General features: G+C 69.3%; 85 protein-coding genes (2 of these 85 cut by a window edge). 52 read left to right on the top strand and 33 right to left on the bottom strand.

From position 1 onward, the window contains the following. Positions 1-862 carry the 5' portion of an asparagine synthase-related protein gene (locus tag EL340_RS07580; protein ID WP_126414104.1) on the bottom strand. Its footprint begins 848 nt before the window's first position, so only the first 862 of its 1,710 coding nucleotides appear in the window; it begins with the start codon at positions 860-862; its stop codon lies beyond the left edge, outside the window. A 284-nt stretch (positions 863-1,146) separates the two neighbouring features. Here EL340_RS07580 and EL340_RS07575 point away from each other — a divergent pair, with 284 nt between their 5' ends. From EL340_RS07575 to EL340_RS07555, 5 genes are all read left to right on the top strand, one after another. Beyond that, positions 1,147-2,277 (top strand): glycosyltransferase family protein, encoded by a 1,131-nt coding sequence (locus tag EL340_RS07575; protein WP_126414103.1) that lies wholly within the window; start codon positions 1,147-1,149, stop codon positions 2,275-2,277. Beyond that, on the top strand, positions 2,274-3,521 hold the full coding sequence (locus tag EL340_RS07570) for a glycosyltransferase (protein ID WP_126414102.1): 1,248 nt from the start codon (positions 2,274-2,276) through the stop codon (positions 3,519-3,521). Before EL340_RS07575 ends, EL340_RS07570 begins: the two co-directional genes overlap by 4 nt. Continuing rightward, positions 3,518-5,731 (top strand): DUF6541 family protein, encoded by a 2,214-nt coding sequence (locus EL340_RS07565; protein WP_126414101.1) that lies wholly within the window; start codon positions 3,518-3,520, stop codon positions 5,729-5,731. Before EL340_RS07570 ends, EL340_RS07565 begins: the two co-directional genes overlap by 4 nt. Positions 5,732-5,831: 100 nt before the next feature. Next, positions 5,832-7,136 (top strand): nucleotide sugar dehydrogenase, encoded by a 1,305-nt coding sequence (locus EL340_RS07560; RefSeq protein ID WP_126414100.1) that lies wholly within the window; start codon positions 5,832-5,834, stop codon positions 7,134-7,136. A gap of 31 nt (positions 7,137-7,167) precedes the next feature. After that, positions 7,168-9,231 carry a DUF6541 family protein gene (locus EL340_RS07555; protein WP_126414099.1) on the top strand — a complete coding sequence of 688 codons (2,064 nt, stop codon included), beginning with the start codon at positions 7,168-7,170 and terminating at the stop codon, positions 9,229-9,231. A 30-nt stretch (positions 9,232-9,261) separates the two neighbouring features. On the opposite strand, the gene EL340_RS07550 is transcribed toward EL340_RS07555, so the two are convergent. The 3 genes from EL340_RS07550 to EL340_RS07540 are packed head-to-tail and all read right to left on the bottom strand — an operon-like array spanning position 9,262 to position 11,371. Further along, complete coding sequence (locus EL340_RS07550; protein ID WP_126414098.1) at positions 9,262-9,546, bottom strand: putative quinol monooxygenase; 285 nt, start codon at positions 9,544-9,546, stop codon at positions 9,262-9,264. A 34-nt stretch (positions 9,547-9,580) separates the two neighbouring features. Beyond that, entirely contained in the window at positions 9,581-9,703 is a 123-nt protein-coding gene (locus tag EL340_RS15735; protein WP_269471651.1) for a toxin-antitoxin system HicB family antitoxin, read from the bottom strand. Between the two features lie 6 nt (positions 9,704-9,709). Further along, positions 9,710-11,371 (bottom strand): DUF6020 family protein, encoded by a 1,662-nt coding sequence (locus EL340_RS07540; RefSeq protein WP_232022923.1) that lies wholly within the window; start codon positions 11,369-11,371, stop codon positions 9,710-9,712. A 282-nt stretch (positions 11,372-11,653) separates the two neighbouring features. Here EL340_RS07540 and EL340_RS07535 point away from each other — a divergent pair, with 282 nt between their 5' ends. Beyond that, positions 11,654-12,592 carry a glycosyltransferase gene (locus EL340_RS07535; RefSeq protein ID WP_126414096.1) on the top strand — a complete coding sequence of 313 codons (939 nt, stop codon included), beginning with the start codon at positions 11,654-11,656 and terminating at the stop codon, positions 12,590-12,592. 91 nt (positions 12,593-12,683) lie between these two features. Here the strand turns inward: EL340_RS07535 and rfbB are convergent, their stop codons facing one another. After that, positions 12,684-13,679 (bottom strand): dTDP-glucose 4,6-dehydratase, encoded by a 996-nt coding sequence (gene rfbB / locus EL340_RS07530; protein ID WP_126415375.1) that lies wholly within the window; start codon positions 13,677-13,679, stop codon positions 12,684-12,686. Between the two features lie 449 nt (positions 13,680-14,128). On the opposite strand from rfbB, the gene EL340_RS07525 reads away from it, so the two are divergent. The 8 genes from EL340_RS07525 to EL340_RS07490 all read left to right on the top strand — a co-directional run bounded on the left by EL340_RS07525 (position 14,129) and on the right by EL340_RS07490 (position 26,897). Continuing rightward, positions 14,129-17,083 carry an N-acetylmuramoyl-L-alanine amidase gene (locus tag EL340_RS07525; protein ID WP_126414095.1) on the top strand — a complete coding sequence of 985 codons (2,955 nt, stop codon included), beginning with the start codon at positions 14,129-14,131 and terminating at the stop codon, positions 17,081-17,083. Between the two features lie 282 nt (positions 17,084-17,365). Beyond that, on the top strand, positions 17,366-19,414 hold the full coding sequence (locus EL340_RS07520; RefSeq protein ID WP_126414094.1) for a rhamnan synthesis F family protein: 2,049 nt from the start codon (positions 17,366-17,368) through the stop codon (positions 19,412-19,414). Positions 19,415-19,482: 68 nt separating this feature from the next. Beyond that, positions 19,483-20,325 carry an NAD-dependent epimerase/dehydratase family protein gene (locus EL340_RS07515; protein WP_126414093.1) on the top strand — a complete coding sequence of 281 codons (843 nt, stop codon included), beginning with the start codon at positions 19,483-19,485 and terminating at the stop codon, positions 20,323-20,325. An 82-nt stretch (positions 20,326-20,407) separates the two neighbouring features. Continuing rightward, on the top strand, positions 20,408-22,318 hold the full coding sequence (locus EL340_RS07510; RefSeq protein ID WP_126414092.1) for a rhamnan synthesis F family protein: 1,911 nt from the start codon (positions 20,408-20,410) through the stop codon (positions 22,316-22,318). Beyond that, positions 22,315-23,427 (top strand): acyltransferase family protein, encoded by a 1,113-nt coding sequence (locus EL340_RS07505; protein ID WP_126414091.1) that lies wholly within the window; start codon positions 22,315-22,317, stop codon positions 23,425-23,427. Before EL340_RS07510 ends, EL340_RS07505 begins: the two co-directional genes overlap by 4 nt. Before the next feature lie 170 nt (positions 23,428-23,597). Next, positions 23,598-24,716 (top strand): NAD-dependent epimerase/dehydratase family protein, encoded by a 1,119-nt coding sequence (locus EL340_RS07500; RefSeq protein ID WP_126414090.1) that lies wholly within the window; start codon positions 23,598-23,600, stop codon positions 24,714-24,716. A gap of 4 nt (positions 24,717-24,720) precedes the next feature. Next, a complete protein-coding gene (locus EL340_RS07495) occupies positions 24,721-25,587 on the top strand; it encodes an ABC transporter permease (RefSeq protein WP_126414089.1) in 867 nt (288 codons plus the stop codon). A gap of 8 nt (positions 25,588-25,595) precedes the next feature. Then, positions 25,596-26,897 carry an ABC transporter ATP-binding protein gene (locus EL340_RS07490; RefSeq protein WP_126414088.1) on the top strand — a complete coding sequence of 434 codons (1,302 nt, stop codon included), beginning with the start codon at positions 25,596-25,598 and terminating at the stop codon, positions 26,895-26,897. A gap of 32 nt (positions 26,898-26,929) precedes the next feature. Here EL340_RS07490 and EL340_RS07485 read toward each other — a convergent pair whose 3' ends face one another. The 3 genes from EL340_RS07485 to EL340_RS07475 all read right to left on the bottom strand — a co-directional run bounded on the left by EL340_RS07485 (position 26,930) and on the right by EL340_RS07475 (position 30,361). Beyond that, the gene (locus tag EL340_RS07485) at positions 26,930-28,039 is read right to left on the bottom strand and encodes a glycosyltransferase family 2 protein (RefSeq protein ID WP_126414087.1); all 1,110 of its coding nucleotides are present in this window, start codon (positions 28,037-28,039) and stop codon (positions 26,930-26,932) included. A gap of 139 nt (positions 28,040-28,178) precedes the next feature. Beyond that, on the bottom strand, positions 28,179-29,258 hold the full coding sequence (locus tag EL340_RS07480) for a glycosyltransferase family 2 protein (RefSeq protein ID WP_126414086.1): 1,080 nt from the start codon (positions 29,256-29,258) through the stop codon (positions 28,179-28,181). Beyond that, the gene (locus tag EL340_RS07475) at positions 29,255-30,361 is read right to left on the bottom strand and encodes a glycosyltransferase family 4 protein (protein WP_126415374.1); all 1,107 of its coding nucleotides are present in this window, start codon (positions 30,359-30,361) and stop codon (positions 29,255-29,257) included. Before EL340_RS07475 ends, EL340_RS07480 begins: the two co-directional genes overlap by 4 nt. Positions 30,362-30,558: 197 nt before the next feature. On the opposite strand from EL340_RS07475, the gene EL340_RS07470 reads away from it, so the two are divergent. From EL340_RS07470 to EL340_RS07425, 11 genes are all read left to right on the top strand, one after another. Then, positions 30,559-31,680, top strand: coding sequence for a glycosyltransferase family 4 protein (locus EL340_RS07470; RefSeq protein WP_126414085.1), 1,122 nt, complete (start codon positions 30,559-30,561; stop codon positions 31,678-31,680). Between the two features lie 78 nt (positions 31,681-31,758). Next, entirely contained in the window at positions 31,759-33,219 is a 1,461-nt protein-coding gene (locus EL340_RS07465) for a glycosyltransferase family protein (protein WP_232022922.1), read from the top strand. A gap of 87 nt (positions 33,220-33,306) precedes the next feature. Beyond that, a complete protein-coding gene (locus EL340_RS07460; RefSeq protein ID WP_126414084.1) occupies positions 33,307-34,242 on the top strand; it encodes an SDR family oxidoreductase in 936 nt (311 codons plus the stop codon). Between the two features lie 90 nt (positions 34,243-34,332). Further along, positions 34,333-35,088: a glycosyltransferase family 2 protein gene (locus EL340_RS07455; RefSeq protein ID WP_126414083.1), complete on the top strand. Its 756-nt coding sequence runs from the start codon at positions 34,333-34,335 to the stop codon at positions 35,086-35,088. Beyond that, positions 35,085-35,474: a DUF2304 domain-containing protein gene (locus EL340_RS07450; protein WP_126414082.1), complete on the top strand. Its 390-nt coding sequence runs from the start codon at positions 35,085-35,087 to the stop codon at positions 35,472-35,474. The genes EL340_RS07455 and EL340_RS07450 overlap by 4 nt, the downstream gene beginning before the upstream one ends. 10 nt (positions 35,475-35,484) lie before the next feature. After that, positions 35,485-35,865, top strand: coding sequence for an NAD(P)-binding protein (locus EL340_RS15805; RefSeq protein WP_309340425.1), 381 nt, complete (start codon positions 35,485-35,487; stop codon positions 35,863-35,865). Further along, positions 35,769-36,389 (top strand): UDP-galactopyranose mutase, encoded by a 621-nt coding sequence (locus EL340_RS07445; RefSeq protein WP_309340428.1) that lies wholly within the window; start codon positions 35,769-35,771, stop codon positions 36,387-36,389. Before EL340_RS15805 ends, EL340_RS07445 begins: the two co-directional genes overlap by 97 nt. An 876-nt stretch (positions 36,390-37,265) precedes the next feature. Beyond that, positions 37,266-38,945 carry a DUF2142 domain-containing protein gene (locus tag EL340_RS07440; protein ID WP_232023298.1) on the top strand — a complete coding sequence of 560 codons (1,680 nt, stop codon included), beginning with the start codon at positions 37,266-37,268 and terminating at the stop codon, positions 38,943-38,945. A 99-nt stretch (positions 38,946-39,044) separates the two neighbouring features. Then, positions 39,045-39,974 carry a LicD family protein gene (locus EL340_RS07435; RefSeq protein WP_126415372.1) on the top strand — a complete coding sequence of 310 codons (930 nt, stop codon included), beginning with the start codon at positions 39,045-39,047 and terminating at the stop codon, positions 39,972-39,974. An 11-nt stretch (positions 39,975-39,985) separates the two neighbouring features. After that, positions 39,986-41,242 (top strand): lipopolysaccharide biosynthesis protein, encoded by a 1,257-nt coding sequence (locus EL340_RS07430; protein ID WP_126414080.1) that lies wholly within the window; start codon positions 39,986-39,988, stop codon positions 41,240-41,242. Positions 41,243-41,284: 42 nt separating this feature from the next. Next, positions 41,285-42,382: an acyltransferase family protein gene (locus tag EL340_RS07425; RefSeq protein WP_126414079.1), complete on the top strand. Its 1,098-nt coding sequence runs from the start codon at positions 41,285-41,287 to the stop codon at positions 42,380-42,382. Between the two features lie 94 nt (positions 42,383-42,476). On the opposite strand, the gene EL340_RS07420 is transcribed toward EL340_RS07425, so the two are convergent. The 3 genes from EL340_RS07420 to rfbA all read right to left on the bottom strand — a co-directional run bounded on the left by EL340_RS07420 (position 42,477) and on the right by rfbA (position 46,411). Further along, positions 42,477-43,358, bottom strand: coding sequence for a glycosyltransferase family 2 protein (locus tag EL340_RS07420; protein ID WP_126414078.1), 882 nt, complete (start codon positions 43,356-43,358; stop codon positions 42,477-42,479). Between the two features lie 162 nt (positions 43,359-43,520). Then, positions 43,521-45,332, bottom strand: a complete 1,812-nt coding sequence (locus EL340_RS07415) for a phosphotransferase (RefSeq protein ID WP_232023265.1) — start codon at positions 45,330-45,332, stop codon at positions 43,521-43,523. Between the two features lie 206 nt (positions 45,333-45,538). Further along, the gene (rfbA, locus tag EL340_RS07410) at positions 45,539-46,411 is read right to left on the bottom strand and encodes a glucose-1-phosphate thymidylyltransferase RfbA (protein ID WP_126414076.1); all 873 of its coding nucleotides are present in this window, start codon (positions 46,409-46,411) and stop codon (positions 45,539-45,541) included. Between the two features lie 211 nt (positions 46,412-46,622). On the opposite strand from rfbA, the gene EL340_RS07405 reads away from it, so the two are divergent. The 3 genes from EL340_RS07405 (at position 46,623) to manA (ending at position 50,250) form a co-directional block, all read left to right on the top strand. Further along, the gene (locus EL340_RS07405; RefSeq protein ID WP_126414075.1) at positions 46,623-47,204 is read left to right on the top strand and encodes a dTDP-4-dehydrorhamnose 3,5-epimerase family protein; all 582 of its coding nucleotides are present in this window, start codon (positions 46,623-46,625) and stop codon (positions 47,202-47,204) included. Positions 47,205-47,602: 398 nt separating this feature from the next. Next, the gene (locus EL340_RS07400) at positions 47,603-48,991 is read left to right on the top strand and encodes a glycosyltransferase 87 family protein (RefSeq protein WP_126414074.1); all 1,389 of its coding nucleotides are present in this window, start codon (positions 47,603-47,605) and stop codon (positions 48,989-48,991) included. A gap of 68 nt (positions 48,992-49,059) precedes the next feature. Then, positions 49,060-50,250 (top strand): mannose-6-phosphate isomerase, class I, encoded by a 1,191-nt coding sequence (manA, locus tag EL340_RS07395; RefSeq protein ID WP_126414073.1) that lies wholly within the window; start codon positions 49,060-49,062, stop codon positions 50,248-50,250. A gap of 29 nt (positions 50,251-50,279) precedes the next feature. Here manA and EL340_RS07390 read toward each other — a convergent pair whose 3' ends face one another. Further along, a complete protein-coding gene (locus EL340_RS07390) occupies positions 50,280-51,104 on the bottom strand; it encodes a TIGR03089 family protein (protein ID WP_126414072.1) in 825 nt (274 codons plus the stop codon). Positions 51,105-51,432: 328 nt separating this feature from the next. Here EL340_RS07390 and EL340_RS07385 point away from each other — a divergent pair, with 328 nt between their 5' ends. Genes EL340_RS07385 through EL340_RS07375 form a run of 3 tightly spaced genes read left to right on the top strand, consistent with a single transcriptional unit; the run spans position 51,433 to position 57,751 of the window. Beyond that, positions 51,433-51,753, top strand: a complete 321-nt coding sequence (locus tag EL340_RS07385) for a WhiB family transcriptional regulator (protein WP_003779817.1) — start codon at positions 51,433-51,435, stop codon at positions 51,751-51,753. Continuing rightward, complete coding sequence (locus EL340_RS07380) at positions 51,750-55,874, top strand: glycosyltransferase (protein ID WP_126414071.1); 4,125 nt, start codon at positions 51,750-51,752, stop codon at positions 55,872-55,874. Before EL340_RS07385 ends, EL340_RS07380 begins: the two co-directional genes overlap by 4 nt. Further along, a complete protein-coding gene (locus EL340_RS07375; RefSeq protein ID WP_126414070.1) occupies positions 55,871-57,751 on the top strand; it encodes a DUF5719 family protein in 1,881 nt (626 codons plus the stop codon). The genes EL340_RS07380 and EL340_RS07375 overlap by 4 nt, the downstream gene beginning before the upstream one ends. A gap of 105 nt (positions 57,752-57,856) precedes the next feature. Here EL340_RS07375 and EL340_RS15375 read toward each other — a convergent pair whose 3' ends face one another. Then, positions 57,857-58,333, bottom strand: coding sequence for a metallopeptidase family protein (locus tag EL340_RS15375; RefSeq protein WP_164719356.1), 477 nt, complete (start codon positions 58,331-58,333; stop codon positions 57,857-57,859). Between the two features lie 60 nt (positions 58,334-58,393). On the opposite strand from EL340_RS15375, the gene EL340_RS07365 reads away from it, so the two are divergent. Both EL340_RS07365 and EL340_RS07360 read left to right on the top strand, forming a co-directional pair. Then, a complete protein-coding gene (locus EL340_RS07365) occupies positions 58,394-58,828 on the top strand; it encodes a DUF3499 domain-containing protein (protein WP_126414069.1) in 435 nt (144 codons plus the stop codon). Then, positions 58,825-59,070 (top strand): Trm112 family protein, encoded by a 246-nt coding sequence (locus EL340_RS07360; protein ID WP_126414068.1) that lies wholly within the window; start codon positions 58,825-58,827, stop codon positions 59,068-59,070. The genes EL340_RS07365 and EL340_RS07360 overlap by 4 nt, the downstream gene beginning before the upstream one ends. Positions 59,071-59,126: 56 nt before the next feature. Here EL340_RS07360 and EL340_RS07355 read toward each other — a convergent pair whose 3' ends face one another. Further along, positions 59,127-60,014: an RDD family protein gene (locus EL340_RS07355; protein ID WP_126414067.1), complete on the bottom strand. Its 888-nt coding sequence runs from the start codon at positions 60,012-60,014 to the stop codon at positions 59,127-59,129. Positions 60,015-60,028: 14 nt separating this feature from the next. Between EL340_RS07355 and EL340_RS07350 the strand changes: the two genes are divergently transcribed. Next, on the top strand, positions 60,029-61,024 hold the full coding sequence (locus EL340_RS07350) for a stage II sporulation protein M (protein ID WP_126414066.1): 996 nt from the start codon (positions 60,029-60,031) through the stop codon (positions 61,022-61,024). A gap of 26 nt (positions 61,025-61,050) precedes the next feature. Here the strand turns inward: EL340_RS07350 and EL340_RS07345 are convergent, their stop codons facing one another. The 5 genes from EL340_RS07345 to EL340_RS07325 form a co-directional block, all read right to left on the bottom strand. Next, positions 61,051-62,343, bottom strand: coding sequence for a DUF58 domain-containing protein (locus EL340_RS07345; protein WP_126414065.1), 1,293 nt, complete (start codon positions 62,341-62,343; stop codon positions 61,051-61,053). Positions 62,344-62,407: 64 nt separating this feature from the next. Beyond that, a complete protein-coding gene (locus tag EL340_RS07340; protein ID WP_126414064.1) occupies positions 62,408-63,544 on the bottom strand; it encodes an AAA family ATPase in 1,137 nt (378 codons plus the stop codon). Continuing rightward, a complete protein-coding gene (locus tag EL340_RS07335) occupies positions 63,541-64,743 on the bottom strand; it encodes a DUF4350 domain-containing protein (protein WP_126414063.1) in 1,203 nt (400 codons plus the stop codon). Before EL340_RS07335 ends, EL340_RS07340 begins: the two co-directional genes overlap by 4 nt. Then, positions 64,740-65,504, bottom strand: a complete 765-nt coding sequence (locus EL340_RS07330; RefSeq protein WP_408608575.1) for a DUF4129 domain-containing protein — start codon at positions 65,502-65,504, stop codon at positions 64,740-64,742. Before EL340_RS07330 ends, EL340_RS07335 begins: the two co-directional genes overlap by 4 nt. 7 nt (positions 65,505-65,511) lie before the next feature. Beyond that, complete coding sequence (locus EL340_RS07325; RefSeq protein ID WP_126414061.1) at positions 65,512-66,915, bottom strand: DUF7847 domain-containing protein; 1,404 nt, start codon at positions 66,913-66,915, stop codon at positions 65,512-65,514. A gap of 282 nt (positions 66,916-67,197) precedes the next feature. Here EL340_RS07325 and mtrA point away from each other — a divergent pair, with 282 nt between their 5' ends. The 3 genes from mtrA to EL340_RS07310 are packed head-to-tail and all read left to right on the top strand — an operon-like array spanning position 67,198 to position 71,586. Then, on the top strand, positions 67,198-67,878 hold the full coding sequence (gene mtrA, locus EL340_RS07320; protein WP_126414060.1) for an MtrAB system response regulator MtrA: 681 nt from the start codon (positions 67,198-67,200) through the stop codon (positions 67,876-67,878). Positions 67,879-67,912: 34 nt separating this feature from the next. Next, a complete protein-coding gene (gene mtrB / locus EL340_RS07315; RefSeq protein WP_126414059.1) occupies positions 67,913-69,796 on the top strand; it encodes an MtrAB system histidine kinase MtrB in 1,884 nt (627 codons plus the stop codon). Next, complete coding sequence (locus EL340_RS07310) at positions 69,793-71,586, top strand: LpqB family beta-propeller domain-containing protein (protein ID WP_126414058.1); 1,794 nt, start codon at positions 69,793-69,795, stop codon at positions 71,584-71,586. Before mtrB ends, EL340_RS07310 begins: the two co-directional genes overlap by 4 nt. Before the next feature lie 83 nt (positions 71,587-71,669). Here EL340_RS07310 and hpf read toward each other — a convergent pair whose 3' ends face one another. Further along, on the bottom strand, positions 71,670-72,320 hold the full coding sequence (hpf, locus tag EL340_RS07305; protein ID WP_126414057.1) for a ribosome hibernation-promoting factor, HPF/YfiA family: 651 nt from the start codon (positions 72,318-72,320) through the stop codon (positions 71,670-71,672). Positions 72,321-72,611: 291 nt separating this feature from the next. Beyond that, a complete protein-coding gene (locus tag EL340_RS07300; protein ID WP_126414056.1) occupies positions 72,612-73,640 on the bottom strand; it encodes a ComF family protein in 1,029 nt (342 codons plus the stop codon). Between the two features lie 348 nt (positions 73,641-73,988). On the opposite strand from EL340_RS07300, the gene secA reads away from it, so the two are divergent. Continuing rightward, entirely contained in the window at positions 73,989-76,829 is a 2,841-nt protein-coding gene (gene secA / locus EL340_RS07295) for a preprotein translocase subunit SecA (protein ID WP_126414055.1), read from the top strand. 76 nt (positions 76,830-76,905) lie between these two features. Here the strand turns inward: secA and EL340_RS07290 are convergent, their stop codons facing one another. After that, positions 76,906-77,424, bottom strand: coding sequence for an Rv3235 family protein (locus EL340_RS07290; RefSeq protein WP_126414054.1), 519 nt, complete (start codon positions 77,422-77,424; stop codon positions 76,906-76,908). A gap of 133 nt (positions 77,425-77,557) precedes the next feature. Next, positions 77,558-78,421 carry a LysM peptidoglycan-binding domain-containing protein gene (locus EL340_RS07285; RefSeq protein ID WP_126414053.1) on the bottom strand — a complete coding sequence of 288 codons (864 nt, stop codon included), beginning with the start codon at positions 78,419-78,421 and terminating at the stop codon, positions 77,558-77,560. Between the two features lie 175 nt (positions 78,422-78,596). On the opposite strand from EL340_RS07285, the gene EL340_RS07280 reads away from it, so the two are divergent. Then, complete coding sequence (locus EL340_RS07280; protein ID WP_126414052.1) at positions 78,597-79,145, top strand: Fis family transcriptional regulator; 549 nt, start codon at positions 78,597-78,599, stop codon at positions 79,143-79,145. 100 nt (positions 79,146-79,245) lie between these two features. On the opposite strand, the gene EL340_RS07275 is transcribed toward EL340_RS07280, so the two are convergent. Next, a complete protein-coding gene (locus tag EL340_RS07275) occupies positions 79,246-79,470 on the bottom strand; it encodes a helix-turn-helix domain-containing protein (RefSeq protein WP_126414051.1) in 225 nt (74 codons plus the stop codon). Positions 79,471-79,673: 203 nt separating this feature from the next. Between EL340_RS07275 and EL340_RS07270 the strand changes: the two genes are divergently transcribed. The 8 genes from EL340_RS07270 to EL340_RS15370 all read left to right on the top strand — a co-directional run bounded on the left by EL340_RS07270 (position 79,674) and on the right by EL340_RS15370 (position 93,451). Continuing rightward, positions 79,674-80,318, top strand: a complete 645-nt coding sequence (locus EL340_RS07270) for a hypothetical protein (RefSeq protein WP_126415370.1) — start codon at positions 79,674-79,676, stop codon at positions 80,316-80,318. Next, positions 80,315-82,414, top strand: coding sequence for a CpaE/TadZ family protein (locus EL340_RS07265; RefSeq protein ID WP_126414050.1), 2,100 nt, complete (start codon positions 80,315-80,317; stop codon positions 82,412-82,414). The genes EL340_RS07270 and EL340_RS07265 overlap by 4 nt, the downstream gene beginning before the upstream one ends. A 33-nt stretch (positions 82,415-82,447) precedes the next feature. After that, positions 82,448-82,930 carry a DUF6912 family protein gene (locus tag EL340_RS07260; protein ID WP_126414049.1) on the top strand — a complete coding sequence of 161 codons (483 nt, stop codon included), beginning with the start codon at positions 82,448-82,450 and terminating at the stop codon, positions 82,928-82,930. Between the two features lie 318 nt (positions 82,931-83,248). After that, positions 83,249-83,770 carry a 50S ribosomal protein L10 gene (gene rplJ, locus EL340_RS07255; RefSeq protein ID WP_126414048.1) on the top strand — a complete coding sequence of 174 codons (522 nt, stop codon included), beginning with the start codon at positions 83,249-83,251 and terminating at the stop codon, positions 83,768-83,770. 66 nt (positions 83,771-83,836) lie between these two features. Next, complete coding sequence (gene rplL, locus EL340_RS07250) at positions 83,837-84,226, top strand: 50S ribosomal protein L7/L12 (protein ID WP_003783501.1); 390 nt, start codon at positions 83,837-83,839, stop codon at positions 84,224-84,226. 452 nt (positions 84,227-84,678) lie between these two features. Continuing rightward, positions 84,679-88,200: a DNA-directed RNA polymerase subunit beta gene (gene rpoB / locus EL340_RS07245; protein ID WP_126414047.1), complete on the top strand. Its 3,522-nt coding sequence runs from the start codon at positions 84,679-84,681 to the stop codon at positions 88,198-88,200. A 174-nt stretch (positions 88,201-88,374) separates the two neighbouring features. Then, a complete protein-coding gene (locus EL340_RS07240) occupies positions 88,375-92,328 on the top strand; it encodes a DNA-directed RNA polymerase subunit beta' (RefSeq protein ID WP_126414046.1) in 3,954 nt (1,317 codons plus the stop codon). A 487-nt stretch (positions 92,329-92,815) separates the two neighbouring features. Further along, positions 92,816-93,451: a hypothetical protein gene (locus EL340_RS15370; RefSeq protein WP_232023262.1), complete on the top strand. Its 636-nt coding sequence runs from the start codon at positions 92,816-92,818 to the stop codon at positions 93,449-93,451. 385 nt (positions 93,452-93,836) lie between these two features. Here EL340_RS15370 and EL340_RS07230 read toward each other — a convergent pair whose 3' ends face one another. Beyond that, on the bottom strand, positions 93,837-94,817 hold the full coding sequence (locus tag EL340_RS07230) for a DUF4862 family protein (RefSeq protein ID WP_126414045.1): 981 nt from the start codon (positions 94,815-94,817) through the stop codon (positions 93,837-93,839). A gap of 151 nt (positions 94,818-94,968) precedes the next feature. Between EL340_RS07230 and EL340_RS07225 the strand changes: the two genes are divergently transcribed. Continuing rightward, on the top strand, positions 94,969-97,362 hold the full coding sequence (locus EL340_RS07225) for a sialidase family protein (RefSeq protein ID WP_126414044.1): 2,394 nt from the start codon (positions 94,969-94,971) through the stop codon (positions 97,360-97,362). A gap of 62 nt (positions 97,363-97,424) precedes the next feature. After that, complete coding sequence (locus EL340_RS07220) at positions 97,425-99,698, top strand: beta-galactosidase (protein WP_126414043.1); 2,274 nt, start codon at positions 97,425-97,427, stop codon at positions 99,696-99,698. 91 nt (positions 99,699-99,789) lie between these two features. Here the strand turns inward: EL340_RS07220 and EL340_RS07215 are convergent, their stop codons facing one another. Continuing rightward, positions 99,790-101,055, bottom strand: coding sequence for an integrase catalytic domain-containing protein (locus EL340_RS07215; protein WP_232023027.1), 1,266 nt, complete (start codon positions 101,053-101,055; stop codon positions 99,790-99,792). A gap of 168 nt (positions 101,056-101,223) precedes the next feature. Here EL340_RS07215 and EL340_RS07205 point away from each other — a divergent pair, with 168 nt between their 5' ends. Next, the gene (locus tag EL340_RS07205) at positions 101,224-102,288 is read left to right on the top strand and encodes a hypothetical protein (RefSeq protein ID WP_126414041.1); all 1,065 of its coding nucleotides are present in this window, start codon (positions 101,224-101,226) and stop codon (positions 102,286-102,288) included. Between the two features lie 51 nt (positions 102,289-102,339). On the opposite strand, the gene EL340_RS07200 is transcribed toward EL340_RS07205, so the two are convergent. From EL340_RS07200 to EL340_RS07175, 6 genes are all read right to left on the bottom strand, one after another. Continuing rightward, positions 102,340-105,804 (bottom strand): AAA family ATPase, encoded by a 3,465-nt coding sequence (locus EL340_RS07200; protein ID WP_126414040.1) that lies wholly within the window; start codon positions 105,802-105,804, stop codon positions 102,340-102,342. Continuing rightward, a complete protein-coding gene (locus tag EL340_RS07195; RefSeq protein WP_126414039.1) occupies positions 105,801-107,126 on the bottom strand; it encodes a metallophosphoesterase family protein in 1,326 nt (441 codons plus the stop codon). Before EL340_RS07195 ends, EL340_RS07200 begins: the two co-directional genes overlap by 4 nt. A gap of 51 nt (positions 107,127-107,177) precedes the next feature. Further along, positions 107,178-109,514, bottom strand: a complete 2,337-nt coding sequence (locus EL340_RS07190; RefSeq protein WP_126414038.1) for a tetratricopeptide repeat protein — start codon at positions 109,512-109,514, stop codon at positions 107,178-107,180. Positions 109,515-109,656: 142 nt separating this feature from the next. Continuing rightward, entirely contained in the window at positions 109,657-110,493 is an 837-nt protein-coding gene (locus tag EL340_RS07185; protein WP_126414037.1) for an undecaprenyl-diphosphate phosphatase, read from the bottom strand. A gap of 254 nt (positions 110,494-110,747) precedes the next feature. Beyond that, entirely contained in the window at positions 110,748-111,860 is a 1,113-nt protein-coding gene (locus EL340_RS07180; protein ID WP_126414036.1) for an ATP-binding protein, read from the bottom strand. A gap of 102 nt (positions 111,861-111,962) precedes the next feature. Further along, positions 111,963-112,856, bottom strand: coding sequence for an inositol monophosphatase family protein (locus EL340_RS07175; protein ID WP_126414035.1), 894 nt, complete (start codon positions 112,854-112,856; stop codon positions 111,963-111,965). Between the two features lie 260 nt (positions 112,857-113,116). Here EL340_RS07175 and EL340_RS15800 point away from each other — a divergent pair, with 260 nt between their 5' ends. Together EL340_RS15800 and EL340_RS07165 are read left to right on the top strand one after the other, a co-directional pair. Further along, positions 113,117-114,445, top strand: a complete 1,329-nt coding sequence (locus tag EL340_RS15800) for an NAD(P)H-dependent oxidoreductase (protein ID WP_197722361.1) — start codon at positions 113,117-113,119, stop codon at positions 114,443-114,445. 101 nt (positions 114,446-114,546) lie between these two features. After that, complete coding sequence (locus tag EL340_RS07165; RefSeq protein ID WP_126414034.1) at positions 114,547-115,041, top strand: GNAT family N-acetyltransferase; 495 nt, start codon at positions 114,547-114,549, stop codon at positions 115,039-115,041. 114 nt (positions 115,042-115,155) lie between these two features. On the opposite strand, the gene EL340_RS07160 is transcribed toward EL340_RS07165, so the two are convergent. Beyond that, on the bottom strand, positions 115,156-115,343 hold the 3' portion of the coding sequence (locus tag EL340_RS07160) for an NAD(P)H-dependent oxidoreductase (protein ID WP_126414033.1). The gene runs 364 nt beyond the window's last position; only the last 188 of its 552 coding nucleotides appear in the window; the start codon falls outside the window, past its right edge; it ends in the stop codon at positions 115,156-115,158.

The following is a 115,343-nucleotide window of genomic DNA, read 5'->3' as shown; positions in this document are numbered from 1 at the left end:
GCACGTGGGGCAGGGCCCCCAGGGCGTAGCTGTACTCCAGGAAGTCGGCCGCCTCCTGCGTCTGCCAGGCCTCGCGCAGGTCGGAGGGAACGTAGTCGACGGCGTGCCACTCCAGCCCCACCGCCTCGGCCACCTTCCGCGAGACCTCGACCTCCCGGCTTCCGGGGCGCCCGTAGGTGAAGGCCACCGCCCTGTCCAGGGCGCCGTGAAGCGTCAGCCACGCCACCAGCAGCCGCGAGTCCAGTCCGCCCGACAGGGGCAGCACGAGCCGCGGCGAGCCCGGGCGGGCCGCCAGCTCCTCCAGGACCCGGCCCATGCCGGCGTCGAGCGCCGTCAGGAGCAGGTCGGAGAACTCCTCGGGGTCGACGACCATGTCGGACTCCTCGGAGAACCGCGCCAGGGCGTAGCTGGCCGTGCGGGCCCGGCCGGTGGCGCGGTCGATGCGAACGATCGCGCCCTGCTCGGTCTGGTGAACGCCGACCAGCAGCGTGTCGGTGCCGGAGACGAACCCCGCGTCCAGGAGCTCACGGCGCGCCCGCGGATCCAGGCGGGGGTCGCTCAGGGCGCCGCGCATCGCGGTGGCGTCGTCACTGACGATGAGCCGTCGGCCGCCGTCGGCCCCGTCCTCAAGGGCCCAGAACAGGGGCCAGGAGCGCAGCCGGTCCTGGGCGAGGACCACCTCATCGTCGTTGACCCGGATGGCGGTCAGGCGCCCCGGGTGGGAGACGAGGACCTCCGGATCGGTCGGATCGGGGCAGAATATGTCGCAACGCACCCACAGGGATCCGGTGGTGCCATCCGACGGAGCGGTCTGCTGCCACTGCGGGTTCGTCAGCCGAAGCTCGACCTCGATAACGCTCACCGTTGTCCTCAATCCTTTGAAATCCTTCGACCGGTCCGTGAGGCCGATGCGGTCTCGGCGTCGCGGTGCGTCGGCGCCGCCTGCCGGCGGTCAGTGTGTCACAGTCATGACACGTGACGCGGATGACGCCCGCCGGAGTCCATTGGCCTCCGACGTTGCCCGACAATAGAGGAGCGTCCACTGGTGTCCATGGGGCGCGAGATAATCGCTCAGCATCCCGTGGCTCGGAGGTCCTGCCCACTGCGGGCCGTCTCAGGGTCCATGCACAAGACGGAGGTGATGTCATGAGCGCAGACAGGCTCATGGTCTTCCACGCTCCTTTTCCGCTTCAGCCGGACCGGGTGGCCGCCTCCATGCTGCGTCCTGTGGCAATGCGTCAGGCCTTCGCCGACCTCGGTTACCGGGTCATGGAGGTCACCGGCTACGCCGCACAGCGGCGGCGGGCGATGGCTCGGGTGAGGGAGGCGATCGCCGCCGGAGACAGGATCGAGCTCGTCTACAGTGAGAACGCGACCATCCCCAACGCGCTGACCGAGCCGCGTCACCTCCCGGTCCACCCCGTGCTCGACGCCGCCTTCTTCCGTCACTGCCAGCGCTCCGGAGTGCCCGTCGGCGTCTTCTACCGGGACGTCTACTGGCGCTTCCCCCGCTTCCGCGAGGGCATCAACCCGCTCCTGGAGGCCGGTCTCCAGGCCGCCTACCGCAGCGAGCTCATGGCCTTCGACAAGGTGGGCCTCCACCTCTTCCTGCCCAGCCAGGCCATGGCCCGCCACGTCCCGTACGTGGACCCGGCCCGCATGAGCGCTCTGCCGCCGGGGGCGCCCGATGTCGAGTCCAGCGGCGCCCATGACGGGGACGGTCGCGGTGGTGGGGACCTCGAGCTGCTCTTCGTCGGCGTCCTTCAGGACAACTACCGGCTCGACGCCTGCCTTCGGGCCGTGACCTCCACGCCCGGAACCAGCATCACCCTGTGCGTGCGCCAGGAGACCTGGGAGGCCAGCCGCGACCACTACGCCCCGCTCCTGCCGGCCGGCCGAGCGGAGGTCGTCCACCTCTCCGGGGCCGAGCTGCTGCCCCTCTACCGGCGGGCCGACCTCGGGGTCCTGTTCACCGAGCCCAATCCCTACTGGGACTTCGCGGTCCCCTACAAGCTCTACGAGTACCTGGCCCACGAGCTGCCCGTCATCGCCGTGCGCGGGACCCAGACCGGTCGCCTCGTCCAGGAGATGGGGATCGGCTGGGTCCTGGACTACGACGCCGACGCGCTGAGCCGCCTGCTGAGCCGCCTGCGCGGGGCTCCCGAGGAGATCGAGGCCGTGCGCCGCCGCATGCGCGCGGTCCTGCCCGGTCAGACCTGGCAGGCCCGGGCCCGCACCGTGGCCCAGGTCCTGGGCGAGACAGAGAGGAAGTCATGACCCGGTTCCCACGAGGTGGGGCGCTGCTGGCCACCCGTATCCACCTGCCCGAGGCCGCCGCCGCCTCCTTCCGGCTCGACGGCGTCGAGCGCGCCCTGGCCCGCCACGGCGTACCGGTGCGGGCCCTGACCACGACCGTGCCCGGGCGCGACGGGAAACCGGCCCCGCAGGTCGATGACCCGCAGGGCGTGCGCGTCTCGCGCTGGCCCGCCCTGCGGGACGCCAGCGGCTACCTGCGCGGCTACCTGCCCTACCTCTCCTTCGATGTGCCCCTGGCCCTGCGCCTGGGGCTGGCCTCCCGGCCGGATGTTGTCCTGGTCGAGCCGCCGCCCACGACCGGTGTCGTGGCGCGAACCATCTGTGCGCTGCGCCGTCTGCCCTACGTCTGGTACGCCCCCGACGTGTGGTCCGACGCCGCCGCCTCCACCGGCGCACCGGAGGCGGTGGTGCGTGTGGTGCGCACCGCCGAGTCCTACGCGATGCGGGGCGCCAGGTGCGTCATCGCGATCAACGAGGAGGTGGCCGAGCGCGCCCGCGCCCTGGGCGCCCGCAACGTGGTGGTCGTTCCCAACGGCATCGACACCGACGTCTTCGAGCCCGCCGGCGAGCTGCCCTCCGACGAGGAGCGCGCCGAGCTGGGGATCACCGGCCCTTACCTCATCTACGCCGGCACGGCGTCGGAATGGCAGGGAGCGGACATCTTCGCCTCCGCGCTGGGGCAGGTGCGGCGCACCCACCCCACCGCGCAGATCCTCTACATCGGGCAGGGCTCGGACTGGGAGAAGATCGCCCAGGTCGCCTCGACGCTGGAACCCGGTCCCGACGGCGCGCCGGCCGTCGTCATGCACGGCCTCATGGATGCCTCCGACGCCGCCCGCTGGCAGCGGGGCGCCGCCGCGAGCCTCGTGTCCATCCGCCCGGGGCAGGGCTATGACTTCGCCTACCCCACCAAGGTGCTGGCCGCCCTGGCCTGCGGGGTGCCGGTGGTCTACGCCGGGGTGGGGCCCGTCGTCGACGACGTCACCACCCACGAGCTGGGGTGGGTGGCCGACTACACCGAGGACGACGTCGCCCGGGCCATGAGCCAGGCGCTCGACGAGGCCGACCAGGTCGCCGACCAGGTCGCTGACCGGGGCGCCTCCCGGGCCCGCCGGCTGCACGCCTGGGTGCGCGACCACCGCTCCCTGCGAGCCACCGGCGAGGCCGTGGCGCGACATCTGCGGACGGTGGTGCGCGGCGCATGAGCTGGATCGTGACCTGGATGTCCGCCCTGCCACTGCTGGTCGCGCTGATCGTCGCGACCTTCCTGCCGGGCTGGCTGCTCCTCGTCGCGGGCGGCGCACGCTTCCGACTGGCGCGTATCGCCTGCGCCCCGGCGCTGACCTTCCTGCTCATGGGGCTCGGGGGAGTCGTCTTCCGCGCACTGGGCGTGTGGTGGCACCTGCCCACCATCATCACCTACCTGCTCCTGTGCGCGGCGGTCGTCGCCGTAGGGCGCTGGCTGTGGGTCAGACGCAAGGGACAGGTGCTCACCGTGCGCACCTGGTTCGCCCCCGAACCGGCGCCTCACGGGCTCCCGGCGCCCACCCCGTACTCCAGCGCCATGGGGGCGCCGGGCGAGCCCGAGATGCCCGATACCCGTTCCATCCTCGGTTCCCAACGACTGATGTGGGCGGCCATCGCGGTCACCTGGATCGTCATGATCCTGCCGATCCTGCCCGGCTCCGGGCCCAACATCCCGATCCAGTCCGCCGACTCCCTCTACCACTACAACCAGGCCTGGCTCATCGAGCACACCGGCAACGCCTCGATGATCGACGGCAACGCGGGCATGTTCGGGATGGACGGCCACCACTCCTTCTACCCGATGGTGTGGCACGAGATCGTCACCCTCGCCTCGGTCGGCTGGGACCAGGTGGTCCCGGCCACCAACACCCTCCTGCTCGTGGTGCCGCTCGTGTGGCTGATCGGTATGGCCTATCTGGCCCGGGTCATCCTCCCGGAGATCCGGGGCTCGGTGTACCTCGTCCTGGGGGCCGGCGCGCTCACCCCGATCTTCCCCATCCGGCTCCTGACCGACACGGCCGTGTGGCCGTACGCGTTGGCCCTGGCGGCCTGCCCGGCCACCGTTGCCTGGGCGGTGGCCGCCTGGCGTCGGGCCGCCTGGCTGGTCACCGTGGGGCGCCGACGCCGCACGATCATCGTCCTCGCGGCACCGGTCGCCGCGGTCATGGGCTCGGTCGTCACGCATCCGGCAACCGCGATCATCATCGGCTGGCCCCTGGCCGCCGTGGCCTGGATGGGGATCGTCCTGGCCGGGATCCGGGGGGTGCGTCAGCAGGACCGTGCCGCCCGACGACGCGGCATCATCCTGCTGAGCGCCGCTATCCTCGTCGTTCTGGCCATCGCCGTCTTCGTCATGGCGCCCGGACCGCAGCAGGCGCACTTCGGCAGGCGCCCCGACCGCAGCTGGGAGCCGTTGTTCGCCAAGCTGGTCATCCCGTTCCTGCTCTACTACGGCGGAGGCGGCTGGGAGATCCGCGCCGCCTACATCATCATGGCCTGCCTGAGCGTTCTCGGTGCGCTGCTGGCCTACCTGCGCAGGCACCACCGGGGCATCGTGGTGGCCTGGGTCGCCTGCATGCTGCTGATCCTGGCGGCGCTGGCCCCGGTCCCCGTCCTGTCGGCCATGACCGGCGTGTTCTACAACAACCCCCACCGGATCAAGGCCATGACGGTGGTTCCCGCGCTCCTCCTCGTCTCGCTCGGGCTGGACGCGCTGATCGGCTGGTCTATGGCGTGGTGGCGTCGGTGGTTCCCGCAGACCGGTGCCCGTGCTCAGGACGGCGACGAGAACGCCGCGGATGCCCGGCCGCAACGGCTCAAGCACGCGGGGGGATGGGCCTCGGCCGCCCGGCTCATCATGAGCAGCCCCGTCGTGGTTGGAGCACTCGTTCTCGCCCTGGGGGCCGCCAGCAGCATGTCCGCCGTCATGGCGGACGTGAGAGGCGCCTTCTCCCCGAAGTACGGACAGTCCCGTATGGTGGCCTCGCCCGAGGAGATGGCCATGATCACGCGTCTGAGCACTGAGCTCCCCCCGGACGCCTACGTGCTGGGCGACCCTGTGGCGGGCACCGCCATGCTCCCCTTCCTGGCCGGGCGCAGCCCGGTGTGGATGTTCGCGGGACAGGCGGACAGCGACACCGACGGCCTGTACCTGCGCACGCACTTCCGTGACCTCCACTTCGACCCGCAGGTGTGCGAGATCGTGCGCCGCCATGGCATCACCCACTTCTACAGCGACGAGCCGCAGCGCTTCAACGGCGTGAACAACCAGAAGCTGCGCCCGGGGCTCTACGACGTCGACGTCTCCAGCGGCTTCACCCTCGTGGACCAGGGCGGATCCGCAGCCGTCTACCGCATCGACCTGTGCTGGCCCTCCGAGGAGCAGTAGCGCGGCGAGTGAGGCAGGATGCCCGGCCGCCGGCCGGGCAGCGTGAACGAACGAGTATGGTGGACCCGCCACGCCAGAAGCCACGGAAGGACCAACCCGCATGCGCATCGCCGTCGTCGCCCTGGGCAAGATCGGACTGCCCCTGGCCGTCCAGTACGCAGACAAGGGCCATGAGGTCATCGGGGTCGATGTCAACCCCGCCGTCGTCGAGGCCGTCAACGCCGGCATCGAGCCCTTCCCCGGCGAGGCCCACCTGGCCGACAAGCTCGCCAAGCTCAGCCCCGCCACCGGCAACGGCGCCCTGCGCGCCACCACCGACTACGCCGAGGCCATCCCCGGGGCCGACGCGATCGTCCTCGTCGTGCCGCTGTTCGTCGACGACGCCAGCTGGGAGCCGGACTTCGCCTGGATGGACGACGCCACCCGCTCCCTGGCCGCCCACCTGACCCCGGACACCCTCATCTCCTACGAGACCACCCTGCCCGTGGGCACCCTGCGGGGCCGCTTCAAGCCCATGATCGAGGAGATCAGCGGTCTGAGGGAGGGGACCGACTTCCACCTCGTCTTCAGCCCCGAGCGGGTTCTCACCGGCCGCGTCTTCGCCGACCTGCGCCGCTACCCCAAGCTCGTGGGCGGACTGGACGAGGCCGGCACCCGGGCCGGTATCGCCTTCTACGAGTCCGTCCTCGACTTCGACGAGCGCGACGACCTGCCTCGCCCCAACGGCGTGTGGGACATGGGCACCGCCGAGGCCGCCGAGATGGCCAAGCTCGCCGAGACCACCTACCGCGACGTCAACATCGGCCTGGCCAACCAGTTCGCCGTCTACGCCGACAAGGCCGGCTTCGACATCGAGCGCGTCATCGAGGCCTGCAACTCCCAGCCCTACTCCCACATCCACCGCCCCGGCATCGCGGTGGGCGGGCACTGCATCCCGGTCTACCCGCGCCTGTACCTGTCCACCGACCCCGACGCCTCGGTGGTGCGCACCGCCCGCTCCTTCAACGCCACGATGCCCACCTACGTGGTGGGCCGGGCCACCGAGGTGCTCGGCTCGCTTGAGGGCCTGCGCGTCGTCGTGCTGGGCGCCTCCTACCGCGGCAAGGTCAAGGAGACCGCCTTCTCCGGCGTCTTCCCCACCGTGGAGGCCCTGCGCGAGGCCGGCGCCGAGGTCCTCGTCCACGACCCCATGTACACCGACGACGAGCTGGCCGGCTTCGGTTGGACCCCCTACCACCTTGGGGAGCAGGCCGACGTCGCCATCGTCCAGGCCGACCACCCCGAGTACCGCGAGCTCACCCCCGCCGACCTGCCCGGGCTGAGGCTCCTCCTGGACGGGCGCCGCGCCACCGACGCCGACAGGTGGACCGGTGTGCCCCGCCTGACCATCGGCGGAGGCAAGTGACCGGGGAGGCGTCCTGAGCCCGGCGGCAGGCATGAGCGCGACCGCGGTCTGGGAAGCGGCCGGAGCCTCCGGCTGGACCCTTGCGGCCGCCACCCTCGTCGTGGCCGGACTGCTGGTCGTGCCCGGCTGGGTCGTGGGGCGAGCGGCCCGCCTGGGGGCGCTGCCGTCACTGGCGGTGGCCCCCGCCATCGGCTCGGCGATCATCGGAGCGGGGGAGATCCTCGCCCACGGCCTCGCGCTGTCCTGGTGCCCCTGGGGCTGGGCGGTCACCGCCGCCCTGACCATCATCGCGGCGCTTGGAGCCCGTCTGGTCGCCGGCCCCCCACCGCGGAGTGCGCGACGAGCGACGCCGTGGAGCCGGGCCGAACGGCTGATCCTGGCCGGCGGCCTCGCCGTGGCCGTCGTCGTACCGGCCGGGGCGATCCTCTCCGCCCTGCCCGGACCCGGCTACCCCGCGCAGGCCTTCGACGCCACCTTCCACCTCAATGCGGTGGCAGCCATCCGCGAGGGGGGCAATGCCTCGATGCTGGGAGGCCTGTCCGCCCTCTACTCGGGCAGCGCCGTCTACTACCCCACGGTCTGGCACGGGATCCTGGCGCTGGCCCCGGGCGGCCCGGCCGTCGTCAGCACCGCCGGGGTCCTGGCCCTGACCGCGGTCGCCTGGCCGTTGGGGCTCCTGGGTCTGCTCGCCGGGGTCACCGGTCTCGATACCGCCTGCGAGCCGGCCGGCGACGGCGCCGGCCGGCGGCAACGGGTCTGCGCGGTGGCCGCGGTGCTGGCACTCAGTGCCGCAGTGGTGAGCTACCCGCTACTGCTCATGACCTCCCTGTCAGTGTGGCCCTACGCCCTGAGCGTCCTGGGCCTTCCCGGCGTTCTCGTGCTCTACGACCTGCTGCGCCGGGGGACGGCGTCGCGGCGCCGTCACCTGACGCTGGTAGTGCTCGCCCTGGCCGCCGCCGGCGGCGTGGTGGCCGCGCACGGCACCGGCCTGTTCAACCTGGCGGTTCTGACCCTGCCCTTCCTGGCCGACGCCGTCGCCTCCCTGTGGCGCCGCAGCGCCGGCAGCCGTGGCGGCCGGGCCCTTGTCGTGGCCGGAGCGGTCGTGGCCGTGCTGGTCCTGGTTGTCGGGGCCTGGATCATGCGCAGCTCGCTGGCCTCCGTCCTGGGCTACCGGCGTCCCGCCGGGGGAGTGGCCGGAGCCGTGGCGACGCTGGGGCAGGCACTCATCGACCTGCCGATGTACGGGGCGGTGCCGGGGGCCACCGTGCCCGTCGGGATCCTGATCGGTCTGCTCACCCTGGGGGCGGCCTGGTCGGCGCGCTCGCGGCAGCAGCGCCCCTGGCTCGTCATGTGGCTCATGGTGCTCCTCCTCCTGGCCCTGGTGGGAGGGCCCCAGTGGGCCGGTCGTCAGCTCGGCTCGCCCTGGTACCTGCAGAAGGCCCGGATCGCCCCGCTCGCCATGCTTCCCGCCCTCGTCCTCATGGCCCAGGCGGCTGCCGGGAGGCCCGGACTGCGCCTGTGGGAGGAGCTGCGCCGGAGGGCGGCGCGGGTCCACGGGGCGCGGCCGGGGCGGACGGCCGCGGCCGTTCTCGTGGCGGTTGTGCTGCTGCCGGTGGCGGCGCGGGTTCCCCTGGAGCGCAACCTCGTCGCCTCCGTCTACGACCCGCAGCGCATCCAGTACGGGACCCTGCTGACCAAGGACGCGATCACCCTCATCCAGCGCTCCCGGAGCGTGCTGCCCGACGACGCCGTCGTCCTGGGGGCACCGTCGAGGGGAGCCGCCCACCTGTGGTCCTTGGGCGGGGTCCACGTCGTCTACCCGACGCGCGCCGAAGCCGCACCGGGAACCCCGGAGTCTGAGCTGGTTTCCGCCTGGCCCGCCCTGGGGCGGACGGGCTCCCAGACCTGCATGCTTCTTGACCGCCTGGGTGCGAGGTACTTCTACAGCAGCTCGGATGCCACCGCCTCGGGCTCGGCGACCGGCGCCGCCCCGCTGCGTTGGGACGCGCCCCTGACGCAGCTGCCCACCGAGGGCCTCGAGCTCATCGACTCCGAGGGCGGCGTCTCCCTGTGGCGCATCACCGCCTGCGACTGATGCGGCCGGCGGTCACCGGCAGCCTCGTGCTCAGGCCTCGACGTACTGGACCACCGAGGGCGGCTCGGCGGACAGGTCCACCAGCTGGGGAACCAGGCTCGTGAAGTGCTCCGAGGCGTTGTGGGCATCGACTGCCGCGTCGTCGCGCCACGTCTCAAGCACGACGAAGGAGGTCGCATCGTCTCGGGCCACGCACAGGTCGTAGGCGATGCTGCCCTCCTCCGCCCGTGAGCCCTTGACGAGCTCGCCCGCGAGCGCGCGGAACTCCTCCACGGCGTCGGGACGGACGTGGAAGGTGGCGACGATACGGATCATGGGAGTCTCCTGTCTGTGATGAGAAAAGGGCGCTTCACGAGGCCGCGGCCAACTTTCTCACAACATACTGATTCAAGCTGATGGACTGCTCCGCCGCCTCCATCGCCAGACGTCGATGGAGGTCCTCGCCCAGACGCAGCTGAAACTTCCCCGAGATGCGGTATCAATCGTGAGGGGTGTCGTGCGTGGCTGCCGGCTCCCAGGCCGTCCGGTCGGTCCCCAGCAGGACGGCGAGCCCGATCGGCACCACCATGATGACGGGCGCCATGTAGCGGAACGGTGTGACGGTGGGCGCCGCGATCAAGAGCGTCGCCCACAGCAGGATCATGGGGGTGTAGATCGCCACCCACTCGCGACGGCGGGCGTAGACGAATCCGGTGACGCTCAGCGCCATCACCCACATCCAGGTCCCCTGGCCCGGCGTGGCCTCCATCGCCCGTACGACGGCGTCGCCCACCGGGCGCAGGGGCCGGGGCAGGAGCGAGTGGTTGACCACGCCGGCGCTGGCGTAGCTGCGGATCAGGCGCTCCCGGTCGGCCGGGTAGTTCGAGACCGCGGAGACGAAGCGGGACTGCCCGTCGGTGCGGATCGGGTCGGCGTCGAAGCGCCACAGGTTGGCGGTCTGGATGAGGAAACCGGTGACGAAGGGGCGGGGACAGGCCACCAGCGCCCGGCCCCAGGCGGAGAGGAACCGGCCGCGGTTCGCATCGAGGTAGGCGGTGTTGAAGGCCTCGGCGTCCTTGACGGGGTCGACGCTGGTGGGCCGGTAGACCTGCTTCCAGACGGCCGGCTCCAGGACGGCGTCGAAGACCCTCCGGCTGTCCTGCGGCAGGCAGTCGGCGTCGTGGACCAGGGTGTAGCCGACCATCTGCAAGGGGATCCCCAGCGCCTCCTCGGCATGCGCGGACTGCGCCGTCGCGGCCGGTGGAACGACGATGAGCACCAGGGCGACGGCGCTCACCGCCACCGCCCGGCGCAGGTGGGCCCGCGACCACCACACCACCAGCGCCAGGATCACCAGGACCACCGGCAGGGCGTTGTTGCGCATGAGCGCGAAGCCGGCCAGCACCGCCACGACCACCATGGCGCCGCGACCGCTCAGCAGCACCCGCCCGGCGCTGGCGCGCACCACCAGCAGCACCGGGATGAGCAGGGTGGCGAACAGGGAGAAGGCGGCGTCCTTGACCACGGCGAAGGAGTAGTCGGCCACGAGCGGCATGAGTGCGCAGTAGGCGATGAGGAGCCCGCTCATCCGACGTGAGGCGCCCCTGCGGTCCAGGAAGACGACGACGACGCTCACGCAGGCCGCCCACAGCAGCATCTGCCCCACCGACAGCAGCACGACGCCGACCACGTCGCCCCCGACCAGGCGCCCCAGCCGGAACAGGCCCCCGACCGTCAGGGTGTAGGTGATGGGATGCTGGGCCCCGGCGCCGGTGGGGTTGCGCAGGATCCAGGCCGTGTCGTTCATCGAGGCCATCGGCCACAGGTGCGCGTACAGGAAGGACCAGCACACCAACGGCACCAGGAAGGCCGTCAGCGCCAGGTGCCGGCGGGCCGGCCTCCCCGTGCCCGGGGTCACCGAGCCCGGCGTCCCGTTGCCTGACGGCTCGCCGTCGTCGTTGCGGGACCCGCGAGCCCGACGCTGCTCGGTGAGATCGACCAGCGCCAGGAAGCCCCAGCACACGGCGCCGCTGAGAACCAGAGCCGCCAGGAGCCGCACCGGACCGAAGGAGGTCCTGAGGATCACCCCGGACTCCGACTGGAACCGGCCCACCACCTGGGAGGCGGCATCCACCGCCGCGAAGACGATCGCGAAGAGCACAGCCACCACCGCCCGACGACGGCGACGGCTCCCACTCGGCGGCCCCTGCGTCGACCCCGGTGAGGACCCCGGTGAGGACCCCGGTGAGGACCCCGCGGGGGCACCGGGGCGATCGGATCGACGGGAGGAGGGCTGGGGCGAAGACAGTGGCACGGGCGTTGATCTCCAGTCCGGGGACGCAGAAAGAGCGCATCAGCACCCGCACCACCAGCAGAATCACCGGCCTCGGGACGGGTGCCGCTAGAATAGCGCCTGCTCGGCTCCCGTCCTGATTGGAACCAGGTGGATCTCTCCAACCTCGACATCGCAGCGATCGTCCCGTGCTACAACGAGGAGGGCGCGATCGGAAAGGTCGTCACCGACCTTCTGACGGCCGTTCCCACGATGCACGTCTACGTCTACGACAACTGCTCCACCGACCGCACCGCCGAGGTCGCAGCCGCTGCCGGCGCCATCGTCCGCCGTGAGGAGCGCAAGGGCAAGGGGAACGTGGTCCGCCGGGCCTTCGCCGACGTCGAGGCCGACATCTACGTCATGATCGACGGGGACGACACCTACGAGGCCGCCGCGCTGCCCGGCATGATCGAGACTCTCCTGGAGGGCCCCTACGACCATGTCCTCGGCGTGCGCCGCGACGTGCAGGAGAAGAGCTCCTACCGGCCCGGCCACGAGGCTGGCAACAAGGCCTTCAACCGCCTGACCTCCCGGGTCTTCGGCACCCACGTCACCGACATGCTCTCCGGCTACCGCGTCTTCTCGCGCCGGTTCGTCAAGTCCTTCCCCGCCATGAGCCGCGAGTTCGAGATCGAGACCGAGCTGACGGTTCACGCCGCCACCCTGCGCGTGCCCCAGATCGAGGTCCCAGTCGGCTTCAAGGAGCGCGCCGCCGGCACGGAGTCCAAGCTCAACACCTTCTCCGACGGGTTCAAGATCCTGGGCCTCATCGCCCGACTCGTGCGCGACGAGCGCCCCATCCTCTTCTACGGCACCCTGGGGTTCCTCACCTGGTTCCTCGCCATCGTCCTGGGCGTCCCGGTCGTGTGGCACTTCCTGGAGTTCGGCAACGTCCCGCGCTTCCCCACCCTCTTCCTGAGCATCGGCCTGGTGACCCTGGGATTCCTGTGGATGATGCTCGGGGTCATCCAGTCGGGGCTGCGGCGCTCGCGGGCCAACGCCGCCCGCCTGGCCTATCTCACCTACCCGGCCGTCTCATACGTCTAGCGACGGACCGGTCCGGGCGGGCTCTGGGCGGACGAGTGTGGGGCCCTCTGAAGAGAGGGCCCCACACGTCACGGGAGGCGACGCTGCTCGGTTACTGCCCCTGGGCGGCGTACTTGGCCTCGACCTCGGCCTTGAGCGGGCGCCACCAGGCCTCGTTGTCCCGGTACCAGTCGATGGTCGCCTGCAGACCGGAGCGGAAGTCGGTGAACTTCGGGGACCAGCCGAGCTCCTGGACCAGCTTGGAGTTGTCGATGGCGTAGCGCATGTCGTGGCCGGGGCGGTCGGCGACGTGCTCGTAGTCGTCGGGCTCGTAGCCCATGAGCTCCAGGATGAGCTCGACGACCTGCTTGTTGTTCTTCTCGCCGTCGGCGCCGATGAGGTAGGTCTCGCCAATGCGGCCCTTCTCGACGATGTCCCACACGGCGTCGTTGTGGTCCAGGACGTGGATCCAGTCGCGCACGTTCTCACCGGCGCCGTAGAGCTTGGGACGCACGCCGTCGATGAGGTTGGTGATCTGGCGGGGGATGAACTTCTCGATGTGCTGGTAGGGCCCGTAGTTGTTTGAGCAGTTGGAGATCGTGGCCTCCAGGCCGAAGGAGCGGACCCAGGCGCGCACGAGCAGGTCGGAGCCGGCCTTGGACGAGGAGTAGGGGGAGGAGGGGTTGTAGGGCGTCGTCGGCTCGAACTTGGCCGGGTCGTCCAGCTCCAGGTCGCCGTAGACCTCGTCGGTGGAGATGTGGTGGAAGCGCGTCCCGTGGCGACGCGCAGCCTCCAGGAGGGTGAAGGTGCCCACGAGGTTGGTCTGGATGAAGGGGGAGGGGTCGCGCAGCGAGTTGTCGTTGTGGGACTCGGCAGCGAAGTGGACGACGACGTCGGCGTCGGCCACGAGAGGGTCGACGACGTCGGCGTCGGCGATGTCTCCGACGACGAGGCTGACGCGGTCGTCGAGGTCCGCCAGCGAGCCCTTGTTCCCGGCGTAGGTGAGCTTGTCCAGGACGGTGACGGTGGCGTCGGGGTGGCGCACCAGGGTCTGGTGGACGAAGTTGGCGCCGATGAAGCCGGCGCCTCCGGTGATAAGGACGTGCATAGAACTCGCTCCGATGAGTGGGAACTGCGGGCGCTGGGCGCCCGTCATGGCCGACGCCATCATGCCACAGGATCTCGCAGGAACCCACGGGACCGATGGGCTCACGAGGGCCCGTGGTTCTTCATCCTTGACTCCTGCGGACTTCTGCGCGGACTCCAGCGCGCGGATTTCGTCCACGGTGGCGAAATCAGATTGCAACGGAAGAGCCGTGGCGTGGCGAAACCTTGATCTGTCAGGAAAAGATGCAGTTCGCGCGGTGGCCTGGGCGGTGGTGGGGCCCGGGGGAGTGAGCAGTGGCGGCAGAACCTCCCAAAATTATCAGTAAACTATCATTAATCTCTCGGAAACTATTCAGGAATTAAATATCGTGCATCTCGAGGGAGCGGTGCCGGCGGCTGTGGTGGTGAGGCCTGATCGGCGCCAGTCGGCATCACCTCCATAGGAACCCCATGAAAGTCCCTCGTGCTCTGGGCCGCATCCTCCCTCGCTGCGGTCATCGTCCCAGTGGTCGTCGCACCCGCAGTGGTTGCCGTGCTCGCCTGCTCGCCTACCGGGTCACCGGGCTGGTTGCCCTGACTCCGCTGCTCCTGTCGAGCCTGGTCCCCGCGGCCGCCGCCGCCCCCGAGGCCGCCGACTCCGGTGGCTCGACCGGAGGATCTGGCAGTGCCTCCGGCGCGGACTCCGCCGGGCAGTCCGTCGGGCAGAGCGACGGCCCCACCCCGGTCCAGATCCTCGACCTGACCACCTCCAGCGGGCAGGCCACCGAGATCGCCCAGTCGGGCCTCGACGACGCCCAGACCTCCCCGAGCTCAGGGGGCGGCGATGACTCACCGGCGGGCACTGAGACGTCGACTCCGTCGACTGACGGGGCCAGCAGCACCAGCGGCGACGCCGGCACCTCAGTGCTTTTGAAGCCAGTGACCGGCGCGGGAGGCACCGTTCGCCAGGCCGTCGCCCGGGCCGCGGGCGCGACCGGAGGACGAACCCCCTCGATCCTGCCCGCCGCCACCGACCCGCAGGCCGACGCCACCCTCCTCACCGACCCGCTCGAGGTCGACCACTTCCTCGTCGCAGGATTCACCTGGACCGGCAGCGCCGACCTGCCCGAGGGCGTGCGCATCTACCTGCGCGTCCGCGAGAACGGCACCTGGTCGCCCTGGTACCTCAATGAGGCGGCTGACGCCGGACGCGACGACCGCACCACCTCCGGCACCGGCGAGTTCGTCACCGGCGGGGCCGACGCGATCCAGGCCTCCGTCGTCGGCGGCTCACTGCCCGCAGGCCTGAAGCTGGCCCTCGTGCCCTCCCAGCCCCAGGGGGAGGAGGTCCTGGACGCGGCAGACCTCAAGACCACCGAGGCCGCACCGACCCCGGTCATCGAGGACGCCGACGCCGCCTCACCGCTCCAGCCGGGCCAGTCCGGGGTGCCGGGAGGCTCTGTCGAACCGGCGCACTCGGCGACTGCGACGGCGACGTCGTCGTTGATCAGGCCCGCGGACCTCCAGGCGACGGTGCTGCCGGCAGCGACGACCGCCAACGGCCTGCCGGTACCGGTCACCACCCGAGGCGAGTGGGGCGCCAACCCCTCCTACATGAGCTGGGACCCCGACTACGCGAGCGCCGGCCACGTCGTCGTCCACCACACCGCGGGAACCAACAGCTACTCAGCCGGCCAGTCCGCCTCCATCGTGCGGGGCATCTACTACTACCACGCGGTCACCCTGGACTGGGGCGACATCGGATACAACTTCCTCATCGACAAGTACGGCACCGTCTTCGAGGGGCGCTCCGGCTCCACGACGGCGCCCGCCGGCAGGATGAGCGTCGGAGCGCACGCCCGAGGCGTCAACACCGGCACCATGGGCCTGTCCATGATGGGTGACTACAGCAGCGTCAGCCCCTCGGACACGCAGCTGAGCTCCGTGGGCAAGATGGCCGGCTGGTTCCTCAAGCGAGCCGGCGTCACGGACGCCAACGGCTGGGCGGGCCTGCACGTGTGGACCACCGAGCGATACCAGGCCGGCTCCACCATCTCGATGCCCCGCATCCTGGGGCACCGCGACGTCGGCTACACCACCTGTCCCGGAAACGTCGGCTACTCCAAGCTCGGCACGATCCGCACCATCGCCCAGCAGCAGATCAACGGTGCCAGCGCCTGGAAGTCAGAGTCCGGCTCCTGGTACTACCTGGGGGCCGGCGGTGCCAAGGTCGCCGGCTGGGTCAGTGACGGCGGCGGCTGGTACTACCTGGACGCCTCCAAGGGTGGGGCCATGGCCACGGGCTGGCTTCGCGACGCCGGCGGCTGGTACTACCTGGACGGCTCCAAGGGAGGGGCCATGGCCACCGGCTGGGTCAGTGACGGCGGCAACTGGTACTACCTGACGTCCGACGGCGCCATGGTCACCGGCTGGCTGTTCGACTCCAACCACTGGTACTACCTGGGGGCCGATGGTGCCATGGCCACCGGGTGGGTGGCCGACGGCGGCAGCTGGTACTACCTGGACGCCTCCAAGGGCGGGGCCATGGCCACGGGCTGGGTCAGCGATAGCGGTAGCTGGTACTACCTGACGTCCGACGGCGCCATGGCCACGGGCTGGGTGGCCGACGGCGGCAGCTGGTACTACCTGGACGCCTCCAAGGGTGGCGCGATGGCCACGGGCTGGGTCAGCGATAGCGGTAGCTGGTACTACCTGACGTCCGACGGCGCCATGGCCACGGGCTGGGTGGCCGACGGCGGCAGCTGGTACTACCTGGACGCCTCCAAGGGCGGGGCCATGGTCACCGGCCGCGTGAAGATCGAGGGCCGCTGGTCCACCTTCGCCGCTGGCGGCGCCTGGCAGGGCTACGAGGGGCTGCACCCGGTCCTGGCATCGCCCACAGCGAGCAGGCAGCAGGTCATTGACACAATGGTCTCCACCTATAACAGCTCGGGGCACGCCTACCCGTCCGGCACCCTGTCCCAGGGCGGGGCCGCTACGGCCCAGAGCTTCTTCACCACCCTCTATGACGAGGCGGTGGCCGAGGGCGTCAGCCCTGAGCTCCTCTTTGCCCAGGTGATGAAGGAGACCGCCTGGCTCCAGTCCGGAGGCGACGTCTCAGCCCAGCAGTTCAACTTCGGAGGGCTGGGAGCCACCGGTGGGGGCGCCGCGGGCGCCTCCTTCCCGAGCGTCCAGATCGGGCTGCGAGCCCAGGTGCAGCACCTGAGGGCATACGCCGACGCGAGCGCCACTCCCCAGAAGCTCTCCCGCTCACTGGTCGACCCCCGCTTCACCTATGTGCGCAAGGGGTCGGCCGTCTACGTCGAGCACCTGGGCATCCAGGAGAACCCCCAGCGCACCGGCTGGGCCACCGCCCGCAACTACGGCAACGACCTGGCAGCCATGATCGACCGGTACTTCGGGTAGACGCGCTGTCCCGACGGCGTCGGTGCAGCCATCTGCTCAGGCGCCGATCACGGCGGGGTCGGGCTCTCTCATGGGGAGTTCGACCCCGCTTCCTGCTCACCCGGATCGGTGCCGACGGTGCCCGGCGTGAGAGACTGACGCCGCGACCGCCGCACAGATCAGCCTCTAGAACATCAGCCTCTAGAACAGTGTTCGCCCGAAGCGCCGGCGTTTACCTACAACACCAGCGTTCACCTGTTCTGATTCGCTCGCTCTGACCAGCTTAGCCGGGGGAGGACCCACGTGACCCGAGGAAACCGCGGAATCATCTACTTCCACTTCGATCCTCACAACCGTGTCCGTGACTACGTCCCCCGTGCTCTGGCCTCCCTGCGCCCCCATGCGGAGCACATCCTGCTGGTCTCCAACTCGCCCATCAGCGACGCCGACCGGGCCCGGCTGGAGGACACCTGCGACGAGATTCTTGAGCGCCCCAACGAGGGGCTCGACGTCGGTGCCTATCGCGCGGGCCTGGAGCACCTCGGCTGGGACCGACTCGCAGACTTCGACGAGATCATCCTGACCAACCACACCTACTACGCCCCCGTGCGGCCCTGGGAGGACGTCCTCGTCCGGGCCGAGGACTGGCGCGACATCTCCTTCTGGGGCATGACCGAGCATGACACCATGCGTCCCCACCCCTTCCTCGCCAGGCGTGAGCTGCCCCGCCACATCCAGTCCCACTGGATCGCGGTGCGCCGTAGGCTCCTGACGGACCCCGCCTTCCGGGAGTACTGGGAGCAGATGCCGCAGGTCGCCTCCTACCGCGACTCCATCCAGTGGCACGAGTCACGCTTCACCGACTACTTCAGCGGCCTCGGCCACACCTACGAGGTGGCCTTCCCCGTGGACCGCTACGGCTCGGACAACCCGGCCATCGAGGAGGCCCACGCGCTGCTGGCTGACGGATGCCCCCTGCTCAAGCGCCGAGCCTTCTTCCACGACCCGCTCCACCAGGACCGGCAGGCCGTCGTCGGAGGGGACCTGCTGACCGCCGCCGCACAGGAGGGCTACAGCGAGGACCTCATCCTGGCCGACGTCGTCCACACCGCCACCGCCCGCGACCTCATCGTCAACGCCGGACTCACCGAGGTCATCACCGAGCCCGTCCAGGCGCAACCGCCGACGCCGGAGCTCTCGGGCTGCGTCGTCGTCCACCTTCCCGCCGGGAGAGAGGAGATCGAGCGTGCCGAGGCGGACCGCCTCCCGGAGCGCCTGGCGAGTCTGCCGGCGCACTGGCGAATGGTGGTCACCTCTCCCGCACCGCTGGATGCCGCCGACCTGGAGCGCGTCACCGGCCGTCGGGCGAAGGCTGATGACGCAGAGCCCGGGGAGTCCGGCGTGATCTTCCGCGCGGTCCGCGACCTCGACCCGCGCGGCACCATCGCCTTCCTCACCGAGTGCGAAGACCTGTGGGATCCCGGGCGCGCAGAAGACGCCGGAGCTGACGGGGCCGATGAGACCGGCAGTGCTGACGGTGTTGACCTGGTCCTCGCGATCAACGCCGGGCCCCTGACCGGCTCTGCGGACCGGGCCGGAGACGTGGCCCGTCGCCAGGTCCTGGACTGCCTGCTCTCCTCACAGGGGTACGTGGCCGGCCTCATCGACCTCTTCACGCGCCACCCCAGCCTCGGTGTGGTCATGCCCTCCGCCTGCCACATCGGCCAGCCCCACGGCGGCCCCCAGTGGGACGGTCTGGCAGGCGCCGCCGAGGCACTGTCCCGCCGGCTCGGTCTGACGGCGGCCCTGGACCCGGTCGCCCCGGCGATGCCGGTCGGCGCCATGCTCCTGGCCCGCCCCGAGGCGCTACGCACACTGAGTGAAGGGGCCAAGGAGCTCGTGCGCCTGACCGAGCAGGCCGCTGCCGGTCCCGAGCAGGCGGTGGAGCGCCTGCAACGCGCCCGCGCCGCCGAGGTGCTCGAGCGGCTGACCGTCTACGCGGCCATGTCCAGCGGCTTCCACCCCCGCGAGGTCCTCACCCCCACCTGGGCGGCACGCCTCTACGGCTCCCTGGCCTACAAGCAGCGGGCCGTCACTGCTGACCTGCCGGCCTACACCGATGACCAGGTGAGGTTCCTCCAGGCCCGGTTCGGTCCCAAGGCCGGTCTCGGGCCGCGAGTGCGCTCCTACGTCGACGTGCGCCACCCGGAGGTGGCCGGTGCCCTCAAGCCCGCCTATCGCTACGTCACCGATGGGGGGAGAGGAGTGGCCGACGGCGTCAAGGGCGCCGCAAGGTCCCTCAACGGGCACCTGCGTCACCGGTGGTTCCTGCGGCCCGGCTCCGACTCGTGACGAGCCTCCCGCCCGTCCGCGTCGTCCCCGGCTCGTCGCACGGTGCCCACCTGTTAGGATTCTGAGCCATGGCAAAGACAGTTCTCGTCACTGGAGCCGGCGGCTACATCGGCCGCCACGTCGTCACCGCGCTGCTGAAACGGGACCTGGCTGTCAAGGCCCTCGACCTGCGGCTCGACGGCGTCGACGACCGGGCGGAGAAAATTGCTCTCGACCTCTTCTCCGGCGACGCCGACATCTACGACCAGATGGGACGCCCCGACGTCGTCCTGCACCTGGCCTGGCGTGACGGCTTCAAGCACGCCTCCCACGCGCACCTGGACGACCTGGCCAAGCACTTCCACCTCATCGAGAACCTCTACGCCGGCGGACTGCCCCAGCTCGCCGTCATGGGCACCATGCACGAGGTCGGCTACTGGGAGGGCGCCATCGACGAGACCGTCCCCTGCAACCCCGCCTCCCTCTACGGCATCGCCAAGAACGCCCTGCGGGAGGCCACCTTCCTGTCCGCCCAGGCGCACGACGCCGTGGCCCAGTGGATCCGCGCCTACTACATCGTCGGCGACGACAAGTTCGGCAACTCCATCTTCTCCAAGCTCCTGGCCGCCGCGGAGGAGGGGCGTACCACCTTCCCCTTCACCACCGGTAAGAACCGTTACGACTTCATCTCCGTGGATGGCCTGGGTGAGCAGATCGCCGCGATCGTCGACCAGACCGAGGTCGATGGCATCATCAACGCCTGCACCGGCGAGCCCATGACCCTGGCCGAGCGCGTCGAGACATACATTCGTGAGAACAACCTGGATATCACCCTGGAGTACGGTGCCTTCCCGGACCGGCCCTACGACTCGCCCGGTGTATGGGGGGATCCGACGAAGATCCGCCGTATCCTCGCCTCAAGCGCGAGCTGACACTCCCTGAGAGACTGCATCATTCCTCCGTTCTTTCTTCTGCCGCGTTAAGCGGCCCGAACCACTGCCCAGAAGGGACATCATGGCAACGCTTGGCGAGGACCCGAAGCGACTCGGGATCTTCTTCTTCTTCGATGCTCAGGGCATCGTGGACTCCTATGTGGAGACCCTGCTCGCCGACATGGTCAAGAACCTCTCCGAGTTGGTCATCGTCGTCAACGGCGAGCTGACCGCCAAGAGCTACGCCAAGCTGAGCGTCTTCACGGACAACATCATCCTGCGGGAGAACAAGGGGCTGGACGTCTGGGCCTACAAGACGGCCCTGGGCTCCTACGGCTGGAAGAGACTCGCCGAGTTCGATGAGATCGTCCTGTTCAACGCCACCATCATGGGACCGGTGTACCCCTTCGAGGAGATGTTCACCGAGATGGCCGGCCGAAACATCGACTTCTGGGGCATCACCTGGTTCCACGAGGTCGCCTTCGACCCCTTCGGCTACGCCCTTGAGGGCTACCTGCCTCGCCACCTCCAGTCCCACTTCCATGCCTACCGCCGCTCCCTAGTCACCTCCAAGGCCTTCCAGGACTACTGGGATGAGATGCCCGAGATCAACGGCTACGAGCAGTCGGTGGGCCTCCATGAGGTGCCCTTCACCCAACGATTCGAACGTCTCGGTTTCAAGTCTGACGTCTACGTCAACACCGAGGATCTGGAGGGCTTCACCTTCTGCCCGATTCTCTTCGCCCCGGTCGAGATGATCAGGGACAAGCGCTGCCCCATCTTCAAGCGCCGTTCCTTCTTCCGTCCCTACGACGACGTTCTGAACCAATCCGTGGGTGAGTCCAGCGCCGAGCTCTACGCCTACCTGCGCGATCACACGGACTACGACACGAATCTCATCTGGGACAACGCCCTGCGCTCGATGAACATGGCGGACGTGGTGAAGAACCTCCAGCTCACCTACGTCCTGCCCACGCAGACGGTCGTCCGCGAGCCCAGGAAGCAGAAGGTCGCTCTCATCGCGCATCTGTACTACATGGAGCTGGTCGAGCCCACGCTCAAGTACATCCGCAATATGCCCGAGGGCATTGACATCTTCCTGAGCACCTCCAGCCCGGAGAAGGTGGAGCAGGTCAAGGCCGTCTGCGAGGGGCTGCCCTACAACATCGAGGTGCGTCTCGTGGAGAACCGAGGACGCGACGTCGCCCCCTTCCTCGTGGCATGGAAGGACGTCGTCCAGAACTACGACGTCGTGTGCTACACCCATGACAAGAAGGTCACTCAGCTCTACCCGTACTCGGTGGGCGACGGCTTCGCCTACAAGTGCTTCGAGAACCTGCTGCCCACACGCGACTTCGTCAAGAACGTCATCGCCACCTTCGACGCCGAGCCGCGCCTGGGCTTCCTGGCTCCCACGGCGCCGAACCACGCCGACTACTTCCCGGTCTACAGCTTCGGCTGGGGGCCCAACTTCGACCGCACCAAGGCACTCCTGCACGAGCTGGGGATCGACGTCCCCCTCGACCCGGGTAAGGAGCCCATCGCCCCGCTGGGGTCCATGTTCTGGTTCCGTCCCAAGGCCCTCAAGCCGCTGTTCGACCACGACTGGCAGTGGGAGGAGTTCCCGCCCGAGCCCTGCCCCATCGACGGCACCATCATGCACGCCATCGAGCGCGCCCACGGATATGTCGCCCAGGGATCCGGCTACTACTGCGGCTGGCTCTTCTCCGACTCCTTCGCCAGCATCGAGCTGACGAACCTGTCCTTCTACGTGCGCGACCTGACCTCCGCCATCGGCGACTACTGGGGCAGGGGCACGGAGATGGAGATGGTGGGAATGATCCGGGACCAGCGGACCACCCGTCAACGGATCAAGGACAGCGTCAAGGAGCAGGCCAAGGGTGTCAAGGGAAAGGTGGGTCCGTGGGTACCGGCTCCGCTGAAAGGGCCGATGAAAACCGTGTACCGCAAGGTTAGAGGTATCGTGAGATGACTGAGGCCGCAGCACCGGTGGCCGCCACACAGCCGGCCGCGCCCGGGAAGAGGAAGAGACCCAGGATCTTCTACCTGGACCTCATCCGGGCGTTGGCAACGCTGCTCATCGTCTTAACTCACTTCAACTTCCACCTCCGTGATCACGGGGGTGGGTACGTTCTGACCTTCCAGCCCTTCGGTATCTATGTGGGTGCCCTAGGTGTCTCCCTGTTCCTCATCATTTCCGGTGCGGCTCTGACCCTCACCTACCGGCGGCCGATCAACCTCAAGCGCTTCTACTGGAAACGCTTCCTCAACATCTACCCGATGTTCTGGACCGCCTGGGTTCTGGGGACGCTCTATTACGTTCTCATCTACAACGGGCGGCCGCCCAACGCCGCCCCGGCGAGGTCCTTCATCTTCACGCTGCTGGGGATCGACGGGCTGGTCTCCAACTTTGGCGTCACCACGATGTACCTGCTGGGCGAGTGGTTCCTCGGCTTCATTCTCCTGTACTACGTCGTCTTCCCTCTGCTGCTGTGGGGCATTGACCGCTTCCCGGTCATCACCGGCGTGGTGATTCTGGCGGCCTACGTCGCGACCGTGGTCATCATGCCGCGCTACTTCCCGGGCTACCCCTCGGCCATGGTCCTCACCACCAGGCTCCCCGAGCTGGCCTTCGGCAGCTACTTCGTCCTCTACGTCCGCAGGGTTCACTGGGCCACGATCATTCCGGCGGCGGCGGTTCTGGCCGTCTCCGCCATGCTCCCCGAGCAGATTCCCGAGGACGTGGGCACCACGATCGTGGGAATCTCGGCCTTCCTCATCCTTGTGGTCGTCGGCCGTTACGTGGCGATCCAGCCAGTGCGGGCCTTCGTCAGCCTCATCGCGAAGTACTCCTACCCGATCTTCCTCGTCCACCACGTGGTGATCTGGCAGGTGATTCAGCGAATCGACGTCTACGGGTTCTTCCCGATCCAGCGTTACATGCTGCTGGCCGCCGAGTGCGTCATCATCCTTGCCCTGTCCGTTGGGCTGGTGAAGGTCTCCGATATCGTCGTCGACTTCTTCACCAAGGCCTTCAAGGGCATGAGCTGGCGACCCGAGGTCTCCGAGGCCGAGCGCTGAGATCTCCTTCCTGATCACCGATAGTGGCGTGCGACCCGCCGGCGTGTCGAAGGCAACGGCATCTGCCGGCACCATCGGCTCCGGCAGCGCTGAGAATAGTGATGGGGTCGTTGCGTGACGTGTGCGAGCACGTCCCGTCGACCCGACTCGACTAACCAAGGGAGACCCTCGTGACCCGTACCTGCCTCGTGACAGGTGGTGCCGGATTCATCGGCTGCGCGATCTCGCGTGACCTGGCTGACGCCTTCGACCGCGTCGTGGCCCTGGACAACATGCACCCGCAGATCCACCCGTCCCAGGAGCGCCCCGCTGAGCTCGACGAGCGTGTGGAGCTCCGCCGCCTGGACGTCGCCGTCGCCAAGGACTGGGATGCGCTCCTGACCGACATCGTCCCTGACGTCATCGTCCACCTGGCAGCGGAGACCGGGACCGGCCAGTCCCTCACCGAGGCCTCCCGCCACGCGAGCGTCAATGTCGTCGGCACCACCCAGATGCTCGACGCACTCGTGCGCCACGAGATGCGCCCGGAGAAGATCGTCCTGGCCTCCTCCCGAGCCGTCTACGGCGAGGGGCAGTGGACCGACGCCGAGGGACGTCCCTCCTACCCCGGTCAGCGCACCCACGCGATGCTTGAGTCCGGGCAGTGGGACTTCTCGGGACTGACCCCCTCAGTCCAGTCCTCCACCGCCGTCAAGGCCTCCCCGGCCAACGTCTACGCCGCCACCAAGTTCTGCCAGGAGAACCTTGTGACCTCCTGGTGCGGCTCCTTCGGCGTCACCCCGGTGCTCTACCGGCTCCAGAACGTCTACGGTCCCGGCCAGTCCCTGATCAACCCCTACACCGGTATCGTCTCCCTCTTCGCCCGCCTGGCCAGGGCCGGCCAGTCCATCCCGGTCTACGAGGACGGCGGGATCGTCCGGGACTTCGTCTACATCGACGACGTCGCCTCCGCCATCGTGGCCGGCGTCCTGCACTCGCCGGCCGCTGTGGAGCCCTACGACATCGGTCTGGGGGAGCGCACCACCATCATGCAGGTCGCTCAGGCCATCGCCGATCACTACGGGGCGCCCGCCCCGCACGTGACCGGCCAGTTCCGCGACGGCGACGTGCGCGCCGCCTGGGCGGACACCGCCCGTGCCCGCCAGGCGCTGGGCTGGGAGCCCCGGGTCGGCGTCACCGAGGGCATCAACCGGCTGTGCGACTGGATCGACGCCCAGGCGGAGGCCTCCACTGACATGCCAGTCGATACGTCCCCTGCCGCGTCCTCCGGCGCCGAGACGGAGGTGTGAACCTATGAAACTCTCTCAGCTGCTCCGCTCAGAGGATGCGCGACAGACACTGGACCTCACTCTGCGCCTGACCCAGCGCTCGGTCTCCTCCGAGTTCAAGGGCACGACGCTGGGACGTCTGTGGTCCTTCATCAACCCTCTGGCCACGATCGCCATCTTCGCCCTCATCTTCGGCGTCGTCTTCCGCAACGGCGTGCCACCGGGGCGTAACTCCGGGATTGACTCCTTCGCGCTGTGGATCGGTATCGGGGTGCTCAGCTGGACCTTCTTCTCCAGCGGCATCATGTCCTCCATGAACGCCCTCGTGGCCAACTCAGGCCTGCTCACGAAGGTCTACTTCCCCCGGCAGGTCCTCATCTACTCGGCGGTCCTGTCCCTGGCCGTGGACTTCGGCTTTGAGCTGCTCGTGCTCATCATCATCGCCATGATCATGGGAGGCCCGGGGGTCCTTCTCATGATCCCGGCGCTGCTCGTCGTCACTCTGCTGGCCGGCATGTTCGCCGTCGGACTGGGGCTCATCCTGTCCATCGCCACCGTCTACTTCCGGGACCTGGGCCACCTGTGGCAGATCTTCAACCAGATCTGGATGTACGCCTCCGGCGTCGTCTTCCCGCTGACCATGCTTGACGGCGTCCAGAACCGCCTCTTCGACGCCGGCTGGCAGATCAACGGGGCGCCCATCCCCATCACGACGATCGCCCGTCTCAACCCCGCCGAGACCTACCTCGAGGCGTTCCGGTCCTGTCTGTACGACTTCGCCCTGCCCTCCCTGCCCGTCTCGCTGGCCTGCATCGGGTGGGCGGTCGTCATGCTCACGCTGGGCCTGGCCTTCTTCCGCCGGCACTCGGCGAGCATCGTAGAGGAGCTCTGAAACTTGAGATGACTGCATCAACCGGATCCTCCGCGTCATCCCCCACGTCCACGGCGCAGGCCGCCCCGGTGGCCTCCTCAAGCGCACCCGCCGTGCGCATCGAGGACGTCTCCAAGCGCTTCCGCATCTACCACCACCGAAACCAGTCCCTCAAGGGCGCCATCCTGCAGCGCAGCCGCGGCGTCTACGAGGACTTCTGGGCACTGAAGGACATCACCTTCGACATCCCCGAGGGCAAGACCTTCGGACTCATGGGGCACAACGGCTCGGGCAAGTCCACCCTGCTCAAGTGCATCGCCAAGATCCTGGCCCCCAACTCCGGCTCCATCACCGCCCGCGGGCGCATGGCCGCCATGCTGGAGGTCGGCTCCGGCTTCCACCCCGAGCTCTCCGGGAGGGAGAACATCTTCCTCAACGGCGCTATCCTGGGGATGAGCCGCAAGGAGATCGAGGCCAAGTTCGACGACATCGTTGACTTCTCCGGAGTCGGCGAGTTCATCGATCAGCCGGTGAAGAACTACTCCTCGGGCATGTACGTGCGCCTGGGCTTCTCCGTGTCCATCCACGTCGAGCCGGAGATCCTCCTCGTCGACGAGGTCCTGGCCGTCGGCGACATGGAGTTCCAGGAGCGGTGCATGGACAAGTTCGCCGAGTTCCGCGAGGACGGCCGCACCGTCGTCGTCGTCTCCCACGGGCTGGAGCAGATGCGCACCTTCTGTGACGAGGTCGCCTGGCTCGACCACGGCCGCCTCAAGGAGGTCGGACCGGCCCCCGAGGTCATCGACAAGTACTCCGACCTCACCCACGGGGCCAAGAAGGTCAAAGACGGCATCGGCACCCGCTTCGGCAGCGGCGAGGCCCAGATCAGCCGCATTGAGCTGCTCGACCGTACGGGCAGGTCGGTCAGCTCCATGCGCACCGGGGACGAGGTTACCATCCGCCTGCACTACCGCTGCGAGGAGACGATCGAGAAGCCCGTCTTCGGCTGCTCCATCGACACCCGTGAGGGCTTCTTCGCCTGGGGCCTGCACGGCCTCGACGACGGTTTCCAGCCCGAGAGGATCGAGCCGGGCGAAGGCACCGTGGACATCACCATCCCCGCGATGATGCTGCGTCCCGGCGCCTACCTCATCTCCGGGTCCATCCAGCCCTGGCAGCTCTCCAGCGTCATCGACGCCTACCAGAAGGCCACCGCCTTTGACATCACCCCGGGACCGCGTATGGAGTCAGGGGGCCTGGTGGCCCTGGGGGCTCACTACGAGCGGATCACCCCGCCGCGTCCCATGGTCGAGGTCGTTCGGAAGGATTAAAGGATTAAGGGCCCGGCGGGGCGGCCTGCTGCTCAGCCCCGCCGTAGCCTCTTGACCCCCTGTGCCACGGTGCGGAAGAAGGGCTTGACCGTGGCCTCGAGGTGATCGATCTTCGCCTTGGTCTCATGGGTCTGGAGCAGGATGTGACGGATCGACTCGTGCAGGTCGCCGATGGTGAAGCGCAGGGAGCGCACGGCGTCATTGAGCTGCGCGACGGACTGGGTCAGGTACGCGTTCTGGTGGTCCAGCTTCTCCTCGTGCAGGCGCAGGCGCTCCTCGAGCCGGTGGAAGTACTCCGCCGAGACCAGCATGATACCCAGGTTCTCCGGCTCAGCCGGGCCGCCCTGCGAGGAGGAGCCCTCGGCTCCGGCATCCTCCAGGGACAGACGGGCGTAGTGGTCCCGGATGGCGAGGTTGTCGGTGCGGTGGTTGACAGCATCAACGACGACGGAGTTGCCCACTGACTCGTCGGTGGAGTCGCGGTGGTGCCAGTGCGCCAGCGGCTCACCGTCGATGAAACCGACTGGGGAGGTCGCCAGCAGGCGCAGGTTGAAGTCCCAGTCCGCCTGGGTCAGCAGGCTGCCGTCCCAGTGACCAATGCGGTCGGCCACCTCGCGGCGGATGAGCTGGGAGATCGGCGGCACATAATTGGCCACCATCGTGTCGATGAGGGTCCAGCTCTCCCTGTCCGGGGCCAGCACCCCCCGGTTGATCTCGGTGAGTCCCTCCTCGGTGACGGTCTCGGCGACCAGGTCGCAGCGCGTCGCCACGGCCCCGTGGCCGGGGTGCTCATCGAGGTGGGCCACGCAGGCCGCCAGGAAACCGGGCTCCCAGGAGTCGTCGTCGTCGTGGATGGCGAAGAACTCGCAGGCGGAGGCGGCCAGGCCGTCCTCCAGGGCGGCCTCACGACCGTGGGAGGCCTCGTTGGTGACGACCGTGGTGCGCTCCCGCAGCCACTCGGGCGCGCTCTCCATCGCCTCGTCGACCGGCTCGCTCTCGCCGGCGTCGTTGACGATGACCAGCTCGAGGTCCTGGAAGGACTGCGCCCCGACCGACTGGACCGCTCGCTTGAGCATCAGGGGGCGGTTACGGGTACGGGTCACCACCGTGACTCGCGGGGCTCGTGCGGCTTGTCCAGCCATCTTCGGGGGTCCTCCTCGATCCGGTCATAGGCACATGACGTGTCTCATGACGCCGCCGAACGGCTCGGGGCCTTCCGGCTACGTCTCAGTTCCGTAACTCTAGCGGGTGGGGCGCGATCGGCGCAGTCGAGCGCCGCGATCAGCGGCGTCTCAGTGACTCCCGACGCCTTGATGAGGCGCCCGAGCGACGACGCAGCTCGCGTGGCAGGCCGGCGAGCGCCTGAGCGAGCCCTGTCATCACCGGGCCGCGTCGTGGACCGCGCACACCGCGCACGAGCGTGCGGGCCAGTGCCTGCACCACCACCCGGGCCGGGCCGTGGGCGGCGGAAACCAGGATGCGGTTGCGGGCGTTGACCCGGATGAACATCGGTGAGTCGGTGCCCGAGGACGAGGCGTGCTCGTGGCGCACCACCGCATCACACACGTAGACGACCCGCCAGCCGTGCTCGTGCAGGCGCCAGGAGAGGTCGGTGTCCTCGTAGTACATGAACAGGTCCTCACGGAACCCGCCCAGGGCCTGCCACGCCTCGCGCCGGATCGCGCAGGCGCCCCCGCACAGGCCGAAGACCGGGCTGGGGGAGTCCTCCTGATCGGCGGGCACCAGCCAGTCGCGGTCGTAGCCGTTGCCGGAGGCGTCCACGAGGTTGCCCGTGGAGTTGACCAGAACCTCGCCCTCGCCGCGGGCGGCCTCCTCGTCACTGACGCGCGTCCACCTGCCGGTGCGCGGTGAGACCAGCGCGTCCTCACCCGGACCGGCCGGCCTCCAACGTCCGGCCAGCAGGATGCGCGCCGTCGCCGCGGCCGGTGCCGAGCTCGACCTCGCCCGAGAAGAGGTCCGCAGGTTGGGCGCCTCCTCGGGCTCGTCCAGTGCTGTCGGTGCCGTCGGCGGATCGCTCAGCGGCCCCAGGATCGCCTCGAGGAAGCCGGGCTCGGCCACCGCGTCATTGTTGAGCAGGACGAGGACGTCCTCGCCCATGCCCCGGGCCCCGAGGTTGACCCCCGCGCCGAAGCCCAGGTTCTCGCTCGACTCGACCACCGTCAGGCCCTCCCGGCTCAGGCGCTCGACCGATCCGTCCATAGAGGCGTTGTCCACGACGACGAGCGCGTCACCGCTCCCCAGCTGCTCGGAGATCGAGCGCGCCGCCCGGATCGTCAGCTCGGGCCGGCGCCAGTTGACGATGACGACGCGCGCCGAGGGGCGGCGCACGAGCTGCGTCACACCGCACCCCCGATGAGGGCGTGGTAGACCTCCGTGTGCGCGGCGGCGCAGGCCTCCCAGGTGAAGGTGCGGGCGCGCTCCCGGCCCGCCTGAGCCAGCTCGTCGTGAGCCGGACCGATGGCCTGGGCGAGCCGGCTCGCGATCTCGCGCGGCGAGGTGGGGTCGGCCAGCAGACCGGCCTCCCCGGTGATCTCGGCCATGCAGGTTCCGGTGCTGGTGACCACGGGAGTCCCGTAGGCCATGGCCTCCAGGACCGGCAGGCCGAAGCCCTCCCAGATGGAGGGGAAGGCGAAGGCCCGCGCGCCGCTGTAGGCGGCCGCCAGCTCGTCGTCGTCGAGCCTGCCGGTGACGTGGACCCGATCACTCAGGCGCGTCAGCAGATCGCGCTCGACGGCGTCGTCGCCCCACCCGGCCGGGCCGACCAGGACCAGGTCGAGGTCGCCGGCGTCATCGTGCTCCTCGATGAGGAGCTCGAAGGCCCGCAGCAGGCCCAGCAGGTTCTTGCGGGGCTCGCGCGTGCCCGTCCACAGGATGTAGTCGCGCCCCAGACCACGCGTGGCGCGGAAGGTCTCGACCTGGCTGACGGTGACGGTGCGGGTGCGCACACCGTGCGGGATGATGTAGAGACGGGCGGCGTCGATCCCGGCCGCGATGCAGTCGTCGGCTGTAGCCTGGGAGGGGACGATGATGGCGCTCGCCTCGGTGATGACGCGTTCCAGCGAGCGGTTGAAGTAGGTGTTGCCCCGGGGCGTGAAGTGCTCGGGGGCGCGCAGGAAGGCCAGGTCGTGCACGGTGACGGCCAGTGGCAGCGCGGTGGTGGGCAGGGCCCAGGTGGTGGCGTGGATGAGCTGGGCTCCGGGCAGGATGGACTCGGCCCGTGGCAGTCCCAGGCGGTTCCAGGACTCGTACAGGGCGGTGCGCGGCAGGTGGGAGTGGCGCATCGGCATGGGCGGCAGGCCCACCTCCCGGGGGGAAGGGGCCGCCTGGTGACGAGCCGCGATGCCGGCCACCGGGACCTGCCGGGCGCGCAGTGCCCTGGTCAGCTCGACGATATAGGTGCCCGAGCCCCCCGGGACGGGCTGCCACAGCTGCTCGACCACCATGCCGACCCGCGGGCCGCGGGGGCGGCCGGGATGGCGGGGATGATCGGTGCGGGGGTCCGCGGGGCTCGAATCCGGACCGGGGCTGAGGCGGGAGGCAGGGGAGGGGTGGAGGGCCGGGGAGGGCGCCGGGCGGGAGTGGTCTGCGCTCATGGCCTCAGAGTACGGGGTGACCGCGCGCGGCGCGGTAGCCTGCCCCCATGAAGGTTCTTCTCGATGCGACGGCGATCCCGGCTGATCTCGGAGGCGTGGGGCGCTATGTCGACGACCTGGTCCCCGAGCTCATCGCCTCCGGCGTCAACCTGGCCATGGCCGTCCAGCAGCGGGACGTGGCGCACTTCTCCGCCAAGGTGCCCCGGGCCCACCTCTTCCCGGTCTCGGAGTCCATGGAGTCGCGTGGCGCCCGGATGGCCTGGGAGCAGACGGGACTACCCGCTCTCATCCACCGGATCCGTCCCGACGTCCTGCACTCGCCCCATTACACCTTCCCGGTCCTGTACCAGGTGCCCGTGGCGGTCACCCTCCACGACGCCACGTTCTTCTCCCACCCGCAGGCGCACTCGCCCTTCAAGCAGAGGTTCTTCACCCGCGCCATTCGCCGGGCCGTGCGCGGGGCCGACGCGCTCATCGTGCCCTCCCTGGCCACCCGTGACGAGACCGTCAAGTACGTCGGCGGTGACCCCGAGCGCTTCCACGTCGCCTACCACGGCGTGGACGCCACCGTGTTCCACCCGGTCGACGACGCCGAGCGGGCCCGCGTGTCCGCGTCACTCGGTCTGGAGGGCAGGCGTTACATCGGCTTCCTGGGGACCCTGGAGCCCCGGAAGAACGTGCCCAACCTGGTGCGTGCCTGGGTGAGCGTCTTCCGTGACTCCGACGACGCCCCGGCCCTGGTGCTGGCCGGTGGACCCGGCTGGGACGCGGACATCGAGCCCGCCTTGGCCGAAGTGCCCCGGCACCTGACCGTCCTGCGGCCCGGCTACCTGCCGCTGGCGGACCTGCCCGGGTTCCTCTCGGGCTGCGAGATCCTGGCCTACCCCTCCATCGGTGAGGGCTTCGGCCTGCCGGTCCTGGAGGCCATGGCTTGCGGGGCGGCCGTGCTGACCACCCGTGAGCTGAGCCTGCCGGAGGTCGGAGGAGACGCCGTCGCCTACTGCGGGTCAGACGCCCAGGCCATCGCCCGCGCCCTGCTGCTCCTCGACGCCGAACCCGAGCGACGCCGGGAACTGGGGGCCGCTGCCGCCGAGCGGGCCGGAGAGTTCACCTGGAGGGCCTCTGCTCAGGCGCACATCGAGGCCTACCGCGCCGCCATGGCACGGTAGAGTCTCACGTTCCTTGCCCGGCCGGTCGGTTACACTCGGCGGTGTCGCCGCCACCGAACGGGAACGGGGAAGCATCATATGGATTCGTCACGTGACCTTGATCCATCCCGTGAGAAGAACCCGGAAGAGGAACGCCGGGAGGAGATAGGGACGGAGGGGAGTCGTCCTCGCCTCTCGCTTCCGGCACTGGTCTCGCTGTCCCCCCGGCTGCGATGGGCTGCCCTGAGCGGACTGTTCGCGCTCATCTCGGGGGTTCTCACCTACCGGTTCATGGTGCGGCACCTGCCGCTGTCGATCGTCGACGAGTTCCAGTACATCGACGCCGTCAACAAGGCCCAGCGCTGGGACGTGGTCCTCACCGGGGACAAGACGGACCAGTACGCCCGGGTCCTGGCAGCTTGCAGGGGGGTGGGGTTCGGCGATCCCAGCACGGTCATTCACCAGGGAGCCTGCGCCCCCTACGTGCCGGACTCCGACACCTTCATCTACGGGTACACCTCGGCCGACATCCACTCACCGGCCTACTTCTTCCTCACCGGCTGGATGTCCTGGCCCCTGCAGCGCCTCCTCCACATGGAGCTCATCACGGCGGCCCGTCTCACCGGCGCCGTGTGGCTCTGGCTCGGCATGGTGTCCCTGGCCTGGATGCTGCGCCGGCTCGGAGCCCGATGGGGCGTGACGGTGGCGCTGCCGATCGCTGTGGCCTCGATGCCCGGCTTCCGCCTGACGAACGCCTATGTCACCCCCGATGCCCTCAACCTGCTGGCGGGGACCCTCATCATCGCCTCCATGGTGCTCTACGTGCGGGGGGAGTGGGGGATCTGGCCCTTCATCGGGATATCGATCGTCTTCTCCTTCGTGAAGTTCCAGAACGTGTTCTGCGTGGTCGCGGCGCTGGTGTTCCTGGGCTGGTACGTGGTCACCGTCCTCGTGCGGCGTCACCTCACGCATCACGGCGATAGCGATGACGCCGGCGGCGATGGCCGTCTGCGCCTGCCGCGCCTGTGGGAGGGGATCGCGCTCGTGGTCCTGCCGCTGGCCGGGTCCATGATCTGGATGGTGATCCGCTCTCACGCGGTTGCCGCGGTCGTCGACCGGCCTCCGCTGGACCCGCCGGCGAACCTCGACGGGTTGACGGTCTTCTCCTCCATGGATGACGCCTACCAGCTGGTCTTCGCCGGCACCGGATGGTCGGGGGTGACCTCGCCCTGGTCCATCTTCCCCAATGTGCTCGTCGCCCTCCTCGTAGCCGGCACCGTGGCCACCGCGATGTTCGACGTCAGGGCCGACGTCATTGAACGGGCCTTCGCTCGCTCCGCCCTGCTGTCCTGCACGGCGGTCGGCCCGATGACGATCCTGCTCTTCGCCATTGTCTTCGGCGCCAGTACGGGGGTTCTCAACCGGTACGTCATGGTGCTCATCCCGGTGCTGGTGGTGCCCCTGTGCGGTCGCGTCACCGGCAGGGTGGCCCAAGGACTCCTCGGGGTCTTCGCCGTCGGCGCCCTCTACTACGCCGTCCACTTCACCTACATCAACTGAGGCGATCGGCGTGCTCGTGTAGGCTTCACCGACGGACCATGGTGAGACATCGGCGAGATGGCGCCCTGCGGAAAGGAAGAATCGGCAGTGAACGAGACCAAGCCTCTGGGGATCGAGGAGACGCCCCTGCCGGGGAATGGGAATGCAGACGGGCAGCCGCCGAGTCGCCGCGTTCTCGTTACCGGCGCCAACGGACAGCTGGGGCGTGCTCTCATGGCTCTGCTGCCGCAGGCTGGGTTCGTGCCCACCGGTGTCGACCTGCCGGAGGTGGACATCTCGGACACGGCTGCTATGTCCACCTGGGACTGGTCGCGTTACGACATCATCATCAACGCCGCCGCCTGGACCAACGTGGACGGTGCGGAGACGGCGGAGGGACGTCGCCTGTCCTGGCGCGCCAACACGGTGGGGCCGGCCAACCTGGCCCGGGCCGCCACTCGGCACGGCCTGACACTGGTGCACATCTCCACCGAGTACACCTTTGATGGTGCCGCTGCTGTCCATACGGAGGAGGAAACCCCCTCTCCGCTGGGCGTCTACGGTCAGTCCAAGGCCGCCGGTGACGCCGCCGTCGGCGTCTGCCCCCACCACTACCTGGTGCGCACCTCCTGGGTGGTGGGGGACGGCAAGAACTTCGTCAAGACGATGCTCTCGCTGGCCGAGCGCGGCATCACCCCGAGCGTCGTCGCTGACCAGACCGGGCGCCTCACCTTCGCCTCCGACCTGGCCGCGGGCATTATTCACCTCCTCGTCTCGGGGTCCGAGTACGGCACCTACAACCTCTCCGGTGAGGGACCGATCGTCTCCTGGGCCGACGTCGCCAAGCGCGTCTATGAGCTCGCCGGGCACAGCCCTGACGAGGTCACCCCTGTCACCACCGAGGAGTACTACGCCGGGCAGGAGGGGATCGCGCCGCGCCCCCTGAGCTCCGCTCTGGATCTCGCCAAGATTGAGGGGACGGGTTTTACTCCCGCCGATTCCATGGAGCGCCTCGAGAACTACCTCAGCAAGCTTCTGAGGTAGACAACTGATCGGGCACGGATGTGAATGGGGTGTGGTTCGGCCGCGTATAGTTGCCTCAGCCCCGTAAGTGTGAGGAGTGTTGGAAGCTTCATGGCCACTGTTCAGCATGATTCCCTGGCGATCATGCCGGCCTGGAACGAGGCCGCCGTCATCGGTTCCGTCATCGAGGAGGTCCGGCGCGTGGCGGGGGACAAGGTCGATGTCCTCGTCGTCTCCGACGGGTCCGCCGACGCCACCGCCCAGATCGCGCGTGACCATGGCGCGGCTGTCCTTGACCTGCCGCTGAACCTCGGAGTCGGGGGGGCAATGCGCGCCGGCTACCTCTACGCCGAGCGCCACGGCTATCGTCGAGCCATCCAGCTCGACGCCGACGGACAGCACGATCCCGCCGAGATCGAGACCCTCTTCGCCGCAGCCGAGGCGGAGGATGCCGACCTGGTCATCGGTGCCCGCTTTGCGGGCAAGGGCGATTACAAGGTGCGAGGTCCCCGCCAGTGGGCGATGAAACTCCTGGCCGTCATCCTCTCACGAGTCTGTGGCACGCGGCTGACGGACACCACCTCCGGCTTCAAGCTCGCCAACAGTCGCACCATCCGTCTCTTCGCCCATGACTATCCGGCCGAGTACCTGGGCGACACCATCGAGGCGCTGGTCATTGCCAAGCGCTCCGGGCTGCGCATCCGGCAGGCCGCCGTTGCCATGCGCCCAAGAGCAGGGGGGACCCCGTCCCACAGCCCGCTCAAGGCCGCGAGGTTCCTCATTCGAGCCTTCCTCGCTCTGGGGGTGGCACTGACCCGACCGAGCTCGCGGTTCAAGGTCACGGAGGTCAGGGAGGTCCAGGGATGACGAGCACTTACTGGTTGGGAGTCATTTTCGCCTTTATCGTCCTTCTCGGCATCTTCCTCAGGATGCGCAACCAGGGGATGAAGGAGCGTTACGCCACCTGGTGGCTGGTCATCGCGATCGCGGTGGCGGTCGTCTCGATCTTCCCCAGCGTCCTTGAAGGGGCGGCCCACCTGGTGGGAGTCAAGGTGCCGCTGAATCTTGCCTTCTTCCTCGCCGGGGTCGTCATGCTCCTGCTGTCGCTCCGGTTCAGTGTTGACCTGTCGCAGTCCGACGAGGAACGGCGCCGGCTTGCTGAGGAGATCGCCTTCCTGCGAGCGGAGATCGACTCGCTGAAGTCCGAGCCCAGGACCCGCCGCGAGAACTCTCCAACCGACCCATCCCGATAGAGAACCGCATATGAGTTACGACATCGTTGTCGTCGGTTCAGGCCTGCTCGGCCTGACCGTTGCGGAGCGCTGTGCCAACGATCTGGGCCTGTCCGTCCTGATTCTGGAACGCCGTGCCCGTATCGGGGAAACGTACTCCGAGGCGGGTCTCCGCACCTGTATCGAGATCCATAAGTACGGGAACCATCTCTTCCGCACCTCAAGTGAACGGGTGTGGAGCTATGTCAACCGCTTCACCTCCTTCACCCCTATGTCCACCATGTCTACACGAGCCATGGCGGTGTCGTGTACCCGATGCCGATCAACCAGTTCTTCTCCGCGGCCTGCTCCCCGGACGAGGCCCGTGCTCTCATCGCGCGGCAGGCCGGAGAACTGGCTGGCAGCCCCATGATCGAGGTGCGCCTCAGCACCGACTCCTTCGACGCCTCCCAGGCCTGCCACCGAGACGCCCTCAGAGGGCGGGTGCCCGTCGTCTGCACCGGGCCGGTCGATCGCTACCTTGACTATTCGCGGGGGCGCTGTCCTGGCGCACGATCGACCTGGGGGTCGAGTACCCAGACCGGCGACTCTCCGGGGACGGGCGTCATGAACCGCCCGGATGCCGATGTCGCCTACACGCGCATCATCGAGCCCCGGTGCTTCCACCCTGAGTGCGACTACCCCTGGGATCGAACCGTCATCATGAAGGAGTACTCGCGCCTCGCCGGCGAGGGCGATGAGCCCTACTACCCGGTTGACGCCCCACAGGACCGTGAGATGCTCCTGGCCTACCGCGATCTCGTCGCCAGGGAGGAAGGCGTCTTCCTCGGCGGGCGCTTGGGGGCCTACAAGTACCTGGGCATGCACATGACGATCGGATCCGCCCTGTCCATGGTAGATAATTGTCCTGTGCCTTTTCTTCAGTCTTGTGACTAAAATACGGAGGATTATTCATAGCAGTCTCCGCCACCTTTCTTGAGTTGCGATGCGTGTGCGGGCCCTGGTGTCCACAGAAATGACATTGAAGCGGTCATGGCGGGTGCGGCACTGGTAAATCGTTGGAATTACGCCGATCCGTCAACTCGAATCCAGGTGTTGAGGTCCTGATGTCATTTCTGTGGACACGACAGCGGCATGACGTGGGTCCTCCGTGTGGTTCGAGGCCGCCGAGTCCCGTCGTGAGTGTTGCGCTCGGGAGCGAGGCCCCGGTTCGAGCCTTCAGGGCATGGACCCGGCACCTCCGCCACCCCCGCGAACGCGGCGCCCCCTGCACCCACCACGGGCAGGATCACCTACGGCCGACCCCGCGAACAGGCCTCATAGTGTTGAACTCGTGGTCTATTTCCCGACCTGCGGTCCCCCGGTCGCCTATCGACGCCGCTCGGGCCCTGACTCCTCCTTGCGCGGGCTGGAGGGATGTGCTTCAACGAGGAGCGTCGCCTCTTCCTCCGGACGGCATCCGAGATGCGGGTGCGCGGCCGGCGCGAGGCTGCTCGGGTCTCTAGGGCCCATTTCTCCTCGCGGCTGCGCGCGAGTTCCCCTTTGCCACGCGGTGCGTGTGAATAACCGAACAGGAATGCGGAATCTGGCCTACCGCATCGTAAGGTGGCGTGCATGAAGCACCTTGACGCCGCGGCGGCCCCTGAGACTAGTGCCGCGATCGACACGAGTCATGCCGCAGGCAATACCGTCGACTCCAAGACGTTTGATGAGGAGGCCTCCCAGTCCGACGGCGGCAGCGGCGTCGAAACCGAGTTGAAGGTAAATTCCTCGGTCGAGCAGGAGTGCGTCTCCTCTGGATCCGTGGTCGAGATGGCCGACCTCCGCTCCGCCACCGAGGGGAGGGTGCCGCATGGTCGTCTGACGCGTTGGCTGGCCACGGCTGAGCGGCTCGCCCCTGGTCAGGTGTTCTGGCTGGCCTTCGGATCCCTGTTCGTCCTGATGTCGGCTTGGGCGTTCTATGTGCCGGCGATGGCTGCCGCCGACGAGCCGGCTCACATGTGGAAGGCGGTCGCCACCGTTCGCGGCCAGGTCGTCAACCATGAGATCCTCGGGACGCGGGAAGTCGCTATTCCTGAGATGTATCGTGACGCGCAGGATTTCGTGTGCAATGCCTTCCATCCGGATGCGCCGCAGTCGATCTGCGATGTGTCCAAGGTTTTCACCCAAGAGACTCCTGGAGGAATCCGTCACGTGGTGTCTCCGGCGGCGCTGTACAACCCGCTTTACTACGGCATTATCGGATGGCCGTCCCTGCTGCCGGATAATCTCGTCAACATCTACCTCATGCGTCTCATCAGTGCTACGATCTCGGCGCTGTTCTTCGCTGCGGGGTTCCGTGCGCTCCGGCAGGCGGACATGCCGGCTCTGTCAATGGTGGCTGCGACAGCCGTTGTCACGCCGTCGGCCGTGTTCCTGTGCAGCGTCATCAACCCTCAGGCCTTGGAAATCAGCGCGGCCTTCGCCCTGTGGTGCCAACTGCTCCTCGTCATTCGGAAGCCGGTCCCCGAGCTGCTCGGACGGCGGATGTGGCTCCTGGCCTTCATCACCGTCATGTTCGCCAACTCCCGCGGGCTGTCCCCCTTCTTCCTCGCGCTCATCGTCATCAGTTGCGTGGCGCTCCAACCGTGGCGATTCACCTGGCGGGTCATCAAGGACCGCCGTTCGTGGCTGCCCATCCTGGTCGCCTTCCTGGGGACGGTGGGAGCCTCCGCCTGGGTGCTGATCACCAACGGGCTGGAGGGGGGAGGCGGCCCTGACGCCGCTCCGGAGCTCGTTTTCCGTCACGTCTTCAAAGGGACGCTCTACTCCACGGATACCTACATCCAGCAGATCGTCGGAACTTTCGGATGGATGGACACGGTCGCACCCATGTGGTGGGTCATCATGTTCTCCGTGGCCTTTGTCGCCTCGATGCTGTTGCTGTGGACTGTGGGTTCCTGGCGCGAACGGACCGTGGCTCTGGGGACCGGTCTTGTCTTCTGCGTGCTGATCCCGGCGGTGCTGCACGGGCGGGAGGCCCGAGTCATCGGTTGGATGTGGCAGGGGAGGTACATCTTCCCCGTCCTCATCGGTCTGCCCGTCCTTGTAGCCTTCGTACTGCAGGCCCGCCTGGCTCACCGTCGAATCCCGATCGGCCGCCGCCTGCTCCTGTCCTGGGCGCTGCTGTTCGTCGTCACACACGTCGCCGGCCTCATCATCACGATGCATCGCTACATCAACGGTATCTACGGCTCCTGGCGCTACATCACCAAGGAATCCTGGCTCCCGCCGGTACCGCTGTGGGGAGCCGGCGTGGCCATGGTGCTCTTCGTCATCGGCATGGTGGTCCTCCTCGTGCGCATGGTCCCAGGCGAAGATCCGGGTCAGGATGGTCCCGCAGCCGATGGGGACACCCCGAACGTCGGCGTTGAGATCGACAATAGGGGAGAGCGCAAAGGTTCGCTCAATGCGTCCATGCTCGAATCCGAGACCGGGCTGCGGACGGCTTGAGCCGGCTCACCCGTGTGGCACAATCGCCTGCGGGTCCGTCGGGAGGCCGACGCCACCGTGGTTGAGAAACGATAGGAGTGTCAGACCGTGTCCGAAGCGATGTTGGACGACCCGGAGCTGCTTAAGCGCATCCACGCCCTGCTCCTGAAGATGCTCAAGGACTTCGACGAGGCATGCCGCCGCCTCGACATCCCCTACTCCGTCTACGGCGGCACCATGATCGGTGCCATCCGTCACCAGGGCTTCATCCCCTGGGACGACGACGTCGACGTGCTCATGACGCGAGCCGACTACGAGCGTTTCCTCGCCGAAGCACCCTCGGTCCTGCCGCTCGGCTACCAGATCGACAACACCCGCACCCGCCCCGAGTACCCCTTCATGTTCACCAAGCTCGGTCTGGAGGGCACCCTCCTGGTCCCCGAGTTCGGCAAGGACTCGGCCTACCGCATGCCGATCTCTCTGGACATCCTGCCCGTCGACAACGTGCCCGACGACGCCCGCGCCTTCCGCAGGATGAGCCGTAGGACCTGGCTGTGGGGCCGTCTCCTCTACCTCCGAGGCACCCCCACCCCCTACCTCATCGGCATCACCGGGGCCAAGCGCATGGCCATCCACACGATCACCTCCGCGATCCACGTGGGTCTGCGCCTCATGCGGGCCACTCCGCGCTCCCTCCAGGGGCGATGGGAGAAGGCCGCCCGCACCTACGAGCACGCCACCACCAGGCGGATGGCCGACTTCTCCATGCGGGACCCGGAGAACTGGGCCGTCACCGTGGACGATCTCTACCCGCCCCTCGAGCTCCCCTTCGAGAACATCACCGTCAAGGTCGCCCGCAACTACGACGCCATGATGCGCCGCTCCTACGGTGACTACATGGAGCTGCCGCCCCTGGAGCAGCGCCGCAACCACAAACCCTGCGAGATCGACTTCGGGCCCTATTCCGACGACGCTGAGACGGCTCTTGAGAACGCAGCTGAGCCGGGTGCGGAATCGGCCACCGGTTCTGCCGAAACCAAGACGGACTGAGGCCCCAGCACATGCCTCGAACGGAGGAGAACAAGGCCTCGCAGATCAGTCGCGACTACTTCTGGAATACCGCCGCCTCCGTCATGATGTCGTTGGCGACGGTGGTGCTTCTGGTGGTCGTCACCCGCACGGCCGGTCTTGCGGCGGCCGGGGTCTTCGGACTGGCTTATAAGGTCGGTCAGCAGTTCCAGCCTCTGGGGATGTACGAGATCAGGCCCTACCAGGTCACCGACCTGCAGCACCGCTTCGGCTTCGGCACCTACCTGGCCACCAGGATCGTCACGGTGGGTCTCATGGTCCTGGGCATCGTCGGCTACGCACTCGTCTTCGGCAAGAGCCCTCACCACATGCTGCTCATCGTTCTCATCGCCTCTTTGCGTCTCTTCGACGCCTTCGAGGACGTCTACGTCTGCGAGTTCCAACGGGTCGGCCGCCTCGACATCGGGGGGCAGTCCTGGTTCTGGCGCTCCCTGGTGACCACCCTGGCCTTCTGCGGGATGCTCGTGGCCACCGGCAACCTGCTGGTCTCGACGGTGGTCACGCTGGTCATCTCCCTTCTCGTCACCGTGGTTCTCTACGTGCCTCGGGCCCGCGGCCTCTTCCCGCAACGGCCGGTGTGGGAGATGCGGCTCATCAAGGAGCTGCTGGTCATCTGCCTGCCCCTGTGTCTGGCCTCCTTCATCTCCATGTACCTCGCCAACGTCCCCACCTTCGCGATCGACCGCTACCTCGACTCCACCCAACAGGGCTACTTCCAGATCCTGTTCATGCCGGCCATGGTCATTAACCTGCTCTCCCTCATGGTCTTCCGGCCCCTGCTCACCTCCATGGCGAGCCTGTGGGTAGGCGCCAATCTGCCCGGCTTCAACCGGCTCATCCGACGCGGCCTGCTGGTGACTGCAGGGGCCTTCGTCATGGTCGGCACGGTCACCTTCCTGGCAGGTGCCCCCATCCTCGGGCTTGTCTTCGGTAAGGACGTCTCGATGTTCCGCGCCGAGCTCATGGTGCTGGTGCTCGGTGGGGCCATGAATGCCGCCAGCGTCGTCCTCTACTACGCGCTGACCACGATGCGGCTCCAGAAGCTCGTGTTCGCCGGCTACCTCGTCACCGCTGCCGCGATGACCATGCTGTGCGCCTTCCTGGTTCCCTCATACGCCCTCCTGGGCGTGTCCATCGCCTACGCCTGCGGGATGACCGTCCTGGTTCTTCTCTTCGCCCTGTTCCAGCAGCGAGCCGTTGCGGCCCGTAGCGGTGAAGGACACTCCTGACCGAGAGGGTGAGTGAGGGGCGACTCTTATAGGGTAACGCGCATGTCAGTGACCCGCTCTGCCGGTTTGTTCTCTCCCCGTGACCTCGGCTCCCGCGACAACGCCCTCAACCTGCTCCGGCTGGTGCTGGCCTTCCTGGTCTTCTATTCCCATGCGGACATCCTCGCCGGAACTGGGGACGGATTCGAGGTGGCCGGGCAGCACCTCGGCAGCTGGGGCGTCGTCGGCTTCTTCGCCATCTCCGGCTTCCTCATCACCGGATCACGCATGCGCGCCGATGCCGGCCCCTACCTCATCAACCGGGTCACTCGTATCTTCCCCGGCTTCCTGTTCTCCCTCGTCTTCGTCGCCTTCGTCATGGCACCGGTGGCGCACCTCATCGAGAAGGGCACTCTCGACGGCTTCTTCGGAGCGGCGCCCACGCCCGGGAGCTACATCTACTCCAACGTCCTGCTGCACATCTCCACCTACAACATCGGCACCACGTTGGCCACCGTGCCCTACCCCGGAGCCTGGAACGGCTCCCTGTGGAGCCTCTACTACGAGTTCTGGTGCTACATCATCATCGGCGTCTTCCTGTCCTGGAGGTTCACCCGCTCCCACGTGTGGCCCACGGCAGCACTGTTCCTGGTCAGTGTCGCCATGCACGCAGGCATCCACCGGATCAGCCCCTATGTGGACGGCAACAGCGAGTTCGCCCTACTGATCTTCATGCTGCCCTACTTCCTGGGCGGGGCGCTCATGTACCAGCTGCGCGAGCGGATCCCCATGAAGCCGTGGATTGCGCTCATCGCGACGGCCGGAGCCGTGGCACTCATCCTCATGCTGCCGAGCTTCGGCGCCCAGCTGGCCTCCCCGCTCATCGCCTACGTCATCCTGTGGCTCGGCGCGGTCCTGCCCTCACCGGAGATCATCAAGGTCCACGATATCTCCTACGGCGTCTACATCTACCACTTCCCGGTCCTCCAGCTCCTCATCCTGCTGGGGATGCACCGTCACGGCCTGCCGCTCCTGCTGCTGGTGGCCGGCGTCGTCACCGTCGTCCTGTCCATCGCCAGCTGGCTCGGCATCGAGCGCGCCGCCATGCGTTGGTCTCGGGGACGCCGGCCCTGGGGAGACCTGCGTCAGGAGGCCCGCTGAGCTCACGCCCATCGTCGAGCCGGGCAGAATTCGCGTAGCCGGGCAGAAAAACCGTTGGGGTACGCGAAAGATGCCCGGTTCGGCAGTAATGGGATCAGCGTGCCAGGACGTGGGTGGCCAAGGTGCGCACCGCTGTCGAGTCCTGGCGGCGCAGCGCCGTCGGCAGCAGGGACAGGGCATGGGCCCGTGAGATCGTGTGCCGCCTGGCTGCGCGCGCGGCCCGGTGCCAGCCGTTGCGCCGCATGATGCGGGCGGCCAGGGAGAAGTAGGTGCGCTCGCCGGCGAAGCGGCGCCCATCGAACAGCGATGTCGAGGAGGCCGACTCCTCATGGCGCCGGTAGGAGAAGCACACATGCGGATCGAGCAGGAGGCAGCCGCCTGCCGCAATGATGTCGATGACCAGGGCCAGGTCCTGGATGATCGGGAAGCCGGGGCGGAAGGGTGTGGAGACGAGTGCCTCGCGGCGGAAGGTCAGCGAGGGCCAGTAGAGCCAGTCGGCCTTGAGCAGGGAGGCTGCCAGCTCCTCGCCACTGAGTAGGAGGGGCTGACGGGTGCGCGGCATGACCATGCGCTTGATGGAGTCGGTTAGGGTACTTACGGGACGTCCCCGGGAGTCGATGGGCTGAACCCCCGGCTGAAAGATGTCCGCCTGCGGGAACTTCTCGTGAAGGGTCAGTACCCGTGCCACATAGTCGGGTTGCATGATGTCATCGCAGCCCAGAAGCATCACCAGATCGGCAGAGGTCATCTCGATGCAGCGCTCGTAGTTCTCGGTGATCCCGAGGTTCTTCTCGTTGCGGATGTATGTGACCCGGGGGTGGTCCAGACGCTCGAAGTACTCCGGGACGCCGGCGTCCGGGTAGCAGTCGTCGACGACCGTCAGGTGCCACCGCTCATCGGTCTGGCTCAGGACGGCCTCGACCGTCTCGTAAAGGTACCGGGGCTCGCCCCAGAAGGGGAGCATGATGTCGAGCATGGGTCTCCTGGTCACTGATGGTCATCAACCGTGCGTTCTCGCCGTGGGTCAGCAGTGTAGTAAGGCTCGGGGCGGGCGCCCTGAGCGGTCGGTGTGAATCACCCGACTGGCTTCAGTTGATCATGGTCAGCAGAGGATGGGCGGTGCTGGTTGTCCTGAGTGTCAGATGTCGGCGAAGACCTCCGGGACCGCCTCCTCGCCGTCCTCGTACCAGGACAGCAGGGCGTCGACGTAGTCGGTGACGTGGCGGTAGTAGGTGAAGATGGCCTCGCCGGCGTCGTCGCCCTCGGCCTCCTTGGCCAGGGCCCACACGTACCAGCACCAGCCGGCGAAGACCACGTAGGACCAGAAGTGGCGGCGCTCGCCGGCGGTGGGGGCGCGGTCGAAGTAGCCGACGATCGCCTCGTCAGCGCGTGCGACGCTCATCTGCGTGCACACCACCAGGGTGCCGAAGTCGCTGGCGACGTCGGACATGCCGGCGTACTCCCAGTCGATGAGGTCGATATGGCCGTCGGCGGCCACCAGGAAGTTCGGTGGGAAGAAGTCGTTGTGGCTGGGCACCCGCTCGAAGCCGTCGGCGTCGGCGGCGACCTTGAGACGCATCACCTTGGCCCGCAGCTCGACGTAGTCGGGGACGTCGATGGGGTGGTGGCGCTCAACCAGCTGCTCGTAGCGCAGGGCCTCCTGGATGTAGTCGAAGTCCCGCTCGAGCGCCTTGCCGGAGGTGTGCAGGCTGCGCGCCATGCGCATGGCCTGCCGGAGCTCGTCGGCGTTGGAGATGTCGAGATTGCGGGCCCCGGGCACGAACCGGGCGATCTTCCAGCCCCTGACGTCGTCGTCGGCCACGAAGGTCGTGTCCAGACCGAGGTCGCGGGCCAGGCGCAGGCCCGCTGCCTCGGCGTGACGGTCGACGATCTCCTCGGTGCCGACGCCGGGATGGCGGTAGACGTACTCGTTGCCGTCCACGGTGAAGTGGCACGACAGGTTCGTCAGCCCCTGCTTGAGGGGGTAGAAGCCCGAGATATCCGTCTTGCGGCAGCCCAGGGCCTCGGAGATGTGGTCGAAGACCTCGGAGTCCACGTTCTCGATGAACTTGGGGTCGAAGGAGCGGATCTCATCGACCGAGTCGAACTCGTTGATCATGCCCTCGGGGTAGCGGCGCATGACCATGTCGAGCTCCTTGACGTGCTCGATGTAGATCGCCTCCCACAGCTTGGGAGCCGTCTCGGGTAGGTCGTAGACCTCTTCCAGGATGCGCCGGAAGGTCGTGGAGAAGGCCCGGTCGAAGTAGACGTGGCCGAGCATGATCCAGGTGTCGGCGCCCCCGACCTCGATATCCGTGATCCGCTCGCCGGGGCCGGTCGTGATGCACCACTCCTCGGTGGGGCCCGCCACGTACTGGGCCGAGTAGTAGGCCTTGTAGACGTGCGACTCGAAGGGGTTGTCCGTGAAGTAGTCGTCGGAGGAGCAGATGAAGGTGTTGGCCAGGATGTCGCGCACCAGCCACAGGGAGCCGTTGTTGTTGCGTGAGACGTAGTCGTCGTTGACGACGATCCTCACGCCGAACTGCTCGGCCAGGTAGAAGAAGTACTCCTTCTTGTAGCCGACGACGATCGTCACGTCGGTGATGCCGGCCTCGTGCAGCTGGCGGATCTGCCGCTCGACCAGGACCTCGTCGCGTACGCGCAGCATGCCCTTGGGGCGCTCGTAGGAGATCGGGGCGAAGCGCTGCGACAGTCCTGCCGCCATGATGACGGCGTTGTCCACCCGGTAGGGCTCCAGGGCTGCCCGGCCCGCCTCGGTCAGGTGACGCTCCTGGATGTAACCGGCCGCCTCGCACTCGCGGACGGCGGCGTTGACGCGTCCCAGGGACATGCCGGTGGACTCCTGGACCTGGCGCTGGGTCAGGGCGGCCTCGGCCCGCAGGAGGGCGTAGAGCACGTCGAACTGTGACTGCGACAGAGGGCCTGTCATTGGATCCACCATCCGTTCAGCAAAGCAGTAGAGGTTATCTTGTTCGAAGATAGCAGTTTGGAGCGTAAAACTGAACGGCTGAGATCGGCCCGTGTTCGTGCGGGGATCGTGTGGGGGTGGTGCCAGACGCTTCGTGGGTGGACGGCCTCGGCGTGCCGCCCACCCACGAGTGGGAGGAGAATCGGTAGGCGCTGGGACTTGCCGGCTCAGGCCTGGCGGTGCTCCAGCAGGCCCAGGAGGTAGGCGCCGTAACCGGACTTGACCAGGGGCTCGGCACGCCGGCGCAGGCCGTCGTCGTCGATGAAGCCCATGCGCCAGGCAACCTCCTCAGGGGCGCCGATGTTGAGGCCCTGGCGGTGCTGGACGGTGCGAATGAAGCTGGTGGCGTCGGCCAGTGAGTCGAAGGTGCCGGTGTCCAGCCAGGCGGTGCCGCGGGGGAGGACCTCGACGGTGAGCCGGCCGGCCTCCAGGTAGGTGCGGTTGACGTCGGTGATCTCGTACTCGCCCCGGGCGGAGGGCTCGAGGTTCCTGGCGATCTCGACGACGTCGTTGTCGTAGAAGTACAGGCCGGGCACGGCGTAGGTGGAGCGGGGGTGGGCCGGCTTCTCCTCGATGGAGATGGCCTTGAAGCTCTCGTCGAACTCGACGACGCCGTAGGCCGTGGGGTCGGCGACCTGGTAGGCGTAGACGACACCGCCGTCGGGGCTGGTGTGACGGCGCAGCTGGGTGCCCATGCCGGGGCCGTAGAAGATGTTGTCCCCCAGGACCAGGGCGGCGCTCTCCTCGCCGATGAAGTCGGCGCCCAGGACGAAGGCCTGGGCCAGGCCGTTGGGCTCCTGCTGGACGGTGTAGGACAGGTTGACGCCGAGCTGGGAGCCGTCGCCCAGGAGGCGGTGGAAGGAGGGGGCGTCGTGGGGGGTGGTGATGACCAGGACGTCCTGGATCCCCGCGAGCATGAGGGTGCTCAGCGGGTAGTAGATCATCGGCTTGTCGTAGACGGGCACCAGCTGCTTGGAGGTCCCCAGGGTGATCGGGTTGAGTCGCGTGCCGGAGCCTCCGGCCAGAATGATTCCTCGCATGACCCAAGCATGACCCATTCGGGCCCGGAAGGACGCCAGGATCGGATGATTCGGGGGCGCATGTCCGTGGTGCGCGGCACGTTCGGCTCGGATGTCGTCGTCTCCGAGGTGCCGGTGGGACGGCGCCGATAGACTCCCCGGTGGAGCGTCGCCGATGCGGTGGCGCTGACATCGATGACAACGCTCACAGAGGAAAATTAAGGAGCCATCCATGGGGCAGATCGAGCTGGGCAAGCCTCTCGCCGTCGAGACGACGCCGATTCCGGGGTTCTTGCGCATTGACCTGACGGTTCACGGGGACAACCGCGGTTGGTTCAAGGAGAACTGGCAGCGGGAGAAGATGCTGGCCCTGGGGCTGCCCGACTTCGGGCCGGTCCAGAACAACATCTCCTTCAACAACGAGGTCGGGGTGACTCGCGGTATCCACGCCGAGCCCTGGGACAAGTTCGTCTCGGTGGCCACCGGCCGGGTCTTCGGAGCCTGGGTGGACCTGCGCGAGGGGCCCTCCTTCGGAACCGTCTACACCTGCGAGATCGACCCGTCGGTGGCCGTGTTCGTGCCCCGGGGCGTTGGCAACGCCTATCAGACGCTGGAGCCGGGCACCGCCTACACCTATCTGGTCAACGACCACTGGTCGGCCGACGCCCAGTACACCTTCCTCAACCTGGCCGACGAGACGGCGAACGTCCCCTGGCCGATCGCGCTGAGCGAGGCGATCCTCTCCGACAAGGACAAGGCCCACCCCCGCCTGGCCGACGTCACCCCCTTCCCGTCCCCCGAGGCTGACGGCTGACGGCTGGGAGAAGTCCGAACGCAGTTCCGGCGGCGCCACGAGCCCTACGAGGCTCGTGGCGCCGCCGTCGTCTGTCGCTGATGCATCACGGCCCTCGTCCATTACTCTCGATGTTCATGTTCTGCTCGTTTTCCCGGGGAAACGCTCAATAGTGAAAACCTTGGTGAATTAAAGGGTCACAAAATGAGGCTGCTCGGGTGTTGGGGTAGATAAGTGGCCTCAACTGATGGAATACTCCCGGCCATCCGGTCTGGAATCTGATTTCATCGAGTCTTCTTCCGGAGTTTGTTCAGATTCTTGTCCGGTGTGTGGCGACCCTCTGTGCGTCCTCCCCGACGCCGGCTAGCCACCGGCCGGTTCAGCCGGATCCTTCCCTTCGGCTCGAAAGAGACTTCATCATGGACATTGCCTCACCGCGCTGGAGCACGACCCTGACGGCTCGCGTCCTCATCGCCCTGTGGTCAGTAGTGACGGTGGCGGGGGCGCTCTTCGATGCCGACCTCCAGCCGGAGCTGCATATCGACTTCCTCGTCTACCGCGCCGGAGCGCAGCATCTTCTGAACGGCCAGCCGCTCTACGCCGGTCCCCTCGATACCGGCGTTCCCGGATTCCTCATGCACTTCACCTACCCGCCCTTCGGGGCGGCTCTTCTCTCCGGCTCCGCCATCGGCACTCCGGTCCTGGCCGGAGCCGTCCACACCGTGGCCTCCCTGGTGGCGCTGTTCATCCTCGCCCGGGTCGTCGTCGCCCGCTGCGGCGGCGGCGCCTGGACTGCTCTGGCGGCCGCCAACGCCCTGGCTCTGCTCATGCCGGTGGTCTCGCACCTGACTTGGGGTCAGGTCGGGCTCTTCCTCATCGCCCTGCTGGCCGCCGACTGGATCCCTCGCCGGACCGCCTGGCCGCGCGGTCTGCTCACCGGCATCGCCATCGCCATCAAGCTCACCCCTGCCGTCTTCCTGCTGCTGCCGATCCTCAGACGGGACCGACGGGCACTGCTCGTCTCACTGGCCAGCGCCGCCACCTGCACCGGCATCGGGTTCCTCATCGCTCCCGGGCAGTCCCTGACCTTCTGGGGCTCGGCCATGTGGGACTCCACCCGGGTGGCCTCCACCTGGTGGGTCACCGAGAACCAGTCCCTGCGCGGGCTGCTCTCCCGGATACTGCCGGGAGCCTTGGCCTCGGCCGTCTGGCTGGTGCTGGCCGTTGTCGCCGTCATCGTCATCGCCGGGCAGGCCGCCCGTCTGACCCGCCGCGGCGACGATCTGCTCGCCTTCGGCGTCGTCGGCCTCATCGCCCCGATCGTCTCGCCCGTGGCCTGGGTGCACCACTGGGTCTTCACTCTCCCGCTCGTCATGACCCTCGTGTGGCGGGCCGTCGTCGGGCTCGCCTCCGGCCTGCGCAGGACGGGTTGGGAGCTGGAGTGCCTGGCGGCGGTGGGCAGCGTCGTCGTCTTGCTCATCGCGCCGACCCACTTCCCCGACCACCTCGTGCGCTATGACTCCCCCCAGTGGAGTCCCTTCGCGGTCCTGGCCTCCGGCGCCTACGTCTACTGGGCCACTGCCGTGATGGTCGTCGTGGCCCGTATGGACGTGCGCGCCCGCCAGGGCGACAGGGATCGCTCCGCGTGGGGCAAGGACCGTCCTCTTGCCGGTGACGATCGCTCACCGCGGCCGGGACCGGGACCTCTGCCCCGGCCGGAAAGCTCATCCATCGGCCGGTCCGCGGCCGCTGTCGCCCAGCGCGCCCGGGCCCTGCTGCGCGAAGGCCGTTTGCGTTGGGTCTCATAGGGCAGAACTACCCGAACGCTGCTGCTGCGGGCGCGATCGGGCCTCGGGTGCCGGTACGGTGAGGCGCTATGAAACGACTTGAGCCCGCCCGACAGCGGTACGCCTGGGGGTCGACCACGGCCATCCCCGCTCTCCTGGGCAGGGTCGACGACGGCGCCCCCTGGGCCGAGGCCTGGTACGGCTCCCACCGGGCCGGGCCGGCTCGGGTGACCGAGGGCGAATCCCTGTCCGACCTCATTGACGCCGAGCCGGAGCGCCTTCTGGGCGAGGACATCATCTGGCGCTTCGGGCGCCGCCTGCCCTTCCTGCTCAAGCTCATCGCTCCCGAGCAGCCCCTGTCCCTCCAGGTTCACCCCAGCCAGGCGCAGGCGGCCGAGGGGTACGCGCTGGAGGACGAGGCGGGTATCGCCCTGGATCACCCCTCCCGCAACTACAAGGACACCAATCACAAGCCGGAGATGGTTCTGGCCCTCACCCGGTTCCAGGCCGTCGCCGGCTTCCGGGCCCCGCGCCGTGCCGTTGAGGTCCTCTCCGGTCTGGACAGCCCGCTGGCCCGGCGGATGCGCCGCACCCTGCGGCTCAACCCGACCCGTTACGGCATCCGCCAGGTCTTCTCCGACGTCGTCTCGGCCTCCACCCGCCCGAGTCCCGAGGAGATCGACGAGCTCGTCACTGAGATCGGGGCCCGCTTCGAGGCGGGTGCGTCCCCCTCGCTGCGGGTGGACTCCAACGTCCTGAAGATGGCCGGCACCTTCCCCGGAGACCCCGGTATCGCCGCCGCGCTCCTGCTCAACCCCGTCACCCTCCAGCCCGGGGAGGCGCTGTTCGTGCCCGCGGGCAGCGTCCACGCCTACATCTCCGGCCTCGGGGTGGAGGTCATGGCCTCCTCGGACAACGTGCTGCGCGCCGGCCTGACGGCCAAGCACATCGACGTCCCCGAGATGCTGGCCTGCGTCGACTACGTGGCGGCGCCCCCGGTGCGGCCGGCTCCGGAGTACCTCTCCCGGGCTACTCGTGCTTACTACGCGCCGGTGGACGACTTCGAGCTCATGGTCACCACCGTGGTGGCCGCCGACGGCCGTCTGCCGGTTCCCGGGCGGGGGCCGCGCATCCTCCTGGCCGTCAAGGGTGCCATGACCCTGGTGACCCAGGCCGACTCGCAGACCCTGGCGCAGGGTGAGGCGGTCTTCGTCGGCGCCGACGAGCGCAGCCTGTCCGTCGAGGGGGAGGGGACCCTCATTCAGGCCGACGTCCCCTGACGGTGGTGCTCGGTGGTGCTCAGTGGTGGTCAGTCGGCCGGCTCCCCGGTGGCACCCTCAGTGATGCCCTCCTGGCGGATCGCGGCGGCGGCGACGTCGTCGCCCGCCTCCGGCGTCACGACCACCGCCGTGCGGCCGGTGCGCCAGGCGGTCAGCACCTCCTCAAGCGCCTGAGCGGTCCGGGAGCAGCGGACCAGAGCGGCGCGCGAGCCCACCGACTCCCTCGTGCCTGCCGCCCCGGCGGCCTCGACCCGGGCGGCCAGCCCGGCACGCGTCAGCGTGGCGGGCCGTGAGCCTTGCGGCGCACCGCCGTGAGCGGCGTCCGCGGCGAGGTTGGTGGCGAGGCCAGTGGTGAGGTCAGCGGCGAGATCGGTGAGGCAGGGCAGGTCGGCGTCGGCGCTGACCGGCGTGAAGCGGTCCGGGTAGGACATGAGGTCTGCGGCGCCGTCGAGCACCAGGGCGGGGAGCTCGCCCGGCCAGCGCAGCGCCAGGGAGGCGGGAGGCACCAGCACCTGCACCTCTGCCTCGTCGCACAGGTCCTCCGGCGTGAAGGCCACGCTCAGCTCGGGGGTGAGGCCGGCGGCCTCGATCTCCTCGCTGCTGCCCAGGAGCACGGTCCGCCCCGCCAGCCACGCCCCGCAGGCCCATGCCACCGTCCGCCAGTGCGGCGGGAGCCCCACATGAACTCCGTCAGCAGGTGCGGACTCCGCTGTGATCAATCCCGCAATCTTGGCCGACCACATGGACAGAACGTGTCCGGTCAACTCGACTCGCTCGTCGGTTCTGTAACAGTTCAGCCACGGTCTGTCGGCATCATGAGGGCCCGGAAGTAGTGAGAGCAGGGGGTCGTGCATGCCTCAGATTGAAGCAGATCTACTGACGTTCAGGAATCTCCCTGGTTACGTCCAGCCGATTGGGCCAATATGGAATCGTGCGTCAGGGTCCCTGAAGTTCTCTGGAAAACCGTGCATTTTGCTGCTGTCAGGCAGGGCGCGGATACCTTCCAGGGGATTTGTAGGAAGTCAACATAAGGTGACAACCAGATGGGGGCATTCCTTGAGATATCAAGGAATGGTGTCGATGGTCACGAGAGGGTCAACTTTCTCTGGCCGGCTTGACTGGCCTTGTCTCACACGCATGTAATTCTTACTGGCAAGAAGCTCGGATCGAAGGGAGGCCGGCATGTGGAACATCCTCGGCGACGGCCCACTGAAGCAGCCGGAGGAGCCTGACGCAGAGGTGCTCTCGCTCCTCTTCGGCGGTGGCGACGACGTCGATGAAGGACCCCTGGCGTGGCAGGAGCGAGCGCTGTGCGCTCAGACGGACCCAGAGGCGTTCTTCCCTGAGAAGGGTGGTTCCACACGTGAGGCCAAGCGAGTCTGCGCGACTTGCGAGGTTCGTGAGGAGTGCCTCGAGTACGCCCTCGCCAACGACGAGCGCTTCGGTATCTGGGGCGGCATGTCGGAGCGCGAACGGCGCAAGCTCAAGCGTCGCGCAGTATGACCCGCACCGGCTCCGCACAGGGAGCCAGTCGGGTAGGAGCCCTGGCCGTCGTCGTGTCGGCCGGGGCGAGCCCGTTTCTGGCGCAGACACTGACCGCGATCGCCTCCCAGACCTGCGCGCCCGACGTCGTCCTCGTCGTCGATGTCGCCTCGCGAGCCAACGGCCTGGGGGACGGGACTCCGATCGAGGAGCTCGTTGAGAGCTCAGGGCTCGACACCGTCACCGCAGTGCGCGTCGTGAGAGTCAAGGAGGCCAAGAGCTTCGGGGACGCAGTCGCCCGGGGACTGGCCGCCTACGCCGAGCTCGTTGCCGCCGGCAACCGTCGGCGCCGCAGCGCAGGTGCGGTTGACGGCGCGGATGACTCGGGCGCCGACGCCGCCTCAAGCGGGTCGCGCACCTCTGTGCGCGACCTCCTGCTGACCGGTTCCGGCCCCATCACCGGCCCCACCGGAGCGCTCTCCCCGATCACCTCCTACGAGCAGCAGCTGGTGGCCCCTACCGAAGCGGCCCCGGATGCGTCGGAGCACCAGGTGTGGTTCTGGCTCCTCCATGACGACTCCGCGCCCGCGCCGGACTGCCTCGAGCAGCTGCTCACCGCTGCGACCAACGCCCGCTCCGTGGGAATCGTGGGCCCCAAGCAGGTGGGGTGGGACAACCCCGAGCTGCTCCTGGAGGTCGGGCTGCGCGCCACGGCCTCGGCCCGGCGCGCCAACGACATCGTCCCCGGTGAGGTCGACCAGGGCCAGCACGACGACCGCAGCGACGTTCTGGCCGTGGGAACGGCAGGCGCCCTCATCGACCGCTCCGTATGGGAGGAGATCGGCGGCATCGCCCCGTGGCTCGGCCCCTTCGGCGACGGCCTGGAGCTCTCCCGCGCCGCGCGCCTGGCCGGATACCGGGTCGTCGTCGAGCCCACCGCCGTCATCCGCCACCGCCGGGCCTCCTACCAGGGACTGCGCCGGCCCGCCCACGTCTCCCACTCCTCGCGCCCCGAGGCCCGCACCGACGCCGAGGCCATTGAGGTCCGGCTCCCCGAGCCCGACCCGGAGCGGTCCTTCCGCGCCCGCCGCAGCGCCCAGCTCACCAACTGGGCGGCCTTCTCGTCGCGACCGATCGGCCTGCTGCTGCCCTGGTTCGTCATCCTCGGGGCGATGCGAGCCGTGTGGCGGCTCGCCTCCAAGGCGCCGGCGCTCGCCCGCGACGAGCTCGGCGCCGCTCTGGCCGTAGCCGGCCGCGGCCGACGGATCAAGGCGGCCAGACGCCGGCTCGCCCGGCACACCAAGGTGCCCGCCTCCGCGCTGGGGCGCCTCTACGCGACCCCGGCGGAGATCCGGGGCGTACGCCGCGACCGCACCCGCCAGGAGCGCGAGCGGCGTGCCCGCGCGGCAGCCCCCAGCGAGCTCGAGCTGCGTGAGCTCGCCGCCCTGGCCCGCAGCCGACGTCGGACCCTGGGCGCCCTCATGGTGCTGGTTCTGGCGCTGAGCACCTACGGCCTGTCCCGGCTGCTGCTCACCCGCTCGGTCAGCGGCGGGGCACTGCCCCTGTTCAGCGGCGGCTGGCGACAGATGTGGGACACCGCCTGGGCCACCTGGATCTCCACCGCCGACGGCTACCCCGGGGGCATCACCCCGCTGCTGGCCATCCTGGCCGGTCCGGCCGTACTGGGCCGGCTCGTCGGACTGGGGACCGGCTCCCTCATCAGCGGCCTGGTGTTCCTGGCCGTGCCGCTCGCCGCCCTGGGGGCCTGGTTCGCCGCCGGCACCATGACCCGGAAGGTGGCTCTGCGGGCCTGGGCCGCACTCGTGTGGGCCCTGGCCCCCAGCCTCCTGCTCGCCCTGGGGCAGGGGCGCCTCGGTGCCCTCCTGGTCCACCTCGTCCTTCCCTGGGCGCTGCTGGCCCTGACCCGCGCCGTGGGCGCCGACCGGCGTGACCTCGTCCTGTCCGGGCTCGTGGGGGCCCACCTGCTCACTGATGAGGAGCGGGCCGAGCTCGACCGCTTCTCCACCGAGAGGGTCACCGACCTGGCCCACCTCGACGAGGAGGCACAGGCCGCGGCGAGCCCCGAGGACAGCGCCGACGATGAGACCGAGCACTCCGGGGAGGCCGGGGACGGAGAGGACAGCGCTGGCGACGGCGAGAACCGCAAGAGCGGGGAGAAGGCCGAGGACACCGATGCCATGGCAGCTACCTCCACTGCCTCCGCTACCTCGGCGGTCCAGGACGGTCCCGGTGGCGACCGCGGTGAGGATGACGAGGAGACCGGTCGGGCGGCGTCGGCCCTGGCCACGGCCCGAGAGGTCCTTGAGTCCCTCAACGCCCCCGACCCGGCCGCTCCCGAGGCCCAGGTCGATCTGCCCCAGACCGAGAAGTACGGCTACGGGTCGGCCACGGCGGCTGCCGTCGCCGGCCTGCTGCTGAGCGTCGTCGTCGCGGCCGTCCCGGCCACCGCGGCAGTACTGACCGTCATCATCCTGCTGCTGTCCGTCACGACGCGACGCGGGTTCAAGCTCGTCCTCACCCTGGTCCCCATGCTGGTCACCGCCGCCCCGGCCTGGTGGGGCGCCTGGCGGCTGGGGGAGCGGGACGGCTGGGCCGAGGGCGTCCGCCTGCTGCTGACCGACATCGGTCTGCCCGTCTCCGTGCCGACGCCGAGCAGCCTCGACCTGCTGGCCGGCTCACCGGTGGCCATGGACGCCATCGTCCCATCCGGCGCCCTGAGCGTCCTGGTTCGGGGGCTGCTCCTGCTCGTCCCGGTCCTGGGCGTCGTCGGCCTGTTCGTCTCCCGGCGCGTCCGGGTCGCCCGCACCGGGATCCTCCTGGCCCTGGGGGGCCTGGTCCTGGCCGGTATCTCGGTGCGCACGTCCACCGGTCTGGGAAGCGACGTCACCGGGTCCGGTCTGGCCCCTGTCAACGGTTGGGCCGGGGCCGGAGCGTCCCTGGCGCTCAGCGGATTCCTCGCCGCGGCCCTGCCCGCCGCCGAGGCCATCTGGGGCATGATCGGACGGCGCGCCGCCGATGGTCGCAGGGCCCTGGTGCGCAGGAGCCGGAAGGACACCGATGCGGCGTCGTCCGCTGCGTCTGCAGTGTCTGCGGTGTCTGCCGCGTCCTCGGCGGAAGAGGGGCCGCGCTGGATCAGGACGGCCTTCGTGGCCGCCGCCTGCCTCGTCCTGCTCGCCCCGGTGACGGTCGGCGCCGTCTGGTCCTACCAGGCCCACCGCGGCAGCAACCCGCAGGTCATGGCGCTGCACCCCACCGCCCAGCAGGTCCCCCTCATCGCCGAGCAGTTCCAGAGCTCGGGGACGGCCGGCCGGGTCCTCAAGCTCACCTCCACCTCCGAGGGGCTTCAGGCCACCATCTGGCGCGGGCCCGGAACCCAGGTCAGCGACGTCCTTCCCGGAGCGGTCAATGCCGAGGCGCGCAGCCGCGCCGCAGGCGCCCTGGCCGATCCCCGGCTGAGGCCCGAGGCCGGACAGAGGACGGATCTCAGCACCGCGGCCTCGGACGGGGACCTGACCCTGGAGGACCCGGCCGACGCCGAGCTCGCCCAGATCGTTACCCGCGCCACCGCCGGACAGGACAAGGAGGTCGCCGACGCCCTCGCGGCCCACGGCATCGCCGTCGTCCTGCTCACCGACAAGGACGGCGACGCCGTCACCGCCGAGGCCCGCGTGGGCCTGACCTCCACTCCCGGTCTGGAGCAGCTCGCCCAGACCTCCTCGGGCAACTCCTGGCGCGTCACCTCCTCGGCGCACCCCGACTCAGCCCGTCTGAGCCTCATCGACGCGGGCGGAGAAGTCACCCCGGTCGCCTCCACCGGCACCGGTTCCGGGACCCGCACCCGGGTCCCCGCGGGATCGGGCGCCCGCACCCTCGTCATGGTGGAGCGGGCCGACGCCGGCTGGAGCGCCACTCTCAATGGCCGGCGCCTTGAGCCCACCACGGTCCCTGCTGAGGACGGCAGCTGGAAACAGGGCTTCGCCGTCGGCGCTGAGGGCGGAGAGCTGATCGTCACCCACACCCGCCGGTCCACCGCCGCCGCGACCTACACGATCTGGACCGTCTGGGCCCTGACCCTGGTGGCGGCGCTGCCCCTGCGACGCGGAAAGGAAATGGCCTCATGACTCAGCCCCGCGACGACGACGCCACCAGCCGGCAGGACCAGGCCGATGGTGAGGTCTCCACGGATGAGGCCGGTCAGGAGACCGCCCCACAGGCCCACCGGCGCCGGGACGGCGATGGCGTCGAGGCCGAGTCTGCGGGCGCCACGGCGGGCAACGGCGATGAGCCGACCGACTCGGCCGACGCCACGAGCTCCACCAACTCGGTCGACTCTGAGGATGCTGAGGACGTTGCCGACGTTGAGGACTCGGCTGACGACAGTGACTCCGACTCTGATAATGCGGTCTCGGGCGGGCCGGAGGCGGACGCAGCCTCCAGGAGGCGTCACAGCGATTCCAGACGGCGCCGCCGCACCGTGGGGCAGTCGATCGTCCGCGGTGTCGGCATCCTGACCTCCGTCGTGCTCGCTGGTGCCGTCGGAGGAGTCACCTGGTGGGGGCACGCCGCCCCGACCACGCCGACCCCGCAGCTGGAGGCCCTGAGCCTGGCCGCGCCCGGAGCCGCCACCAACTACGTGTGCCCTCACGCACCCACGAACACGCTGCGGGGCACCGACGTCGGCGCGATGGAGTCCACCACCACCATCATCCCCGTCGACGGGACCGATGCGATCCAGTCCGCCACCTACGCCGGCCAGACCGTCCCCACCGATGCCACCACCTCCCTGAGCACCGCGCAGGGCGGCATCCTCACCCTCACTCCCACCGACGGCCAGGTCGCCAACGCCGTCGGCTCGGTGACCACCCTGACCCAGAGCGGAGACCTGCGGGGGCTCACGACCGCCCCCTGCACCCAGCCGTCGGCCATGTCCTGGATCGTGGGCGGCTCCATCGTGGCCGGCTCATCCGCCGAGCTGCGCCTGACCAACCCCGGTGCCACCCCGGCCACCGCGAAGGTGAACCTCTACGGCTCGATCGGTCGTCTGCCCCTGCCCAGCAACGGTGAGGTCACCGTTCCCGCGGGCGGCTCCTCCTCGCTGACCCTGGAGACGAAGGGGAGTCAGGACCCGCGCATCGCCGTGTCCATCGAGGCCGACGGCGGGTCCGTGGTGCCCACCCTCGTCACCGAGTCCCTCGACGGGGAGACTCCCGCCGGCACTGACGTCATCACCCCGGGGGCCGCCCCGGCCACCGACCTCGTGGTCCCGGGGGTGGAGATCGTCGAGCCCGCCTCCCAGGGGGAGGTCCCCGACGCCACGACCGGCGCCGACTCCTCCGACACCCCGGCCGTGCGCATCGTCAACCCCGGGCAGTCCCCGGCGACCGTGTCGGTGACCATGCTCGGCAAGGACGGGGCCCGGCCGCTGGCCGGGGCGCAGTCGGTGTCCATTGACGCCGGTTCCGTCTTCGACATCTCGCTGGCCGGTGTTCCCGCGGGTACCTACGGTGTTCAGGTCAGCTCGAGCGCGCCGGTGGGAGCCGCGGTTCGCATGGTGCGAAGCGGCGGCGAGTACCCCGAGCGCTCCCAGGCCCTCGTCCACGACCAGGCCTGGGCGCAGGCCTCTCTTCCGGGCGCCGCCGACTCCGGCCTGCTGGCCGTGCCGCGCGTGGCCTCCCTGACCTCCGCAGTCACCGTGGCCAACAGCGGTGCTGCCACCTCCGTCACCGTGTCCTCCCTTGACGGCTCCTGGAGCCAGGACGTCGCCGTTGCCAAGGGCAGCGCCGTCGTCGTCGAGGTACCACCCGAGGTTGCCGCCGTCCGCCTGAGCGCGGCCGGGCGGGAGATCTCCACGGGGCAGTCGCGCACGTCCAGCGGACTGGCCGCCGCCACGATCGTGACGGCGCAGGCCGGGGGAGACCTGGCCGGGACACTCATCTCCACGGTGCCCACGCAGCCCGACGCCGCCGCTCAGGCGCAGCGCCGCATCCTGCTGGGCTGACTGTCCTTCTGTCCTCGCACCGAGCCGGGCATTCTTCGCGGCGCCCGACAGAAATTCCGCCCGGCTACGCGAAAAATGCCCGGGTCGAGGGGGACGGGGACCGTCTCACCGACCCGAGTCCGGGTCGATCTCCTCGGGACGGCGTCCCAGCATGAGGGCCACCTGCTCGACGACGACGCGGCGCACCAGGTCCGCCAGGTCCGCCTCGTCCGTGGCGCGGGAGGCCACCGGCCGCCGGTAGATGACGACCCTCGCCGGCAGCCCCGCGCGCGGCTCCGCGGTGAAACCGCGCCCCAGCACCACCGAGCGTTCCCAGGGCGCCGGGTCCGAGGGGGGCACCTCCTCGACGGCGAACTGGATCTGGTCCACGGACGGCCAGCGCCGGGCCAGGTCCTGGGCCGAGTCCACGACAAGCTCGTCGAAGCGCTCGGCCCGGGTCCGCCAGGCCGGCAGGTTCGGCGGCAGGAGCGGACCGCGCAGGCCCCGGCCGTGACGATCACGACGTCTGGCCGGACGCCGCGCCGGCGCAGTGGCGGATCGCGGCGGAATCGGCCCGGGTGAGAAGGGGAACAGGTCGGTCACACCTGCCAGCCTAGGCGCCGTCTGGATGACCGTCGGGCAGCGGCACGGTAACCTGCGGGCGTGAGAAGAGTCCGACACTGCCGCAAGCCCGGCTGCGAGCGCCCCGCCGTGGCCACCCTGACTTCCGTCTACGCGGACTCCACCATCGTGCTGGGACCACTGGCCACCGAGGCCCAGCCCGAGGCCTACGACCTGTGCGAGAAGCACGTCTCCTCCTTCACCGCGCCCCGTGGCTGGCAGATCATCCGCCTGGCCACCGAGTTCGAGCCGGCGCCTCCCAGCGAGGACGACCTCCTGGCCCTGGCCGACGCCGTCCGTGAGGCCTCCCGCGCCCCGCGCCCCGTCGCCGCGCCGGCCGAGCACCGCCCCCGCCCCGGCGGGATCATGCCGGCCTCCCTGACCGCCCCGCTGCCGCCCCCGCCGGAGGTCGCCGAGGACGAGATCCTGCGGCGCGGCCACCTGCGGGTCCTGCGCGGGCAGAAGGACGACGCATGAGCCATGACGAGCATGGTGCCGGGCCCCGGGCGCAGCAGTCGGTGCTCTCCCCGGCGCTGCGATCCTCCTTGCGCTGCCCGCTGAGCGGGCAGGAGCTCATCGACGGCGTCGACGACGCCGGCCAGCCGGCGCTCATCTCCCCGAGTGTGGGTCTGGCCTACCCGGTGCGCGACGGCGTCCCGATCCTCCTGGTCCACGAGGCGCTGCGCGCTCCCGGACCCGGTCCTGAAGCGCAGGACTGAGCGAGCGCCCTCACCTCCTGTCCCGGACGGTCCCTCGCGGGCCGGAGGAGGTCCGCTCAGCGCCGTCGGGCCTCTCGGCCGACCTCGTAGGGAGGACGCGCCATGTCCTTGAGGACCTCCTCCTCCAGGTGCCGGTCGCGGCTCTCCAGCACCAGCTCGCGATTGCGCCGCTCGCAGAGCACCGCGGCGAGGAGCCGTTCGGGGTGCGTGCCCGCGGGAGGCGGGGGAGAGACGTATCCCTCGACCTGGGAGGCCAGCTCCAGTCCCAGCCGCGAGCGCGAGCCGGGAGTCAGGACTGAGGCTCGCTGCAGGAAGGTCCGTGCCGTCAGGCTCAGCTGACCCGGCAGAGCGCGCAGGTCCGTACCCGCCGCCCAGCCGGCCAGCTCAGGGGGCATGAGCAGGGGCGGGGTCGCGGTGGAGCGATTCCGGTCACGCACCACGTAGGTACCGGCCAGCATGTCCCCGAACCGCTTGCCCCGCTTGGAGACGACGCTGGAGCACAGGGCCGGAACGGCCCAGGTAAACCAGATCTCGACGACGGCGAGCAGCGTCCGTACCAGGCAGTGGCGCAGCCTGACGGTGCCGCCGTCGTCGCGCACCACTCGGGTGCCGGTCACCATGCGCCCCAGGCTCCGCCCCCCGCTGAGGAGCTCGATGAGCAGCGGGATGACAACCGCCCAGGCCAGGGCGACCAGGGCGAGGACCGCATTCATGAAAGCGGCGTTCTCGCCCAGTGCCGCCTCAGGGTCTGTGCCGATGATCAGGAGCTGCGCCGCGACCATGGACAGGAACCCGCCCAGCAGGTACGCGGAGTAGTCGATGATCCCCGACATGATGCGGTTGACGACCGTCGCCGGGATGACCTCCAGGGCGACGGCCTCCCCGGTGACCATGAGCTCGCGCTCGATCATCCGCTCGGAGGATGTGGACGACTCGGTCACCATGACAGACTCCTTGCGTGGATCTTGATGCCTTCGCTGCTGCGCACCGTGATCAGTGGGAACGCCTCGACGTGCTCGTAGGGCGTCGCCACCTCAGCGGCGCTGAGACCGACGAGCTCGTGTCCCTCTACCGCACCTGTGCCCGCCACCTGTCGCGGGTGCGTTCGGCGGCACCGGATCCGCAGCTGGTCGCCGAGCTCTCCTCCCGGGTGGCGACGGCTCGCGGCCGCCTGACCGGGACCCGGGAGGTCAGGACCCACTCGATGCGCCGGTTCGTGCTTCAGGCCGTGCCGGCGGCCCTCTACCGGATCCGCTGGTGGACCTGCGGGGTCATGGTCGTCGAGATCGCCCTGGCGCTGGTGGTGGGGGTGTGGACCCTGCACAGCCCGGAGGCCATGGCCGCCCTGGGAAGCCCCGAGGAGCTGGACCGCTACGCCCACGAGGCCTTCGAGTCCTACTACTCCACCTACTCCGCCTCCGAGTTCGCCGCCCAGGTGTGGACCAACAACGCCCGTATCGCGGCGATCTGCGTGGCCGGCGGAATCACCGGGGTCCTGCCGCTCTACATGCTCTACGCCAACGCCGTCGTTCTGGGACGGGCCGGGGCGGTCATGGCCGACCACGACGCGCTCGGGGTGTTCCTCTCCCTCATCTCGCCTCACGGGCTGCTGGAGCTGACCTGCATCTTCGTCGCGGGCGCCGCCGGCCTCAAGCTGTTCTGGACCATGCTGGTCCCCGGCCCTCGCAGCCGCTTTGCGGCCCTGGCCACGGAAGGGCGAGCCCTCATCACGGTGGCCGTGGGCCTGACCGGCGCCCTGGCCGTCGCCGGCCTCATCGAGGCCTTCGTGACCCCGGCCCCCATTCCCTGGGCGGTCAAGATCATCATCGGAGCCGGCGCGCTGGCGCTGTTGTGGGCGTACACGCTCATCCTGGGGCGCTCCGCCGTCGCCGCAGGAGCCACGGGAGACCTTGAGGATAACGAGGCCGGATACGTCCAGCCCGAGGCCGGCTGAACCCGGCGCCGCAGGGTGTCTCAGCATCACAGCCGCCCCGCCGCCTTGAGCTCCAGGTAGCAGTCGGCCAGAGCCGGGGCGAGCCCCTGATCAGGAGCCTCGACGACCTCCACCCCGCCGCGGCGCAGACGTCGGCGCACGGCGTCGAGCTCCACCAGGTCCTTCTCCGCCGACGCGGCCACGTACACGGAGTCGGCGTCGTCACGCTGGGCCCGCAGCTCCTCCAGCTCGGGATCCAGCGCTGAGGCGAGGACGACCGTGTGATCGCGGGCCAGTGCCGCCAGCGTGCGGATCATCGCCGCGTCCCCTCCGCTGCCGTCCAGGGCGGAGATGACCACCACCAGAGCCCGCTGCGAGACCACCGCGCGCACCCGGGAGGCCAGGAGCGTCCAGTCGAGCTCGGTCAGACGCGGCTCCACATCCGTCAGGTGCTCGGCCAGCGCCGTCATGAGCACCGGTCCCGTGCTGCCCCGTACCTGGGCGCGCACGGCGTCGTCCATGGCCAGGACGTCGACCCGGTCGCCGGCGCGTGAGGCCAGTGCGGCCAGCAGCAGGGTCGCCTCGATCTGGGCATCGAGCCGAGGGGCGTCTTCCAGGCGGGCCGCCGACAGTCGGCCCGAGTCGATGATGATGAGGACGCGCCGGTCCCGCTCCGGACGCCAGGTGCGTACCAGCACCTCGCCGCGACGGGCGGTGGAGCGCCAGTCGATGGAGCGCACGTCGTCCCCGACGACGTACTCGCGCAGGGAGTCGAACTCGGTCCCCTCGCCTCGCACCATGACCGCGCTGCGTCCATCCATCTCCCGCAGACGGGCCAGGCGCGAGTGCAGGTGCCGGCGTGAGCGGAAGGCCGGCAGGACCCGGACGGTGGCCGGGACGTCCAGGGAGGCCTGCCGGCCCGCGATGCCCAGAGGACCGGTGACCCGGACGGTCAGCGGCCCGGCGTGGCGATCCCCCCGGCGTCGGGGCGTGAGCACCGTGGAATGACGACGGCGCTGAGCCGGTGGAATGGTCATCCTCCCGCGCTCGTTGGTCGCTCCCGCGCTGGGGGGCCAGGCGTCGCGCAGCAGGAGCCGGACCGTGCGCCGTCCGGTGTTGGTGAGCGTCAGCGTCGAGGTGATCGACTCGCCCAGCCGCACCCCGTGGCCCACTGCCCGTGAGGCCCGCAGCAGACGGGACGAGGGCGCGTAGACGACGTCGATCACGACGAGGAGCAGGACGGCGCCGGCCCAGGCCAGCACGGTCGCCGGGCGAGGCGCGATGAGGACCAGGGCGATCCCCGGAAGCAGCGCCCACACGGCGCGCATCGTCAGGAACATGCCACTCCTGTCGTGAGTCGGTCAGGTGATCGGTCGGGTGTCTCGGTCGTCGCCGGCCGGTGCCTCAGCGCGGTACCGGCACGGTTCTCAGCACGGACTCGATGACGGACTGAGGGGTGATGCCCTCCATCTCGGCCTCGGCGCGCAGCTGGATGCGATGACGCAGGGTCGGTAGGGCCAGGGCCTTGATGTCATCGGGAGTGACGAAGGATCGACCGGCGAGCCATGCCCAGGCCCGCGACGCCGCCAGGAGCGCGGTGGCGCCACGGGGGGAGACTCCCAGCGCCACCGAGGGCATGGAGCGGGTGGCGCGCACGAGGTCGACCGCGTAGGCCAGTACCTCGGGGGTCACCCCCACGGTGCTCACCTGGGAACGGGCCAGAGCCAGGTCCTCGGGCCCGGCCACCGCCCTCAGCCCGGCCGACGGCAGGTTGCGCGGATCGAAGCCCGAGGCGTGACGGGACAGGACCTCGATCTCCTGAGCCCGCTCGGGAAGGGGCAGCACCAGCTTGAGCAGGAACCGGTCCAGCTGGGCCTCGGGCAGCGGGTAGGTCCCCTCATACTCCACCGGGTTCTGGGTGGCGATCACCATGAACGGGTCCGGCAGGGCCCGGGGCTCGCCGTCGACAGAGACCTGACGCTCCTCCATGGCCTCCAGCAGCGCCGACTGCGTCTTGGGCGGGGTGCGGTTGATCTCGTCGGCCAGGAGCAGGTTGGTGAACACCGGTCCGGCTCTAAAGGAGAACCGGGCGCTGCGCGAGTCGTAGATGAGGGAGCCGGTGACGTCGCCGGGCATGAGGTCGGGGGTGAACTGGATGCGTTTGGTCTCCACGTCCAGCGCGGTGGCCAGCGACCGCACCAGGAGGGTCTTGGCCACGCCGGGAACCCCCTCGAGCAGCACGTGCCCACCGGCGAGCAGGGCGATGACCAGCCCGGTCACCGCGGCCTCCTGGCCGACGACGGCCTTGCCCACCTCGCTGCGCACGGCCACCAGCCGCCGGCGCGGGTCGGTGCCGGCGTCCGCCTGGGCAGCGGGCCGGGGAGCGGCCTGGGAGGCGCCCGAGGCACCTGGGGCGCCCGAGGCGCCCGAGGCGCCGGGGGCGTCCGGACCCTGCGGGTGAGATGGCGGGTGGGGGTCACCGGTGCCTGTGCCGCCTGTGGCGCTCGGGTCACGGGTGGGGTCGGTGCTGTCCGTGCTCATGCGGAGTGAACCTCGCTCTCGAGTTGGTCGAGCTGAACTGCCAGGGTGGCCAGGGCCCGGTCACTGCTCGGTGACGGGCCGTAGAGAAGAGAGTCCACCGTGGCGGGGTCGGTGCCGGAGGCCTGGGCAACGGCGGCTATCACGTCGCGGCGCGAGGTCCCGGGGGGCAGTCCCAGGGCCGCGCCCAGACGCAGCGCGGTACCCGAGCGCAGGGCCTCGGCCGCCCGAGGGCGGTCCGAGCCCTGGCGGTAGAGGCGTCCGCGCGCCTGCGTGGTCTCGGTGGAGCGTACGACGACGGGCAGCTCCTCGCTCATGATGCGGCCGAAGCGACGCCCCTGGACGATCGCCAGAACCCCGGCCATGACGAGGAGCTGGAGGATGAGGACCGGCAGCCAGGTGGGTGTGGACGGTGAGTTCCACACGGTGGGGGTCTCGAGCCGGCTTCCGTCCAGCCACAGGAGGCGATTGTGGTGGCCCAGTGCGCGCACGCCCAGGGCCGCGTTCCCCTCCTGGGCGAGGTGCGCGTTGGTGAGCGGACCGGGGTCGGGCAGGACGCGCAGCGTGGCTCCGCTGGGCAGGGTGTCGGTGGCGTAGGCGTAACGGTCCTCGCTCACGGGGAAGCAGCCGACGGCGTCGGCGTCGTCGTTAAGTGACACCGAGGCGTGCGTGCCGGCCAGGTTCTGGGCGGCCTGGGCGTCGGTGTCGTCGCACTGCGGTGTCAGGTTGGTGGAGCTGGGTGCCGCGGTGCCCTTGCTGGCCATGTCCGTCAGCCCCTTCAGGGCGTCGCTGCCGCCCTTGGCGCCGACGATGACGACGTCCCCGCCCGCCTGGGCCAGGGCCTGCCTGTTCTTCTGACTGAGACGGTCGGCGTTGACCACGGCGATGGTGGTCCCGCTCCCGCTCGCCTTCACCGCCTCGGAGACGCTGCCCGTCTTGCTCACGGAGATCCCCTCATGGCGCAGCAGCTCGGCGATCGCCATCGTGCCCGAGTCCTTGGGGTTGTCGATGGCCAACGGAGTCGTGGAGGTGATGGGGCGGGTCCACAGGGTGATGAGCGTGGGGACGAGCATGAGGGCCAGGGCGATGAGGACCGGGCGCCACCGGCGCCAGCGCTGGGACCAGCGCGGATTCGTCACCTGGTCGCCGAGGTCACCCGTCTGGGACGGGCCCGGCGGGGAGGTCTGCAGGGGGGTGCTCATGCGGGCGCCCCCGGAACCGCCGCAGCGGGCTCGACGACGGCCCTGTCGTGCCTCGTGGGGCGTGTCACCGTGGCCATCTGGTCGGCGAGATCGCGCATCTGCTGGTCCTGGGAGCTGGTGGGGATCACCCGACCGTAGAGGACGGCGTCGAACAGGTGCGCCGCCTCGTGCAGCGCGGGCACGATCCGGTGCTCGCCGAGGGCCTGGTGAGTCAGGGCGGCGGCCTCCAGGGCGGTCATGCCCGGGTACTCGTCGATGATCCCGCGTTCGTCGAGGGAGCGGATGATGGCGCGGAAGCGCTCGACGACGGCGGTGGTGAAGTCGGCCTGCTCGGCGGCCTCATCCGCCGCCCGGGTCAGGGTGGCGGCGTCGCGGTCGTCGGTGAGCACCGACAGCGACGGTGTCACCACCCGGCGCGCCGAGGAGATCTTGGTGAGCAGGAGGATCAGCAGCGCGATGACGACGGCGGTGACGATGACGACGATCGTCGTCGATACCCAGGAGGGGACTCCGGGGACCATGCTGCCGGTGTCGAGATGATCCAGGATCCAGTCCCAGATCCGGTCCCACAGGTCGGGCTGCTCGTGGTAGACCGGGCGGGAGAGCTCCTTGCTCGCGGCCTGTCGGGCCTCCTCGGCGTCGGGGGTCGCCGGTGCCTTGGCGGCGAGTGCGCCGGTGGCGCAGGCCGCCCCGACGGCGGCGCGGCGCAGAGAACCTGGAGATGACACGGTGGGGCTCGCGGAAGGGTCGACACGAAGCACGGGCGGGTCACACCCCGGCGGCGCGTCGGAGCTCCACATCCAGGCCCTCCGAGCGCATTCTCAGGTCGGTGTAGATGAGAGCGACCACGGCGGAGTCGAAGGGCATGGTGACGGCCTGGATGAGGCTGGAGACGAGAATGGATCCGATCATGACGGCGATCATGGCGTTGGGGGCCAGCAGGGCCAGGCCCTGGGTCAGTGCGCTCAGCGCGGAGGAGGCCGCCCAGGAGGTGACGCCGACAATGATCGTTGAGAGCACCCGAATGCCGACAACTCTCCAGAAGTAGCCGCGCGTCAGCGTCCAGGAGCGGGAGATCCCCTCGAAGACGCCGATGTTCTCCAGGACGAGGGCCGCGGGCGCCAGGCTCAGCTTGCAGCTCAGGGCGAAGAGCGCCAGCATGAGCGCGACGATCAGCACCACGGCGCCCAGAATGGCCAGGACGATGAGCCCGACGGAGGCATCGTCGCTACTGTCCCCAAATGTACTGCCCAGAGCCAGCCAGAAGACGCCGACCCCGATCGCGGTGAGGACCGCGGTCGCGACGCCGAGGATGAGCTGGATGATGATCGACTGGCCGATGAGCGCCCAGACACGCGGCTTGGTCCGTTGCCACACGTCGCTCAGGGACGCCTTGCGGCCCAGGATGGTGCGTGAGACGGTCACGATGAGCAGACCGGTGAGAATCGAGGCGGCGAGCACCACCAGCACGATGGTCAGGCTGTACTGGGCGATCAGGCCCGCTATCGAGGACTCGATCCGATCGACGTTGGCGTCGACCTCGGCGTCAGTGAGCTCTCCCGAGGTGGTGACGCCCGGCAGGTTGAGCCGGGAGAGGAAGAAGGCGAAGCCGCCGGCGGAGATCAGGCCCACGATGCTCATCACCACGAGCGAGGGAACGAACATCGCCTTGGGGTTGGCCCGCAGGGACTCGAAGGCACCGCCCAGGATCTCCCCGACGGACAGCGGTCGCAGCGGGATGATCGAGGGCTTGGGTGCCAGGACCGATGCGTAGCCCCCGTACCCCGGGTCCCCGGAGGCGCCGGGACCCCCGGGAGCGCCGGGGTAGGGGGTGTAGCCGGGGCCGTAGCCGGCGGCGGCCGGGTTGCCGGGCCCCTGGCCGCCGCCGTACGCCTCGTAACCCGGTTGGCCGCCGTAGGGCGGGTACCCGGGCGTTGAGCCGGGCTGGCCGACCGGTGGCGTCTGATAGCTGCCGTAGCCGGGATACGGGGATCCCTGCGGTGAGCCCTGGCTCGGATAGGGGTAGGGCGAGGTGCCTGTGAACGCCCCGGCGTCGGGGGCCTGCCATCCGTCCTGGTCTCCTCCGACGAAGCCGTCACCGGAGGCGGCGGGGGCCTCACGGTCCGTCTCGTCGCTCGGGTGGATGTCGTCGGGGTGGGAGTCGGTGCTCATAAGCCCATGCTGTCACGCGACGACGTCGCTGCGCTCTCCCCCTGGAGGAGGAAATCGTCGTGCCGTCGGGTTGCTCTCCCCTTCCCGGGGCGGGCCCAGCCGTGCTCGAGAGCCGGCTGGAAGATCACGGTTTGGCCGCAATAATTCCGGTTTCTGCGCGCACTTGTGCCGTATTTTTCCCGTAACTGAAGGGATTCTCTTAAGTTCCTGAGGGAACTGTGAACGCCATCTCGGTATCCCAGATGTCCCTTGGGTCCTGGGGCTCATGCCAAGATACGGGCTATGAGCACGCGCATTCTGGTCGTCGACGACGATGCATCCCTGGCCGAGATGATCGGCATCATGCTGGAGTCGGAGAGCTACACGCCCACCCTTTGTCATGACGGGGCCAAGGCCCTGGACGCCTTCCACGAGGTCAACCCCGACCTCGTCCTTCTCGACCTCATGCTGCCGGGGCTCGACGGCGTCGAGATCTGCCGGCTCATCCGCTCCGAGTCCGACGTACCGATCATCATGCTGACCGCGCGCACCGACACCCAGGACGTCGTCGCCGGTCTGGAGGCCGGCGCGGACGACTACGTGACCAAGCCCTTCAAGTCCAAGGAGCTGCTGGCCCGCGTCTCCACCCGTCTGCGCCGCACCAACCCGGGGGCGGCTGAGCACGTGCGCGCCGGGGACCTCGACATCGACGTCGCCGGTCACCAGGTCAAGCGCGGCGAGACGGTCATCGCCCTGACGCCCCTGGAGTTCGAGCTGCTGGTGACCCTGGCCCGCTCGCCGTGGAAGGTCTTCACTCGCGAGGAGCTGCTCAGTCAGGTGTGGGGCTACCAGCACCCGGCCGACACCCGCCTGGTCAATGTCCACGTCCAGCGCCTGCGGGCCAAGATCGAGAAGGACCCTGAGCGCCCCTCGATCGTGGTGACGGTGCGCGGTGTCGGCTACAGGGTCGGCGAATCCGCGTGAGCGACGGCGCATCGGGCGCCCTACAATGAACCCGATGCGTAATTCAGTGGGCACGTCGATGGGACCATCGGTGGGCACTGCGGAGGAACGAGTCGTTCGGCGTCTTCCCCTGCCGGGGCTGCTGCGCCGTAGCCTCGAGGTGCGCATGGTGTGCACCGCCACCGTCATCGGCCTGCTTCTCATCGTGCTGCTGCTGACCTTCGTAACCGACCGGATCAGGTCGGAGGTGTTCGCTGACCAGCGCGACGTCATTCTCGCCGATGCCGCGCTGCGTGCCAGCGTCGCCCAGGCCGAGTTCGACTCCACCACCGCCGTCACCGTTGACGAGGTCTCCGCCACCGCGGAGCAGCAGGTCAACGGGGCCAAGGACTCGATCTCCTCCTCGGGCGGGGTGGGCGTCCTCATGCTGCGCAATGATGAGGAGACCTCGACGACGGTGGTCAACGACCTGGAGACCGACACCCGCCTGCGCTCCCTCATCACCGACGAGATGTCCCAGGCGCTCGACGAGGGCGGGGCCCGCTCGCAGTACTGGCAGTCGGTGGCCGTCCCCAACGACGAGGGGGGCACCGATCCGGGGCTCATCGTGGGGACCCGGGTGAGCCTGCCCCTGGCCGGGGAGTACGACCTCTACCTCGTCTACAGCCTGGCCAGTGAGCAGCGCATCGTCTCCCTGGCGTCGCGCAACATCACCATCGGCGGCCTGGGGTTCCTGGCCATCCTCATCGTCGTGGTGTGGGCCTTCACCCGCTGGGTGCTCAGCCCCGTGCGGCACACCGCGCGGGCCGCCGAGCGCCTGGCCTCCGGTCTTCTGGCCGAGCGGCTGAGCATCGAGGGGGAGGATGAGATCTCCACCCTGGCCAGGTCCTTCAACCACATGGCGACCTCGCTGGAGGACCAGATCGAGAGGCTGGAGTCCCTGTCCAAGGTGCAGCGCCTCTTCGTCTCCGACGTCTCCCACGAGCTGCGCACCCCGCTGGCCTCCATCCGCCTGGCCACCGAGCAGATCCAGGACGCGCGCGAGGAGATCTCCGATCCCTTCGCCCTGCGCTCCATCCAGGTGCTGTCCAGCTCGGTGGACCGTTTCGAGACCATGCTCACCGACCTGCTGGACATCTCCCGCATCGACTCCGGCAACGTCAAGCTGCGCCTGGAGGAGGTCGACCTCGCCCAGGTGGTCGACACCGTCGTCGAGACCACCCAGTTCCACTTCGACGCCACCGGGACCGAGCTGCGCCTCCACCTGCCCGAGGAGCCGGCCACCGCCGAGGTCGACGTCACCAGGGTCGAGCGCATCATCCGCAACCTCGTGGTCAACGCGCTCGAGCACGGCGAGGGCAAGCCGCTGGACGTCACCGTCGCCGTGGACGACGACGCGGTGGCGGTGCGGGTGCGCGACCACGGGATCGGCATGAGCCCCGACGTCGTCACCAAGGTCTTCGACCGCTTCTACCGCGCCGATCCCTCGCGCAAGCGCAGCCTGGGCGGAACCGGCCTGGGACTGTCCATCGCCATGGAGGACGCCCGCCTGCACGGCGGTCGCCTGTCGGCCTGGGGGTGGCCGGCCGACGGCGCCTCCTTCTTGCTGGTTCTGCCCCGCACCCAGGGGGACGACGGCGGCCCCGGCCGGCTGAGCGGCCCCGGGCCTCTTGAGCTCGTTCCGCAGGACGCGCCGGCGGTGGCCCGGGCCGGTATCCCCGCCGATGAGGAGTCGTCCTTCTCCCCGGTCGGCCCGCTGGGGCCGGCCCCGGCCACGCGCCGGGCGCGCCAGAGCGTCGTCCTGGGCGACATCCCCCTGGCCGGGGAGAGCCACGACGCGGTCACCGAGGACGTCGGCCGTGTCGTCGTCGTCCTGCCCGGTCAGGAGCCGGCCACCCGCACGCCCGAAGAGGCCGACGAGGAGGGGCGACGCCGATGAATCAGCCAGTGAAGCAGCCAGTGAATCGGCCAGCGAGTCAGCCGCTGAACCGCGATGCCCTCACCGCCGGCCGCGAGCGCACCGGGAGTGCCGGGAGCTCCCGGGCCCCCATGACGCGCCGCGGCGCGCTGGGGCTGCTGTCGGCCACCGCCGCCGGCGTGCTGGCCGGGTGCACGGCGCTTCCGAGCTCCAGCGGAGTCACGCGCTCCGGGGTGGCCCCCTCCGACACCAACGCCCTCATCGAGACCGCGCCCGGGCCGGGGGAGGGCGACTCCGCCGAGGACGTCGTCAACGGCTTCCTGCGCGCCGCCATCGCCGGCTTCTCCGACGACTTCGCCACCGCCAAGCAGTTCCTCACCGAACGCACCGCCGCCCAGTGGAAGCCCCTGGAGACAGTGAGCGCCTACAGCGGATCGACCGAGCCGCAGGTCTCGGTCGCTGCGGACGGCTCCTTCACGGTGACCTCCAGTGAGGTCGGGGTCCTGGACTCTCGCGGCGTCTTCACCCCCGCCCAGGAGGGGGCCACCTATGTCGGCGAGTTCTCCCTGGCCACCAACTCCACCGGGCAGTGGCGCATCGTCGGCCTGCCCCACGGGATCCTGCTGCCCTTCTCCCGACTCATGCAGAACTTCGCGGTCACCTCCCTGGCCTTCCTGTCGCAGGACCGGACCAGGTTCGTCTCCGAGCTGAGGTGGTATCCCCGCAGCTCGCAGGCCGACTCCCTCGTCTCCGGGCTGCTGTCCGGGCCCTCCGCCTGGCTGTCGGGGGTCTCCAACCTCATCCCGCGCAACGCCGAGCGCGCCAGCCGGGGCGTCGTCGTCGATGCGGGTACCGCGACCGTCCACCTGAGCGCGGACTCCGACCCCGCCTCGGAGGAGGCCCGCCAGCTCATGGTGGCCCAGATCGAGCAGAGTCTCCTCCAGATCAGCGGTATCGACCGGGTGCGGGTGCTCGCGGGCACGGTTGACCTCGGGGCGGCCGCGCAGCTGACCCCGATGGCCCCGGAGGTCGGCGGCATCGTGGGGATGTCGGAGGGCTCGGTCGTGCGCGGCACCGGGTCGAGGCGCATCACGCTGGCCACCGACCGGGTGCTGGGAACCAGCGAGGCCCGCAGCCCGAGCCTCGGGGCGGACGGGGCCGTCTACGCGTTGTCGGCCTCCAGCCTGCTGCATCTGCCTCAGGGGCAGGAGTCGGCCTCCGTCATCCTCTCGGTGGGGGACCCCTCCGCAGGCGCCGGCGGGCTGGGCGCTCCGATGGGCGACCGGCACGGATGGGCCTGGTTGCTGGCCGAGGGGCAGCTCACCGCGGTCAACGGCTCGGGTCAGCGCGCCACTCTGGAGTCGTCCTGGTTGCCGGAGAGCCCGATCGTGGCCTTCGACCTGTCCGTGGAGTCTGAGCGGATCGCCGTGCGCCGGGCCGACGACCGGGTCGCCGTCGCCTTCATCATCCGCCACCAGGACGGCCGTCCCGTGGGGCTCGGGCCGGCGCTGGAGATGCCTCGCGCCAGTGGCGGGGGGACACGTGGAGTCTCCTGGTGCGCCCCGAATGCCGTGTGCGTCCTGGCCGATGCCGGTGCCGAGGGGGGAGGCGTGCCCGAGGTGCGCCTCATCCAGGTCGGCGGCGCGGTCAATGCGCTCATCGGGGTGCGCGGGGCCCAGTCCGTCATCTCCGACCGCTCCGAGGAGTCCCTCATCCTCATTGATGAGGCGGGCCAGACCTGGCAGCGTCGCGGGGCGATGTGGAGGGTGCTCACCTCGGAGGTCACCGACCCCTCCTTCCCCCTGCCCTGACCTCTTGGTCATGCAGTTCCGGGTGCCCCGGTCGGCTGGGACCGTGGGCACCCGGAATCAATCAGGGCCGGAATGACGTCGGGCTAGAGCACCTGAGCGTCCAGGCGGATGACGCCGTAGGTCCAGCCGTGACGGTGGTAGACAGCGCAGGGCTGTTTGGAGGCCTTCTCGATGAACAGGTAGAAGGGGTGCCCCACGAGCTCCATCTGGTAGAGAGCCTCGTCAACGGTCATCGGCTTGGCCTCATGAAGCTTCTGGCGCACGATCACCGGGGAGTCGCCGAGCTGGGCCTCGACCGCGACACCGGGCTCGGTGGGGGCGGAGGGGGAGTCCTCGATCGGCGCGTCACCGGTCTCGGGGACGACGGGCTCGTCCAGGACGGGTGCCGCCTGGAGGCCCTCGTCGGGGGCGGCCACGGTGTGACGACGGTGATGGTCCTTCTTGCGGTCCCGAGCCCGGCGAAGGCGCTCGGTCAGCTTTCCCATGGCGATATCAAAAGCGGCGAAGCGGTCCGAGGAGGACGCCTCTGCCCGAATGATCGGGCCCTTGGAGACGACGGTGATCTCTACTCTCTCGGCGGTGTCGGCCTGGCGCGGGTTGCGCTCGTGGGTGACCTCCACCTCGACGCGCTGGACCCGGGGGTCGAACTGCTCAACCTTGACGGCCTTGTCCTCGACGTAGTCGCGCAGGCGAGAGCTGATCTCGGCGTTACGACCGACGACGGTGATATCCATGGTGGAACCTCTTTCTGGGCTCGTGGGCCGGCCCTGACGGACCGTGTGCGACAAGTACCCGCCACTTCTCACGGCGGGTTCGGGACTGGTGTCATCACCTCCTGTCACCTCGTGAGGACCCTCAAGCACCGAGGCGGGGACCCGGCCGACTGTCCTTGTCGACGTCGGGAATCGCCTGTGCGTTGTGCCACATAAGGTACACCATGTGGGACTGGTCATGCCTCCTTTTCGTGCGTGCCGCGCCCTGGAGGAGCCGTCTGATCGCCGCAGGCGGACAAACCCGATGCCGGATCAATTCTTGAGACGGGACGAGGCGTGAGCGGCGCGGTCCCCGCCGGCCGCCGGGACCGCCCGGACCACGGGGGTACGGGCCGGAACCGTGACGCGTGCGTGCGCCGGAGGTGGGGCGGCGCTCAGCGCCAGCGCGCCCAGGACCCGGCCCCCGGCCTCCTCCAGCGCCCGGGCGCAGGCTCCCAGCGTGGCTCCGGTGGTGACGACGTCGTCGACCAGCAGGACCGGCAGCCCGGTGACGGCGGCCAGCAGGCGCGGGGCGACGGCGCGATTGCCCCGCCGCTGGCGCGACGAGCGGCCGGCCTGGTGCGCCCCGCCGCCCCTACGACGCAGCAGGTCCGTGCTCAGGACGAGCGGCGCGGGCGACCTCCTCGGAGGAGACGCCGGAGCCGGGGCCGCACGGCCGGCCGGCTGATCCGAGAGGGCTGCTCGTTGCCGATGGGCCCACTGGTCGGCGATTCCCCGGGCGACGACGTCGGCCAGGCGCGCCGCCACCAGCCGGCCACGCAGCCGGCGCGCGACCCCGGAGGGTGCCGGAACCACGAGCAGAGTCGGTGTCCTTGAGCTGACGCGGGTAACGGGAGCGGCGGTGACAGCGGTGGCGACGCTGGACGGAGTTGAGGTCTCGGGGCGGTCTCGTGGTGGCTCGGCCCAGATCCCCTCCGGCGGGTGCGCGTGCGCCCACCGACGCCCCAGGTGCCGACCGGCCCGCTCCATCACCTCCGACAGGTCCTCCCGCGAGCCGTTCTTCCACCCCAGGACCATGGTGCGCACCGGCCCGGTGTAGGTCGCCAGCGCCAGGACGTCGAGGTTCCCGGCGGCGTCGGCGTGCTCCACCGGGAAGGGCTCGCCCTCCAGCAGCTCGTGGCACCGGGAGCACAGTGCCGTCTCCCAGCACCCGCAGCCCGCGCAGCTGACCGGCAGGCCCAGAGACAGTCCCGGCAGTACTCCCGGGGAGCGTCCTGCGGAGGGGCCGAACGGCAGGCGGAGGGCCGCGGGGTTCTCGGACCTGTGCCGGTGGTGCTCCATGACCTCCACTGTGGGGCCGCCTCGGCCGCTCCGCTGCCGAGGGGTGCTCGCTGCCCACAACGGACCGGGGCGGGCGGTCGTCGCCGGGCCCTGTGGCCCCGGGCCGGCACTGTGCTGCCCCCGTGCTGACCTCGTGATGGCCTTGTGCTGATTCCGTGTCCTCGGTGGGAAGAATCTCGGTGGTGGAGGGGCCGCAGCCCAGCCGGGTCCATTAGAGTACGGAGGCAGGTAGCCGGTGAGACCTGTGCCAGTGCCGAGCTCACGAGCTGATAACGAGTCAGTACCGAGCTGATTCGGCCTCGTCTCATCGCCGCTCTTCGCAACAGACGTCCCAAGGGAGAATGCAGCGTGTCGATCGTGGACCGGATCCTTCGCATTGGCGAGGGCCGCACCCTGAAGAAGCTTGATGCCATCGCCGACCAGGTCGAGTCTCTTGCCGAGGAGTTCAGCGAGTTCTCCGACGCCGAGCTGCGCGACATGACCGACGAGCTCAAGGAGCGCTACCAGGACGGCGAGACGCTCGATGACCTGCTGCCCGAGGCCTTCGCGACGGTCGTCGAGGCCGCTGACCGCGTGCTGGGCATGCGTCCCTACCACGTCCAGATCATGGGGGGCGCCGCCCTCCACCGCGGCAACATCGCTGAGATGAAGACCGGTGAGGGCAAGACCCTCGTCGCCACGATGCCCTCCTACCTGCGGGCCCTGACCGGCAAGGGCGTCCACGTCGTCACCGTCAACGACTACCTCGCCGAGTACCAGTCGGACCTCATGGGGCGCGTCCACCGCTTCCTGGGGCTGACCACCGGCTGCATCCTCGTGGGCCAGACCCCCGCCGAGCGCCGCGAGCAGTACGCCTGCGACATCACCTACGGCACCAACAACGAGTTCGGCTTCGACTACCTGCGCGACAACATGGCCCAGCGCCCCGAGGACCTGGTCCAGCGCGGTCACGCCTTCGTCATCGTCGACGAGGTCGACTCCATCCTTATCGACGAGGCCCGCACCCCGCTCATCATCTCCGGGCCGGCCACCGGGGACGTCAACAAGTGGTACAAGGAGTTCGCCACGATCTCCGAGCGCCTGCGCGAGGGCAAGGACTACGAGGTCGACGAGAAGAAGCGCACCGTGGGCGTCCTGTCCCCGGGTATTGAGCGGGTCGAGGACTACCTCGGCGTCGACAACCTCTACGAGTCGGAGAACACCCCCCTGATCGGCTTCCTCAACAACGCCATCAAGGCCAAGGAGCTCTTCCACCGGGACAAGGACTACATCGTGCGCGACGGCGAGGTCCTCATCGTCGACGAGCACACCGGTCGCGTTCTGCCGGGCCGGCGCTACAACGAGGGCATGCACCAGGCCATCGAGGCCAAGGAGCGCGTGGAGATCAAGGCCGAGAACCAGACCCTGGCCACCATCACCCTCCAGAACTACTTCCGTCTCTACCCCGAGGGCTCCCGCTCGGGCATGACCGGTACCGCCGAGACCGAGGCCGCCGAGTTCGCCGGCACCTACAAGATCGGCGTCGTCCCGATCCCCACCAACAAGCCGATGATCCGTGAGGACCAGCCGGACCTGGTCTACACCACCGTTGAGGCCAAGCTCGACGCCGTCGTCGACGACATCGCCGAGCGCCACGAGGTCGGCCAGCCGGTCCTGGTGGGCACCACCAGCGTGGAGAAGTCGGAGATCCTCTCCGAGCGCCTGCGCGAGCGGGGCATCCCCCACGAGGTCCTCAACGCCAAGCAGCACGCCCGTGAGGCCGCCGTCGTCGCCATGGCCGGCCGCAAGGGCGCCGTCACCGTGGCCACCAACATGGCCGGGCGCGGAACCGACATCATGCTGGGCGGTAACGCCGAGCACATCGCGGTCTCCGCCCTCAAGGAGGCCGGACTCGACCCCGAGGAGAACGCCGAGGACTACGAGAGGGCCTGGCCCGAGGCCCTGTCCGCCGCCAAGGAGGCCTGCCGGGCCGAGCACGACGAGGTCGTCGAGCTCGGCGGCCTCTACGTGCTGGGCACCGAGCGCCACGAGTCGCGGCGCATCGACAACCAGCTGCGCGGCCGCTCCGGCCGTCAGGGGGACCCGGGCGAGTCCCGCTTCTACCTGTCCATGGAGGACGACCTCATGCGCATGTTCGCCTCCGGGCTCGCCCAGCGCATCATGTCCTCCGGCGCCTACCCCGACGACGTCCCGCTGGAGTCCAAGATGGTCACCCGTGGCATCGCCGGCGCCCAGCGCCAGGTGGAGTCGCGCAACTACGAGATCCGCAAGAACGTCCTCAAGTACGACGACGTCATGACCGAGCAGCGCGAGAAGGTCTACTCCGAGCGCCGCCGCGTCCTGGACGGTGAGGACCTCGAGCCGCAGGTCGAGGCCTTCCGCACCCAGGCCGTCTCCTCGATCGTCAACGCGGGCACGGCCGAGGGCCGTCCCGACGAGTGGGACCTGGACGCCCTGTGGGGCGAGCTCGGCCGTCTCTACCCGGTGGGCCTCACCCAGGACGAGGTCGTCGAGGCCCTGGGGGGCAAGGACGCGCTCACCTCGGAGAGCCTCATCGACGAGCTCAGCGAGGACGTCGCCGTGGCCTATGAGGAGGCCGAGGCGCGTATCGACGCCAACGCCCTGGCCCACGCCCAGCTCGGCGAGGAGCCGATGCGCACCCTGGAGCGCCGCATCCTGCTGGCCGTGGTGGACAAGCGCTGGAGGGAGCACCTCTACGAGATGGACTACCTCAAGGAGGGCATCGGGCTGCGGGCCATGGCCCAGCGCGACCCCCTCGTGGAGTATGCCAACGAGGGCGCCCGCATGTTCCGGGCGATGATGGAGGGCATCCGCGAGGAGACCGTCGAGCAGATCTTCGCCAACGTCACCCGGTTCGACGCCGCCGCTCAGCGCGCCGCCGAGGACGGTACCGTCGAGGCCGCTCAGGCGGTCGCCAAGGCCAACGCCACCGCGGCGGCCGGCATCCGCCTGGGATCGGCCGGAGGCCAGAGCCGGGGCACCGTCCTGGGGGACACCGGGCAGGCCTCGATGGAGCAGCGGATCACCTACTCCGGCCCCAGTGAGTCCGGTGACGAGGAGGAGCGCTCCGGCGCCTCCTCGCGCAGGGCCTCCAGCCCGGCGACCTCCTCGACCTCGGGCGGGAACCGGGCCGAACGCCGCCGCTCCAAGAAGAAGCGCCGCCACTGAGACCCAGCGAGAGCTGAGGCTCGCACCGCCGTCGGGATCCCGCCGGGACCTGGTAGACCGCCAGGATCCGGCGGGATCACGCGATCTCCAGGCCGGTGAGGATCCAGCGCTCGCGCAGCAGCTCCAGGCGCGCCGCCGCGGCCCGGACCCGGTTGCCCTCATCCAGGAGGACGGTCGCCTCGCAGGCCCCCGACATCGTCAGCTCGGTGCGCACGCTGCGGATGCGCGGACGCCTCGGCCTGGGCTCGTGCCCCAGGATCCGGGAGGCCAGGCCCGCCCGGCGGGCGAGAGCCTCGAACAGGGACGGGCTGGTCCACCGGGCCAGGTGGTCCACGGGGCGCAGCCCGGCCAGCACCTCGCTGGCCGCGGCCACGACGACCGCGGCCGTGCGCGAGGCGTCGACGCCGGTCAGAGAGCGGGTCCTGAGGGAGCCGTGATGCTGAGCGTCCGCCGAGTCGTTGACGGGTTTCGACGGCTTTGACGGAACCGCCCGGGTCGGCGTCGGGTGGGTCGGGGTGGGGCGGGTGCGGTGCTGAGGCCCGGTCGCGCGGCGAGTGGGGCGGGCATCTCGGGTCGGCGTAGCGGTGACGGTCATGGCGGGCTCCTGGGAGTGCGTCGGTGCCTTGCGGGCACGGGAGGGAACGTGGACGGTCGTGCGGTGAGGGCCAGTGCGGTGAGCGGTGAGCGCTGTGGCAGGGCCTCGGGTCCCGGTCTCAGGGGAAAGCGGCTCATCGTGACGGGTTCTGGCCTCCCGTCGTCGTGGTCGGCGCGGTCAGCGAGCTCGGGATGCTCAGTACCGTTCCGGGGCGGATCAGTGACGGGTTCGGCCCGATGACATCGGTGTTGGCGCGATACAGGACGGGCCAGGTCCGTGCGATCTGCGCGGGGCCGGACCCGGCGGGCAGAAGGTCGGCGGTGATCGACCACAGGCTTTCCCCGGGTCTCACGGTGTGCGTGTGCTCCGACGGCGCGTGGGCGTCCGGGGCGGTGGAGGTCGGCTCGTCGGGCGTGCCCGGCGATGAGCCGGCCGACTCACCCGATTCGTTCGACGGGGTCTGGGACGCTGGGGGCGCCGCGTCCTCGGCGGAGCCGGGCGTCGACTGGTCGGCCTGCGTCGACGGCGACGGCGACGGGGTCTGGGACGGGGGCTGGGACGGTGAGGAGGGCGCCGAGCTCGTGGGTCTCCACCCCAGATCATCCCCGCCGGAACCCGCCTCGGCCGCCAGGGCCGGGGCCGAGGACAGGGAGACGACGAGCGCTGAGGCCGCGATGCGACGGACCGCCGGGGCTCCCCATGCGTCGAGGATCCTGTCGGCCAGCCCGGGATCGCCCTCCTCCCGGGAGAGGCCGCGATCGCGGGGGCCGGTGAGGGCGACGAGGGCGAGTGCGGCCGACACCAGGTGCCACAAGGCTCCCAGGGCGCCGATCGTGCAGGTCCCGGCGACGACGGCGTCGGACAGGTGGGACATTCCCCAGGACTGCGGGCTGACCTCCAGGAGGCTCGCCGTGGAGCTGTGGGCCGCGTATCCCAGAAGCGCCAGCAGAATGCCGGACACCCCGGACAGCAGCACGAGTCGTAGGCGTGCACCCATGTCATCTCCATCGCCAATGATGATGTTTGATGATGTTAGATGTACTCCTATGGTGTCACAATGTCAAGAGGTGACGTGTGTTGTCTGAGATGGTGCCGATTCCCCGAACGGTCCGTTGCGGGGTTCGGGAACCGGGAGACTTTGCGCCGTGCGCCGAGTGTGGTGAGGTGGGGGTATGGACTGGGACCTGATGCTCGCCGACCTGGAGAGCAGCTTCGATGCCGAACGGCGTGCGGACCTGGTGGCGCAGAGCGCCGAGCTCGCCGAGGCCGAGCACGCCTCGATCGAGGTGGTCGACCGGCTCCGGGGAACGGTGGGACGTCTCATTCACCTGAGGACCCGCAGCGGTGTGCCGGTGGACGGCCTCGTGACCCGGGTCGAGCCCGCCTACCTCCTCGTCGACGAGGGGGAGGGGCTGCAGGCGATCGTGCCGCTGGCCGCGGTGGCGACGATGACGGTGCTGGCCGGTCCCGCGCCCCGGGACGACCGTCGTCGTCCCACGCTGGGGGCGCTGCTGCGCGAGATCGCTCGGCGCGGTGCGCGGGTGCGCCTGGTCCTGGGGGCCGGCGAGGTGGTGGGCCAGCTGGTTCGGGTGGGCTCGGACCATGTCGACGTCGCCCTCGACCCTGAGGGCGGGATCCGTGCGCGCCGCGCGCCCGGCGCAGGAGGTGCGGGGATCGTCAGTGTCATGACCGCGGCGATCGAGGTGCTGCGCAGCCGCTGACCTCCGCTTCGGTGCGGAGATGCCGGAGATGTCGTGGGGGAGATGAAGGCGCCGTGGGGGATGCCGTAGGGGAGACGGACGGCGACCCGAGGCGGGTGGCTCAGACCTCCTCGTCCTCGCCCCAGCCCGCGGCCACCATGGCCCGCGTGGAGGCGAGCTGACGCTGGATGTAGTCCTCGAGCGCCTGGTCCTCGATGCGCCAGAGCTTGCGGGCGCCGACCTGGATGGCCGGAAGGTCCCCGGTGCGGATGAGGGCGCGCACGGCCTGGGCTGACAGCTGGAGCTGCTCGGCGACGTCGGCGATGGTCAGGAATCGTGTGCTCATAGAACGATGATCCCACTGCTCGATCCTCTCCACAATTCTCAAACAAAGTTGTGGATAACCTTGCGGTATCATTTCATCTTGGCGATGATTACAGGCGATCAAGGAGGATTCCCGTGACGTCATCTCCCCGTGCGCACTCCCGAGCAGTACCCGAGCGCCCCCGCAGCGGCCGATGGCGCCGCCCCGCCTGGAGGGATCCGCGAATGGCCGGGGGAGTAGTCCTGGTCGCAGCGGCCGTGGCCCTGGGGGCCTGGGCCGTCGACGCCGCCGCAGACACCACGCGGGTCTACGTGCTCTCCCAGGACGTCGCCCCCGGAACCGACCTGACCGCTGACGGCGTCCTCACGACGGTCGAGGCCCATCCCGGCACCGACGCCTATATCGAGGTCGGGCACCTGCCCGAGGGGGCGGTGGCCACCCGCTCCATGAGCAAGGGTGAGCTGCTGGCGGCGGTGGCCGTGGACAGCAGCCGGGAGCAGGAGCTGCGGCCGGTGGTCCTCAACGTCGCCTCCAACCTGCCGGCCTCGACGAAGGTCGGCGACTACGTCGACCTGTGGATCGTGCCCAAGGACTCCGTCGCCGGCAGGCCCGCCGCCCAGGCGCCCGCAACCGGGCAGCCCGATCAGGACGGGCAGGCCGGTGAGGGCGGCGCCCGCCGAGTGGCCACAGGACTGGTCATCGCCTCGGTCGGCGAGGCCAGCAAGGAACTCATCTCCTCGCCGAGCACCGGGGTGGAGGTCAAGGTTCCCGAGGGCTCCCTCGCCGCCGTCCTCAGCGCCGTCGGGCAGGAGGGGGCGCTGGTCCTGGTTCCCACCGGCCAGGAGGCGCCTGCGGAGAAGTCCTCGTGAGCACCCCGGGCGCCGGGATCCTCCTGGCCCTCAGTGGTGACGACGCCGACATCCTGCGTGCGCTGAGCCAGGCGGGAAGCGGACTGTGCGTGGTGCGCAGGTGCGCCGACCTGCCTGAGCTGCTCTCGGCGGGCATGGCCGGGCTGGCGTCCTTCGCCCTGATGGACACCGGGTTCGACGAGATCGACCGCACCGTCCTGGACCGGCTCTCACGCGCCGGTCTGAGCGGGCTGCTCCTGGTGGAGGCTCATGAGGAGCAGCGCTGGCGCAGCGCGGGATGGCCGGTCCTGCGCCGTGACGCCGCCCCCGGGCGCGTCCGCTCCGTGCTGCAGGACCTCGTGCGGCGCGGCTCGACCGGTCCCAGCGCGCCCACCCCCGGTTCATCCCCTGGCTCCTCCACCGCCTCCGGGACACCGTCCGGTGCGGCAGCTGGCCCGCCGCCGACGAGCGACGACTGGCTGAGTGCCGCCACACCCGCGTCACCGGCATCCACTGCATCGCCCGGCGCCGCTCAGGAGACCGCCTGGCTGGAGGACCTGTGGCGACTTTCTCCCGGACCGGACCGAGACGGGGAGCCGGCCGCGCAACCCGGACCCGCGGTCCCCGCGACACCACCGTCGACACCACCGTCGACACCGCCGTCGGTGGCGCCGTCGATACCGCCGGCACGGCCGCACGCCGTCGTCGCCGACCCGAGCCCCGCAGAGGGGGCTCGTCCGACCCCTCGTCCGGGACCCCAGGCCTCGGCCCGCGACGGCGGACCCGGACGGATCGTCGTGGTGTGGGGACCTCATGGCGCCCCCGGACGCTCGACCGTGGCCGCCTCCCTCGCCCATGGCCTGGCCCCCTCCGGCGGGGCGATCCTCGTGGACGCCGATGTCGAGGCCCCCAGCCTGGTCCAGGTCCTCGGCATGCCGGAGGACTCCTCAGCCCTGGCCGGAGCCGCCCGCCTGGCCACTCACGGCCGGCTCGACGCCGAGAGCTTCCAACGGGTCCTGGCCCCGGTGGGCGCCGGCGTGTCCCTGCTGGGAGGCCTGGGGCGGGCCGGGCGCTGGCGCGAGCTGCCGCCGGCCTCCATGACCGAGGTCTGGCTCCAGTGCCGTCAGGCCGCGGCCTGGACCGTCGTCGACGTCGCCGGCGGCGTCATCGACGACGATGTCGACGACTTCACGCTCGAGCCCGGACGCGGGGCGGTGACCGCCGACCTGGTGTCGAGAGCCGACGTCGTCCTGATGGTGGGCGGGGCTGACCCGGTCGGGGTGCGCCGGCTGCTCCAGCTCCTGGACGAGGTGGGCTCCTCCGTGACTCCCACCGGGCGGGTCGAGGTCGTCGTCAACCGGGTGCGGGCCTCGGCCGCCGGGCCCTCGCCCCAGCAGGCGCTGCGGGAGGCCCTGGCCCGTTTCGGCGGCCTGGAGGACATCGTGCTGCTGCCCGACGACGCGGCGACGGCCGACACCTGCCTCCTCCAGGGGCGCAGCGTCCTGGAGGGCTCACCCGGCAGCCCGCTGGGGAAGGCGCTGAGCGCACTGGTCGATCGGATCGACCCTCAGGCGAGCGGAGCACGCAAGGGCCGCTCCTCGCGCCGGTCGCTGCTGCGGCGTCGTAAGAAGCACCACCGGGCGCACGACTCGGCCGACAAGGCCGGGGCCACAGGCAGAAGGCGCCGCTCCGCCGCGCGCGGCAAGGACGGGCGAGGCCGGCGCGGCGACAGCTCCCAGGCGGACGGAACCCAGGGGGCGGCTCCGGGGACGGCTCGGGGCGGAGCGCATGTCCCGCAGCCGTCCCAGCAGCCGTCTCAGCGGCCCGCACCACCGTCGACGTGGCCCTCGCCCTCGACGCAGGCGCCGCCCCCGCCCCCGGGCCCGGCGCGCTGGCCGGGGGCGACGCCGTGGCAGGGCGCGGGCTCAGGTGCGGGCGCGGGTGCGGGCGCGGGGTCAGGGCCGCCGGATCCTGGAGTGGATCGCGGTCCGGGCCGTCTCCTGGATGCCGGTCAAGGCGCCGCACGAGGCGATGACCGACACCGTGGTCGGCGAGACGACCGAGGCCATGAGGATCCTCCGTCGGTACCACCCGGGTCCGGGAGGCACCGGTACTGACCCCCGGTGCGGGCGGTGAGGCAGACTGGGGGCATGCGCATCTACCTTCCCGCCACCGCCGCCCACCTGCGTGCCGCCGCCCTCGGCTCCTCGCAGGAGCCGCTTCTGGCCCACGCCGCCACCCCCGCGCTCGCTCGTGCTCTGCCGGAGGAGGACGAGGAGGGCCTGGAGGTCTCGGCCTCCCTGTGCGCCGCCGACGCCTCCCTCGTGCTGCTGGCCGAGCCCGAGGCCGAGGGACTGGCTGACCGGCGCATCGTCATTGCCGCCGACGTCGACGCTGAGCACGTGCGCGAGCTCGCCGTCGAAGGAGACGTGCTGCCGGGTACGGTCGAGGTCGCCACCGAGATCTCCTGGGACGACGTCGCGGCCCTGCTCGTGGACGAGTCCGAGGCGCAGGCGGATGTCCGTGCCGCCCGACTCGGTGACGAGGACGCCTTCGAACGCGCGGCCGAGGCCGACCTGCTCTGGTTCGACGTCACCGAGCGCGACGCGCTGGCCGAGAGCCTCGGGGTCTGACGCAAAACCGGGCAGGTGCGGTCCTCCTCCCCGCCGTCGAACCTGCTCCTGCGCCGGTCCGGCGCCAGCCCTGAAAGGCCTCTCCAGTGACCAGTTCCACGGGGCCCTGCCTTGCGCAACCGGGTCCGATGCTGGGTATGGTGCTCTCTGCCAAAGACCGCAGGTCTCCCGCTCCGGCGGGACCAAGTCCACTGAAGGTGGGGCCGGCGCAGGTGAGAACGTGACCCCCTCCGGGCGTGCCCGGAGCGAGCCCCGTGCCCACCGGCGCGGGGCTTTTCCAGTGGGTGGGCCCTGCGGCATACCACGGAAGGAGGGCCCATGGCACGGCCTGACAAGGAAGCAGCCGTCGCTGCTCTGGCGGACAAGTTCCGCCAGGCTGACGCGGTCCTGCTGACTGAGTACCGGGGACTGAGCGTCGCCCAGCTCAAGGAGCTGCGTCGTTCCCTCGCTGGTAACGCCGAGTACACCGTGGTGAAGAACACGCTTGCTGCGATCGCTGCCCGCCAGGTCGGGCTCGAGGGCTTCGCCGACGACCTCAAGGGCCCCTCCGCCCTGACCTTCGTCTCCGGTGAGCCGGTCGAGGCTGCCAAGGCTCTGCGTGACTTCGCCAAGGACAACCAGCAGCTCGTCATCAAGGGCGGTGTCATGGACGGCGCCGTGCTGTCCGCCGACGGCGTTGACAAGCTTGCCTCTCTCGAGTCCCGCGAGGTGCTGCTCGCCAAGACCGCGGGCGCCGTCAAGGCGTCCCTGTCCAAGGCTGCGTACCTCTTCGCCGCACCGGCCTCCCAGGCCGTGCGCACCGTCGACGCCCTGCGCGAGAAGCAGGAGACCGCGGCCTGAGCGGGCCGCACGCGTCATCCACCAACCCTGCGCGCGCAGGAACCTGATAAGGAAGGAACGCCCATCATGGCGAAGCTGACCACCGAAGAGCTCATCGAGCAGTTCAAGGAGCTCACCCTCATCGAGCTCTCCGAGTTCGTCAAGGCCTTCGAGGAGACCTTCGACGTTACCGCCGCCGCTCCGGCCGCCGTGGCCGTTGCCGCTGCCCCCGGCGCTGCCGGTGGCGAGGCCGCCGCCGAGGAGAAGGACGAGTTCGACGTCATCCTCGAGGCCGCCGGCGACAAGAAGATCCAGGTCATCAAGGAGGTGCGCGCCCTGACCTCCCTCGGCCTGAAGGAGGCCAAGGAGCTCGTCGACGGCGCTCCCAAGCCCGTCCTCGAGGGCGCCAACAAGGAGGCCGCCGAGAAGGCCAAGGAGCAGCTCGAGGGCGCCGGCGCCACCGTCACCCTCAAGTGAGCTCGTCCCCGCTGCCTGAGGCGGCCTGAGGGTCGTCGTCGGCCGGGGGAGCCCAGCATCACCGGGTCCCGTCCACCACCAGGTGGGCGGGACCCGGTTGCGTGCCGGGACCGCAGCGGTCTCTGCTCACCTCGACGCCGTCGGAGAGTCGGCAGGGGAGCCGACCGCGCAGCGGGATTCAGGTCACGCGGAGGGCTCGGGCGGGGCAGTATGCGCGACTGTGGTGGGAATCGCAAGGATCGGGTGAGAATCGGCGTGGAGTCCTTGACGTCGGCCGTGTACGCTAGCGCTTTGCGTGCATTGTGTGTATTGGCGCGAGGAGTATCTGCCCTCCGCGCGGGCCCTGGCCCGTCGGAACCCTGGCGGGCGCGAGCCCGACACCGCAGATTCTACTCAACCCGGTGCTCGCGGTGTGCGTTGTGTGATCCCCGATCTGAGGGAAGGATCCCCCTTTGGCTGCCTCGCGCACCTCTGCACCCACTGCTGCTGACATCGCCGCTCGTACCGCGTCGCGTCGTATCAACTTTGCCAAGATCGCTGAGCCCATGCAGGCTCCGAATCTGCTCGCCCTCCAGACCGAGAGCTTCGACTGGCTCGTCGGTAACGAGAGGTGGCGCGAGCGGATGATCGCCGCCAACAAGGCGCATCCGGGTTCCCTGCCCGAGACCTCCGGTCTGGAGGAGATCTTCGACGAGATCTCCCCGATCGAGGACTTCGGGGAGACCATGGCCCTGTCCTTCCACGACCACCGCTTCGAGGAGCCGAAGTACACGGCCGAGGAGTGCCAGGAGAAGGACCTCACCTACTCCGCCCCCCTCTACGTGGTGGCGGACTTCGAGAACTTCTCCACCGGTGAGATCAAGTCCCAGACGGTCTTCATGGGCGACTTCCCGCTCATGACCGACAAGGGCACCTTCATCGTCAACGGCTCCGAGCGCGTCGTCGTCTCCCAGCTCGTGCGCTCGCCCGGCGTGTACTTCGAGCGCACCACCGAGAAGGCCACGGACAAGTACGTCTACAACGTCAAGTTCATCCCCTCGCGCGGCGCCTGGCTCGAGTTCGAGATCGACAAGTCCGACCGCGTCTCGGTGCGCATCGACCGCAAGCGCAAGCAGGACGTCACCGTCTTCCTGCTGGCCCTGGGCATGGACGAGTCCGAGATCCGCAAGGAGTTCGCCGACTTCCCGGCCCTGACCTCCGCCCTGGACGAGGACCGCAAGATCACCACCCAGGACGAGGCGCTCCTGGACATCTACAAGAAGATCCGCCCCGGCGAGCCGCCGAGCGTCGAGGCCGGGCGCACCCTGCTGGAGAACTTCTACTTCAACCCCAAGCGCTACGACCTGGCCAAGGTCGGCCGCTACAAGATCAACAAGAAGCTGGGCCTGGCCTCGGACCTGACCGAGTCCACCCTGCGGATCGAGGACATCGTCGCGGCCCTGCGCTACCTGCTGGCCCTGCACGCCGGCGCCGAGACCGTCGAGGGCGTGCGCGACGGCGAGATCACCGAGATCGCCGTCGAGTACGACGACATCGACCACCTGGGCAACCGTCGTATCCGCGCCGTCGGCGAGCTCATCCAGGCGCAGGTGCGCACCGGTATGAGCCGCATGGAGCGTCAGGTGCGCGAGCGCATGACCACCCAGGACGTCGAGGCCATCACGCCGAACACGCTCATCAACATCCGGCCCGTGACGGCCGCGATCAAGGAGTTCTTCGGCACCTCCCAGCTCAGCCAGTTCATGGACCAGAACAACCCGCTGGCGGGTCTGACCCACAAGCGCCGCCTGAGCGCTCTGGGCCCCGGCGGTCTGTCCCGTGAGCGCGCCTCCATGGAGGTCCGCGACGTCCACACCTCCCACTACGGGCGCATGTGCCCCATCGAGTCCCCCGAGGGCCCCAACATCGGCCTCATCGGCTCGCTGGCCACCTTCGGGCGCATCAACCCCTTCGGCTTCGTCGAGACCCCCTACCGCGTCGTCGTCGACGGCCAGGTCACCGACGAGACCCACTACCTGACGGCCGACGACGAGGACCGCCACGTCATCGCCCAGGCCAACGTCACCCTCACCGAGGACGGCCACTTCGCCGAGGACCACGTCCTGTGCCGCGTCACCGGCGGTGAGCCGGCCCTCGTGCCCTCCTCGCAGGTGGACCTCATGGACGTCTCCCCGCGCCAGATGGTGTCGGTGGGTACCTCCCTGATCCCCTTCCTCGAGCACGACGACGCCAACCGCGCCCTCATGGGCGCCAACATGCAGCGCCAGGCCGTGCCGCTCATCCGCCCCGACGCCCCGCTGGTGGGCACGGGCATGGAGCGGCGCACCGCCGTCGACGCCGGCGACGTCCTCGTGGCCGACAAGGCCGGTGTCGTCACCGAGGTCTGCGCGGACTTCGTGCGCGTGGCGAACGACGACGGCACCGAGAAGGTCTACAAGGTCGCCAAGTTCCGCCGCTCCAACCAGGGCAACTGCTACAACCAGCGGGTCGTGGCCACCGAGGGTGAGCGCGTCGAGGTCGGATCGGTCCTGGCCGACGGCCCCGCCACCAACGAGGGAGACCTGGCCCTGGGCCAGAACCTCCTGGTCGCCTTCATGACCTGGGAGGGCCTCAACTACGAGGACGCCATCATCGTCTCCCAGCGCGTGGTCGCCGAGGACATGCTCACCTCGATCCACATCGAGGAGCACGAGGTCGACGCCCGTGACACCAAGCTGGGCGCCGAGGAGATCACCCGCGACATCCCCAACGTCAGCGAGGAGACCCTGGCCAACCTCGACGAGCGCGGCATCATCCGCATCGGCGCCGAGGTCCGCAGCGGTGACATCCTCGTGGGCAAGGTGACCCCCAAGGGTGAGACCGAGCTGACCAGCGAGGAGCGCCTCCTGCGCGCCATCTTCGGTGAGAAGGCCCGCGAGGTGCGCGACACCTCGCTGCGCGTGCCCCACGGCGAGTACGGCATCGTCACCGGCGTGCGCGAGATCGACGCCGCCTCCGACGACGCCGAGCTGCCCGCCGGCGTCAACCGCATGGTGCGCGTCTACATCGCCCAGCGCCGCAAGATCACCGTGGGTGACAAGCTCTCCGGCCGCCACGGCAACAAGGGCGTCATCTCCAAGATCCTGCCCGTGGAGGACATGCCCTTCCTGGCCGACGGCACCCCGGTCGACGTCATCCTCAACCCGCTGGGCGTGCCCAGCCGCATGAACGTCGGCCAGGTCCTCGAGCTGCACCTGGGCTGGGTGGCCTCCCGCGGCTGGGACGCCACCGCGGCCCGCGAGGCCGGCGAGGCCTGGACCGCCAACCTGCCCGAGAACGGCATCAAGGCCGAGCCCCGCACGCCCGTGGCCACGCCCGTCTTCGACGGTGTGCGCGACAACGAGCTCATGGGGCTGCTGGACTCCACGCTGCCGACCTCCGACGGCCTGCAGCTGGTCGAGCCCAACGGCAAGGCGCGCCTGTTCGACGGCCGCTCCGGTGAGCCCTTCCCGTACCCCATCTCGGTGGGCTACATGTACATCCTCAAGCTCCACCACCTCGTGGACGACAAGATCCACGCCCGCTCCACGGGTCCGTACTCCATGATCACCCAGCAGCCGCTGGGCGGTAAGGCCCAGTTCGGTGGTCAGCGCTTCGGTGAGATGGAGGTGTGGGCCATGGAGGCCTACGGCGCCGCCCACGCCCTCCAGGAGCTCCTCACCGTCAAGTCCGACGACGTCAACGGCCGTGTCAAGGTTTACGAGGCCATCGTCAAGGGCGAGGACATCCCCGAGCCCGGCATCCCCGAGTCCTTCAAGGTGCTCATGAAGGAGATGCAGTCGCTGTGCCTGAACGTCGAGGCCCTGGACGCCGAGGGCAGCGCCATCGCCCTGGACGACACCGACGACGACGGCTCGCGCGCCGCCGAGGAGCTCGGCTTCAACCTGGGCCGGCGTCCGGGTGGGGCCACCGCCTCCACGGTCGACGAGATCTGAGTGGCCACCTCGGTGACGACTCCGTGACAACTTCATCGAGCCCCGGTTGAGGGCGGGCGGCAGGCCCGCCCGCCCTCCCACCAGGCTCGCAGGCGCCGTCGGAGTCATGGAACAACGACGACGGAACGCCCCCAGACCACCACCTGATGAGATTCACCATCGGAAGTAGGAACTGTGCTCGACGCCAACGTGTTCGACAGGATCCAGCTCGGCCTCGCCACCGCGGAGGACATTCGCTCGTGGTCCCACGGCGAGGTCAAGAAGCCCGAGACCATCAACTACCGCACCCTCAAGCCGGAGAAGGACGGCCTGTTCTGCGAGAAGATCTTCGGTCCCACCCGGGACTGGGAGTGCGCCTGCGGCAAGTACAAGCGCGTGCGCTACAAGGGCATCGTCTGCGAGCGCTGCGGGGTCGAGGTCACTCGCTCCAAGGTGCGTCGCGAGCGCATGGCCCACATCAAGCTCGCCGCGCCGGTCACCCACATCTGGTACTTCAAGGGCGTCCCCTCGCGCCTGGGCTACCTGCTCAACCTCGCGCCCAAGGACCTGGAGAAGGTCATCTACTTCGCGGCCTACATGGTTACCGAGGTCGACGAGGAGGGCCGTCACGACGACCTGCCCTCGCTGCGCAACGAGCTCGAGGTCAAGAAGAAGCACCTCGAGGAGTCCGGCCAGGCCGAGGTCGAGGCGCGTCAGCAGCGCCTCGAGGAGGACCTCGCCCAGCTCGAGGCCGAGGGCGCCGAGGCCTCCCAGCGCGAGAAGCTCCGCAAGACCGCCGAGCGCGAGATCACGGCCATGCGCCGTCGCAACCAGCGCGCCCTGGAGCACATGGACAAGGTGTGGGACCGCTTCGTGAGCCTCAAGGTCGGTGACCTGGAGGGTGACGAGGTCCTCTACCGCGACATGGTCGCCGACTACGGCATCTACTTCAAGGGCGCCATGGGCGCCGAGGCCATCCAGGCCCGCCTGCGCAGCTTCGACCTGGAGGCCGAGGCCGCCGCCCTGGCCGAGATCGTCGAGAACGGTACCGGCCAGCGCAAGACCCGCGCCATCAAGCGCCTCAAGGTCGTCAACGCCTTCCGCATGACCGGCACCGCCCCGGAGTCGATGGTCCTGGACAACATCCCGGTCATCCCGCCGGACCTGCGCCCCATGGTCCAGCTCGACGGTGGCCGCTTCGCCACCAGTGACCTCAACGACCTCTACCGCCGGGTCATCAACCGCAACAACCGCCTCAAGCGGCTCATGGACCTGGGTGCCCCGACGATCATCGTCAACAACGAGAAGCGCATGCTTCAGGACGCCGTCGACGCCCTGTTCGACAACGGCCGCCGCGGCCGCCCGGTCACCGGCGTGGGCAACCGCCCGCTGAAGTCCCTGTCCGACATGCTCAAGGGCAAGCAGGGTCGCTTCCGCCAGAACCTCCTGGGCAAGCGCGTGGACTACTCGGGCCGGTCCGTTATCGTCGTCGGCCCCCAGCTCAAGCTGCACCAGTGCGGTCTGCCCAGCCAGATGGCCCTGGAGCTGTTCAAGCCCTTCGTCATGAAGCGGCTCGTCGAGCTCAAGGAGGCCCAGAACGTCAAGGCCGCCAAGCGCATGGTCGAGCGCGCCAACCCCAAGGTCTGGGACGTCCTGGCCGAGGTCATCCGCGAGCACCCCGTGCTGCTCAACCGCGCCCCCACCCTGCACCGCCTGGGAATCCAGGCCTTCGAGCCTCAGCTCATCGAGGGCAAGGCCATCCAGCTGCACCCGCTCGTGTGCGGCGCCTTCAACGCCGACTTCGACGGCGACCAGATGGCCGTCCACCTGCCGCTGGGCGCCGAGGCGCAGGCCGAGGCCCGCATCCTCATGCTGTCCTCCAACAACATCCTCAAGCCCTCCGACGGGCGCCCGGTGACCATGCCCAGCCAGGACATGATCATCGGCACCTACTACCTCACCTCCGACCCCGACCCGGCGGTCGAGGTCGAGCGCGACGCCGAGGGCAACGAGATCGTCCCGGCCTTCTCCTCCTTCGCGGAGGCGGTCATGGCCTACGACTTCGGCAAGCTCCACGTCAACGCCGCCTGCGACATCCGCTTCGAGGAGGGCATCGCCGCGCCCGAGGGCTGGGAGCCGCCCGAGGGCTGGAGCGAGGGCGACCCGATCACCCTGCGCACCTCGCTGGGACGGGCCCTGTTCAACACCTCGCTGCCCGAGACCTTCCCCTACGTCAACTACGTCGTGGACAAGAAGCAGCTGGGCAACATCGTCAACGCCCTGGCGGAGAACTACTCCCGCGTGGAGGTGGCCGCCTCCCTGGACGCCCTCAAGGCCAACGGCTTCTACTGGTCCACCTGGTCCGGTATCACCGTGGCCTTCGCCGACGTCGTCTCCCCGGAGGCCAAGCAGGAGATCCTCGTGCGCTACGAGAACGAGGCCGCCGAGATCGAGGAGCAGTTCGAGCTCGGTGCCCTCACCGAGGACGACCGCTACGCCTCGCTCATCGACATCTGGACCAAGGCCACCGCCGAGGTCGCCGAGGCGATGCGCGAGAACTTCCCGCAGCGCAACACCGTCTACCAGATGGTGGTCTCCGGGGCCCGAGGCAACTGGGACCAGATCCGTCAGCTCGCCGGTATGCGCGGCCTGGTGGCCGACCCCAAGCAGCGCCTCATCGAGCGCCCCATCAAGTCGAACTACCGTGAGGGCCTGAGCGTCCTGGAGTACTTCATCGCCACCCACGGCGCCCGCAAGGGCCTGGCGGACACGGCGCTGCGTACCGCCGACTCCGGCTACCTCACGCGTCGTCTGGTCGACGTCTCCCAGGACGTCATCGTCCGCGAGGAGGACTGCGGCACCCGCAAGGGCCTGACCAAGCGGATCTTCTCCTGGATCGAGGCCGGCGACGAGCTCATCAAGGAGCCCTCGGAGATCCTGGGCACCACCGTGTTCGGCACCACCCTGGCCCGCGACGCCATCGACGCCGAGGGCAACCTCATCATCGAGGCCGGCGCCGACCTCGGCGACGCCGAGATCCAGGCCGCCATCGACGCGGGCATCGAGGAGATCACGGTCCGCTCCGTGCTGACCTGCGACTCCAACGTCGGTACCTGCGCCGCCTGCTACGGCCGCTCGCTGGCCACCGGCAAGCGCGTCGACATCGGTGAGGCCGTCGGCATCATCGCCGCCCAGTCCATCGGTGAGCCCGGCACGCAGCTGACCATGCGTACCTTCCACACCGGTGGTGCGGCCGGCGCCGCCGACATCACCCAGGGTCTGCCCCGTGTGCAGGAGCTCTTCGAGGCCCGCACGCCCAAGGGCGAGGCCGCCGTGGCCGAGGCCGCCGGCACCCTCAAGATCGAGGACGACGCCGACGGCAAGCGCCTGGTCATCACCCGCGACGACGGCGAGGAGGACGTCATCGTCCCGGTCTCGCGCCGTCAGCGCCTGCTGGTGACCGACGGTGACCACGTGGAGCCCGGTCAGGCCCTCACCGAGGGGCCGGTCGACCCCAAGAAGGTCCTGCGCCTGCGCTCGGTGGCCGCCACCCAGCGGCACCTCGTCGAGGAGGTCCAGGAGGTCTACCGCTCCCAGGGCGTGGACATCCACTCCAAGCACATCGAGGTCATCGTGCGCCAGATGCTGCGCCGCGTGACCGTGCTGGACTCCGGGGACACCAACCTCCTCCAGGGAGACCTGGTCGACGTCATGCACTACCGCGCCGAGAACCGCCGGGTCATGGCCGAGGGCGGCAAGACCGCCACCGGTCGTACCGAGCTCATGGGCATCACCAAGGCCTCGCTGGCCACGGACTCCTGGCTGAGCGCCGCCTCCTTCCAGGAGACCACGCGCGTGCTCACCGAGGCCGCCATGAACGGCAAGTCCGACCCGCTGCTGGGCCTCAAGGAGAACGTCATCCTCGGTAAGCTCATCCCCGCCGGTACGGGCCTGGCCCGCTACTCGGACATCGAGGTCGAGCCCACCGAGGAGGTCAAGGCCGAGGTCTTCTCCCGCGTGGACCTGGGGGACAACGTCTTCGGTGAGTCCGTCGCCTTGGACGACTTCCACTTCGGCGGCGACCTGCGCGCGGACTTCTCCGACGACTTCCGCACCGGTTTCTCCAGCAGCGAGGACGTCGAGTTCTAGGCGAGCCGTCGCGGCCCGCGCGGTTCATCGTCCCGATAGCGTCCGGCCCGCTCCCCACCGGGGGAGCGGGCCGGACGCCGTTTCATGGGTAGTGATGGGGGAGAGGCGGACCTCCCAGGCTTCCCACCCAGGTCAGCAGCTGATGAGCCAGTCGCCGACAGTATTCTCAAACTCGCTGAGGAGGCTCAAGACAGGGTTCGAAGAGGCCGGTACCCTCAAGTAAGCAATCATGGTTGGCTGCAAGCGCCACTTCTAAAGAGGAGTTATATGGTTCGTTATGTTGAAGTTCTCAGCATCACGCAAGAGGGGAGGGGAGGGCGTGAATAGTGGCCGCATCAACACCCCTGAACAGTCAGATAGGGCACGAAGGCGATCTCTCGTAGCATTTATGGCGGCCTCCGCAGTCTTCATGGTCGCCTCATTCCTGTCTTTCGTGAACAGGGGACCTTTCGGTCTTACTTTACTTGCAGGGGTGAGCGTACCATGTATGCTGCTTTTTGCCCTCTCAGTTTATCGCGTTGGGGTGGCAATCAAGTGCGGAAGGAGCTACTGGAGGATGGGTCGCGGGCATGTTGCTCTGGAGAGCCCGCCTGAACTCCTCTACTGGGAAGTGCTGTTGCTGGTTTTCCAGGCCTGTGCGATCCTGCTCCTGTTGCCGATTCTACTGCTTAGTAGAAGGGGGGAGTGGATGTTCGTCGCTGCTCCAATTGTCATCACCTCTCTCACTCTCCCTGAACTCATGAGGCTGCTAAAAAATGGGCGCCCCTCTTCGTCGAAAATTATTCTCTCTCCAGACTGCGTAGCATTTCAAGAGAGCAACAGAATTGTTACCAATATTTCCTGGAAACAAATGCCTCGTCTTGAAGGGGTGATGAAAGACAAGGCGGTCATCGCTTGTAATGGTGGTGAAGTGATAGCCTTTCCGATGGCTTATGTTCCGCTAACGTACCGCCAGCTTGAACGCCTTCTGAGGTCTTTCTCTACTGATGTCCGGCTGCGAAGCAGGCTCTCCGCTCCTGATGGTCTAGAGGCTGTCATAACCGTTCTGGAACCCACCGCGGCCGAGCTTTTTGATGGATCCTGGACTTGGAGGCGTGAGGCAAATAGTGCAGAGGGTCGGTAAAGTCGGTTTTAGGTGCTTGGCTGGGTCGGCAGGCTGATGGCTCGTGTGGCGCGCCTGGACCGGGCCTTTGCAGTTGTTGGTGGTTCGGGTGCATCGGAGCTGGCACGCCTTGACGGCTGCAGAGATGTCCACCTGCTTGGAGTCCAGGCGGCCTTTCATCGTCCCTGTGGGACCTGCGTCCCCGTCCCGCTGACGCACCAAGCTCCGTCAAAGCCCCGTCAAACCGGCTCAGCCGCCCTCGCCCACTGACTGTGTCGAACCTCTGGGGAACAAGGTCATACGAAGATGTGACCGAGGAGGCGGTCCGGCCCGCTCCCCACCGGGGGAGCGGGCCGGAGGCCGTTTCATGGGTAGTGATGGGGGAGAGGCGGACCTCGCAGGCGGCTCAGTCGGTGCGCTCACCGGCGAGCGCACCGACTGAACCGCCTGCGAGCATGGCCTCGCGCACGCGTCCCACCCAGGTCAGCTTCTCCTCCAGGGAGGCCTTCGCCGGGGTGTTGATCTTGACGCCCTCATAGGTTTGGGCGGAGCCGGCCGCACGCATCGTGGCGGCCACCCGTTCGGGCGTGAGCCAGCTGGTCGGCTCGTGCTCGGCCAGTGGCAGGTGCGCGTCGGCCCATGCCCAGGCCCACTGGGTCTCCTCGGGGCCCGCGCCCGAGATCATGACCCCGCCCAGGCGGCCGGCCTCGACGAGCTCGCGCAGATGGCGTTCCGGGGTGGCCGGGTCGTGGGTCTCGATGACGGAGCGCCCCCAGTTGACGGTGATGAGAGCCGGGGTGTCGCGGCAGGCGATGATCTCCTGGTCCAGGGGCAGGAAGGCCTTCTCCGAGGGACCCACGCCGCCCTCGGCGTCGCAGTGCTCCACGATCATGCCCAGGTTTCGGGAGGCGAAGTCCTCGGTCAGCTCGCTCAAGGAGGCGTGGAAGGCCTCGGCGCTGGCCCGGTGGTGGGGCGCCGAGTGCAGCTCGATCCGGGTGACGAGCTGGTCGCCTGCGGCCTCGTGGAGGCGGTCGACGGCCTCGAGCAGTGAGCGGGTGTAGGCCAGGGCCCGGCCGCGTCCGTCGTCGTCGGGGGAGGCCAGGCCGAATGCGGGGTCGGATCCCGCGCGCCCCATGGTTCCCGGGATCGCTGTGACGACGCACTGGCTGAAGCGTCCCGCCAGCTGCTCGGCCAGCCACGGCTCGGGCGCGTCGAGCGCCTCCCGGAAGGGCAGCTCAATGCCGTCGACCCAGCCGAGGTCGGCCAGGGCCGCATAGAGGGCGGCGGCGCCCCGGCGGTCCTCGTCATCGGGTGGAAGCATGGGGTAGGCGCCGACGACGACCGGTACGACGCGGCGTTCAGTCTGGTTCGGGGAGGTGGCGGACATGTGGTCTCCTTGAGGTTCCGGGATCGTGCTACAGTGCGCGATACATCAGACATCATATGACTGGACGGCGTGGTGGCGCACCGTTGCGCGCGGCGTCGATCAGTCACGGAAAGCCGCCGAAAAGTCGATACCGGCACAAGGGACCCCGTCCATGATCCTCGATCTCACCGCCTCCGATGCCTCCTCGCTCCTGAGCGTCAGCGACCGGGACGTCGCCGCCCTGTCCGCCTGCGAGCACGGCACGATCCTCCTCGACGTCGCCACCCGCGCCGACGCCGCCCTCATCGCGCTGACCGGCACCAACGGACGGATCACGCTGTCCGTGCGCGGGGGCCGCCTCCACGGCGAGCAGGTCCTCGGCACCGACCGCGGGCTTCCTCCGGGGACGGGGCAGGAGGACGCCGTCGAGCGGCGCCTCCTGGACGCCGAGGACGCCCTGGGCCTGGACGACGGCCGCCCCCACACGATCGCCCTGAGCGTCAACGACACCGGCACCCACCTCTACGCCGACGGCTACGAGTGCTTCTCCACGACCCTGGCCGCCTTCCTCGCCCAGATCGGGCTGACCGGCCTCGACGTCGCCCCCGACGGGATCGCGGAGGTGACGCGCCTGGCCGCCTGGGCCGAGCCGCTCAGCGACCGCGCCGTCATGGCCCAGTCCCTGGCTGTCGCCCCGCTGGTCCAGTTCGCGGCCAGTGAGCTCTCCGCCCGCGACGCCCGCCGCACCGGGGCCCTGGCCACCGGCTCCGTCCGGGCCCTGCTGCGCACCCGCGGTCGCGGCCAGGCCGGCACCGTCATCGCCGCCCGCGGCCACGGCGGCACCCTGCACCTCGACATTGACGCGCACGGCCTGATCTACCGGGTCCTGCCCGGCCCGGACTCGCCCGAGACCGAGCCCCTCATCGAGGTGCGCGCCCCGGGCCACTGGGACGAGGGGACCTGGCACGACGTCGTCGTCACCTCGGGGCGCGGAGCGGTGGAGATCCACGTCGACGGCTACCAGGTCGCCCACGCCCCCGGCGTCGCCTTCCTGGCCGACATCGCGCCGGTGACTCGCGTGGTCGTGGGCGCCGACCTGGACGGCAAGCGCCTCTTCGGCGAGGCCCAGACCGCCATGGTCTACGACGCCGTCCTGACCGACGCGCAGATCAAGCGCCTGGCCGGGGCCGAGCCGCTGCCCACCCGCGCCCTGTTCGACACCGGCTACCACGGGGCCCTGTCCTACCGGATCCCCTCACTGCTGACCCTGGACAGCGGCGTCGTCCTGGCCGGCGCCGACCAGCGCGTCTCCATCCCCAACGACGCCCCCAACGACATCAACCTCGTCATGCGCCGCAGCCTCGACGGCGGCGCCACCTGGGAGGAGATGCGCACCCTGTTGTCCCTGCCGGGCACCGGGGCGCTGGGGGCCTCCCTCATCGACTCCGTCCTGGTCCAGGACCGCTCCACCGGGCGCGTCATCTGCCTGGTCGACCAGTTCCCCGGCGGCATCGGCCAGCCCAACGCCGCCGTCGGCGCCGGCTTCGACGCCCAGGGCCGCCGCCTGCTGCACAACCGCTCCGGCGAGCTGTTCGCCGTCGAGGCCGACGGCACCGTGGTCACCGATGACGGCGAGCCCACCGGATACCGCATCATCCTGCGCAATGACGACGCCACCGGCGCCCGGGCCGGCGACGTCCTCCGGGACGGCGAGGCCGCGGGCAGCATCTACCTGGCCTACGAGCAGGCCCCCGAGGACTGCCTCTTCCAGCACCGCAGCTCCCACCTGCTCATGATCACCTCCGACGACGACGGCGCCACCTGGTCCGAGCCGATCGACATCACCGCCCAGGTCAAGGCCGACTGGATGTGCTTCCTGGGAACCGGCCCCGGCAACGCCATCCAGCTGACCGGCCCCGAGCACACCGGCCGCATCCTCGTGCCCGTCTACTACAGTCACGAGGCCGGCGGCACCGGCTTCCTGTCCTGCGCCACCATCTACTCCGACGACGGCGGGGCCACCTGGAGGCTGGGAGCCTCACCCAACGACGGCCGCGAGGTCCTGGGCGCCGTCGTCTCCTCCCGGGACCTGGCCGACGAGCGGGCCAGCCTGTACGAGTCCGTCCTGGTCGAGGGCGCCGACGGCGCGGTGCACGTGTGGGCCCGCAACCAGCACCCCTCGGGGCGGGTCGCCCACGCCGTCTCCCGCGACGGGGGCGCCACGTGGGGCGGGGTCGACTACGACGCCCAGCTCACCGAGATCTTCTCCCAGCCCAACGCCATCGCCGTCACCGGCGCCGATGGATCGAGCGGCAAGAGCATCGTCTTCGCCAACGCCTCCCGGATGCTGCCCTTCCGCGGCTGCGGCGTCATGCGTCTGACCCACGACGACGGCGCCACCTGGCCCCACAACCGGGTCGTCAACCCGCGCCACTACGTCTACCAGTGCATGGCCCAGCTGCCCGGCGGCGACATCGCCCTGCTGTGGGAACGGGAGTGGCAGGGCCTGTTCCTCACCACGGTGCCGCTGACCTGGCTGACGAGCTCGCGCTCGACGATCAGCTGAAGCCTCCCGCAGCCCGCTCCGTCCGGGCGCCCGCGGAGCGGAGGGTGGGGGACAATCGCTCCATGACCAGCCCCGCGCCCTCAGCCTCCTCAGCATCCGCGCCCCAGCCCGTGCAGACCCCCGGGCCCGGCACGGCCGCACGCCGCCGTCCTCCCCACGAGCTGCTGGGGCTGACCAGCCCCGCCTACGGCGGTGACTACAACCCCGAGCAGTGGGACGAGGCCACCTTCGCCGAGGACCTTGAGCTCATGGCCGAGGCGGACGTCAACATGGTCTCCCTGGGGATCTTCTCCTGGGCGCGTCTGGAGCCGCGCGAGGGAGACTACGAGCTCGACTGGCTCGTGGAGGTCATCGACCGCCTCCACGACGCCGGCATCGCCGTCGACCTGGCCACCGCCACCGCCTCACCGCCGGCCTGGATGGCGGCCGAGCACCCCGAGTCCCTGCCGATGAGCGCCGACGGCGTGCGCCTGGGCTTCGGTTCGCGCCAGCAGTACTGCCCCAGCTCGGCCGTCTACCGGGAGCGCTCCGCCGCCCTGGCCCAGGCCCTGGCCGAGCGCCTGGGCGACCACCCCGGCGTCGTCATGTGGCACATCGGCAACGAGTACGGCTGCCACACCGCCGAGTGCTTCTGCCCCGCCTGCGCCCAGGCCTTCCGGAGCTGGCTGGCTCACCGCTACGGCGACGTCGAGCACCTCAACGCGGCCTGGGGCACCGACTTCTGGTCCCAGCGCTACACGAGCCTGGAGCAGGTCGGCCCGCCCGCGGCCATGCCCACCTTCCACAACCCCGCCCAGCTCCTGGACTGGCGGCGCTTCAGCGACCACCAGCTGCGCAGCCTCATGGAGGCCGAGGCCCGCATCCTGCGCGAGCACTCCAGCCGGCCGATCACCACCAACTTCATGGGCGACTTCCCGGCCACGGACTACTGGCGCTGGGCCGGAGCGCTCGACATCATCTCCGACGACTCCTACCCCGACCCCGCCGATGAGGCCGCGGCCCACGAGGTCGCCTGGGCCGGTGACCTCATGCGGGGCCTGGCCGGTGGGCACCCCTGGATCCTTATGGAGCAGGCGCCCAGCGCCGTCCAGTGGCGCGGGCGCAACTCGCCCAAGCGCCCCGGCCAGCTCCTCCTGTGGTCGCTGGCACGTGTGGCTCACGGAGCCGACGGCATCCTGCAGTTCCAGTGGCGCCAGTCGCGCCAGGGCGCCGAGACCTTCCACTCCGGCATGGTTCCCCACGCCGGGCGCGCCAGCCGCACCTGGGAGGAGGTGGTGGCCACCGGGCGGGCGCTGAAACGGCTCGGTCCGGTCCTGGGGGAGCCGGTGCGCGCGCAGGTGGCCGTCGTCCTGGACTGGGACAGCCAGTGGGCCATGAGCTCGGCCATCGGGCCGGTCGAGCCCGGTGAGCGCTTCGAGACGGCCCGGGCCTGGCACCGCAGCCTGTGGGAGGCCGGGATCGCCACCGACGTCGTGCCGGCGGCCGCTGATCCGGGCGCGGAGCTGACCGGATACCGCCTCATCATCGTTCCCGCGGTCTTCATCGACTACCCCGAGCTCGCCGGGCGCCTGGAGCAGGCCGCCGCCGCGGGCGCCCAGGTCGTCGTGGTCGGTCCCACCGGCGTCGTCGACGCGAACGCGGGCGCGGTCCTGGGCGGTTACCTGGGGTCCCTGCGGCCGCTGCTCGGGGTGCGGGTCACCGACCACGCCGCCTTGAGCGGCCCGGTGGGACGGACCGATTCGAGAGCCGCGCTCGTCAACCGCCTCAGCCGCGTCGTCGAAGCGCCTGCCGCCGAGACCTGGACGGGCCTGGAGGCGGTCAGCGTGCCGCTGCGACGCGTCCTGGACCAGATGGGCTCGCCCGCCCCCGACCTGCGCGCGGGAGGCTGGGCCGAGGAGGTCCGCGTCGATGAGGCGCCCGACGACGCCGACACCGATGAGGGCCGGGAGCCGGTCGAGGTGGTGGCGGTCTTCGACGGCCGCGGTGGGGGAGCGGACCTGGCCGGGTGGCCGGCCATCACCCGGCGGCCGGCCGGAGGAGCGGGTGCGGCGTGGTACGTGGCCGCCGACCTCGACGCCGTCAGTCGGGCCGCCCTGCTGAGGCTGGTGTGCGCGCACGCCCGGGTGCGGCCGGTCGTCGCCGACCTGCCCGACGGCGTCGAGGCCCAGCGGCGCGGGCAGGTTCTCTTCCTGCTCAACCACGGTGACCGGGCCGCTGAGGTGACCGGAGTCGTGGGCACCGACCTGCTCAGCGGCGAGGCGTGCACGGGCCACGTGGTTCTGGCCCCGCGCTCGGCGCTCGTGGTGCTCGACAACACGCGGCCCGCCTCCGTCTGAGGAGTGGAGGCTTCCGGGGTGCCTCATGTCAAGGTGCCCGCGAAGTGTCTTCGGTGCCTCATGTAGGAATGCCCGCCAGGTTGAGGGGTGGTTAGGAGGCTTTCCTGACTCGTACGCCTTTGTGGACGTCGGGCAGGATGCTTGGGATCTGGGCGAGGTAGAGCTGGTCGGTCTTGTCCTTGGCCAGGCGGATGAGAACGTCCTGGAGCTCGATGATGCGGCGGGTGATAGAGGCGGGGTTGAGCTGGTTGCGGTACGAGACCAGGTCAGTCTTCTGGGCCTTGGTCAGGGCGCTGGTGTCCAGCAGCCGGTCCAGTGGGGTACGAGGAGCGTCGTAGAGGCGCTTGCGCCTGCCGGCCTTATCGGTGCCCCATCCGATGGGCTTGCGGGTGGGGGTCAGGAAGTTGAGCTTGACGTTGACCTGCTCCCAGAGACGGCCCAGGACCTCGCGCTCCTCGCTGGTGTCGTAGCGGTAGTAGAAGGCGTAGCGGCGCACCAGGTGGTTGTTCTTCGACTCGATGGTGGCCTGGTCGTTCTTCCTGTAGGGGCGTGAGCGGGTGAAGTAGATGTCCAAGTCCCCGGCCCAGCGCACCACGCTGTGGTTGATGAACTCTGAGCCGTTATCGAAGTCCATGCCCAAAACGGGGAACGGGACGCATCCCACGGCGGCGTCCAGGGCGGAGATGATGTGCTTCTCAGCGTTGTTTCGGATTGAGCGAGTGAAGGTCCACCCCGTGAGCGCGTCGGTCATGTTCACAGTCCGGGTGAACTCTCCTTTGAGGGTCGGCCCGCAGTGGGCGACGGTGTCGACCTCGAAGAACCCAGGCTCAGCCTCGATCTCGTCACCGGCCTTGCGGATCTTGATGGAGCTGCGCAGCAACGGACCGGCCTTGGTCGTCGACTTGCCCCGCAGCTGCTCGGTAGCCCGCACCGGGGCGAGGTAGCGGTCAATGGTCGCCGCGCTCATGGCCACCAGCTCGTCTCTGACGGCTGGGGTGTAGCGCGGCTCGTCGTCGAGCTCACCGCTCGCCTCCAGCAGGTCCAGCAGCAGCGGCATGGACTCCTTGAGGTACTTGCCGCACTGCCCGCCGCTGGCGGCCCACACTCGCTGGAGCACCTTCAAGGCGTCGTAGGAGTACCTGCGGGCTCTAGCCCTTCGCTCCGCCGACTTTCGGCGACCCGGTGGGCGCTTGGCTGCGGCCACCAGGCGTCGGCGCGCGTTGTCCCGACTCCAGCCAGTGACTGCGCAGACCTCATCAAGGATCCGTCCCTTGTCCTTCTTCGACGCCCTCGTGTACACCCTGGCGTACTTTCCCGTGATCTCGGCCCTGGCCTGCATCGACAACCCACTTCCCATGCCCACCACGGTCCACGAGCTTCGCGGGCAGTCCTACATGAGGCACCGAGCCTCTTACGCGGGCATCCTTCATGAGTCTCGTCGGCTTCTCGTACCGGAGGCGTTGGTGGCGTAGCCTCGTAGTCGTAGAGACCCAATCGATACCCTCTGGCAACAAGGAGCCTCACCGTGTCCCGTCCTCTCTCCCGTGGGCCGCAGTTCGACGACGACGCCGAGGTGGATGACGCCGTCGACCGCGCCGGCCATGTTGATCGTGGACGGCCCACCGAGCGGATCGATCTCACCCAGGCGGAGGGGCAGACCGGGGCCACGGAGGCGATCGCCATGCCGCCGGGGGGTGAGGGCTGGGGCTACCTGGCCCCGTCGACGTCGACCCCGCAGCTGGCCGCCTCACCGGACCAGCGCAGCCAGTACACCCAGGTCCTTCAGCCCATGCAGGTGGCGCCGCAGACGATGGCCATGCCCGCGCCGGCGGCCTACCCCGCCGAGCCGGCCCAGCAGGTGCAGCCGGTCTACGTCAATCCCGAGCCCGCCCGGCCCGCCCCCTCGCAGGGACCCGTTCAGCAGGCCTGGAGTGAGCCTGAGCCCGAGCGGCCGGTGGAGCTTCCCCGCCCGCCCCGGCGCCGTCGCACAGCGGCGCTGCCGGTGGGGACGATCATGGTGCTCCTGGCCTCCGGGCTCCTGGGGTGGGGGACGTACACCCTCCTGACCACGCTCCACGTCTTCGAGATCATCTCGAGCCAGACCTGGACGCCGAACTGGGCCGCGATCGGTGCGATCGGCGGTGGTGCGCTGCTGGCCTTCATCGCCTTCTTCGTCTCGTGCACGGCCTTGGCTCGGGCCAAGCCGAAGGCCCCGGCGGCGCTGCTGGTCCTGGCCTCCTTGTTCCTGCCCCTGGTGGCGACGGGTGCGGGCGTCTATTACGGTGCGGGCGTGCTCAAGGAGCAGACCATGGCTGATGCGGAGAACTTCGCCGGTCAGATCAATGTCGGCAACATGGGCAACATCGACCAGGTGCTCAGCTCCTTGCAGTCCGGGGTCTCCTTCCCGGGACGGGAGGACATCATCAGTGTCCTCAACACGGTCAAGGACAAGGCCGCCCAGCAGGGCGTTGACGTGTCGGGCGGAGCCGACCAGTCCGGTGACCAGCAGGGTGACTCCCAGGACGGTTCCGGCCAGGAGGACGGTGGCGGGCAGCAGGGTGATGGCGAGCAGGCCGGCGGCGAGGGATAGCGGGACGCTCGGCGCATGACCCCACGGGTCTGACGTTCGCGGCGCGTCGCCTCAGGCGGTCACCCTCAGGGTGGATCCGCCCGAGGCGACGCGCCGCACTGCGATGCGCTCGGCGATCTGGTCGCGCAGCTCGGCCACGTGGGAGACGATCCCGACGGTGCGCCCGCCGGCGCGAAGGTGGTCGATCTCTGCCATGACCATCTGGAGCGTGTCGGCGTCGAGGGTGCCGAAGCCCTCGTCGATGAAGAGGGTCTCCAGGCTCACGCCCCCGGACTCGGCTGAGACGACGTCGGCCAGGGCCAGGGCCAGCGACAGGGAGACGTAGAAGGTCTCCCCGCCGGAGAGGGTCCGGGGGTCGCGGGTGCGCTCGTCCCCGAGGTGGTCGACGACGGCCAGCCCCAGGCCCTTGCGACGCCTGCGCTGACTGGTCTCCTCGGCGACCCGGATGAGCTCGTAGCGCCCGGATGACATCTGCGACAGGCGCTCGTTGGCGAAGACGAGGACCTCCTCGAACCGGGCCTGGAGCACCCAGGTGGCCAGGGGCGTGCCGGCCTCGTTCTCGCCGCGCGCCAGCGCGGCCACCCGGATGAGGTCGGCGCTGGATCCGGCCGCCTCCTCATAGGCGGTGGCCGCCTGCTCGACGCCGTCGACGGCCCGGCGCAGGTGCTCGTGGGACTCGGCGGTGCGCGCCTGGAGGGAGGCGGCCTCCTTCGCAGTGGTCTCCGCCCGGGAGAGTGCGGAGGACGCCTCGTCGAGGTGGTCCTCCTCCTGCCCGCTCAGGGCGGCGATCTCCGGGTCCTCCAGCCCCAGGCGGACCCGCTCCCGAGCGGTGGCGGCGGCGCGCACGGTCGCGGACAGGGACTCGAGCGCGCCCCGCTCCATGGAGGCGCCCCGTGCCTGGGCTGCACTGGCGAAGTCCTCCTCCCGCAGCGCCTCCGCCAGGTCGGTCAGGGCCTGCCCGGCCTGCGCCAGGGCAGCGCGTGCGGTGTCGACGTCCTCGGAGGCGTCCTCGGCCTCCTGCGCGCGTACAAGGAGCGCGGCGGCGCGGGCGGTGACACTCGCCCAGGTCCCGCGCGCCTCCAGGCAGCGGCGGCGGTCCTGGGACAGGGCCTCGCGGTCCGCGTCCAGGCGGGTGCGGGCCGACTCCTGAGCGGAGTGGGCGGCATCGAGCTCGGCGCGTTCCTGCTCGGTGCGGACGTCGAAGGCCTCAAGGCGCGAGGCCAGCTCGTCGATGTCTCCGGCCGCGGCCTGAGCCGCAGTTAGGGCGGCGGTGGCCTCGTCCAGAGCAGCCTTGGCAGCAGCGGCATCCTTGCCGTCGGCGGAACGGTGGGCCTCTTTCAGGCGTGTGGCGCAGGTGTCGCGCTCCCGCACGGCGAGGCTCAGTGCCTCGTCGGCCTGCTTCTGACGCGCCTCGGCCGCCTCGACCTGCTGGCGGGTGGCGCCCTGGCCGTCACCGGTGGCGGGGGAGGGGTGCGTGGGTGAGCCGCACACGGGGCAGGGCTCGCCCTCGGTGAGCTCACCGGCCAGTGCGCCGGCGGTCCCGGAGATCCAGGCCAGGCGGGTGGCGTGGACCCGATCTGCCGCCTCCTTCACCACCGCTGCGGCCTGGGTACGGGCTTCCTCCCGCTGGGTAAGCTGGGCCGTGAGCTGCTCGACGGCGAGGGCGGCCCGGTGGCGCTCCTCCGCTCGGGCGCGGCGGTCGCGAAGGCCGTCCAGGCGCTCGCGGGCCGCGCGCGCCGCCTCCAGCTTCTCCGTCAGGGCGGCGCGTTGCCCGGGGCGCAGCGAGAGCTGCTCGGCCTGCTGCTCCAGCTCTGCGACGCTGCGTCGAAGACTCACCTCACGCTGCTTGAGAGCCTCATCGCGCGTGTCCAGGCCGGCCTCGAGGCCGACGAGGGCCTCGAGCTGCCCGTGCTCACGACGGCACCGGTGCGCCAGCTCATCGAGGTCCCGGGTGCTCAGCGCGTCGGTGTCGATCGACCGGGGCTCCTCCGTCTCATCGGCGTCCCCTGCAGCGGGGGCCGGCTTAACGGAGGCTGGCTCGGCTGCTCCTGTCTCGGTTCCGCTCGCCTCGACGTCGAGCGCGGCCAGCCGGCGCTGCGCCTCCCGGACCAGAGGCTCGACCAGAGCAGCGGGCGTCTCCGGGAGATCACGCTCGGGGGTGCTCGCACCGTCGGCGTCATCAGCCGTGTCCGTGCCATCCGAACCGGCCTGCTCGGCCAGGTGGGCCAGGCCGCTCTGGTCGGCGCGGGCCTCCAGGACGGCCACGGCCTGCTGGGCTCGGCTGTGGGCGGTCTGCTCGGCGACCAGGTACGGCCGTACCCGGGCGGCGCGCTCGGCGGCTTGCAGGCGCTCGGCGTCGGCGGCGTCCTGCTCAGCGCGCTCGGCCAGCTGCCGGCTCTCCACGACCAGTGCCCGACGGCGCTCCAGGAGGTCGTGAAGCCTCTGGGCCTCCTCTCGATCGGCCTGCGCCTGGGTGAGAGCCTGCCCGGCTGTCTCGGCCCGGCTGCTGGCCTGCTCGACGACGCCGAGCGAGGTCTCCAGCACCTCGACACCGACGCGGCGAAGAGCCTGCAGGTCCGGCGTGGTGCCGGCCATCGCCGCCTCCAGCGCCTCGGTGGGCGTCGGGGCAGGAGCGGCTTCCTCCTCGCCTGCCGCCTCATGACCGGCATCATGTCCAGCATCGTGATCGGTGTCGGCACCGGGCAGGGGGAGGGCGTCCTGGACTCCTTCGGAGGCCTCCGGCACCGGGGGCTCAGTGTCCCCGGTCCTCTCGTGCTGAACGGCTCCGGCGTCGTCGGTACCTGCGGACTCCGGCACCTCGCTGATGACATCGCTGAGGAAGGGGTGCCGCCCCAGGGAGGCGACCTGACCGCGCAGGTCGGAGGCCGCCTGCTCGACCCGCCTGGCCCCGTCCCGGGAGGCCTGGATGAGCGCGTCCTGGATGGCGTCGTAGATGCCGGTGCCGAAGACGTCCTTGAGCAGGTGCTGGCGCTCGGAGGAGTCGGCGCGCAGGAACCGGGCGAACTTGCCCTGCGGCAGGACCACCGTCTGCGTGAACTGCTCCCGGCTGAGCCCCACGGCGCGCGCGATCTCGGCGTCGGCGTCGCCTACGCGGGTGACGGGCTCGTCGAGCGGCTCCCCGCCGACCTCGGCCAGGCGCCAGAGCTTGACCGTGCCGTTCTGGGTGGTGGTGCCCTGGCCGCGCCGCTTGGCCCGCTCGTAGGTGGGGGTGCGGCGCACCCGGTAGACGCCGGCGCCGGTGGAGAAGACGAGCTCGATGACGCTCTCGGTGTGCGGGCCCACGAGGGTGGAGCGGATGCGCTCCTTGGAGGAGTCGGCCGAGTCGGCCACGTCCCCGTAGAGGGCGAAGACGATCGCGTCGATGATGGTGGTCTTGCCCGAGCCGGTGGGGCCGGTGAGCAGGAAGCGGCCCGAGGCGCCCACGGCGTCGAAGTCGATGTGCTCCTGGCCGGCGTAGGGGCCGACGCCGGTCATGGTCAGGGAGTGGATCCTCATCGCTGGCTCCTCGCGCTCGCCAGGGCGGACTCGTAGGCGTTGCGCAGGACGGTGCGCTCGGCCGGGGCGGGGGCGCGCCCGCAGACGTCGTCGAGGAAGTCCTCGGCGATGCGCAGCGGGTCCGCCGCGGCGGTGACGGTGACGCGCTCGCGGGCAGCGCGGGCGGGGGCCTCGTGCTGGAAGGCCAGGAGGCTGGGGAAGCGCTCCTTGAGGGTGGCCAGGGCGCCGGGTGGTCTCTCGCCCTGGAGGATGACGCGCACCCAGGCGCGGGTGGCGTCGTCGAAGGCGGGGGAGAGGAGCTCGGGCATGGTGCCGGTCAGGGTGCGCACCTGGTGCAGGACAGGGGTGGGGACGCGTTCGAGGCCGGTGACGCCGTCGGCGCTCAGCTCGAGGAGGACGGAGGACTTGGTGGCCGAGTTCCGGGCGCCCTCGGCCTCGTCGAAGGAGAAGGGCAGCGGGGAGCCGGAATAGACCAGACGCGGGCCCACCGACTGGGTGAGCTCCTGGGGGCGGTGGAGGTGGCCGAGGGCCACATAGTCCAGGCCGCCGCTGCGCTCGGCCAGGGCCGAGCCGCCCAGGGTGGTGAAGACCCCGGAGGGGACGGAGTCGACGCCGCCGACGCGGATGTCCCGCTCGGACTCCGAGGCGCTGCCGCCCACGACGAAGGCGTGCGCCATGAGCAGGCTCGGCAGGCGCCGGGTGCGGCCGGCGCGAAGACGGTCCAGGTCCGCGGCCACCAGTCGCAGGGCGGCGGAGACGACGGCCTCGTGGGAGCGGGGCAGGCGGGGGCGATCCGCGGTACCGGGCGGAGAGGCAGAGGGCTCGCCCTCGGTCCGGTCCTCCCTGGCGGTGTGGTCCGCCGTGGTCTCCTCCCCGAGACGCTCGGCGAGAAGGGGAGGGAGGATCTCGCGGGCGGCGTCGGGATCGAGGTAGGGCAGGGCGTGGACGATGGCGGCCTCGTTGCCGTCGGCGTCGGGCAGGATGATGCCCCGATCCAGGCCGGCGGTGCGGGCCCGGATGATGAGGCCCTCGCGCATGAGGTCGGCGGCGAAGCCGAGGCGGCGGGCGGAGTCGTGGTTGCCGGGGGTGAGGACCACGCGGGTGCGCTCGGTCAGGCGGCGCAGGGTCTCATCCAGGAGGGCGACGGCGTCATTGGGCGGGATGGCGCGGTCGTAGACGTCCCCGGCCACGAGGATGGCGTCGATCGACTCGGTGGTGACGAGCTCGACGAGGTGGTCGGCGAAGGCGGCGTGCGCGTCATCGAGCATCCGCCCGTGGAAGGTGCGCCCCAGGTGCCAGTCGGAGGTGTGGAGGATCCGCATGCCGACACTGTCTCACAGCCCACCGACATCAATGACGGCTCCTTGTGGCGGTCAGTCGCCGGTCTCCTGGTCGGGGTCGTGCTCGGTCCCGTCTTGTCCGTCCTCCTCTGAGTCCCACGGCGTCTCAAAGAGCTTGTCCGCATCCTCGAATCTTCCTGCGGCGCGGTAGGCAATGGCGAGGTTGTTGCGTGTGGTGAGGGTGTGGGGGTGGTTGGGTCCCAGGATGTGGGTGCGGTCTTCGAGGTTTTGCTCGAACAGGTCGATGGCCTCGTTGAGTCTGCCCACGTCCTGGTAGGCGTTGGCGAGGTTGCCGCGTGAGGTCAGGGTGTGGGGGTGGTTGGGTCCCAGGATGTGGGTGCGGTCTTCGAGGTTTTGCTCGAACAGGTCGATGGCCTCGTTGAGTCTGCCCACATTCCGGTAGGCACCGGCAAGGCTGTTGCGTGAGGCCAGGCTGTTGGGGTGGTCGGGGCCTAAGGCATCGACTGTCTGAGTGACAGATTCAGCGAGGGTAAGTGCCAGTTGCGGCATCCCAAGGCTGGTTGCATACCGTAGCGTCGCTGCGAGCGTTAAAACGAAAGTCGGATCGGAAAGCAAGGGGCGAGAGTAATCCTGTGATGAGACCGAGCGTATTTGCTCAACGAGATTGCGTGTTTCCTGGCGTTTGTGTTCAAAATTGGTTAATTGTTTGATCTTGATCTCGTTGAGGGTAGTCGTTGCATATCTGCTCGCCTCGGAAATTTTCTCTTGGTTGCTCAGGTGGGTTTCACGGTAGACTTGTCCTTGAAGGCGGTGAATGAGGGTCTTGCTGCGATCGCTTGATTCCTGAACGATGGAATTTCCTCTCAGGAAGGAGAGGGTGCTTCGAACGGTGTCTGAATCCTCGTCAAGGTGAAATAGCCAATGAGATGGAACTCCGGAAGCAGCAAGAAGAGATAGTGTGCCGAGGAGCGATACGGCGATCCTCTCCTGCTGAGGATGTTTGGTTCTGATCTGCTCCAGGACCTGTTCGTACGCCATGAACAGCGCGACACCGACGGCGTCCGGGTAGTCGTCACCCTCGAGACGACTGATACTTGACTCGAGTGGGTGATTGCTCAGCCTCTCAAGATAATCGGATAAGGTATATCCGCCCGATTTTGCTGTTGCTGCGGCTTGGGTCACGGCAACAGGTAGATCGCCAAGTGCGTCTGCCACCTGGTCGGCTGTGTCGCGGTTAGCGTCGCCGGTGCGCTCGCAGAGGAGTGCGATGGACTGTTCGCGTTCAAAAACACCGATAGTGATCGGCTGCCATCCCAAACTCTCCCAGTCGAGATGGCGTGTGGTGGTGACAACAACTCGGATGCCGTCTCCGTGGGGGATAAGGTTCTTAAGATCATCGATATTCTCCACGTTGTCGAAGACGAAGAGCCGGTCCGCTGCGTCTGCTGCGCTTAACTCATCCAAGCAACGTCGAACGACGATATCTGGAGGAACGTCCTTCGGCGCGTCGATGCCGACCCGTATGGCCACCTCATAGAGATCGGCAACGAGCTCCTTGCGTGAGGCCGCATTGACCCACGCGACCACCGGCCAACCCTCGTCTTCGCAGCTGGCTGCAACAGCGGCGGCCAGCTGGGTTTTGGCGCTTCCTCTCATCCCGGTCAGCACGGTGCGAGGATCGGCGCGTGTGAAGATGGCGCCGAAGAGCTCATCCTGCCCCTCCCGGTCGACAAAGCCTGCGGCGATCCTGGGGCGGCTGCCGAAGCGAATCCGTGTGGGTGAGGCAGATTGTCTGTGCGAGATCGCGCTATGGATCTCCTTGATGCCCGTAGCCATCGTCCCCAAAAGCTCGCGAGCCTCTGCTTGTCCCTCCAGCAGTTGCTCCTGACCGGCGAGTAGCTGCTTGAATGCACCGCGGTCGAAGCTCCGCGAGCCTGGCGCAAGGCGGATGAACTCCTTGGCAACGATGCGGGTCAGGTCGTCGAAGAAGGGCTCGGCGGCCGCCTCGACATTCTTGCGGCGGCCGGCCGTACGCCGTCGGAGGTACGTCTCGAAGTTGTCCGGGAACCGCACGGCTTCAACGACTGCGTCGTCGTCCCCGCTGAGCTCCTTGAGCGCCACCTCCATCTCGGTGACGGCTCCATTCAGGGTGGATGGGGCGACCTTTGTGTACTGCTCGCGGATGGTATCCACCTGCTTCTGGAGGCGGCCCTTGACGGATGCCTCCAGTGGATTCACGTCGCCACCTCGCCCCTGCAGCAGGCCTCTCAGGCTGCGCCATGTGTTGAGGGTGTCGCCAGGCAGTGCCGCCGCGCTGCTCCATGAGGGATCGACGGACACAGCGGCTCCGCGCATGAGCAGCCCGGAGAGGTTGGTGGTCAGCGCGGCGAGGGAGATGGGGTCGACCATGCCGCTATCGTACAAGCGGTCAGCAGGGCCGGAACAGGATTCTTACGGCGTCGGACCACAGCGCCGAGGAGGACAGAATTCGCGTGGGGCAACGGAAAAACCGTTGCCCACGCGAAAAATACCGGTGTCGGTGAAGGTGGCGTCAGGCAGCGATGATGCCGGCGGAGACCAGGGCGATGATGACCAGGCCCAGCAGCACGCGGTAGACCAGGAAGGAGGTGAACTTGTTGGACGAGACGAAGCGCAGCAGCCAGGCGATGGTCGCGTAGGCCACGATGCCGGAGACGACGGTCGCGATAATGGTGGGCGTCCAGCCTACGGTGTCGCTGATGGTGCCTGCCTCGGTCACGGCCTCCAGCAACCCGGCCGCGACCAGGGACGGGATGCCCATGTAGAAGGACAGGCGGGTTGCGGTCACCCGGTCGAACTTGAGGAACAGGCCTGCGGAGATCGTCGCGCCCGATCGGGAGATGCCCGGGAACACGGGGGAGAGCGCCTGGAAGGCTCCAATGATGAGAGCGTCCTTGACGGTCACGTCCTTCATGCCCTTGGTGAGGTTCTGCTGGTGGTCGGCCAGCCACATGACCCCTGACCACACGATGAGGGCGCCGGCGATCACCCACAGCGAGCGGACCGGCCCCTCAATGAAGTCCTTGAACAGCAGCCCGACGACGGCCACCGGGATCGATCCCAGGATGATGCCCCAGCCGAGGGTGTAGTCGGGGTTCTGCCGGGCCCGTGGGTCGGTCAGTCCCTTGATCCAGGCGGTGATGATGCGGACGATGTCGGCCCAGAAGTAGATGATGGCCGCGAGGATCGCACCCACCTGGATGACGGCCGTGAAGGCGGTCATGCCCGCGGAGTTGATCTCGTAGCCGAGCAGCTTCTCGACGATGTTGAGGTGCCCGGTGGAGGACACCGGGAGGAACTCGGTGATGCCCTCGACGATGCCGAGGAGGATGGCGTGCAGCCAGTTCAAAGGGACTCCTGGGGTGGACGGATAGTGGACTCACGGCAGGTTACCGGCGCCAGGGGTGGGGGAACGGCCAGGTAGCTGTGGTACCCGCCGCAGCAGTGACGGCTCAGCCTCGCGGCGACGCCGGATCAAACATCCGGCTCCACGGCCACGTATGAGTTTATATCCCTTTTATAACGTTGGACGCGTGGCAAGTCCAGTCCGTGTGATCCCGGCGTGTACGCGTTCGTGCGTGTAGCCGTGGGTGGCTCGGTACCTCACTCCATGACGAGGTGCGCAGCGTGCTCGCGCAGGTACTCACGCAGATAAGGGGCTGCGAAGTCGACCTTGCCGTAGCCGGCGGTCTTGATGATCCCGGCGGCGAGCAGCCGGTTGCGGTAGACCGACACGTAGTTGACAGGGCGGTCCATGCGTTCTGCGATGTCGGCGATCTGTGATGGACCATCGTCTTTGGCCATGCACACGAGCATTGTTCGGTCGACGTCGGACAGGTCTCGCAGTGCTGGAGCGTGCACCAGATTGCCCAGCCGCAGCCGGGCGGCGGTGGTCCCGGCGGCAACGGCCGGCCGGGTCACCGGGCCTTCACCGCTGTGCTTCCACACCTGGTACCCCACGAGCTGGATCATGAACGGATAGCCGCCGGTCGCGTTCGCGCACTCCTGAGCCAGCTCGTTACCCAGTGTCTTGCCGCCGGTGTCGAAGGTCGACTTCAGGGCCTCACGGACGTCGTCGATGGCCACCTCACTGAGCTCGATCCGTTCGGCTCGGCGTAGGAAGGTCGTGATGTCGTCATTGAGCAGTTCCTCTACGGCTTTAGGAAGTCCTGCCATGAGGAGACCGATGGGAGCCCCCTCCCGAATGAGATGCTGCACCTCTGCGGACAGGGCCCGCAGCTCTTCGCGCGGAATGGCATGCACTTCATCGATCGTGAGTAACAGGCCGGTGCCGTGCTCCGCGAGCCACTGCGTCAGCGCACGTGCCTTCTGGCGCCACGAGGGCTCAGGGGCAGGCGCATGCTCGATTGTTGCGCTACCGCCACCAAGCGGCGTGCTCAGGCTCAAGGAGGTCAGCCGTGAGCGCTCCTTGCCTGCGAGCTGCGACAGCTGTCGGGTGAACTCGGCACCGAGGCGGTCCATGAGTCCCTCGCGTGCGGTCTCGTCAACGACCACCCAGCCGCGCCCACGTGCCGCGTCGCCCAGAGCGGTGAGCATGACGGTTTTGCCGACGCCGCGAGCACCGGTGATGAGCTCCAGGAGGCCGGGTGCGCCGGGGCCGTCGTCGAGACTTTCCAGGAACTCCTCGATGACGCGGTTGCGGCCGACAAGCAGGGGCGGGGTGGCGCCCGCTGTGGGTTTGAAGGGGTTGACCATGCGTCCTCGTCTCCACTTTTGCGCGTTTTAGATCTTTTAGATCTTTTATAACTTCACGGTGCGTTGAGGTCCAGTGGCCGCGAAGGGGACCTCCCTACGGTCTCAGTCCGTCTCGGCGCCCAGGTGGCTGAGGGCGACCTCGTGCAGCAGCGAGTTCGTGGCCACCGCGTTGCCCCCGAAGGGCCCGGGCTCGCCGTCGAGCGAGGTGAAGCGCCCGCCGGCCTCGGTGACCACGGGAACGAGCGCCGCCATGTCGTAGAGCTCGAGCTCGGGCTCGGCCGCCAGGTCCACGGCGCCCTCGGCCACCAGCATGTAGGACCAGAAGTCCCCGTAGGCGCGGGTGCGCCAGCACGACTGCATGAGCCCCAGCATGCCGCGCAGCCGCTTGGACTGGGCCCATCCCGACAGCGAGGAGTAGGACATCGAGGCCCGGGTGAGGTCGTCGACGCCGGAGACGGACATCCGCCGGGCCGAGCTCAGTGACCGCCCGGTCCAGGCGCCGCCGCCGGACACGGCCCACCAGCGCCTCCCCAGCGCGGGGGCGGAGACCAGCCCGACGACGCACTGGCCGTCCTCGATGAGGCCGATGAGCGTGGCCCACACGGGCACGCCCCGCACGAAGTTCTTGGTTCCGTCGATCGGGTCGATGACCCACTGGCGCGAGGAGTGCCCGGTGGTGGGCAGCTCCTCGCCCAGGACGGAGTCGCGCCCGCGAGCCCGCCCGAGCTGCTCGCGGATGACGCGCTCGGCCTCCCGGTCGGCCTCGGTGACCGGCGTGAGGTCGGACTTGGTCTCGACCGTGAAGTTGCCGGCGTCGAAGCGGGCCTGGGTGAGGCTGTCCACCTTGTTGGCGATCGTGTGCGCCAGGTGCAGGTCGTCGCGCCAGCGCCGCTGCTTGGCCGGCGGCGCCGTCGGGGCGGGCGGCGCCGCCTCTGGCGAGGGCGCCGCGGGAGGCGCCGGAAAGACGGGGCGTTGCGGGCGGGGAGTCTCGCTCATGACACCACGGTAGCGGGGGAGCGGGCTCGGGGAAGCCCCGGGAGCGTCGGGCGCGCCACCTGTTGGGCGGTGCGGAACCGGGCCGAGTCGTTATCGGATCTCGGGACTGCCCGCGGCGGGAGCGGATCCGGAACTATTCTGTATTTTGCCGTCATATTGCGGAAAAACGGCGTCGAGCATCATGTGGATAGGCGGTTTCGATTTGGCTGCCTGTTATTGGTTCGTTACGCTGACACGCATGACCCAACCCGGGAGGCTCTATGCAGCATAATGCCGGTTTTACCAGGGACGACGTCGTCACAGCCGCCCTCGAGATTGGTGTGGACCGGTTCACGATGGGCAAGGTGGCGCGTCGACTGGGGGTGAGTACAGCCGACCTGGGACGCACCGTCAGCTCGCGCGACGACCTGCTCGTGGCCTGTCTTGAGCGGGTCTCCGCCGACGTCACGCTCCCGCCCACCGGACTGAGCTGGCAGGACTACCTGCGCCAGCTCTCCGACTCCCTGTGGGACGTGCTCGACGCCAACCCCGGTCTGGACCACACGCTCATCGATCTGGCCTGGGCCTACGTGCCCTTTATGTCGGTGGCCAAGCGCGCCCACAACGCCCTCGTCTCGGGTGGTCTTCGCAGCGAGGACGCCTACCTGGCGCTCAACTACACGCTCTCGACCGTCCTGACCTCTCACCAGCAGGCGGCCGCCATGGCCGAGACCATCGAGTCCGACCACCAGCCGGGCCGCCGCGAGCGCGGTATCGACATCGCCACCCGCATGTGGGACGAGCGCTTCGGCGGCTCGGGCGCAGCCCTGGGCATGCGCCGGTCTCACGCGCTGCACAATGGCGACGACGCCGATCGCGTCCCCTTCCGGCCCAAGGAGTCCTGGCTGGACCGCGGCGCGATGACCCCCAAGCTGGAGGTCATCATCGGCGGCTTCTCCGGCCTGAGCGACGTCCTGTCCACCTCCGGCGCCGTCGACGGCGGCGCCTCACGGGGAGCATCCCCCGCATCTCAGTCCAACGACACCAGGGAGTCCTCCGTGAACACTCTCGTTCTCGTCTTCCACCCCAACATCTCCGAGTCGCGGGTCAACAAGGCCCTGGGGGCGACGGCGGAGTCGCTCGGCGGCAACATCACCGTGCGCTACATGTACGACATCTACCCCGACTTCAACATCGATGTGGCCACCGAGCAGGCCGCCCTGCTGGGTGCCGACCGCATCGTCCTGCAGTACCCCATGTACTGGCTGTCCTGCCCGCCCCTGCTCAAGAAGTGGCTCGACGACGTCCTGACCTTCGGCTGGGCCTACGGCTCGACCGGCACGGCCCTGCACGGCAAGGAGCTCCTCCTGGCCGTCAGCGTCGGCGGCGCCGGCAGCGCCTACGGCCGCGAGGGCGCGCACATCTACACGATCCACGAGTTCCTGCGTCCCATGCAGGGCACCTCGCGCGTCATCGGCACCAAGTACGCCGTGCCCTTCCTGTCCGTCGGCGCCCTGGAGATCACCGACGAGGCCATCGCCCGGCGCGCCCGGGACTACGCCGCGGTGCTCCAGACCCCCGAGCTCCCGATGCTCGACATCTTCGGCTGAGGCTCGCGCTCCCGAGCCTGCTGGGTCCCCGTCGGCACGATCGCCGGCGGGGACCCAGTCGTCTGTAGAGGCCTCTATCGAACGCGCCGTAGGATTCCGGCATGGTTGAGATCGTCGCGTACCGCCCGGAGCAGCGTCAGGCGCTGCTGGATCTGTCCCTGCGCGCCTGGGACCCGGTGTTCCCGCTCATGAAGCAGGACGTTCCCGCCTTCGTCTACCGGTCCTTCTACCCCGAGGGCTGGCGTCAGCGGCAGACCTCCGATCTTGCCGAGGTCCTGGACGGCGAGCCCGACGGCGTCGACGTGGCCGTGCTCGACGGGCACCCGGTGGGGTGGGTGTGCACCCGCCTGCACCCCGAGGACCGGATGGGGGAGGTCTACATCGTCGTCGTCGACCCGGACTACCAGCGCCGCGGCATCGGCCGGGCCCTCATGAACCACTCCATGGAGCGGGCCCGTGCGGCCGGGATGGACATGGTGATGGTCGAGACCGGCGGGGACCGCGGGCACGCCCCGGCCCGGGCCACCTACGAGGGACTCGGTTTCCGTCGCTGGCCGGTGGCCCGCTACTTCAAGGACCTGGCCGACGGCGACTGACACGAGTGAATGACTCTGCACGTGGTCCCGGCTCCTGCCGGGCTCGCTGAGGGCCCCGGGCCGGGTGAACCGGCCGGGGCCCTCAGCGCGTGCAGAGACGTCGTGGCCAGGTGCTCAGCCGTGGAGGTCCAGGACGGGCAGGTCCTCGGCCGTCAGCGTCGCGGCGTAGTCCTCGACCTTCTGGTCCAGGGCCTCATCGGTGATGGTGAGGGTCCCGGTGGTGGTGAAGGGCTCCAGGTAGGTCATCTGAGTCATGTTGGCGGTCGCCTGGAGCGGGCGCAGCAGCTCGGTGAGCGTGTAGC

Origin of the sequence: Actinomyces viscosus, assembly GCF_900637975.1 — a bacterium.
In the GTDB taxonomy this organism is placed as follows: Bacteria; Actinomycetota; Actinomycetes; order Actinomycetales; family Actinomycetaceae; genus Actinomyces; species Actinomyces viscosus.
The sequence above is the reverse complement of the archived record's forward strand: the minus strand, read 5'-3'. Positions and strand labels throughout refer to the sequence as shown.

Coding starts and splice junctions, on each gene's coding strand:
- rfbB (WP_126415375.1), bottom strand. CDS start 13,679: ATGCACGTCCTTATCACCGGAGGCGCCGGCTTCATCGGCGCCAACTTC.
- manA (WP_126414073.1), top strand. CDS start 49,060: ATGAAACGACTTGAGCCCGCCCGACAGCGGTACGCCTGGGGGTCGACC.
- EL340_RS07390 (WP_126414072.1), bottom strand. CDS start 51,104: ATGCACGACCCCCTGCTCTCACTACTTCCGGGCCCTCATGATGCCGAC.
- EL340_RS07470 (WP_126414085.1), top strand. CDS start 30,559: ATGAAGGTTCTTCTCGATGCGACGGCGATCCCGGCTGATCTCGGAGGC.
- hpf (WP_126414057.1), bottom strand. CDS start 72,320: ATGGATATCACCGTCGTCGGTCGTAACGCCGAGATCAGCTCTCGCCTG.
- mtrA (WP_126414060.1), top strand. CDS start 67,198: ATGAGCACGCGCATTCTGGTCGTCGACGACGATGCATCCCTGGCCGAG.
- EL340_RS07355 (WP_126414067.1), bottom strand. CDS start 60,014: ATGGTGACCGAGTCGTCCACATCCTCCGAGCGGATGATCGAGCGCGAG.
- EL340_RS07575 (WP_126414103.1), top strand. CDS start 1,147: ATGAGCGCAGACAGGCTCATGGTCTTCCACGCTCCTTTTCCGCTTCAG.
- EL340_RS07570 (WP_126414102.1), top strand. CDS start 2,274: ATGACCCGGTTCCCACGAGGTGGGGCGCTGCTGGCCACCCGTATCCAC.
- EL340_RS15800 (WP_197722361.1), top strand. CDS start 113,117: ATGCAGCATAATGCCGGTTTTACCAGGGACGACGTCGTCACAGCCGCC.
- EL340_RS07505 (WP_126414091.1), top strand. CDS start 22,315: ATGACTGAGGCCGCAGCACCGGTGGCCGCCACACAGCCGGCCGCGCCC.
- rplL (WP_003783501.1), top strand. CDS start 83,837: ATGGCGAAGCTGACCACCGAAGAGCTCATCGAGCAGTTCAAGGAGCTC.
- EL340_RS07175 (WP_126414035.1), bottom strand. CDS start 112,856: ATGAGCGAGACTCCCCGCCCGCAACGCCCCGTCTTTCCGGCGCCTCCC.
- EL340_RS07285 (WP_126414053.1), bottom strand. CDS start 78,421: ATGGGTGCACGCCTACGACTCGTGCTGCTGTCCGGGGTGTCCGGCATT.
- mtrB (WP_126414059.1), top strand. CDS start 67,913: ATGCGTAATTCAGTGGGCACGTCGATGGGACCATCGGTGGGCACTGCG.
- EL340_RS07495 (WP_126414089.1), top strand. CDS start 24,721: ATGAAACTCTCTCAGCTGCTCCGCTCAGAGGATGCGCGACAGACACTG.
- EL340_RS07375 (WP_126414070.1), top strand. CDS start 55,871: ATGACTCAGCCCCGCGACGACGACGCCACCAGCCGGCAGGACCAGGCC.
- EL340_RS07180 (WP_126414036.1), bottom strand. CDS start 111,860: ATGGTCAACCCCTTCAAACCCACAGCGGGCGCCACCCCGCCCCTGCTT.
- EL340_RS07475 (WP_126415374.1), bottom strand. CDS start 30,361: ATGGTGGTCGAGCAGCTGTGGCAGCCCGTCCCGGGGGGCTCGGGCACC.
- EL340_RS07275 (WP_126414051.1), bottom strand. CDS start 79,470: ATGAGCACACGATTCCTGACCATCGCCGACGTCGCCGAGCAGCTCCAG.
- EL340_RS07290 (WP_126414054.1), bottom strand. CDS start 77,424: ATGACCGTCACCGCTACGCCGACCCGAGATGCCCGCCCCACTCGCCGC.
- EL340_RS07555 (WP_126414099.1), top strand. CDS start 7,168: ATGAGCGCGACCGCGGTCTGGGAAGCGGCCGGAGCCTCCGGCTGGACC.
- EL340_RS07280 (WP_126414052.1), top strand. CDS start 78,597: ATGGACTGGGACCTGATGCTCGCCGACCTGGAGAGCAGCTTCGATGCC.
- EL340_RS07420 (WP_126414078.1), bottom strand. CDS start 43,358: ATGCTCGACATCATGCTCCCCTTCTGGGGCGAGCCCCGGTACCTTTAC.
- EL340_RS07360 (WP_126414068.1), top strand. CDS start 58,825: ATGAGCCATGACGAGCATGGTGCCGGGCCCCGGGCGCAGCAGTCGGTG.
- EL340_RS07270 (WP_126415370.1), top strand. CDS start 79,674: ATGGCCGGGGGAGTAGTCCTGGTCGCAGCGGCCGTGGCCCTGGGGGCC.
- EL340_RS07310 (WP_126414058.1), top strand. CDS start 69,793: ATGAATCAGCCAGTGAAGCAGCCAGTGAATCGGCCAGCGAGTCAGCCG.
- EL340_RS07515 (WP_126414093.1), top strand. CDS start 19,483: ATGGCAAAGACAGTTCTCGTCACTGGAGCCGGCGGCTACATCGGCCGC.
- EL340_RS07510 (WP_126414092.1), top strand. CDS start 20,408: ATGGCAACGCTTGGCGAGGACCCGAAGCGACTCGGGATCTTCTTCTTC.
- EL340_RS07220 (WP_126414043.1), top strand. CDS start 97,425: ATGACCAGCCCCGCGCCCTCAGCCTCCTCAGCATCCGCGCCCCAGCCC.
- EL340_RS07165 (WP_126414034.1), top strand. CDS start 114,547: ATGGTTGAGATCGTCGCGTACCGCCCGGAGCAGCGTCAGGCGCTGCTG.
- EL340_RS07300 (WP_126414056.1), bottom strand. CDS start 73,640: ATGGAGCACCACCGGCACAGGTCCGAGAACCCCGCGGCCCTCCGCCTG.
- EL340_RS07440 (WP_232023298.1), top strand. CDS start 37,266: ATGGCCGACCTCCGCTCCGCCACCGAGGGGAGGGTGCCGCATGGTCGT.
- EL340_RS07400 (WP_126414074.1), top strand. CDS start 47,603: ATGGACATTGCCTCACCGCGCTGGAGCACGACCCTGACGGCTCGCGTC.
- EL340_RS07190 (WP_126414038.1), bottom strand. CDS start 109,514: ATGGTCGACCCCATCTCCCTCGCCGCGCTGACCACCAACCTCTCCGGG.
- rfbA (WP_126414076.1), bottom strand. CDS start 46,411: ATGCGAGGAATCATTCTGGCCGGAGGCTCCGGCACGCGACTCAACCCG.
- EL340_RS07225 (WP_126414044.1), top strand. CDS start 94,969: ATGATCCTCGATCTCACCGCCTCCGATGCCTCCTCGCTCCTGAGCGTC.
- EL340_RS15370 (WP_232023262.1), top strand. CDS start 92,816: ATGCTGCTTTTTGCCCTCTCAGTTTATCGCGTTGGGGTGGCAATCAAG.
- EL340_RS07445 (WP_309340428.1), top strand. CDS start 35,769: ATGCCGATCAACCAGTTCTTCTCCGCGGCCTGCTCCCCGGACGAGGCC.
- EL340_RS07195 (WP_126414039.1), bottom strand. CDS start 107,126: ATGCGGATCCTCCACACCTCCGACTGGCACCTGGGGCGCACCTTCCAC.
- EL340_RS07430 (WP_126414080.1), top strand. CDS start 39,986: ATGCCTCGAACGGAGGAGAACAAGGCCTCGCAGATCAGTCGCGACTAC.
- EL340_RS07380 (WP_126414071.1), top strand. CDS start 51,750: ATGACCCGCACCGGCTCCGCACAGGGAGCCAGTCGGGTAGGAGCCCTG.
- EL340_RS07260 (WP_126414049.1), top strand. CDS start 82,448: ATGCGCATCTACCTTCCCGCCACCGCCGCCCACCTGCGTGCCGCCGCC.
- EL340_RS07565 (WP_126414101.1), top strand. CDS start 3,518: ATGAGCTGGATCGTGACCTGGATGTCCGCCCTGCCACTGCTGGTCGCG.
- rplJ (WP_126414048.1), top strand. CDS start 83,249: ATGGCACGGCCTGACAAGGAAGCAGCCGTCGCTGCTCTGGCGGACAAG.
- EL340_RS07345 (WP_126414065.1), bottom strand. CDS start 62,343: ATGTTCCTGACGATGCGCGCCGTGTGGGCGCTGCTTCCGGGGATCGCC.
- EL340_RS07385 (WP_003779817.1), top strand. CDS start 51,433: ATGTGGAACATCCTCGGCGACGGCCCACTGAAGCAGCCGGAGGAGCCT.
- EL340_RS07525 (WP_126414095.1), top strand. CDS start 14,129: ATGAAAGTCCCTCGTGCTCTGGGCCGCATCCTCCCTCGCTGCGGTCAT.
- EL340_RS07335 (WP_126414063.1), bottom strand. CDS start 64,743: ATGAGCACCCCCCTGCAGACCTCCCCGCCGGGCCCGTCCCAGACGGGT.
- EL340_RS07485 (WP_126414087.1), bottom strand. CDS start 28,039: ATGGCTGGACAAGCCGCACGAGCCCCGCGAGTCACGGTGGTGACCCGT.
- EL340_RS07230 (WP_126414045.1), bottom strand. CDS start 94,817: ATGTCCGCCACCTCCCCGAACCAGACTGAACGCCGCGTCGTACCGGTC.
- EL340_RS07200 (WP_126414040.1), bottom strand. CDS start 105,804: ATGAGGATCCACTCCCTGACCATGACCGGCGTCGGCCCCTACGCCGGC.
- EL340_RS07340 (WP_126414064.1), bottom strand. CDS start 63,544: ATGAGCACGGACAGCACCGACCCCACCCGTGACCCGAGCGCCACAGGC.
- EL340_RS07215 (WP_232023027.1), bottom strand. CDS start 101,055: ATGGGAAGTGGGTTGTCGATGCAGGCCAGGGCCGAGATCACGGGAAAG.
- EL340_RS07560 (WP_126414100.1), top strand. CDS start 5,832: ATGCGCATCGCCGTCGTCGCCCTGGGCAAGATCGGACTGCCCCTGGCC.
- EL340_RS07455 (WP_126414083.1), top strand. CDS start 34,333: ATGGCCACTGTTCAGCATGATTCCCTGGCGATCATGCCGGCCTGGAAC.
- EL340_RS15805 (WP_309340425.1), top strand. CDS start 35,485: ATGAGTTACGACATCGTTGTCGTCGGTTCAGGCCTGCTCGGCCTGACC.
- EL340_RS07450 (WP_126414082.1), top strand. CDS start 35,085: ATGACGAGCACTTACTGGTTGGGAGTCATTTTCGCCTTTATCGTCCTT.
- EL340_RS07435 (WP_126415372.1), top strand. CDS start 39,045: ATGTTGGACGACCCGGAGCTGCTTAAGCGCATCCACGCCCTGCTCCTG.
- EL340_RS07415 (WP_232023265.1), bottom strand. CDS start 45,332: ATGACAGGCCCTCTGTCGCAGTCACAGTTCGACGTGCTCTACGCCCTC.
- EL340_RS07465 (WP_232022922.1), top strand. CDS start 31,759: ATGGATTCGTCACGTGACCTTGATCCATCCCGTGAGAAGAACCCGGAA.
- EL340_RS07325 (WP_126414061.1), bottom strand. CDS start 66,915: ATGAGCACCGACTCCCACCCCGACGACATCCACCCGAGCGACGAGACG.
- EL340_RS07425 (WP_126414079.1), top strand. CDS start 41,285: ATGTCAGTGACCCGCTCTGCCGGTTTGTTCTCTCCCCGTGACCTCGGC.
- EL340_RS07405 (WP_126414075.1), top strand. CDS start 46,623: ATGGGGCAGATCGAGCTGGGCAAGCCTCTCGCCGTCGAGACGACGCCG.
- EL340_RS07550 (WP_126414098.1), bottom strand. CDS start 9,546: ATGATCCGTATCGTCGCCACCTTCCACGTCCGTCCCGACGCCGTGGAG.
- EL340_RS07490 (WP_126414088.1), top strand. CDS start 25,596: ATGACTGCATCAACCGGATCCTCCGCGTCATCCCCCACGTCCACGGCG.